Raw genomic sequence first — 98,380 nt, 5'->3', positions numbered from 1 at the left:
CACCCCCCAGGTCATCCGTTCGACAGGGGGCAACAGTCATGCCGGGCCCGGAGGCCAGCGGCCCTCTTGCAGGACCGCGAAGAAGATAACGGGGGTGGGGTGAGCGGAGGAAACGGGGGAGGGGCGGCGCACCGGAGAGGGACTCCGGTGCGCCGCCCCTCGGGCGTCGCAGTGTCCTCGGTGCTACAGCGTCTTCGGCGGGATCGGCGACGCGGCCATCGACTGCGGCGAGTTGCTGCTGGCGAAGGCGGAGGGCGCGGCCATCCCCGCGGTCGGATCGGCGGGGGCGGGCTCGACGGTGGCCTGCTCCGGCACGCCGATCATCCGGATCCCGGCCGCGTCCAGCGCCCGCTTCATCCGCCAGCGCAGCTCCCGCTCCACGCTCAGGGCCTTGCCCGGCATGGTCTTCGCGGTGACCCGGACCACCATGGAGTCCAGCAGCACGTCCTCCAGGCCCAGGACCTCGACCGGGCCCCAGAGGATCTCGTTCCAGGGCTCCTCCTTGGAGATCCGCTCCGCGACCTCCTCCAGCACCGACCGGACCTTGTCCAGGTCCTCCTCGGACCGCACGGTCACGTTCACCCCGGCGGTGGCCCAGCCCTGGGAGGCGTTGCCGATCCGCTTGATCTCGCCGTTGCGGACGTACCAGATCTCGCCGTTCTCGCCCCGCAGCTTGGTGACCCGCAGGCCCACCTCGATGACCTCACCGGTGGCCACGCCCGCGTCGATGGTGTCGCCGACGCCGTACTGGTCCTCGAGGATCATGAAGACGCCGGAGAGGAAGTCGGTGACCAGGTTCCGCGCGCCGAAGCCGATCGCCACACCGGCCACACCGGCCGAGGCGAGCAGCGGCGCCAGGTTGATCTGGAACGCGCCGAGCACCATCAGGAAGGCGGTGCCGAGGATGACGAAGGACGCGACCGAGCGCAGCACCGAGCCGATCGCCTGCGAGCGCTGACGCCGCCGCTCGGCGTTGACCAGCAGGCCGCCCAGCGAGCTGCCCTCGCTCGCGGAGGTGTTGCGGTTCATCCGGTCGATCAGCCGGGTGATCGCCCGGCGGACCAGCACCCGCAGCACCAGCGCGATCACGACGATCATGACGATCCGCAGGCCGACGGCGAGCCAGGAGGCCCAGTTCTCCTGGAACCAGCCGGCCGCCTCGGTCGCCCGCTGCTGGGCCTCCTCCAGGGACGGGACGGTCGGCCTCGCATCCGGCGAGCCGCCGGTGGAGGGCGCCGAGGTGGCGGGCGAGGGCGAGGGCGACGAGGACGGGTCCGGGCCGGCGGCCGGGAGGGCGACGGACAGGGACACGGGGGATACCTCCAGGTGCGTGGCTGCCCCGGCGGGACGGGCACGGCGACGAAGCGGGAGCGGAGGAGCAGCTTCACCACACTAACGGGGCAAACCGGGTGGCTTCGCGGCTTCCGGGGGAAGAGAGACGGGCCTCACGAGAGGATGAGGAAGGGATAAGCGGTGACCTCGCGCGGGGTGACGCGGCGGATGCCGACGGGTGCCGGCGGGGCGGGCGGGGCGATGCTGTGGCCAACACCACGGGCCCTCGGCACCACCCCGTTGTTCCCACGTGGTGGCGCCGCGACCAGGGCAGAGGGGAAACTGACTCCAGATCGTCCCGGCGCGAGCCACGCGCCGCCGGCGTACAAGGAGGCACCGTGCCGCATGTCCTGGTCCTCAACGCGTCGTACGAGCCGCTCGGCGTCGTACCGCTCCGCCGCGCGCTCGTCCTCGTCCTCGAGAACAAGGCCGTCTGCCTCGAGGAGTCCGGCGCCCACCTGCACAGCGCGACCCTCTCCCTGCCCGCACCCAGCGTGGTACGGCTCAAGCGCTTCGTCCGGGTGCCCTACCGGGGACCCGTGCCGCTGACCCGCCGGGCCCTGTTCGCCCGCGACGGCGGCCGCTGCATGTACTGCGGGGGCGTCGCCACCAGCGTCGACCACGTCATCCCCCGCAGCCGCGGCGGGCAGCACGTCTGGGACAACGTGGTGGCCTCCTGCCGTCGCTGCAACCACACCAAGGCCGACCGGCACCTCGGCGAGCTGGGCTGGAGGCTGCGGCACAAACCGGCCCCGCCCACCGGTCTGGCCTGGCGCATCATCGGCACCGGCCACCGGGACCCGCGCTGGCTGCCGTACCTGCGGCCGTACGGCGCGGACGAGGCCCTGGCCCGGATCGACGGCGTCTCCGCCTGACTCGGTCCGGGCCTTCGTCGTCGCCGGGCGCCTCCACCGGGGCCGAGCCCGGTCCCGCGGCGCGCGGCCGGCACCCGTTCGGCGGATTGCGATGTCTGGTGCGGGCCTCGTTGGGTAGCCACTGTCAGGGCGTGCTCGACCTCATCGAGGAGGAACCGTGGCCGGACCGGTACCGGGGGAGCCGCTGGCGCGGCTGGCGGAGCTGTACGGGGTGGCCACCGAGTACCGGCCCGCGCCGGACCGCGTGGTCACCGTGCCGGCGGAGGCGGTGACCGCCGCGCTCGCCGCGCTGGGCGTGGACACGGCCGACCCGGCCGCCGCCCTGGCGGCGCGGGAGGCGGAGACGGCACGGCGCCTGCTGCCCCCCACCGTGGTGCTCACGCCGCGCGGGCTGCCCGCCCTGCCCGAGGGGACCGTGCTCCGCGTGGTCACGGAGGAGGGGGAGGCCCGCGGTTCGCTGGACGGCCTCCCGTACGGCGTCCACCGGCTCACCGTCACGGCACCCGACGGCCGCACCGGCGAGTCCCACCTGATCGTCGCCCCCGACCGCGCGCCCGGCGTGGAGGGCCGGCACCGCGGACTGCTGGTCCAGCTCTACTCGCTGCTCTCCCACCGCTCCTGGGGCATGGGCGACCTCGGCGACCTGGCCGACCTGGCCGGCTGGGCGGGCCGCGCCCTGGGCGTCGGCTTCGTCCAGCTCAACCCGCTGCACGCGAGCGTGCCCGGGCCGCCGGTGGACCCCTCGCCCTACCGGCCGTCCTCCCGCCGCTTCCCGGACCCCGTGTACCTGCGCGTCGAGGAGATCCCCGAGTACGCCCACGTCACCGAGGAGGACCGCACCCGCCTGCGGGCCCTGGCCGAGCAGGCCGCCCGGCTGCGCGAGGGGGTGCTGGCCAAGGAGGCGCTGATCGACCGCGACGCCGTCTGGGACCTCAAGCGCCGCGCCCTGGAACTGCTGCGCGCGGTGCCCCTCGCGCCCGGCCGACGCGCCGCCTACTCCGGCTTCCTGGCCCGCGAGGGCCGCGCCCTGGACGACCACGCCACCTGGAACGCCCTCGCCGAGGTGCACGGCCCCGACTGGCACCGCTGGCCCGAGCGGCTGCGCGACCCCCGGTCGCCGGAGACGGCCAGGGCCCGGCGCGAACTCGCCGACCGCGTCGACCTCCACCGGTGGCTGACCTGGCTCGCCGACGACCAGCTCGCCGCCGCCCAGCGCGCCGCGCGGGAGGCGGGGATGGGCGTGGGCCTGATCCACGACCTCGCCGTCGGCGTCCACCCCGGCGGCGCCGACACCTGGGCGCTGCGCGACTGCTTCGCCGCCGGCATGTCGGTGGGCGCCCCGCCCGACGCGTTCAACGCCCGCGGCCAGGACTGGGGCCTGCCCCCGTGGCGGCCCGACCGGCTCGCCGAGACCGGGTACGCCCCGCTGCGCGACCTGCTGCGCGCCCGCCTCCGCCACGCCGGGGCGCTGCGCGTCGACCACGTGATGGGCCTGTTCCGCCTCTGGTGGGTCCCCCAGGGCCGTCCGCCCACGGAGGGCACCTACGTCCACTACGACGCCGAGGCCATGCTGGCGGTGCTCGCCCTGGAGGCGCACCGGGCCGGCGCCGCGGTCATCGGCGAGGACCTCGGCACGGTGGAGCCGGGCGTGCGCGAGGCGCTGCGGGAGCGGGGCGTCCTGGGCACCTCGGTGCTCTGGTTCGAGCGCGGCTGGGAGAGCGACGGCCGCCCGCTCGCCCCCGAGAGCTGGCGTTCGGACTGCCTGGCCACCGTCACCACCCACGACCTGCCGCCCACCGCCTCCCGGATCGCCCACGACCACGTCGACCTGCGGGAGCGGCTGGGCCTGCTCACCCGCCCGGTGGAACGCGAGCGGGAGGAGGCGGCGGCCGAACTCGGCGAGTGGCTGGCCGAACTCGACCGGCGCGGACTGCTGGACGGCACCCGCGAGGAGGACGTGATCCTGGCCCTGCACCGCTTCCTGTGGCGGACCCCGGCCCGCCTGGTCGGCGTCTGGCTCCCCGACGGGGTGGGCGACCGGCGTCCCCAGAACGTGCCCGGTACCTGGGACGAGTACCCCAACTGGCGGCTGCCGGTGGCCGACGGCGAGGGCCGCCCCGTCACCCTGGAGGAGCTCTCCTCGTCCCCCCGGCTGCACGCGCTGCTGGCGGGTCTCACCGAGCCGCCCCGCCAGGACCCGCCCGGCTGACACGCGCGGTCGTTGGGCACCCCGGCCGCGCGGGCTCCCGCCGGGGCGGGTACCTTGGGCGCCGTGGACAAGAAGAACGCCCTGCGCACCGGCGCCCTGGCCGCCGGCACGACGCTGATGATGCTGCTCATGTCGTCCCCCGCGTTCGCGCTGGTGCGCGACGACGGCGACGACCCCGGCACCGGCCTGAGCGTCGTCGAGACGTTGGGCCTTTACGTGGTCGCCCCGCTCGTGCTGTTCGCGGCGATCGCCGGTGCGGTGATGGTCCTGGACAAGTCCAAGGAAGAGCACCGGGTGACGTCGACCAACATCCGGACCAAGAACTCCTGACCCGGACGGCCGCCGGATCCCCGGCCGGCCGCACCGGCGGAACGACGAGGGTGCCGCCCTCGCGCCACGGCAGAAGCCCTGGCGCGCGGACGGCACCCTCGTCGTGCGTTCACCCCTGCGGGTGGTTCTCCGGCCGTTCCCGCGCGGAGACGTCCCGTGGCGGCCGGGAGCCCGGGGAGCGGGAGCCCGGTGGCCGGGAGCCAGGTGGCCGGGACTCCTCGGTGAGGTAGCGCTGGACCGTCGGCGCGAGCCAGGCCACGAGCTCGTCGCGGCTCATCGCCGTGACCGCCGGGACCTCGACCAGGTACCGCAGCACCGCCATGCCGAGGACCTGCGACGCCACCAGGGCCGTGCGGCGCGGCACCTCGGCCGGGTCGTTGCAGAACCGGGCCACCGCCGGGCCGAGCTGCCCCGCCAGCAGGGCCTGCTGCCGCCCCCCGTCCAGGCCCGAGGCCAGCCCCACGCGGATCATCGCGGCCAGGGTGTCGTCCTCCTCCCAGCGGTGCAGGAAGTGCCGCACCAGCGCCTCCCCGGCGCCTTCCAGGGGCACCCCGGCGAAGTCCGGCATCCGCAGATCGATCTCCGACGCGGCCCGGTACAGCCCCTCCTTGTTGCCGTAGTAGCGCATCACCATGGCCGGGTCGATGCCCGCGTCCCGGGCGATGGCGCGGATGGTGGCCCGCTCGTAGCCGTCCGCCGCGAACCGGGCGATCGCCGCCTCGAGGATCGCCGCGCGGGTCGCGTCCGAGCGGCGCGGGGGCGGTGGGGCGGAGGCCGCCGACGGGCCCGGGGGACTCGGGGCACTCGGCGGCCTGTTCTCGGTCATGTCAACAAACGTAGGCCAACGGGTGTTGACCGTCCAGCCCCGTGCCTCTAGCGTTGTCAACAAGCGTTGGCCAACAGGTGTTGACCCACCCGGTCGCCCCTGCGCCACCGATTCGGGAGGCCACCATGACCGTCATGCACGGCACCACCGAACACGACCAGCACGACACGGCCCGCTCCGTGGTCGTCGTCGGCGCCGGCCCCACCGGGCTGCTGCTGGCCGGGGACCTGGCCGAGGCGGGCGTCCCCGTCACGCTCGTCGAGAAGCGGCCGCACGGGATCAGCAACCTCTCCCGCGCCCTGGTGGTGCACGCCCGCACCATGGAGCAGCTCGACGCGCGGGGACTCGCCGACGAACTCGCCGCGATCGGCCGGCCCCTCCGCGACCTGCGCCTCTTCGGCGGCCTCACCCTGGGGCTCGACTCGCTGCCCACCCGGTTCCCGTACGCGCTGGTCGTCCCGCAGTACGAGGTGGAGCGCCTGCTGGAGCGGCGCGCCGTCGAAGCGGGGGTGCGCTTCGCCCACGAGACCGAGGTGACCGGCCTGCGCCAGGACGACCACGGGGTGACGCTCGAGGTCGCCACGGACCGGGGCGCCGAGGAGCTGCGCGCCGCCTACGCGGTCGGGACCGACGGCGCGCACAGCGCCGTCCGCCGCCTGGTGGGACTGCCGTTCCCGGGCCGTTCGGTGATCCGCTCGCTGGTCCTCGCCGACGTCAAGCTCACCGAGGACCTCGGCTCGGCGCTCACCGCCGACGCCGGCCCCGACGGCTTCGCGCTGCTCGCGCCGTTCGGCGACGGCTACCACCGGATGACCGGCTGGCGGCGGGGGAACGACCGCCCGGACAGCGACCCGGTCGGCCTGGAGGAGGTCCGGGAGATCGTCCGCGGCGCGCTCGGCAGCGACTTCGGCATGCACGACCCGCGCTGGATGTCCCGCTTCCACAGCGACGAGCGGCAGGTGCCCGCCTACCGGGTCGGCCGGGTCCTCCTGGCGGGCGACGCCGCGCACGTGCACTCCCCGGCGGGCGGGCAGGGCATGAACACCGGCCTGCAGGACGCCGCCAACCTCGGCTGGAAGCTGGCCGCCGTGCTCGGCGGGCACGCGGACGGGTCACTGCTCGACACGTACCACGCGGAGCGGCACCCGGTGGGGCGTATGGTCCTGCTCGCCAGCGGCGCCCTGATCCGCGGGGCGCTGGCGCACGGCCCCGCGAGCCGCGCCCTGCGGGCCGCGACGCTGGCCACGGCCGACCGGGTGGCGCCGCTCCGGCGGCGGGGCACCGCCATGGTCAGCGGCATCGGCATCCGCTACCGCCGGCCGCGCGGCGCCCACCGCTCGGTCGGCGCCCGGGTGCCGGACGTGCCGCTGGCGGGCGGGCGCCGCCTCTACGAGGCCCTGCGCGGCGGCCGGTTCGTGCTGCTGGCGCCGACCGGCCTCGAGGTGGCGCCGCGCGGCGCGCGCCTGGCGGTCGAGCGGTGGGCGGGCCCGCGCGGCACGGCGGTCCTGGTGCGCCCCGACGGTCACGTCGCCTGGGCCGCGGAGGCGGCCACCGCCGAGCGGGTGCGGGAGGCGCTCGACACCCACCTGGGGTGACGTGGCGTGGGTCCGGGCCCGCCACCGCCGGGACGCTGGCGGGTGCGGGCCCTTCGCGCGTGCGGCGGGAGGGGGCGGGGCGGGGTGCGTCAGTGCTCCGTGGCGGCCAGCAACCGCCGCAGCAGGTCGGCGAGTTCGGCCGCCCCGTCCTCGTCCAGCGCCGCCCTCACCGCCTCGTTCTGGACGGCCAGACCGGCCGTCACCGCCTCGTTCACCAGGGCCAGTCCCCGCGCGGTGAGCGAGACCCGCAGCGCCCGCCGGTCCTCGGGGTCGGGCGAGCGGCTGAGCAGCCCCGCCTTCTCCAGCTTGTCCAGCCGGCCCGTCATGCCGCCGGTGGTGAGCATCAGCGTGCCCGAGAGCTCCCGCGGCGCCAGCGTGTACGGCTCGCCGGCCCGCCGGAGCGTGGCCAGCACGTCGAACTCCCCGCGGGAGATGCCGAACGCCGCGTACGCCTTCTCCGTCCGGTCGCCCATCGCACGGGACAGCTGGTAGATCCGCCCGAAGATCTCCATCCCCGGAGTCAGGAGATCGGGCCGCTCCCGGTTCCACTGCTCGATGATGGCGTCGACGGCATCCCCGCGCCCGGGCTCACGAGTACTCATGCGCCGAGTATCGGCGCCGTACCGGTCCCTGGCCAAAAAGCAGCTTGCGAGTAAGTAGCTTACGGCTAAGCTACTTCCCGGCAAGGGTTCTTTCTGGCGAGCGGGTATCGGGCGGGGGCGGCGCGACATGGGCGGCGACGGCACGGGGGAGCACGGCGCGGCGGGCCGTGGAGTGACGAGGAAGCGGTGGCCGGCGGGGGAGCGGCCGGTCTCGGGGAAGCGGCCGGTGAGGGGGGAACGGCCCGTCAGGGGGGAGCGGCGGCTGACCGGCTCCGCGGTGGTGAACGGCGTCGGCTCCGGGATGTACATCCCGTTCAGCCTGGTGTTCTTCCACCACGTCACCGGGCTCTCCTACGCGGTGGTGGGGATCGTGCTGACCGTGGCGGGCCTCGGCGGAATGGGACTGCTGCCGTTCATCGGCACGGCGGTGGACCGGTACGGGGCGCGGCGGATGCTGATGGTCTTCCACGCCGTCCGGTGCACCGGCTTCCTGGCCTACCCGCTGGTCGACTCGCTCGGCGCATTCGCAGGCGTCGCGCTGCTGACGGTGACCGCCGACCGCGCCTACGTCGGCGTCCAGGCGGTGCTGGTGGGCGAGGTGGCGCGGGGCGCGGACCGGGACCGGCTGCAGGCCACGCTGCGGGCCGTGGGCAACGCCGGGCTCGGCGCGGGGACGCTGATCGCCTCCCTGGTCGTCGGCCTCGCGGGCCCCGGCGGGTACACCGGCACGGCGCTGGCCAACGCGGCGTCCTACGCGGTCGCTGCGTACCTGCTGAGCGGGGTGCGCCCGGTGCGGGCGCAGCACCCCGGCGCGGAGGCGGAGGGGGGTGCGCCGGCGGGCTACCGGCGGGTCCTGCGGGACCGCCCGTTCCTGGTGCTCACCGGCGCCAATTTCTTCAACGCCCTGAGCTACGCGGCGCTGTCGGTGCTGTTCCCGCTCTTCGTGGTCTCGCTGGGCGGCCCCGACGGGCTCACCGGCGTCTCCTTCGCCGTCAACACGGTGCTCTGCGCGGCGGCCGGGACGTACGTGGGGCACCTGGTGCGGCGCAGCGGGGCGCGGCGGACCCGGGCGGCGGCGCTGGGCTCGCTGCTGTTCGCGGCGGGGTTCCTGGCCCAGTTCGCGCTGGCGGTGGCCCGGCCGGACTCGGTGGCGGTGCTGGCGACGGCGCTGGTCGCGGGGGTGGTGGTCTACACGACGGGCGAGCTGGTGCACAGCCCCGCCGCGGACATGCTCGCGGTCTCCGCCGCGCCGCCCGCGGTGCGGGGGCGGTACATGGCGGTGTACCAGCTCTCCTGGTCGCTGGCCAAGGCGCTGGCCCCCGCCCTGTTCACCGCGCTGCTGGCGGTGGACGGGCGGGTGCCGTGGATCTTCCTGATCGGGACCTCGCTGGTGGCGGCGGGGCTGCTGGTGGCGGTGGAGCGGCGGCTGCCGGAGGGGGCGGTGCGGGTGGACGCGGTCGGCCGGGTCGGGCCTGATGCGCCGGTGCCGCCGGTCGCAGCGGTGCCGCCGGTCACGCCGGTGCCACCGGTCGCGCCGGTCGTGCCGGTTGCGCCGGTCGCACCGGTCGTGCCGGTCGCGCCGGTGGGGGAACGGGCGGAGGTGCAGGCGTGAGTGGGGCGGCGGGCACGGTCGTGGTCACCGGGCTGGCCCAGGTGCTCTGGGGCAGCACCTACCTGGTGACCACGGAGTTCCTTCCGCCGGACCGCCCCCTGTTCACGGCGCTGGTGCGGGCGCTCCCCGCCGGGCTCCTGCTGCTGGCGGTCACCCGGGTGCTGCCGCGGGGCGACTGGTGGTGGCGGGCGGCGGTGCTGGGGGCGCTGAACATCGGCGCGTTCTTCCCGCTGCTGTTCCTCGCCGCCTACCGGATGCCGGGCGGGATGGCCGCGGTGGCCGGTTCCGTGGGCCCGTTGCTGGTGGCCGGCCTGGGAGCGGTGCTGCTGTCCGAGCGGGTACGGGCCCGGACGGTGGTGACGGGGCTCGTGGCGGTGGCCGGGGTGACGCTGGTGATGGTCCCGGGGCTCGGCTCGGTGGACGCGGTGGGCGTCGCCGCGGCGTTCGGGTCCGCGGGGGCGATGTCACTGGGCACGGTGCTGGGCAAGCGGTGGGGGAGACCGGCGGGGGTCGGGCCGCTGGCCCTGACGGGGTGGCAGCTGACGGCGGGCGGGCTGGTGATCGCGCCCCTCGCGGTGGCCGTCGAGGGCGCGCCGCCGGCGATCGACGCGGCGGGGGTCGCGGGGTACGGGTACCTGGCACTCGTCAACACGGCGCTGGCGTACTGGCTGTGGTTCCGGGGGACGGGCCGGATGACCGCGACCGGCGTCACGTTCCTCGTGCCGCTGTCGCCACTGACGGCCACGGTGCTGGGGTGGGGGTTCCTCGGCGAATCCCTCACGGCGGTCCAGGTCGCGGGCATGGCGGTGGCCCTCACGGCCACGGTGGCGGGACAGCGGTCTCCCCGCGCTGCCGCGGGGGCCCGCCTCGTCACCGTGGCCCCGGCGAGGTCCCGCCCCCGCCCGGCCCGCCGCGGCGTCCGGATGTGAGGGCCCGCGCCGGCGTACGCCGTCCGACGACACGGTGTCGGCGGGGCACCCCTCCGCGGGTGACCGGGCCCGGCAGCGGCGCCGCACGCACGCGTCTCCCCGCGGGCCCGCCCGCGCCGACGCCCGCCCTGTGACACCCGCACCCAACGACGCCCCCGCACGGCGACCTCGCGCCCAGCGATGCCCGCCGGACGACGCCCGCCCAGCGACGCCCTCCCGGCGCGCCGGCACGGTGATGCCCGCGCGGCGCGTCAGTGCCCTCCCGGCGATGCCCGCACGGCCGTGCCCCACGGGGGAACAACCGCTAGCCGTTCGCGGGGCGATGCCTGCCCAGCGACCCCCGTCCCACGAATGCCCGCGCCCCGCGACGCCCGCGCCACGCGCCCGCCCCGCGCCCCGTGCGGCCGCGCCCCGTGCCGTCGCGACGCCCGCGCCACGCGCCCGCCCCGCGACGCCCGCGCCCCGGACGCGCCCCGCGACGCCTACGCCCCGGTCGCGCCCCGTGCCGCCGCGCCCCGTGCCGCCGGGCCCGGTGCCGTCGGCCCCCGGGCGGCCGGGCCCCGGGGGAACCGCTAGCCGTCCGCCGGGCGTTCGGTGCGGTCGAGGTGGCCGGTGCGGGGGCGTTCGCGCCACAGCCGCAGGCCCACGTCGACCAGTTCCACCCGCTCCAGTTCCTCCACCGCGTCCAGCGGATGCCACGCCGCCATGTCCGTGGAGCCGCCGACCTCGTTCCGCAGCGCGCCCCCGGTGATCCGCGCCTCGTACACCACCCGCAGCCCGTGGAAGTCGGCCCGCGCGCCCAGCCGCCGGGGGTAGGACCGGCGGACCGAGTCGACGCCGAGGAGCGTCACCGGCTCGACCGTGTGGCCGGTCTCCTCCTCCACCTCCCGCACCACCGTGTCGTACGGGTCCTCACCGTGGTCCATGCCGCCGCCCGGCAGCGTCCACCGCCTCGTCCCGTCCCCCGCGACCCACCGCGCCAGCAGCACCTGGTCGTCCCGCACGCAGACGGCGTAGGCCGCCACCCTCAACTCCTCATGCATACCCAGACGTTACGGCAGGCCACCGGCCGCGGCAGGGCGAACGGGGCCGACGCCGCGCCGGGACGCGCGGGCCGGAACCGCAGTCACACCCGACACGCCAGTCACACGTCGTGGCGGGATTACGCCATGGCAGCAATACGCCTCGGGCAACTCTCCCCAAACTCCGGACTCATAGGCAAAGCTGAGCGGTCATCCGGACCATTTTTCCGGACGTCGGCGATCCCGGGCGTTTCCGCCCGCGTGATACGCCCTCCTCACTTTCCTTCACTCGCAAGGGAAATCGATGACCTCTCATCCCGAGCGCACCCAGATATCGGGCGCGAGACGTGCGGCACGGATCGCCGTCGCCGCGGGTCTGGTGGCGGCGCTCTCCGCGGCCGGGCCGATACCCCTGGCCTTCGCCGCCGAGTCCGCTCCGGCGGCCGACCAGCCCGCGGCGGGCAAGTCCGCCCACGGCAAGCTGGGTTCGGAAGACGCCGAACTCCTCGCCCAGGCCCAGGCCGACGGCGAGAAGAACGTCACCATGATGGTGATCACCGAGCCCGGGCAGACCGAGAAGGTCGCCGAGCAGCTCGACGCGGTCAAGGGCGCGTCCGTGGGCAAGTCCTACGACAAGCTCGGCTACGTCCGGGCCACGCTCCCCACCGGCAAGGCGGAGGCGGCCATCGCGGCCGCGGCCAAGCTCTCCTCCGTCCAGGGCATCGACCTGGACAAGGAGATCAAGCTGGACGACCCGCGCCCCGACGCCGGCAGGAAGACCTCCGGCGCCGACGCGACGGGCAGCTACCCCGCCCCGGGCGCGGACACCCCGGCGAAGAACCCGTACAACCCGTCCCACGAGACGGGCGCCGTCGACTTCGTGAAGAAGAACCCGAAGGCGGACGGCCGCGGCGTCACCATCGGCATCCTGGACTCCGGCGTGGACCTCGGCCACCCGGCGCTCCAGAAGACCACCACCGGCGAGCGCAAGATCGTCGACTGGGTGACCGCCACCGACCCGATCGTGGACAGCGACGCCACCTGGCGTGCGATGGTCAACCCGGTCTCGGGCCCGTCCTTCACCTACGGCGGCCGCACCTGGACCGCGCCCTCGGGCGACTACAGCGTCCAGATGTTCAGCGAGTCCTCCACCGCCGGCGGCGACGCCGCGGGCGACGCCAACCGTGACGGCGACACCACCGACCGGTGGGGCCTGCTCTACGACGCGGCCGCCGGCACCGTCACCGTCGACCTGAACAACAACGGCGACTTCACGGACGACACCGTGATGAAGCCGTACAAGGAGGACCACCAGGTCGGCTGGTTCGGCACCGACAACCCGGACACGGCCGTCGCCGAGCGCCAGCCGTTCGTGGTGGAGATCCGCAAGGACGTGCCCATGGACCCCTACGGGGGCACCTGGGTCGGCCAGAAGCGGGACTTCGTCAACATCGGTGTCATCGAGTCCACCCACGGGACGCACGTCGCCGGCATCACCGCCGCCAACGGCCTGTTCGGCGGCAAGATGAACGGCGCCGCCCCCGGCGCCAAGCTGGTCTCCTCCCGCGCCTGCACCTGGACCGGCGGCTGCACCGCCGTCGCCCTCACCGAGGGCATGATGGACCTGGTCGTCAACCGCGGCGTCGACATCGTCAACATGTCGATCGGCGGCCTCCCGGCGCTGAACAACGGCGACAACGACCGCTCGCGCCTCTACACCCGCCTCATCGACGAGTACGGCGTCCAGCTGGTGATCTCCGCGGGCAACTCCGGCCCCGGCGTCAACACCATCGGCGACCCCGCCCTCTCCGACAAGGTCATCTCGGTCGGCGCGACCATCTCCAAGGAGACCTGGGCCGCCAACTACGGCTCGGCCGTGGAGAAGTCCTACGCGATGATGCCGTTCTCCTCGCGCGGTCCGCGTGAGGACGGCGGCTTCACGCCGACCATCTCCGCCCCGGGCGCGGCGATCAACACCAGCCAGACCTGGACCGCCGGCGGCCCGGTCGCCGAGGCGGGCTACGCGCTGCCGCCCGGCTACTCCATGCTGCAGGGCACCTCGATGGCCTCCCCGCAGGCCGCGGGCGCGTCCGCGCTGCTGATCAGCGCCGCGAAGCAGAAGAAGATCGACCTCACCCCGGCGAAGCTGCGCACCGCGCTGACCTCGACGGCGAACCAGATCCCCGGCGTCCAGGCCTACGAGCAGGGCTCCGGCCTGATCGACGTCGTCGACGCCTGGGAGTCCATCAAGGACAACGCCAAGGCCCACGCCTACACGGTCAAGGCCCCGGTCGACACCAACATCGACTGGGCGCTGGCCGAGCCGGGCTTCGGCACCGGCCTGTACGACCGTGAGGGCGGCGTCAAGGTCGGCGAGCGCAAGGTGTACGACGTCGTCGTCACCCGCACCTCCGGCTCCAAGGCGAGCGTGCTGCACAAGCTGTCGCTGAAGAACAACCACGGCCGCACCTTCGACATCGTGGGCAGCGAACTGGTCGTCCTTCCGCTGAACAAGCCGGTCACCGTCAAGGTCGCCGCGAAGCCCGGCTCGCTGGGCATGCACAGCGCGATCCTCGAGGTGAACGACCCGTTCACCGAGGGCGTCGACAAGCAGATCATGACCTCCGTGATCGCCGCCTCCGAGCTGAAGCACTCCTTCTCGGCCGAGGGCTCCGTCCAGCGGAACAGCCACAAGTCCTACTTCGTGACCGTTCCCGAGGGCGCCACCTCGCTCGAGGTCGCGCTCGGCGGTCTCGCCGAGGGCAGCCAGACCCGCTTCATCTCGATCCACCCGTACGGCGTCCCGTCCGACCCGACGTCGACCGTCAACTGCTACCCGAACTACGCGGGCGGCGACGGCGGCTGCAAGCCGGGGGCCCGCTTCTACGCGCCCACCCCGGGCGTCTGGGAGATCGAGGTCGAGTCGCGGCGCACCTCGCCGCTGCTGAACAACCCGTACGAGCTGGACGTCACCATGCTCGGCGCCACGTTCGAGCCGGAGACCCTGGAGATCCCCGAGGCCAAGGTCGGCGAGCCCGCCGCGGCCGAGTGGACGGTGGAGAACAAGTTCGCCGCCTTCGAGGGCAAGCTGGTCGGCGGGTCGCTCGGTTCCTCCAAGGCGGACCGCCCGACCATCGCCAACCACGAGGTGCAGACCTTCACCGTCGAGGTGCCCGCGGGCGCCGAGGCGCTGAACGTCGCCATCGGCAACGTCTCGGACACCGCGGCGGACCTCGACCTGGTGGTCAAGAACGCGGCCGGCACCCAGGTCGGCTCCTCGGCGGACGGTGACTCCGAGGAGTCCGTGTCCGTCAAGAACCCGGCGGCCGGCACCTACACCGTCGAGGTCGACGGCTACTCGGTCCCGAGCGGGTCGACCGCCTACGACTACCTCGACGTGTTCTTCTCCGAGGCGCTCGGCACCGTCGCGGTGGACGACACCGCGGTCAAGCTCGCCGAGGGCGGCACGGCGTCCTTCTCGGGCACCGTCACCGTCGGCGCGCCGGCCCCCGAGGGACGCGAGTTCTTCGGTGAGGTCCAGCTCGTCAACGCCAACGGCACCCCCGCGGGCGTCGGCAGCGTGAAGATCGGCACGGTCGTCGAGTAGTCCTCGACCCGGTGACCAGGGGCGGGCGTCCGGCAACGGGCGCCCGCCCTGCTTTTTTCCCTCTTCCTCCGGCCCGGCCCCGGCCCCCGCCCCGGGTTCACTGGTCCACGGTCAGCGCCCATCGGACGCCTGAGGGCGCCTCCACCCGCACCGTGCCCTCGGCGGGCATGCTCAGGTCGAACCGGTGGAGGGTCGCGGTGACCTCGTGGCCGACGCACCGCTGGGGAAGGGCGAGACCGACGGGCTCGATCCGCACGGTGAGCGTCCCCTCGCCCAGGCAGTCGATCTGGAGGTTCACGGGCTCCGGGCGGACGCCTTCGAGGGGGAGGAGCGCGTCGCCGTGCCGTGGCGCCGCCTCGAGGACCACCCGGCCCTCGGCCCGCGGCGCCCGGTCCAGCGGGCCGGTGTCCACGTGCCGCGGTTCCGGGCCCGCCACGCCGTCGGCGCGGGCTTCCGCCGCGGGCGCCGGGGGCGCGGGAGGCGGTGGAGCCGCCCCGCAGCCGCCGACGCACAGGACCGCGGCCGCTGCCGCCATCAACGCCCCGGCATCGACCTGACGCACCGTCATGACGCCCCGCCTCTCCCCGCCGCACCCGCCCCGTCGGGGCGAACCTGTCACGTGCCGCCGGGCCCGGCAATCGACCGGCCCCGTTCCTGAGCAGGAATTGAGGTGGCCCGCCGGGCGCCCGGCATCAGCGGCAGGGGCGGGGGCTCGGGTCGGGGGCAGGGGAGTTCAGTGCGTCGAGTTCGGTGGTGAGGCGGTCGCCGGTGGCCCACCAGGCGGCGTCGGGGGTGAGGGCGACCAGGGCGCGGGTGCCGGGGCGGAGGTCCGCGCGGGCGGACTCCGGGAGCACGGCCACGGCGGTGGGGGCGTCGGCGGCGTCCTGCTCGGGCGCCCAGTACCGTTCGGCCTCCAGCACCACCCGCACCGAGCCCTCGGTCAGCGGCCGCACGCTCACCACCTTCCCCTGGACGGCCAGGCTCGCGCAGGCGATGCGGGGCCGGTCGGCGGTGGCCTCCGGCACGGCGGCCTTCTCGTCGCTCTGCCCGTGCGCGCCCTCCGGCGCGGCCTTGGCCCCGTCCATCGAGAAGCTCGCGTCGGCTCCGGCCCCGCCCAGCGCGCCGACGTACATCACGCCGGTGAACACCGCCGCCGCCGCGGTGAGCCCCGCGGCCCACAGCACGGCCGCGCGGCGCCTCGCCCGGCGGCGCACCGGGGCCACGGCGACCGGCCGGGGCTCCGGCGCCGGGACCGGCGCGGGCTCCGCGGCCAGCGTGTCGCCGATCTCCCGCAGCGCGCCCCGCAGGAGCCGCACGTCCTCCAGCGCCGCCTCGTGGGCGGCCCGCGCCGCGGGATCCGCGTCCGGCGGCTGGGGCTCCCCGTTCAGCACCGCCAGCAGCGGGTCGTCCTCGTATCCGGCGGGCATCCTCACACCACCTCGTCGTCGTGCAGACGGGCACGCAGAGCGCGCACCGCACTGTGCAGCCGGCTCTTCACCGTGCCCTCCGGCACCCCCAGCTCCGCCGCGATCTCCCGGACCGCCAGGTCCGCGTAGAACCGCAGGGTCAGCACCTGCCGCTGGGTGTCGGACAGCTCGTCCAGACCGTGCGCCACGGCGAGCGCCAGCACACTGGACTCCTCCCCGGACGGCTGCTCCGCGGGCCGCAGGGACGCCAGCCGCTCCCCGACCCGCTCCTGGCGGCGCCGCGCCCGGTGCCAGTCCATCGCCCAGTTGGACGCCACCACCGCGGCCCACGCGGACACGTCCCGCGGCGCCTCCTTGCCGGCCGCGGCCCGCTCCAGCAGCCGCAGCCGCACGTGCTGCACCCCGTCCGCCAGGTCCGCCTGCGGCACCCCGCCGAGCGCCAGCACCGCACGCACCCGCCGCTCCTGCTCAGGCTCGAGCGGGTCGGCGGGGTCCGCCGCCCCCGCCCTGCCCGAGAACCGCACCCGTCCGCGCAGCACGCCGCCCCTCCCGTCACACCCCGTCCCCCCTACGACGCCGGACGGCGGGGAAACGTTCGCCGCGGCCGGGAAATGGCGTTCGTCACATCGCCGCCCGTCCTCCGCAGGGCTTCCGTCCCCGGGCCCCGATCGCAGGATTCGCGTCCGGGGCGGCGGGTAGGCACCGCAGGATCGCCGCCGGTCACGCCCCGCGTCCGTGTCCGACCCGCGAGAGGGCGGGCAAAGGATTGGACAGGTCACCCGGTGGCCGCCGCATGATGGAAACCGGACATCGCGCACCACACCACGCGCGGTCCGCCCACAGACACGTAAGGGAGTCGCACCGTGAGGGTCGGAATCGTCGGAGCCACCGGACAGGTCGGCACGGTCATGCGCAGGATCCTCGAGGAGCGGAACTTCCCCGTCACCGAGCTGCGCCTGTTCGCCTCCGCCCGTTCCGCGGGCCGTGACCTGGACGGCGTCACGGTCGAGGACGCCGCCACCGCCGACTACTCCGGCCTGGACATCGTCCTGTTCTCCGCGGGCGGCGCCACCTCCCGGGCGCTGGCCGCGAAGGTCGCCTCCCAGGGCGCCGTGGTGATCGACAACTCCTCCGCCTGGCGCATGGACCCCGAGGTCCCGCTGGTCGTCTCCGAGGTCAATCCGCACGCGGTCGCGAACCGCCCCAAGGGCATCATCGCCAACCCGAACTGCACCACCATGGCCGCCATGCCCGTGCTGAAGGTGCTGCACGCCGAGGCCGGCCTGGAGGCCATGGTCGCCACCACCTACCAGGCCGTCTCCGGCTCCGGCGTGGCCGGCGTCGCCGAGCTCCACGGCCAGGTCCGCAAGGTCGTCGACGAGGCCGACAAGCTCGCCCACGACGGTTCCGCGGTGGAGTTCCCCGCCCCGGACGTCTACAAGCGGCCCATCGCCTTCAACGTGCTGCCCTTCGCCGGCAACCTCGTCGAGGACGGCCTGAACGAGACCGACGAGGAGCAAAAGCTCCGCAACGAGTCCCGCAAGATCCTCGAGATCCCCGGGCTGAAGGTCTCCGGCACCTGCGTGCGCGTCCCGGTCTTCACCGGCCACTCCCTCCAGGTGAACGCCCGCTTCGCCCGCCCGCTCAGCCCCGAGCGCGCCGTCGAGCTGCTGGAGAACGCCCCCGGCGTGGTCGTCACCGACATCCCCACCCCGCTCCAGGCGGCCGGACAGGACCCGTCGTACGTGGGCCGCGTCCGCCGCGACGAGACGGTGGAGAACGGCCTCGCGCTCTTCGTCTCCAACGACAACCTCCGCAAGGGCGCCGCGCTCAACGCCGTCCAGATCGCCGAGCTGGTCGCCGCGGAGCTCTCCGCGAAGTAGCCGGCAGCCTTCCCGCCCCGCGAGGCGGTCACCCGCACGGGTGACCGCCTCGCGGCGTTCCGCCGGGCCCGTCCACAGGGATTCCGTCCGTTTCCGGGTGTTTCCGCGGGGTTCTCCACAGGCGGAACTACCTGATCGCGCGGGACCGGGACCCCGTGGAAGGATGGCGCAACCTACGCATAACGAGGAGATGACCGCGTGCCTGGCACCAATCTGACCCGCGAAGAGGCACAGCAGCGGGCCGAGCTGCTCACCGTTGACTCGTACGAGATCGAACTCGACATCTCCGGCGCTCCGGAGGGGGAGACGACCTACCGGTCCGTCACCACGGTGCGCTTCCGGTCCGCGCGTGACGCGGACTCCTTCATCGACCTGGTCGCGCCCACCGTGCGGGAGGTCACCCTCAACGGCGACGCGCTGGACCCGGCCGAGGTGTTCGAGGACTCGCGGATCGCGCTGCCCGGCCTGCTGGAGGGCCCGAACGTGCTGCGCGTGGTCGCGGACTGCGCCTACACCAACACCGGTGAGGGCCTGCACCGGTTCGTGGACCCGGTCGACGAGCAGACCTACCTCTACACGCAGTTCGAGGTGCCGGACGCCCGCCGCGTCTTCGCCTCCTTCGAGCAGCCCGACCTGAAGGCGACCTTCCAGTTCACCGTGAAGGCCCCCGCCGGGTGGAGCGTGATCTCCAACTCGCCCACCCCGGAGCCCAAGGACGGCGTCTGGGCCTTCGAGCCGACCCCGCGCGTCTCGTCCTACATCACGGCGCTGATCGCCGGCCCGTACCACTCGGTGCACAGCACCTACGAGAAGGACGGCCGGACGGTCCCGCTCGGCATCTACTGCCGCCCGTCGCTCGCCGAGCACCTCGACGCCGACCACATCTTCGAGGTCACCCGCCTCGGCTTCGCGTGGTTCGAGGAGAAGTTCGACCACCCGTACCCGTTCGCCAAGTACGACCAGCTCTTCGTGCCCGAGTTCAACGCCGGCGCCATGGAGAACGCGGGCGCGGTCACCATCCGCGACCAGTACGTCTTCCGCTCCAAGGTCACCGACGCCGCGTACGAGCGCCGCGCCGAGACCATCCTCCACGAGCTGGCCCACATGTGGTTCGGCGACCTGGTCACCATGGAGTGGTGGAACGACCTCTGGCTGAACGAGTCGTTCGCGACGTACACCTCGGTCGCCTGCCAGGCCGCGGCCCCCGGCTCCCGCTGGCCGCACGCCTGGACGACGTTCGCCAACTCGGAGAAGACCTGGGCGTACCGGCAGGACCAGCTGCCGTCCACCCACCCGATCATGGCGGACATCCGCGACCTCGAAGACGTCATGGTCAACTTCGACGGCATCACCTACGCCAAGGGCGCCAGCGTCCTGAAGCAGCTGGTGGCGTACGTCGGCGAGGACGAGTTCTTCCGCGGCGTGCAGGCCTACTTCAAGCGCCACGCCTTCGGCAACACGCGGCTGGCCGACCTGCTGGGCGCGCTGGAGGAGACCTCCGGCCGGGACCTGAGGAACTGGTCGCAGAAGTGGCTGGAGACGGCCGGCATCAACATCCTCCGCCCGGAGGTCGAGACCGACGAGGCCGGCGTCGTCACCTCCTTCGCGGTCCGCCAGGAGGCCCCCGCGCTGCCCGCGGGCGCCAAGGGCGAGGCGCTGCTGCGCCCGCACCGCATCGCGATCGGCTTCTACTCCCTCGACGCGGCGAGCGGCAAGCTGGTGCGCACCGAGCGCCTGGAGCTGGACGTCGACGGCGAGCTCACCGCCGTCCCGCAGCTGGCCGGCAAGGCCCGGCCGGACGTGGTCCTGCTCAACGACGACGACCTGTCGTACGCCAAGGTCCGCCTGGACGAGCGGTCGCTGGCCTTCGTCACCGAGCACCTCGGCGACTTCGAGTCCTCCCTGCCGCGCGCCCTGTGCTGGGCCTCCGCCTGGGACATGACCCGCGACGGCGAACTCGCCACCCGCGACTACCTGGAGCTGGTGCTCTCCGGCATCGGCAAGGAGACCGACATCGGCGTGGTGCAGTCGCTGCACCGGCAGGTCAAGCTGGCGCTGGAGACGTACGCGGCCCCGGCCGACCGGGACGCGCTGCTGGCCCGCTGGACGGACGCCACGCTGGCGCACCTGCGGTCCGCCGAGGCGGGCAGCGACCACCAGCTCGCCTGGGCCCGCGCCTTCGCCGACGCCGCCCGCACCCCGGAGCAGCTCGACCTGCTCGAGGCGCTGCTCGCCGGCTCGCAGAGCGTCGACGGCCTCGCGGTCGACGCGGAGCTGCGGTGGGCGCTGGTCCAGCGGCTGGCGGCCACCGGCCGGTTCGACGAGGCGGAGATCGCCGCCGAGTACGAGCGCGACCGCACGGCCGCCGGTGAGCGGCACGCGGCCACGGCCCGTGCGGCGCGGCCGACGGAGGAGGCCAAGGCCGAGGCGTGGGCGGCCGTCGTGGAGTCCGACAAGCTGCCGAACGCGGTCCAGGAGGCCGTGATCATGGGCTTCGTCCAGAGCGAGCAGCGGGAGCTGCTGGCGCCGTACACGGCGAAGTACTTCGAGGCGCTGAAGGGTGTCTGGGAGTCCCGCTCCTTCGAGCTCGCCTCGCAGATCGCGGTGGGCCTCTACCCGGGCATCCAGGTCTCCGAGGACACCCTGGCCCGCACGGACGAGTGGCTGGGCTCCGCCGAGCCCAACGCGGCCCTGCGCCGCATGGTCACCGAGTCCCGCGCGGGCGTCGAGCGCGCCCTGCGCGCCCAGGCCGCCGACGAGGCCGCCGCGACCCGGTGAACCCCCGGGGGCGCCCCTGCCCGGGGCGCCCCCGGTCCGGCTCCGGCTCCGGGGCCGCCCGGGCGGTTCCCATGGGAGCGCGCGGCGCCGGCGGCGGCACGGGGCCCGGCGGCTCCGGCGCCGCCCGGTGCCGGGCGGTGACAGCGGTGCGGCCCGCGCGGCGGGGATGCCGCGCGGGCCGCGTGGCCGGGGTCAGGCCGTCGCGTCGCACTCCTGCGCCCGGAGCGCACGCGCCAGGTCGTCCCGCGCCTCGAGCACCAGGCGCCGCAGCGCCGGGGCGGCGTCCTCGTGCGCCGACAGCCACGCGTCGGTCGCTTCCAGCGTCGCCGGCGAGTCCTGGAGCCACGGGTACAGGCCCGACACCAGGTGCTGCCCGATCTGGATGGACCGCTCGGCCCACACCCGCTCGATCATCGCGAAGTACTTCTCCGCGTACGGCGCGAGCAGCCCCCGCTGCGAAGGCTGCGCGAACCCGCCGATCGTGGCCTCCACCAGCGCGTTGGACAGCGCGTCGGACTCCACGACCGCCGCCCACGCCTGCGCCTTGACCGCCTCCGACGGCCGCGCCGCCAGGCACAGCGTCTGCCGCCGCTCGCCGGACGCCGTGTTGTCCCGGGCCCGCTCCGCCGCCAGCACCGTCTCGTCGGCGAGCCCGTGCGCGGCCAGCGGCTCCAGGAAGTCCCAGCGCAGCTCCTGGTCGATCTCCAGGCCGTCGATCTTCTCGGTGCCGTCCAGCAGCCCCCGCAGCAGCGCGAACTCGCCCTCGCCGGAGGCGACGGACGCGAGGAACCGGGCCCAGGCGAGCTGGTGCTCGCTGCCCGCCTCCGCCGCCCGCAGCTCCCGCAGCGCGCACCCGGCCAGCAGCCGCTCGCCCTCCGGCCGCCGGACCGGCGCCGCGTACCGCACCAGCGCGGTCCGCGCCCAGACGTGCAGCATCTGCAGGACGCCGATCTCCGTCTCTACGCCGCCGAACCGGTCCACCAGCGCCGTGAACTCCCGGGCCGGCAGCAGGCCGTCCCGCGTCATGTTCCACAGCGCCGACCAGCACAGCGCCCGCGCCAGCTGGTCCGTGAGCGAGCCCAGGTGCTCGCGCAGGGTGGCCAGCGAGGTCTCGTCGAAGCGGGCCTTGCAGTAGGTGAGGTCGTCGTCGTTGACCAGCACCAGGTCCGGGGCGTCGGCGCCGGCCAGCTCGCCGATCACCGTCCGCGGCCCGGCCACGTCGGCCTCCGCCCGCGCGTAGCGGACCAGTTCGCCGCCGTCGACGCGGTAGAGGCCGATCGCGACCCGGTGCGGCCGCAGCGTCGGGTGCGACTCGGCGGCCTCCTGGACCACCGCCAGCTCCTCGACCGTGCCGTCGGGGCGCAGCAGCACCTGCGGGGTGAGCGCGTTCACGCCCGCGGTCTGCAGCCAGGCCGCCGCCCAGGAGGTCATGTCCCGGCCGCTGGTCTCACCGAGCACCGCGAGGAGGTCGCCCAGCCGGGTGTTGCCGTAGGCGTGGCGCTTGAAGTAGCGGCGGGCGCCCTCGAGGAAGGCGTCCCGGCCCGCGTACGCCACCAGCTGCTTGAGCACGCTGGCGCCCTTGGCGTAGGTGATGCCGTCGAAGTTGAGCTTGGCGTCCTCCAGGTCCCGGATGTCCGCGGTGATCGGATGGGTGGAGGGCAGCTGGTCGGCGCGGTAGGCCCACGCCTTGCGCATGTTGGCGAAGCTGATCCAGCCGTCGGTGAAGCGGGTGGCCTCGACCAGCGAGAAGGTGCCCATGAAGTCCGCGAAGGACTCCTTGAGCCACAGGTCGTCCCACCACTCCATGGTCACCAGGTCGCCGAACCACATGTGGGCCATCTCGTGGAGGATGGTGGTGGCCCGCCGCTCGTAGGAGGTCCGGGTGACCTTGCCGCGGTAGATGTACTCCTCGCGGAACGTCACCATGCCCGGGTTCTCCATGGCGCCGAGGTTGTACTCGGGCACGAAGGCCTGGTCGTACTTCCCGAACGGGTACGGGTAGTCGAAGTGCTCGTGGAAGAAGTCCAGGCCCTGCTTGGTGATCAGGAAGATGTCGTCGGCGTCGAAGTACGGGGCCAGGCCCTTGCGGCACATCGCGCCCAGCGGGATCTCCAGCCGCGTGCCGTCGGGCAGTTCACGGCTGTAGCTGTCGGTGACGTAGTGGTAGGGGCCGGCCACGACCGCCGTGATGTACGTGGAGATCGGCTTGGTCTCCGCGAACCGCCAGACGCCGTCGGTGAGTTCGCCCGCGCCGTTGCTCCACACCGTCCAGCCCTCGGGGGCGCGCACCTCGAAGCGGAACGGCGCCTTCAGGTCGGGCTGCTCGAAGTTGGCGAAGACGCGCCGCGCGTCGGCGGGCTCGTACTGGGTGTAGAGGTAGACCTCGCCGTCCTCCGGGTCGACGAAGCGGTGCATGCCCTCGCCGGTGCGCGAGTAGGCGCACCGCGCGTCCACGATCAGCTCGTTCTCGGCGGCCAGGTCCTCGAGCCGGACGCGTGAACCGTCGAAGACGGCGCCCGGGTCCAGGTCGCGCCCGTTCAGGGAGACCGCGGTGACGCTCGGCGCGATCAGGTCCGCGAAGCTGCTCGCGCCGGGTTCGGCGCAGCGGAAGCGGATGGTGGTGACGGAGCGGAACGTCCGCGGGCCGTCGCCCTCGGCCTCGCCGAGGGCCGAGCGCAGGTCCAGCGACACCTCGTAGGCGTCGACGGACAGCAACGCGGCCCGCTCGCGGGCCTCCTCGCGGGACAGGTTCTCACCGGGCAAGGGTCGTCTCCTCCGGGTCTGGCCATGGTGGTGATCAGGGGGTGTCCTGACCGGTGACGATCCTCGCACGGGGCACTCGGGAGGGTCATGCGGGAATCCGGGGGTGCGGCGGCGTGTTGGCGCCTGCGGGGAAGCCCGCACGCAAGAGACGAAACCGTCACCCGCACATGAGGAGCGCCATGTCCGAGACCACCGCCAAGACCCCGGTGGACTTCTGGTTCGACCCGCTGTGCCCATGGGCCTGGATGACCTCCCGCTGGATGCTGGAGGTCGAGAAGGTCCGGGACGTCGAGGTGCGCTGGCACGTGATGAGCCTGGCCGTGCTCAACGAGGACAAGCTGGACGAGCTCCCGGAGGAGTACCGGGAGCTGCTCGCCGAGAAGGCGTGGGGCCCGGTCCGCGTCGTGACGGCGGCCTGGCAGAAGCACGGCCAGGACGTGCTCGGCCCGCTGTACACCGCGCTCGGCACCCGCTTCCACAACCGGGACGAGGGCGTGACCCGCGAGACCGTGGCGGCCGCGCTGGCCGACGCGGGCCTGCCGGCCGAGCTGATCGAGTACCACGACCAGGAGGACTTCGCCTTCGACGCCGAGCTGCGCGCCTCGCACAACGAGGGCATCGAGAAGGTCGGCCAGGAGGTCGGCACCCCGGTGATCGCGGTGCCCGGCGCGGACGGCGAGCAGATCGCCTTCTTCGGCCCGGTCGTCACCCCCGCCCCGCAGGGCGAGGAGGCGGCCCGGCTGTGGGACGGCACCCTGGCGGTGGCCTCGGTGCCGGGCTTCTACGAGATCAAGCGCACCCGCACCAAGGGCCCGGACTTCTCCAACCTGGTCTGACCGGCCCGGTCCGCACCGGCCCGGTCCGCTCCGGCCTGGTCCGACCGCCGCACGGGCGGAGGACCGGCCGTCCTGCCGTACGTGTGAGAAGACGACCGCGGCAGGACGGCCCGCCGTTTCCTGCGCCCCACCTTATTGCACATCGTTCGCAGAATGCGGGCGCGCGCAGCGGAAGGCCCCGGCTCCTCGGAGCCGGGCCTTCCGCCTGGGTCGGTGGTCCCGTCAGCGGCGCTCGAGCAGCTTCCAGGCGGTGGGCAGCACGCCCATGGCCAGCGCCGCCTTCAGCACGTCGCCCAGCAGGAACGGGGTGAGTCCGGCGGCCACGGTGGCGCTCGCCGAGAGGTCCAGCGCGAAGGACAGGTACGGCAGGCCCAGCGCGTAGATCACCGCGGAGCCCAGCAGCATGGTCCCCGCCATCCGCAGCGGGGTGCGGTCGGCGCCGCGGCGGGCCAGCGCGCCCACCATCGCCGAGGCCACGACCATGCCGAAGACGTAGCCGAGGGACGGCGCGGCGACGCCGGAGACGCCCTCGGCGAACCACGGCACGCCCGCCATGCCGGCCAGCAGGTACAGCACCATCGAGAGCAGACCGCGCCCGGCGCCGAGCGCGCTGCCGACGAGGAGCACGGCGAAGGTCTGGCCGGTCACCGGGACGGGGGAGCCCGGGATCGGCACGGCGATCTGGGCGGCCACGCCGGTCAGCACGGCGCCGCCGAGGACCAGGGCGGCGTCCCGGACGCGGGAGGCGGGCAGCAGATCGGCGAGGACCCGCCCGGAGCGGGCGGGGGCGGCGACGGTGCTCATAGGTCTCTCCGCGAGGTGGTGGGTCGGGCTCGGGCCGGTTCTCGGACAGGCACCGGCGGCGACGCCGGACTTGTTCGAACACGACGACGCTATCCCAGAGCGTTCGACGGCATCACCGTCCGTGCTCGACAAAGGCCGGAACGACGTCGTCGTCGGCATCGCACAAATTACCCGTCCCCGAGCAGGACGAAGAGTGATGCTGCTCACCTCGGGGGCTTGTGGGAACCCGCCAAACGACCCCGGACGGTAAGCGGAGTCTCACCCTCCGAATTGTGGTCGTTCGCATCCCGGTCCGATGCCCGGCCCCCGGCCGGCATCGGCCAGACTCGCTGCATGTCACGCACCACCCCCGAGCCCTCGGCGGCCCCGGACGGCACCCCGTCCGCCGCGCCGTCGGCGGTCGCCCCGCCCGATCCGTCCGCGCCCGCACCCGCGTCCGCGCCCGAGTCCGGCTCCCTGGGCCACGGGCTCAAGCAGCGCCACCTGTCGATGATCGCCCTCGGCGGCGTCATCGGCGCCGGCCTGTTCGTCGGTTCCGGTGCCGGCATCGCCGCCGCCGGACCGTCGATCGTGATCGCCTACGCGATCTCCGGCCTGCTGGTCATGCTGGTCATGCGGATGCTGGGCGAGCTCTCCGCCGCCTACCCCTCCTCCGGCTCCTTCTCCTCGCACGCGGAGCGGGCGATAGGCCCCTGGGCGGGCTTCACCTCCGGCTGGGCGTTCTGGGTCATGCTCACCACCGCCGTCGGCCTGGAGGGCATCGGAGCGGCGAAGATCGTGACCGGCTGGCTGCCGGGCACCCCCGAGTGGCTGTGGGTCGCCCTCTTCATGGTGATCTTCACCGGCACCAACCTGGCCGCCGTGAAGAACTTCGGCGAGTTCGAGTTCTGGTTCGCCGCGCTCAAGGTGGTCGCCATCGTCGCCTTCCTGGCGCTGGGCGTGCTGGCCGTCGCCGGGCTGCTGCCGGGCAGCGACGGCGCGAACACCGCGGCCCTGTCCGAGATCATGCCGGGCGGGGTGCACGGCCTGATCATCGGCCTGCTGGCCTCCGTCTTCGCCTACGGCGGCATCGAGTCCGTGACCGTCGCCGCCGCCGAGTCCGAGGACCCGGTGCGCGGCGTCGCGAGCGCCGTGCGCACGGCGATGTGGCGGATCGGCCTGTTCTACATCGGCTCCATGGCCGTGATCGTGCTCCTGGTGCCGTGGAACTCGCCCGACCTGGTGGAGAAGGGCCCCTACGTGGCCACCCTGGACACCCTCGGCATCCCCGGCGCCGGCCAGATCATGAACGTGGTCATCCTGGTCGCGCTGCTGTCCGCCATGAACGCCAACGTCTACACCGCCTCCCGCCTGGTCTACTCCCTGGTCAGCCGCGGCCAGGGCCCCAAGGCGCTCGGACGGGTCCGCCGCGGGGTGCCGCGCCCGGCGGTGCTGGCCTCCTCCGGGTTCGGCTTCCTCTGCGTGCTGCTCAGCTACTGGCGGCCGGACGACGTGTTCCCCTGGCTGCTCAACATGATCGGCGCGGTCATCCTGGTGGTCTGGCTGTTCGTGGCCGCCTCGCAGCTGGTGCTGCGCCGCCGGCTCGAGCGCGAGGAGCCCGGCCGGCTCACCGTCCGCATGTGGGCCTTCCCGTGGCTCACCTGGGTCGCGGTGGCGGGCATCGTCACGATCTTCGTGCTGATGCTGCTGGAGCCCGGCACCCGCGTCCAGGTCCTCTCCACCGGCGCGCTGACGCTGATCCTGGCCGCCGCGGGGTATGGGTGGCAGCGACGGAACCGGCGCACCGCGCCCTGACCGACCCGCTTGTCGCGCACCTGTTCGCCAGAACATGGTGGAACGGTCAGCATTCCTCGACGGCCCTGTAACAGGGGTCGGCTGCTGCTCCGTAGGGGGAAGCAAGGGGGCATGACGCACGACTCCCCCGAGAACCCCTCGCTCTCCTCCCTCCCCCAGGCGCTCGGCTCCGTCCGGGCAGGGGGGACCCCCGTCGCCGCCTCGTCCGGGGCGCGCCTGCTCGTCACGGTGGCGGAGCTGCGCGCCCACGGCGTGACGCCCGGCCAGGCCGCGGAGCGGTCCCGGCCGGGCGGGCCCTGGCAGCGGCTGCTGCCCGGCGTCTACCTGCTCCGCCAGGGGGCGCCCACCGGGGAGGAGCGCCTGCACGGCGCGCTGCTCTACGCCTCCCGCCGCGAACCGGCCGCCGGCCCGGCGGACGCGCCGCGGGAGGCCACCCAGGTCCCCGCCCAGCCGCGGCGCGACGACCCGCTCCACGCCGACACCGTGGTCACCGGTGCGGCCGCGCTCGCCCTGCGCGACTTCGCCTCCGTACCCGCGCTCGCCCTGCTCGACGCCGTCGACGTGCTGGTCCCGCGCAACCGCCGGGTCCGCTCCGCCGGGTACGCGCGGGTGCTGCGCACCGCCCGGATGCCGGTGCCGGACCTGGCCGCCGGGGTGCCCGTCGCCCCCGTCGAGCGGGCGGTCGCCGACGCGGTGGCGCACCTGCCGGAGGAGTCCGACCCGCTCGTCGTCCGGCGCCTGTTCACCGAGGCGGTCCAGGACGGCCACTGCGAGCCGTCCGCGCTCCTGCGGGAGCTGCGCCGGGTGCGGGTCACGGGGCGGCCCCGGGTGGCCGAGGCGATGGAGGTCCTGGTGGCCGAGGGGCGCGCGGCGGCGGAGGAGCGGCTGTACCGGATGGCCTGGGAGCACGGGCTGCCGGACCCGGTGTGGAACGTCGAGCTCCGGCTGCCGGAGGGGCCGTCGCTGGGCGCGGTGGACGCGTACTGGCCCGAGCGGGGGGTGGCGGTGGAACTGGACGCGCCGGGGGACGCGGGCAAGCGGGACCGCCTCGAACGGCTCGGGATCACCGTGATCCGCGTGCCCCGCGTCCGCCTCACCACCCCGCAGGGCCTGGAACACCAGGCCACCGTCATCCGCACCGCCCTGACAGCGGCCCCCCGGACCACCCCACCCCCCTTGCTGGCCCTCCCCCGCTGACCCCCCGCTGACCCCCGCACCGGCCCCGAGCCCTCACCCCCGCCCGCGCTCGACCCGGCGCCGAACCGCCGTGTTCCACCCCGGCGCCCCATCCCCGTACGGAGCCCGGCCTCGCCCATCCCGCGCTCAGCCCCGCGCCGAGCCCGCGCTCGACCCCCGCCGCCATCGAGCCCAACCCCGCCCCCCGCCCCCCACCGGGCAGCAACGGCAGCAACGGGAAGACCCCCCGCCGCCCGGTGGGCGACGAGGGGTCCCGTGGAGAAGCGGCGGCGGGGGTTACGCCTTGGTGAGGTCCGTGGTGGGGGAGTCCCCGGCCGGGGTGTCCGGCGCCGGGGGCTTCCGGCGGCCGCGGATCAGCGCGATGCCGACCACGATCGCCGCCACCAGCAGCGTCAGCAGCATGATCTCCTGGTTGCCGTACTCCGTGTCGAAGAGCATGTAGCCGATCACGAAGACGATGAACGCGATGCACGCCCAGGTCAGGTACGGGAACAGCCACATCTTCACGACCAGCTTCTCCGGCGCCTCGCGCATGATGATCCGGCGCATCCGCAGCTGCGACGCGCAGATCACCAGCCACACGAACAGCGCCACGGCGCCCGAGGAACTCAGCAGGAAGTGGAAGACCTTGTCCGGGGAGACGTAGTTGAAGAAGACCGCGACGAAGCCGAAGGCCACCGAGGCGAGGATCGCGACCCGCGGCACACCGCTGCGGGTGGTGGTGGCGAAGGACTTCGGCGCGTCGCCCCGCAGGCCCAGCGAGAAGGCCATCCGGGAGGCCGTGTACAGGCCGGAGTTAAGGCAGGACAGGACCGACGTCAGGATGATGAAGTTCATGATCTGGCCGGCGCCGGGGATGCCGAGCGACTCCAGCGCGGCCACGTACGAGCCGTCCTCGGCGATCTTCTCGGAGTCCCACGGCAGCAGCGTGACGACCACCAGGATCGAGCCCAGGTAGAAGACGCCGATGCGCCAGATGATGCTGTTGGTGGCCTGGGTGACCGCCTTCTGCGGGTCCTCGGCCTCACCGGCGGCCAGGGTCGGGATCTCGGAGCCCATGAACGAGAAGACGACCATCAGGACGCCGATCATGATGGCCCCGGCGCCGTTCGGCAGGAACCCGCCGTGCTCGGTCAGGTTGGACCAGGACGCCTGCTCGGCGTCGACCCCCGGCAGCACGCCGAAGACCGCCAGCAGGCCGATCGCGATGAACGCGCCGATCGCGACGACCTTGATGCCGGCGAACCAGAACTCGAACTCGCCGTAGTTGCCGACCGAGGCCAGGTTGGTGGCGGTGAGCACGACCATCACGATCAGCGCCCAGGCCCACTGCGGCACGGCCGGGATCCAGCCCTCCAGGATCACCGCGCCCGCGGTCGCCTCGACCGCGAGCACGACGACCCAGAAGAACCAGTACAGCCAGCCGATGGAGAACCCGGCCCAGCGGCCCAGCGCCCGGTCCGCGTGCGCCGAGAAGGAGCCCGAGGTGGGGTTGGCGACCGACATCTCGCCGAGCATCCGCATCACGAAGACGACGAGCGCGCCCACCAGGGCGTAGGACAGCAGGATGCCGGGGCCGGCGGCCGCGATGCCGCTGCTGGAACCCACGAAGAGCCCGGCGCCGATGACACCGCCGATGGCGATCATCGTCAGATGCCGGTTCTTGAGGCCTGCCTGAAGGCCGGAGCCCTCATGTCCTCCAGAAGTCATGAAGCCGTTCCTTTGCGCGGGTGTGCGTGGGGGTCCCCGTCCGCCCCTGGTGAGGGACCGGGGGAGTCGCCGGAGCGACAGTTCAGTGAATCGGAGGAGAAGCCTCCGTGGAACCTTGGGTTCCGGATTGTTATCGCGCTTTTGCCTCCACACCTATGGCAGACGTCACAGTTTGCGTGAAAAGCAGGTTCTCCCCGGCCGGTGCCCCCCGTGCGTGTCCGGCACACGCGCTCGTGTCACACTCGGACCATGCGCGTCTACCTCGGCTCCGACCACGCCGGTTACGAACTGAAGAACCACCTCGTCGAGTGGCTCAAGGCCGCCGGCCACGAGCCGGTGGACTGCGGCCCGCACATCTACGACGCCCAGGACGACTACCCGCCGTTCTGCCTGCGCGCCGCGGAGCGCGCCGCGGCGGACGAGGGCTCCCTCGGCGTGGTGATCGGCGGCTCGGGCAACGGCGAGCAGATCGCCGCCAACAAGGTCGCGGGCGTGCGCGCCGCGCTGGCCTGGAGCGAGCAGACCGCCGCCCTCGGCCGCGAGCACAACAACGCGAACGTGGTGGCCGTCGGCGCCCGCATGCACACGCGGGAGGAGGCGACCAAGTTCGTCGAGATCTTCCTGAACACGCCCTTCTCCGGCGACGAGCGCCACATCCGCCGCATCGAGATGCTGGCCGACTACGAGAAGACCGGCGACCTCCCGCCGATCCCGGCGCACCACCCGCAGCAGTAGGACCGGCCGCGGGCGACCGCGGCCGCACCACGCCCCAGGACCCCGCCGGCCCCCGTACGACCCGTACGGGGGCCGCGCCGTGGAGCGGGGCAGAACGGAGAACGACCCGTGCCGGAAGGGCACACCATCCACCGGCTCGCCCAGGACTGCGCCGAGCGCTTCCTGCACGCCCCGGTGCGCGTCAGCAGCCCGCAGGGCAAGTTCGCCGACGGCGCCGCCCTGCTCGACGGCGCCCGGATGACCGCCGCCGAGGCGCACGGCAAGCACCTGTTCCTCCGCTTCCGGGACGCCGACTGGGTCCACATCCACCTCGGCCTGTTCGGCAAGGTCGCCTTCGGCGCCGCCCCGCCGCCCCCGCCCACCGACACCGTCCGCCTGCGCCTGCTGGGGCCCTCGGCCGTCATGGACCTGCGCGGCCCCACCGCCTGCGCGCTGATCACCCCCGGTGAGAAGCGGGCGGTGCACGACCGCCTCGGCCCCGACCCGCTCCGCCGGGACGCCGACCCGGACGCCGCCTGGCGCCGGATCTCCCGCAGCCGCACCACCGTCGCCGCCCTGCTGATGGACCAGAAGGTCGTCGCCGGCGTGGGCAACGTCTACCGCGCCGAGGTCCTCTTCCGGCACGGCGTCGACCCCTACCTGCCCGGCCGGGAGCTCACCCGCGACCGGTGGGACGCGATCTGGGCCGACCTGGTGGAGCTGATGCGCGAGGGCGTCCGGAACAACCGGATCGACACCGTGCGCCCCGAGCACACCCCCGACGCCATGGGACGCGCGCCCCGCGTCGACGACCACGGCGGCGAGGTCTACGTCTACCGCCGCACCGGCCAGGCCTGCCACGTCTGCGGCGAGGCCGTGCGCACCGCCGAACTGGCCGCCCGCAACCTGTTCTGGTGCCCCGGCTGCCAGCCCGCGAACGCGCCCGGCGCGTGAGCGGCCGCGGCACCCGGGACCTTGGGCCCGAATCGGGCCCCGGACGGGGGACAAGTGGGACCTCCCGTGCCAGGGACGGGGTCCGCTGGATAGGGTCCCAAGCGATGGCAGCAGGACGAGAGGGGCGGTCGGCCGCCGACACGTTCACGGCCCGGATGAAGAAGCAGGTCCACCGGGCCCGCATCGGCCTGCGCAAGGCCGCCGTCGACTACTTCCGCGGCGACGGTTCCGACTGGATCGCCTTCGCCGCCCTGCTGCTCACCATTCCCCTGATCGCGAGCCTGACCCTCGCCAACGCCGTCTGGTTCACCCCGGCGGCGCTGGTGCTGCCCATCGTGGTGGGCGGGCTGCTGCTGCGGCCCGCCAGCCTGCTCGCCCTCTACGCGGCCGCGGCCACCGCGCTGATCGTGGAGGCGCTGGCCCTGCGGCCCTACCCGGACGGGTTCGCCCGGGTCACACCGGGCGTCGTGCTGGTGGTGGCCGCGTGCGGCTTCGTCGGCCTGATGGTGGCCCAGTTCCGCAGCCGGGTGGGCGTGCCCTGGCGGCGCGGCGGCACCATGCTCTTCGACCTGCGCGAGCGGATCCGGGCGCAGAGCGCGCTGCCGGACCTGCCGGAGGGCTGGCACCGCGAGATGGCGCTGCGGCCGGCCGGCGGCCAGTCGTTCTCCGGGGACTTCGTGGTCGCGGCCCGCACCAACGAGGGGCGCACCCTCGAAGTGGTCCTCACCGACGTCTCCGGCAAGGGCATGGACGCCGGGTCCCGGGCGCTGCTGCTCTCCGGCGCGTTCGGCGGCCTGCTGGGCTCCCTGCCGCCGCACGACTTCCTCCCGGCGGCCAACGGCTACCTGCTCCGGCAGGACTGGGAGGAGGGCTTCGCCACCTCCATCCACCTGGTCCTCGACCTGGAGACCGGTGACTACGAGCTCTACTCGGCGGGCCACCCGCCGGGCCTCCAGCTGTCCGCCGGCACCGGCCGGTGGGAGGAGAAGACGGCCGAGGGCCCGCTGCTCGGGGTCTACGACGGCGCGTCCTTCGACCCGTGCAAGGGCTCGCTGCGCCCCGGCGACGTGCTGATGCTCTTCACCGACGGACTGGTCGAGACGGCCGAACGGGACCTGGTGGAAGGCATCGACCGCCTCACCGGCGAGGCCGACCGCTACGTGGTCGGCGGCTTCCACGGCGCCGCCTGGCACCTCATCGAGGCGGTCGCCAAGGACGTCAACGACGACCGGGCGCTGCTGCTCATCTCCCGCAGCGGCTGACCCCGCCGGGCGCCGCGCACCGGCTGACCCCGCCGGGCGCCGGGGTGCTCGGCGTTCGCCCACGACACGACCGGGGCCCCGCCGCGCGTCTCCTGCGCGGCGGGGCCCCGGTCGCGGTGCCTTCGTCGGGGTGGTGTCTCAGACGCCGGCCGGGACCTTCCCGCGGCTCTCCGCGCCCTCGGCGGGCGCGCCGGTCTTCGCGGCCCTCGCCGCGTTCTCGTCCGGGCGGAAGAAGCGGTCCAGGTCCGGTTCCAGCACGGCCTTCAGCGCCTTGCGCACCGGAGGCGTGCACAGCAGGGTCACCACGGCTCCCGCCACCACCGTGCACAGCAGGGCGCCCAGCGGCCCCTCGGCCCAGCCCTGGTCGAACCAGCCGAGCCAGATGCCGCCCTTCACCAGGAAGCCGTGCAGCAGGTAGCCGGAGATGGTGCCCGCGCCGAGCGCGGTGAACCACAGCCGCCGTCCGGGCACCCAGGCGAAGAAGCACGCCGTGAGCAGCACGGAACAGCCGAACATGCCGAGGGTCATCAGCGGGCCGATCCACCAGGCGCCGCCCAGCTCCTGGGCCGCGTCGCGGTGGTAGAACCACGCGGTCGTCATGTTGCCCTTGGCCCACCAGCCGACCACCAGCGCCGCGGCGAAGACCGGGACGGCCAGGATGCGCATCCGACGGGTGCGCACCAGCTTGAAGTGCTCCGGCTTCAGGCACAGGCCCAGCACGAAGTAGGGCAGGAACTGCAGGGCGCGCTGCATGTCGAGGTCGTTGCCGATCTTCGGCGAGACGGTCGCCAGCATCGCGATCGCCAGGGCGATCGCCAGCGGGTACCGCAGCGAGCGCCAGATCGGGGTGGTCAGCCGCCAGACGAAGAGGGCCGCGAGGAACCAGGTGAGGTACCACGGATCCAGCAGGCTGATGGGGGCGTCCGGGTCGTGGAGCCACCGCCGGAAGAAGGAGTAGGCCGTCTCGAAGACGATGTACGGGACCACCACACCGCTGATCAGGCGCTTGATCTGGTGGGGCTTGAACGCGAACGAGCGCGAGAAGTAGCCCGAGATCACGATGAACGCCGGCATGTGGAAGGCGTACACCACCATGTAGAGCACGCCCATGGTGCGGCTGCCGTCACGCAGCGGTTCCCAGACGTGTCCCAGGGCCACGAGGACGATGGCCAGGTACTTGGCGTTGTCGAAGAACGAGTCGCGCTGTCCGACCGCGGGGAGCGGTCTGCGCGGGGTTCGCTGACTGATGTGCGGCTGCGGCGCGTTCACCGGTGACCACCCCGCGGGCAGGGGCGGAAGGTCCGGATGTTCGTCGTCGCACGTGAGGGGGACGAGGCAACGTGAAACATCTGAGGCACCCTAGCGTCGGTTGTGCGAATCCGTAAAAACGCAGGGTCGGCGCAATACCGCCTCGCGACCGGATACCCCCTTATCCACCTGCGATGTCATCGACTTTTGTGACGATCGGCACAGGGGGTGGAAACGCGTCCGGCGGGAGGGGACGTCCCTTTTAGGTATCCCTATTTCCTGTCAAATGTTGACAGATCGGGCATGGTGCCCCTGGCCGTAGGGGCGTGCTGCGGGGAATCTGTGGATACGCGGAAACGAATGTGCGGGAAATATCGGCACGGCTTGTCGGGGGAATTGCCGACGTGTTCCGTCGATACCATCGGACTTTTCCCGCGAGCTTCGAACATGCACCCGGAGGGTGCCGCCGCGACCTCACCCGCCGTACGGCCGGGGAGAGTTGGGTGCGACGATGGGTTGGCCGGGGGTGGGCCGGGTACATCCCATGGCGGCAAGCGGGACCGACCGAGGGTGTGATCAGTCGTGGCCATTTCGTTGTCCGTGGTGCTTCTGCTGGGGATCGTCCTCGTCGTCCTGATCCGGGGTGGGTCCCTCAAGGCGGGGCCGGCGATCGTCGCCATGCTCTTCGGCTTCTTCCTCGCCTCGACGGGGATGGCCGACGACATCCAGAGATTCCTCGACTCCGTGGCGTCGATGATCAATTCGATAAACTTCTGAACCGCCGCCGGGCGAGGCCCGGGAAAACGCGCCGGGGCCGGTCCGGAGGGTGAACCTCCGGACCGGCCCCGGGCCGTTGGAGCGGGCGACGGGAATCGAACCCGCGTAGCTAGTTTGGAAGACTAGGGCTCTACCATTGAGCTACGCCCGCGAGGGTGCGCCGGTGGCAGGGCCACGGCGACAGAAGGCATGTTAGCGGGTCGTCGCACCCGACTGCACCTCCCTTCCGCCCGACACCCCTCTCCGCCACTCCCTCCGCCTCTTCCCGCGAGACCGCCCGGCCGGTCCCCGACTCCCGCGCGCGGGAGTGCGGCGGCCCGCGAGCGGCGGTGCGGCGGCGCGCGAACCGGCGGTGCGGCGGCGCGCGAACCGGCGGCCCCGGGGGCCTGCCGCGTGTACCCTACGGATCGCACCAGACGGGGTGTGGCGCAGCTTGGCAGCGCGTCCGCTTTGGGAGCGGAAGGCCGTGGGTTCAAATCCCGCCACCCCGACACCGACGATCACCGGGCGCCCGCTGGGGTCCGGTGATCGCCTTTTGGGTGGTGTGGCGGCTGCGGTTACTATGCAAGCGCGCCCGTGTGCAGTCAGCCGTGAAGCCTTCAGAGCCTGACGCCGAAGCCGCCCCGGTGCGCGAGTCGCCGGACCGTTCTGGTCCCGGCCAACCCAAGCAGTCAGCCACAAGGAGACCGAACCGTGAAGAGCGCCGTGGAGACCCTGAACCCGACTCGGGTTCGGCTCACTGTCGAGGTGCCCTTCGAGGAGCTCAAGGACAGCCTCGACGCGGCGTACAAGAAGATCAACCAGCAGGTCACGGTGAAGGGCTTCCGCAAGGGCAAGATCCCGGCCCGCGTCATCGACCAGCGGTTCGGCCGCGGTGCGGTTCTCGAGGAGGCGATCAACGACGCCCTCCCGAAGTTCTACACGCAGGCGGTCGACGAGGCCGAGATCGACGTCCTGGGCCAGCCCGAGGTCGACATCAAGGACCTCAAGGACGGTGAGCTGCTCAGCTTCACCGCCGAGGTGGACATCCGCCCCGAGGTCGAGCTCCCCGAGGACTTCTCGAACATCGAGGTCGAGGTCGACGCCGTCGAGGTGACGGACGAGGACCTCGACAAGTCGGTCGAGCAGCTGCGTGAGCGCTTCGCCACCACCTCCCCGGTGGAGCGCGCCGCCGAGGACGGCGACGTCGTGACCCTGGACCTCGAGGCCAAGGTCGACGGAGAGGTCCTCGAGGACGGCATCGCCAAGGACGTCAGCTACACCATCGGTTCCGGCGAGCTGCTCGACGGCATCGACGAGGCCGTCAAGGGCGTCGAGGCCGGTGGCGAGGTCACCTTCACCTCCGAGCTCAAGGGCGGCTCCGCCGCCGGCAAGCAGGCCGAGATCACCGTCAAGGTCGGCCAGGTCGCCAAGCGCGAGCTGCCCGAGCTGGACGACGAGTTCGCCCAGCTCGCCTCCGAGTTCGACACCCTCGAGGAGCTCAAGGCGGACAGCCGCAAGCGCCTCGAGAACATGAAGCAGTACGACCAGGCCACGCAGGCCCAGGAGCGCGTGCTGGACAAGCTCCTCGAGCTGATCGAGGTCCCGATCCCCGAGAAGCTGCTCGAGGACGAGATCCAGACCCGCAAGCACAACCTGGAGCACCACCAGCTCGGCCAGATGGGCCTCGACCTCGAGAAGTACCTCGAGATCCAGGGCAAGACCGCCGAGGAGTTCGACACCGAGACCCGCGAGGCCGCGGTCAAGGGCATCAAGACCCAGTTCGTCCTCGACGCCCTGGTCAACCGCGAGAAGCTGAACGTCAACCAGGAGGAGCTCACCGAGCACCTCATGCGGCGCGCGGCGTCCTCCGGCATGTCCCCCGACCAGTTCGCCCAGGCGGTCGTCCAGGGCAACCAGGTCCCGATGCTGGTCGGCGAGGTCGCCCGCGGCAAGGCGCTGGCCCTGGTCGTCGAGTCCGCCACGGTCAAGGACACCAACGGCGAGGTCGTCGACCTGAGCGACGACGAGGAGGAGGAGACCACGGAGGCCGGCGAGACCGCCGAGACCACCGAGGCCGCCGCCGAGGAGTCCAAGGAGGGCTGACCCTCCCGCTCCCCGAGCTCTCCCCGGGCCCCGGTTCCGCGCCGCCCAGCACGGAACCGGGGCCCGGCCCGTTTCCCCCGACGGCGGCACGACCGCGGCACGACGGCGGCACGACCGCGGCCCGACGGGGGAGAGGACCGTCGTCCCGGTCCCATGCGCTCACAGCGAACACCCCAGGAACCGGGATGGCACGTGACTGCCTGCGCGTTAGGGTCCATGAATACGAGGGCAGGGGAGTCCCCGTCGCCGCCGATCATCGCGGCGCGCTGCAGGGGCAAAGAGCACCACCCCCGCCCCGGCAGAACACGTGAGACGGCCCGGCGCCGTCGTAAGACGAGCAGGTGGATACGTGACGAATCTGATGCCCTCCGCCGCCGGCGAGCCTTCCATCGGTGGTGGCCTCGGCGACCAGGTCTACAACCGGCTGCTCAACGAGCGGATCATCTTCCTCGGCCAGCCGGTCGACGACGACATCGCCAACAAGATCACCGCACAGCTGCTGCTCCTTGCCGCCGACCCGGACAAGGACATCTACCTCTACATCAACAGCCCCGGCGGCTCGATCACGGCCGGCATGGCGATCTACGACACCATGCAGTACATCAAGAACGACGTGGTGACGATCGCGATGGGCCTCGCCGCCTCGATGGGCCAGTTCCTGCTGAGCGCCGGCACGCCCGGCAAGCGCTTCGCGCTGCCGAACGCCGAGATCCTGATCCACCAGCCGTCGGCCGGCCTGGCCGGTTCCGCGTCGGACATCAAGATCCACGCGGAGCGCCTGCTGCACACCAAGAAGAAGATGGCGGAGCTGACCGCCTTCCACACCGGTCAGTCGGTCGAGCAGATCACCCGCGACTCCGACCGGGACCGCTGGTTCGACGCCCAGGAGGCCAAGGACTACGGCCTCATCGACGAGGTCATCACCACGGCCGCCAACATGCCGGGCGGCGGCGGCACCGGGGCCTGATTCCCGCACCCGCACACCGGCCCTCCCCCGCCCCGCCTTCCAGGAGACAGAGAATGAACGACTTCCCCGGCAGCGGCCTGTACGACCGCACGCGCGCCGAGCTGACCGCTCCGGTCGCCGAGTCCCGTTACGTGATCCCGCGCTTCGTCGAGCGCACCTCGCAGGGCGTGCGCGAGTACGACCCGTACGCGAAGCTCTTCGAGGAGCGCGTGATCTTCCTGGGCGTCCAGATCGACGACGCCTCCGCCAACGACGTCATGGCGCAGCTGCTGTGCCTGGAGTCGATGGACCCGGACCGCGACATCTCGATCTACATCAACAGCCCCGGCGGCTCCTTCACGGCGCTCACCGCGATCTACGACACGATGCAGTTCGTGAAGCCGGACGTCCAGACCGTGTGCATGGGCCAGGCCGCCTCCGCGGCCGCCGTCCTGCTCGCGGCCGGCACGCCCGGCAAGCGCATGGCGCTCCCGAACGCCCGCGTGCTGATCCACCAGCCCTACAGCGAGACCGGGCGCGGTCAGGTCTCCGACCTGGAGATCGCCGCCAACGAGATCCTGCGGATGCGTTCGCAGCTCGAGGAGATGCTGGCCAAGCACTCCACCACCGCGATCGAGAAGATCCGTGAGGACATCGAGCGCGACAAGATCCTCACCGCCGAGGACGCGCTCCAGTACGGGCTGATCGACCAGATCATCTCGACCCGCAAGATGAACAACGCCAGCGTCCGCTGACGCCGCGATTTTCACGCCGGCGGCATGACGTCTGCCGCCCCTTGGCGGGGTTCGCCCGGATGCGTTCCGGAGCGGACCCTGCCAAGGGGGGCCCGAACGGGGGGCCAGGCAAGGTACCGTCGACATAAGGCAGCACCGTGGAGACCGGGGACGCACAGGCGTCCGTGGGCTCCCAGGCGAAGGGGAAGCACACCGTGGCACGCATCGGTGACGGCGGCGATCTGCTCAAGTGCTCGTTCTGCGGCAAGAGCCAGAAGCAGGTCAAGAAGCTCATCGCAGGCCCCGGTGTGTACATCTGCGACGAGTGCATCGATCTCTGCAACGAGATCATCGAGGAGGAGCTCGCCGAGTCGAGCGAGACCCGCTGGGAGGAGCTCCCGAAGCCGCGGGAGATCTACCAGTTCCTGGAGAGCTACGTGGTGGGCCAGGAGCCCGCCAAGAAGGCGCTCTCGGTGGCGGTGTACAACCACTACAAGCGGGTCCAGGCCGGTGAGAACGGCGGCGGCCAGGGCCGCGAGGACTCCATCGAGCTGGCCAAGTCCAACATCCTCCTGCTGGGCCCCACGGGCTCCGGCAAGACGCTCCTCGCCCAGACGCTCGCGCGGATGCTGAACGTACCGTTCGCCATCGCCGACGCGACCGCGCTGACCGAGGCCGGCTACGTCGGCGAGGACGTCGAGAACATCCTGCTGAAGCTGATCCAGGCGGCCGACTACGACGTCAAGAAGGCCGAGACGGGGATCATCTACATCGACGAGATCGACAAGGTCGCCCGCAAGAGCGAGAACCCGTCGATCACCCGCGACGTCAGCGGCGAGGGCGTCCAGCAGGCCCTGCTGAAGATCCTCGAGGGCACCACCGCCTCGGTGCCGCCGCAGGGCGGGCGCAAGCACCCGCACCAGGAGTTCATCCAGATCGACACGACGAACGTCCTGTTCATCGTGGGCGGCGCCTTCGCCGGGCTGGAGAAGATCATCGAGTCCCGGGCCGGCGCCAAGGGCATCGGCTTCGGCGCGACCATCCACTCCAAGCGGGAGCTGTCCGCCAAGGACCAGTTCGAGGACGTCATGCCCGAGGACCTGGTCAAGTTCGGGATGATCCCCGAGTTCATCGGCCGCCTGCCGGTGATCACCTCGGTGCACAACCTGGACCGCGAGGCGCTGCTGCAGATCCTGGTCGAGCCGAAGAACGCGCTGGTGAAGCAGTACCAGCGGCTGTTCGAACTCGACGGCGTCGAGCTGGACTTCGAGCGCGAGGCGCTGGAGGCCATCGCCGACCAGGCCATCCTCCGCCAGACCGGCGCGCGCGGACTGCGCGCCATCATGGAGGAGGTCCTGATGTCGGTGATGTACGAGGTGCCGTCCCGCACGGACGTCGGCCGCGTCGTCATCACCGCAGACGTGGTCCACTCCAACGTCAACCCCACCCTGATCCCGCGCGACGCGCGCGGCGGCCGGGGCGGCGGCGAGCAGAAGTCGGCCTAGCCGCAGTACCGTTCACGCGCAGGGGCCCCGGTCACGTCGACCGGGGCCCCTGCGCGTGCGTGGCGGCCGTCAGGCCTTGACGCGCACCTCGGCGCGGAGCTTGCTCGTCAGGTCGGACGCGGACTTCAGGTCGACGCCCTTGCCGCTCATCATGTCGGACAGGTTGATCGGGATGACCACGCCCAGGGTGGAGCGGTCGGCCCAGATGCAGGTCGCCATGTGGACCTCGGCGGGCTGTCCGGCGGTGGTGTCGTCGGGCTTCGCCACGATCTCCTGGCACTTCAGCACCACCTTGTCGGTGGTGAAGTCCTGCGGGGAGCCGACGGTCTCGCCGTCCTCCTTGGAGGCGTTCTTCTTCATCTCGTCGAACATGCCGTCGACGACGCTCTCCGGGTCCTCGATCTCGCCGTAGACACCCATGAACTGGAGCATCTTGAGGGCCATCGGGTCGCTCTGGTCACCGGCCTGGTACATGGCCTGGACGTCCTTGGCGTTGTTGACGCCGTGCTTCTCGGCGTCCTTCAGGTCCTCCTCGGTGAAGCCGCCGCTGTTGCCGGCCGCGCCGGTCTCCGCCTTCTTGTAGTCGCCGAGGACCGTCGCGGGCGTGGTCAGCTTGTGCGGGCCGTCGTCGGCGACCGAGGCGCCGCCGCCACCGCCGATGAGGAAGTAGGCGCCCACCGCGATCGCGACCACCACGGCCGCGCCGCCGATGATCAGGCCCGTCTTCCTGCCGCCGCCACCGCCGCCGGGCGCGCCCTGCGGGGGCATGCCGTACGGCGGCTGGCCGGGCTGGCCCGGCTGCTGGCCGTACGGGCCCGCCTGCGGCGGGACGCCGGGCTGCTGCGGGTATCCGTAACCGGGCTGCGGCTGGCCCTGGGTCTGCTGCGGGTAGCCGTATCCGGGCTGCGGCTGCTGCGGGGCGCCGTACGGGCCGGGCTGCTGGCCGCCGGGCTGGCCGTAGGGGCCAGGCTGCTGAGCCCCCGGCTGTCCGTAGGGCCCGGGCTGCTGGGGCTGCTGGCCGTACGGGCCCGGCTGGTTGTAACTCATGGCTGGTTTCCCTCCCTGATGCTGTCCCGCGCCATCCTTCCCTACGGCGGCCCCGGCGTGCGCCCCCGGGCGCAGACCGTTACCTAGTAATCGCGTTTCGGAACAGGATGGCGACACCCCTAAAATGACCGGCGTGACCGAGAACTCTCAGCAGCCCACAGCGCCCGAAACCGAACTGCCGACCCAGTACACGCCGGCCGACGTGGAGGGACCGCTGTACGAGCGCTGGGTAGAACGCGGTTACTTCGAGGCGGACGCGGAGAGCGACAAGGAACCCTTCACCGTCGTCATCCCCCCGCCGAACGTCACCGGCTCGCTCCACCTGGGGCACGCCTTCGAGCACACGCTGATCGACTCCCTGACCCGCCGCAAGCGGATGCAGGGCTACGAGACGCTGTGGCAGCCGGGCATGGACCACGCCGGCATCGCGACCCAGAACGTCGTCGAGCGCGAGCTCGGCAAGGAGGGCAAGTCCCGCCACGACCTGGGCCGCGAGGCGTTCGTCGAGCGCGTCTGGCAGTGGAAGGCCGAGTCCGGCGGCCAGATCTCCGGCCAGATGCGCCGCCTCGGCGACGGCGTCGCCTGGTCGCGCGAGCGCTTCACGATGGACGAGGGCCTGTCCCAGGCCGTCCAGACCATCTTCAAGAAGCTCTTCGACGACGAGCTGATCTACCGCGCCGAGCGCATCATCAACTGGTGCCCGCGCTGCCTGACCGCGATCTCCGACATCGAGGTCGAGTACCAGGACGACGACGGCGAGCTCGTCTCCATGAAGTACGGCGAGGGCGAGGACACCATCGTCGTCGCCACCACCCGCGCCGAGACGATGCTGGGCGACACCGCGGTCGCCGTCCACCCGGACGACGAGCGGTACCGGCACCTGGTCGGCAAGCAGATCAAGCTGCCGCTGACCGACCGCACCATCCCCGTCGTCGCCGACGCGCACGTCGACCCGGAGTTCGGCACCGGCGCGGTCAAGGTCACCCCGGCCCACGACCCGAACGACTTCGAGATCGGCCAGCGGCACGACCTGCCGTCCATCGCCGTGATGGACGAGCACGCCGTCATCACCGTCCACGGTCCCTTCCAGGGCCTGGACCGCCTCGAGGCCCGCTCCGCCATCGTCGCCGCGCTGCGCGCCGAGGGCCGGATCGTCGCCGAGAAGCGCCCCTACACCCACTCCGTCGGCCACTGCTCCCGGTGCAAGACCACCATCGAGCCCCGGCTGTCCATGCAGTGGTGGGTCAAGGTCGGCCCGCTCGCCCAGGCCGCCGGCGACGCGGTCCGCGACGGCAAGGTCAAGATCCACCCGCAGGAGATGGAGAAGCGGTACTTCGACTGGGTCGACAACCTCCACGACTGGTGCATCTCGCGCCAGCTCTGGTGGGGTCACCGCATCCCGGTCTGGTACGGCCCGAACGGCGAGACGGTCTGCGTCGGCCCCGACGAGCAGCCGCCGGGCACCGAGGCGGAGGGCTGGCGCCAGGACAGCGACGTCCTCGACACCTGGTTCTCCTCCGGCCTGTGGCCGTTCTCCACGCTGGGCTGGCCCGGGGAGACCGAGAGCCTCGCGAAGTTCTACCCGAACTCCGTGCTGGTCACCGGCTACGACATCCTCTTCTTCTGGGTCGCCCGGATGATGATGTTCGGCCTCTACGCGATGGACGGCACCCCGCCGTTCCACACCATCGTGCTGCACGGCATGGTCCGTGACCAGAACGGCAAGAAGATGTCGAAGTCCTTCGGGAACGTCGTCAACCCGCTGGACTGGATGGACAAGTACGGCTCCGACGCGCTGCGCTTCACCCTGGCGCGCGGCGCCAACCCCGGCGTCGACGTGCCCATCGGCGAGGACTGGGTCCAGGCGGCCCGCAACTTCGCCAACAAGATCTGGAACGCCACCCGGTTCGCCCTGATGAACGGCGCGACCGTCGAGGGCCCGCTGCCGGACGCCGCCGAACTGTCGGCGACCGACCGCTGGATCCTCTCCCGGCTCAACTCGGTGGTCGCCGAGGTCGACGCCTTCTACGAGGACTACCAGTTCTCCAAGCTGTCCGAGACGCTCTACCACTTCGCGTGGGACGAGGTCTTCGACTGGTACGTCGAGCTGTCGAAGACGACGTTCATGGCGGGCGGCCCGGCCGCCGAGGCGAGCAAGCGCGTCCTCGGCGAGGTCCTGGACGTCACGCTGCGGCTGCTGCACCCGATCATGCCGTTCGTCACCGAGACGCTGTGGACCACGCTGACCGGCGGCGAGTCCGTCGTCGTCGCCGACTGGCCCTCGGACAGCGGCTTCCGCGACGCCGGCGCCGAGCGGGAGATCGCCACCCTCCAGTCGGTGATCACCGAGGTCCGCCGCTTCCGCAGCGACCAGGGCCTGCAGCCTGGCCAGCGCGTCCCGGCCCGCCTCACCCTGGGCGGCACGGCGCTCGCCCCGCACGAGCCGGCCATCCGCCAGCTGCTGCGCCTCCAGCCGGAGGGCGAGGGCTTCTCCGCCACCGCCAGCCTGCCGGTGGCCGGGGCGACGGTCGAGCTGGACCTGTCCGGCGCCATCGACTTCGAGGCCGAGCGCAAGCGGCTCTCCAAGGACCTCGCCGCCGCCGAGAAGGAGAAGGCGCAGGCCAACGGCAAGCTGGGCAACGAGGCCTTCCTCGGCAAGGCCCCGGAGCCGGTCGTGGAGAAGATCCGCGCCCGCCTCGCCAAGGCCGAGGAGGACATCGCGCGGATCACCGAGCAGCTCCAGAAGCTGCCCTCCGCGTAATCGTCCGGTCGTTCGACGCCTCACACCGCGAGCCGCTCCTCCCCAGGGGCGGCTCGCGGCGTTCACGTCGTCGTGGGGTGCGCGTCATCCGCGGGTTGTTGGGTGCGGGCATGACCGTGAGCACCCCCCTGCCCTGCGCCGCCGCACCGGTCCGCGAGCGGCGGCACGACGTCGACCTGCTCCGGGTGGTGTGCACGGCGGCCGTGGTGCTGTGCCACACCGCCGCCGTCTTCGTCGACGCCGGCCACCGCACGACGGGCCACGCCGCCGACGCCCTCACCCGTTTCGCGGTGCCCGCCTTCTTCGCCATGGCCGGCTGGGCGGCGCTGGCGGCCTCCCCGGTGCGCGGCGAGGGACAGCTGCTGCGGCGGGCCGACCGGATCGTGCGGCCGATGGCCCTGTGGACCCTGTTCTACGTTGCCTGGCGGGGGACGCCCGAGGACGCCGCCGCGGCGCTGTTCGGCTCGGTCGAGGCGGCGTTCCACCTCTGGTACCTGTACGTCTACGTGCCGCTGCTGCTGGCGCTGGGCGCCGTGGTGCTGCTGGTGCGGGACCGGGGCCGCACGGTGCCCTGGTGGACGCTGGGCCTGCTCGCGGTGTGCGCCTTCGGCGGGGCCGCCCGCGCCGACCTGGGGGCGCCGACCGGGCTGGACCTGCCGAGCTGGGAGTGGGGGCTGTCGCTCTACCCGCTCGGGTACGCGCTGCTGGGCGCCGGACTCCTGGGCGCCGCCCGCGGCCTCGGCCCGCGTTGGCCCTGGGCGGTCGCCACCGCGGGCTGCCTGGCCGCGCTCACCGGGTACCAGCTCGGCTTCCGGTTCCCCGCCGCGTACGCCTCGCTCCCCGTGGCGGCGCTCACCTTCGCGGTCCTCGGCGCCTTCCGGGGCGTGCGGGTGCCCCGCCGGTGGCGGGGGCCCGTGGAACGGCTCTCCGATGCCTCCTTCGGTGCCTACCTGGTCCACCTGGCCCCGGTGACGGCGCTGTCCGCCCTGCTCGCCGACCGGGTCCCGCACGGCGGCCCGGCGCTCCTCGCCATGGCCGCGGTCGCGGTCGTGTCCACGGCGGTCTCCTTCGCCCTGGCGCACCTGTGGGGCCGGCTGCGGCTGCGTGCCTGGCTGGGCTGAACCGCGCCCGGCCCGGGACGAACCGTGCCGTACCAGGAACGTAGACTGGGCGCGTGAGTGAGCTCCCCCCGGACGACAGCAGCGAGGGTCCCGACCCGCTGGACGCCTTCGAAGAGATCATCGCGGAGGAGACGGACCGCGATCCCGATCTCGCCGTGATCGAGGCCGGCAGCCGCACCCTGCGCACCCAGGGCGGCCCGCCCGGCGCGGACGTGCCGTCCCGTCCCGAGGACCCGGAGGTCGACAGGGCGCTCCGCGAGGTGGAGGCGGAACTCGCCTCCCGCTGGGGCGAGACCAAGCTGGAGCCCTCCGTCAGCCGCATCGCCGCGCTGATGGACGTCCTCGGCGACCCGCAGCGCTCCTACCCGTCGATCCACATCACGGGCACCAACGGCAAGACCTCCACCGCCCGCATGATCGAGGCGCTGCTCGGCGCCTTCGACCTGCGCACCGGCCGCTACACCAGCCCGCACGTGCAGTCCGTCACCGAGCGGATCAGCCTGGACGGGCATCCGATCGACGCCGAGCGGTTCGTCGAGACCTACCGGGACATCAAGCCGTACGTCGACATGGTCGACACCGCGCAGGAGTACCGGCTCTCCTTCTTCGAGGTCCTCACCGGCATGGCCTACGCGGCCTTCGCCGACGCGCCCGTGGACGTGGCCGTCGTCGAGGTCGGCATGGGCGGCACCTGGGACGCCACCAACGTCATCGACGCCGACGTCGCCGTGATCACCCCCATCGACCTGGACCACACCGACCGCCTCGGCTCCACCACGGGCGAGATCGCCACCGAGAAGTCCGGGATCATCAAGGACGACGCCACGGTCGTGCTCGCCCAGCAGCCGGTGGACGCCGCGCAGGTCGTGCTGAAGACCTCCGTGCGGAAGAACGCCACGGTGGCCCGCGAGGGCCTGGAGTTCGGCGTGCTGTCGCGGCAGGTCGCGGTCGGCGGCCAGATGATGACGCTGCGCGGCCTGGGCGGCGAGTACGAGGAGGTCTACCTCCCGCTGCACGGCGCCCACCAGGCGCACAACGCGGCGGTCGCGCTGGCGGCGGTCGAGGCGTTCTTCGGCGTCGGCGGGGCGCGCTCCGGCCCGCTCGACATCGAGACGGTGCGGCGGGCGTTCGCCTCGGTGTCCTCGCCGGGGCGGATGGAGGTCGTGCGGCGCTCGCCCACGGTCGTCCTGGACGCCGCGCACAACCCGGCCGGCGCGCGGGTCACCGCCGAGGCGGTCGGCGAGGCCTTCGACTTCAGCCGCCTGATCGGCGTGGTCGGCGCGAGCGGCGACAAGAACGTGCGAGGGCTGCTGGAGGCGTTCGAGCCGATCTTCGCGGAGGTCGTCGTCACGCAGAACTCCAGCCACCGGGCGATGGACGCGGACGAGCTGGCCGCGATCGCCGTGGAGGTGTTCGGGGACGAGCGGGTCCAGGTCGAGCCGCGGCTCCCGGACGCGCTGGAGGCCGCGATCACGCTGGCCGAGGAGGAGGGCGAGTTCGCCGGCGGCGGCGTGCTGGTCACCGGTTCTGTCATCACGGTCGGCGAGGCCCGGCTGCTTCTCAGGAAGGGCTGAGGATTTTCCGTGCGTACGCTCTGCGCTTCGACGCTCATCGGCGAGTTCTTCGTCATCGCCTTCGCCGGGCTGGTCGCCATGAAGGACCCGGACCTGTCCATGACGACGGTGTGGACGGTGTGCGGGATCGGCATGCTGCTGTCCGTGCTGCTGTGCGGGGTCATCACCCGGCCGGGCGGGGTGGTGCTGGGCTGGATCCTCCAGGCCGCGCTGATCGCCTCGGGCTTCGTGGTGCCGATGATGTTCGGACTCGGGGTCGCCTTCGCGGCGCTGTGGTGGGCCTCCGTCCACTACGGCCGCAAGATCGACGCCGCCAAGGCGTCCCGGGCGGCGGCCACCACCACCGCCTGACCGATCTGACCGACCTGACCGCGTGACGCCGCCCCTCGGTTCCCCGAGGGGCGGCGTCGGTGCGGCGGCGGGCCGGCCCCACCGCGGAGGCTTGGCCGTGCCTCGGGTGCTGGGCCACCGGCCGGGGAGGATAGGCTCGGACCGATCTTCACCAGCCCGTACAGCCACTCCGGGAGCCCGCATGCAGCGCACCCTTGTCCTCCTCAAGCCCGACGCCGTCCGTCGCGGCCTGACCGGCGAGATCATCAGCCGTATCGAGCGCAAGGCGGGCTGGAGCATCACCGCCCTCGAGCTCCGCACCCTCGACCAGGAGACCCTCGAGCAGCACTACGGCGAGCACAAGGGCAAGCCGTTCTACGAGCCGCTGCTCGGCTTCATGTCGTCCGGCCCGGTCGTGTCGCTGATCGTCGAGGGCGAGCGCGTGATCGAGGGCGTGCGCCGTCTCGCCGGTCCCACCGACCCGATCGAGGCGCAGCCCGGTTCCATCCGCGGCGACTTCGGCGTCATCACGCGGGAGAACCTCATCCACGCCTCGGACTCCGAGGAGTCCGCCGAGCGCGAGATCAAGATCTTCTTCCCCGGCCGCGTCTGACCCGTCGGGCGGCGCCGACCGTTGTGGCCGGGCCCTCTTTGGGGGAACCTTTCCCTCCGACGGCACGTCACCGGAGGCGTACAGCTCCGTCTTCTGCTGAGAATGGCGGAGACCCTCGCGCAGTGTCAGGGGGCGGGCGAGACTACGATGGTTAGCCTTGCAAGCCTTCACGTCACAGCACCCACCCTTGCCGTCCCCACCGCAAGCGGATTCACGCTCAACGTGGGACGGCCAGACGAATTCTGATGGGGAACTCAATGTCGTTCATCGGCCGTGACATGGCTGTCGACCTCGGGACCGCCAACACGCTGGTGTACGTGAGGGGTCGCGGGATCGTACTCAACGAGCCGTCGGTCGTCGCGATCAACACCAACACCGGCGGCATCCTGGCGGTGGGGGCCGAGGCCAAGAAGATGATCGGCCGCACCCCCGGCAACATCGTGGCGGTGCGCCCGCTGAAGGACGGCGTGATCGCCGACTTCGAGATCACCGAGCGGATGCTGCGGTACTTCATCCTGAAGATCCACAAGCGCCGCTACCTGGCCCGCCCGCGGGTCGTGGTGTGCGTGCCGTCCGGCATCACCGGGGTGGAGCGCCGCGCCGTCATCGAGGCGTCGACCCAGGCCGGCGCCCGCCAGGTGCACATCATCGAGGAGCCCATGGCCGCCGCCATCGGCTCCGGCCTGCCGGTCCACGAGGCCACGGGCAACATGGTGGTGGACATCGGCGGCGGCACCACGGAGGTCGCGGTGATCTCCCTCGGCGGCATCGTGACCGCCCAGTCGATCCGGGTCGCCGGCGACGAGCTGGACAACGCGATCATCCAGCACGTCAAGAAGGAGTACTCGCTGCTCCTCGGCGAGCGGACGGCCGAGCAGATCAAGATCTCGATCGGCTCCGCGTACGACCTGGACAAGGACGAGCACACCGAGATCCGCGGCCGCGACCTGGTCTCCGGCCTGCCGAAGACCGTGGTCATCTCCGCCGCGGAGGTCCGCAAGGCGATCGAGGAACCGGTCAACGCGATCGTCGACGCCGTCAAGACCACGCTGGACAAGTGCCCGCCCGAGCTGTCGGGCGACGTGATGGACCGTGGGATCGTGCTCACCGGCGGCGGCGCCCTGCTCCGCGGCCTGGATGAGCGGCTGCGCCGGGAGACCGGCATGCCGATCCACATCGCCGAGGACCCGCTGGACAGCGTGGCGCTCGGCTCCGGCAAGTGCGTCGAGGAGTTCGAGGCGCTCCAGCAGGTCCTGGACGCCCAGCCCCGCCGCTGAGCCACCCGATTGACGGAACGTCACCTGTCCGCCGTACGGGGCGCACCCGTACGGCGGACCTCCGGCCGGACCCGGAACTCCGGCGTCCGGCCCAGGCGTTTCTCCCGTGGATTCGCCCGTACCGGGACATAGTCGTCGGTGGACGCAGTCGCTCGCCGGCGCAGCCGCCCGCAGACACAGCAAGTCCGCAGACACAGCAAGTCCGCAGACACAGCAAGTCCGTACGACCATTCCGACAAGGAAGGCACGGCCGCCGCACGTGAGGGACACACGAGAGAGCCGGCTGCTCCTGGTGCTGCTGGTCGCGATCGCGTTCGCGCTGATCACGGTGGACATCAGGGGTGGGAAGGACTCACCCGTCGACGGCGCCCGGCATGCCGCGGCCGCCGTCTTCGGCCCGATCGAGAACGGCGTCGCCTCCGCGGTCGATCCGATCGGCAACGCCGTCGCGGCCGTCCGCGACTCGGGGGAGCGCCACGACCGGCTCACCGAACTCGAGCAGGAGAACGCCGCCCTGAAGGCGGAACTCGGCAGCGACGCGCGCGACCGCAGCAGGCTCCGCCAGTTCGAGAAGATGCTGGCCACCGCGGGCGCCGGGCAGTACAAGATCAAGGGCGCCCAGGTGGTCGGCATCGGCGCCGCCCAGGGCTTCTCCTGGACGGTCACCCTGGACGTCGGCGCCAACGACGGCATCCAGCGGGACATGACGGTGCTCAACGGCGACGGCCTGGTCGGCCGCGTCACCACCGTCGGCCCCGAGACGGCCACGGTCCTGCTGGCCAGCGACCCCGACTTCACCGTCGGCACCCGCATGGAGGGCAACGACGAACTCGGCTTCGCCTCCGGCCAGGGCGACCGGCCGCTGCGCGTCCAGCTGCTCAACGGCAAGGCGAAGGTGGAGAAGGGCCAGCGCCTGGTCACCTTCGGCTCCGAGGGCAACAAGCCGTTCGTACCCGGCGTCCCGGTCGGCGTCGTCTCGCGGGTCGACCCGGCCGGCGGCGACCTGACGCGTACGGTCTACGTCACGCCGTTCGTCAGCTTCACCCAGCTCGACATCGTCGGCATCGTCGTCCAGGGGCCCGCCAAGGACCCGCGGGACAGCGTGCTGCCGCCGAAGCCCAAGCCGACGCCCGTCCCGACCGTGACGGTGACCGTCACACCCGGCGCCCCCGATCCCGAGGGCGAGGCCGGCCGGGCCGGTCAGGAGGGCCAGGCGGGCCAGGACGGCCAGGCCGGCCAGGACGGCGCCGCAGGACAGGGCGGGCAGCAGCCGCAGCAAGACCAGGACGAGCAGTAGGAACTGGGGGGATTTACCCATGAAACTGAACCGGATCCTGCTCTCCGGCACGCTGGTGGTGGTCGCCCTGGTGATCCAGGTGAGCATCCTCGCCAGACTCCAGCTGCCCGGAGCCGTACCCGACCTGCTGCTGCTCACCGTCCTCGGCCTGGCCCTGGTCTACGGGCACACCGGGGGCGCGCTGGTCGGCTTCGCGGCCGGCCTCCTCGCCGACCTGGCGCCGCCCGCCGACCACGCGGCAGGCCGGTACGCGCTGGTGCTCTGCGTCGTCGGCTACCTCGTCGGGCTCGCCAAGCCGGAGCACGGACGGCTGCGGACCGCGATCGGCCCGATGGCCGTCGTGGTCGCCGCCGCCGTCGGCTCCACGCTGCTCTACGCCGGAGTGGGCGCGCTGGTCGGCGACACCGCCGCCCGGGACGTCGGCCTCGGCTCCCTGCTGTTCACCGCCGCGCTCTACGACCTGCTGCTCACCCCGTTCGTGGTGCCGGGCGTGATGGCCCTGGCCCGCCGCGCGGAGAACGACCCGCTCGCCGACTCCTCCTCCGCCGGGGGCGGCGCCTCCGTCACCTCCAACTGGCTGGTCTCCGGCACGCCCGGACTCAGCCGCACCCGCGCCGGCCGCTTCCGCGTCGGCAACCGCCTGAAGGGGGTGAAGCGGCTGTGAGCAACATTCCCGAGACGGGCCGCAGCCCTCGCGTCCAGATCCGTCTGGTGGTCCTCCAGGTGCTGGTCCTCTCGCTGCTCGCCACCCTCGGCGGCCGCCTCTGGTACCTCCAGGTGCGCAACGGCGCCGAGTACGCGGCCGAGGCCAGCGGCAACCACGTCCAGCAGGTCGTCCAGCCCGCCACCCGCGGCGAGATCCTCGACGCCCGCGGCGTGCCGATCGCGGACAACGAGAACCGGCTGGTCGTCTCCGCCTCCCGGACCGAGCTGATGAAGATGGACGACGACGGCAAGGGCGTCCTCACCAAGCTCGCCGAGGTCCTCGGCATGAAGCCGAAGGAGGTGATGGAGAAGGTCCGGCTCTGCGACTCCGAGACCCCGCAGCCCTGCTGGAACGGTTCGCCCTACCAGCCGATCCCCATCACCGACGAGGCGACGGCCCGTCAGGCCCTGCAGATCCGCGAGCGCTCCGAGGACTTCCCCGGCATCACGGCCGAGCCCGCCTCGGTCCGCCGCTACCCGAGCCCCGGCGGCGCCAACACCGCCCAGGTCCTCGGCTACCTGTCGCCCGTCACCGACGAGGAGATCCAGAAGGCCCAGGACACCGACTCGCCCTTCCTGCGCTCCGACCAGGTGGGCCGTTCCGGCCTGGAGCGCCAGTACGACCAGGCGCTGCGCGGCAAGGCCGGCGTCACCCGGTACGAGGTCGACAAGCTGGGCCGGGTCCTCGGCGAGGCCGAGGCCGACCCCGGCGTGCCCGGCTCGCACCTGGTCACCAGCATCGACGCCCGCGTGCAGCGGGTCGCCGAGTACGAGCTGGAGCAGGCGATGAAGGCGGCCCGCCAGGAGTGGGACCGCAACACCAACGAGACGTACAAGGCCGACGCGGGCGCCGTCGTGGTGCTGGAGGCCAGGACCGGCCGGGTGGTCGCCATGGCGTCCAACCCGTCCTACGACCCCAACGCCTGGGTCGGCGGCATCTCCGCCAAGGACTACGCCAAGATGACCGGCAAGAAGGGCAACTACCCGCTGCTCAACCGCGCCATCCAGGGGCAGGCGGCGCCCGGCTCCATCTTCAAGGTGGTCACCACCGCGGGCGCGGTCGACGCCGGCTACGCCTTCGACGGCAGTTACCAGTGCTCCAGCGACTACTCCATCGGCAGCCAGGTCTTCAAGAACTTCGAGTCCGCCAACTACGGCATGATCGACCTGGGCCGCGCCCTGGAGGTCTCCTGCGACACCGTCTACTACCGGCTCGCGCACGAGCAGTGGAAGAAGGACGGCGGCGGCAAGGGCAAGAACGCCAAGGACCACTTCTACAAGGCGGCCCACGAATTCGGCCTCGGCAAGGAGACCGGCATCGACCTGCCCAACGAGGTCCCGGGCCGCATCCCGGACCGGGAGTGGAAGCAGGAGTACTGGGAGGCCAACAAGGACTACTGGTGCAAGAACGGCAAGAAGGACGGCGACTACGTCGAACGCATCGAGTGGGAGAACTGCCACGGCGGCAACGAACTGCGCGCCGGTGACTCGGTGAACTACTCGATCGGCCAGGGCGACACCCTGGTGACGCCCATCCAGATGGCCGCCATCTACGGCGCCATCTCCAACGGCGGCACGATGTACGCGCCCTCCGTCGGCAAGGCCGTGATCAGCCCGGACGGCCAGAAGATCGAGGAGATCGAGCCGAGGAACAACGGCAAGCTCCCGGTCAGCGGGAAGACGCTCAAGGAGATGGACGCGGCGCTCGAGGGCGTCGCCACGCGCGGCACCGCGGCCTGGCGGTTCGGCGGCTGGCCGCAGGACAAGATCCCCATGCACGCCAAGACCGGTACCGCCGAGGTCTACGGCAAGCAGACCACCTCCTGGTTCGCCACCTACACCGACGACTACGCGATCGTCATGACGATCTCCCAGGGTGGTACCGGCTCCGGCGCCTCGGGCCCGGCCGTGCGCAAGATCTACGACGCGATGTACGGCGTCCAGCCGGACGGCTCGATCGACCGGAAGAAGGCGCTGCTCCCCGAGCCGCAGAAAAAGCTGCCCAAGGTGCGCCCCGACGGCACCGTGGACAGCCCGAAGATCGAGGACGACCCGGTGAAGGCCCTCCAGAAGGCCGCCGACGCCGCCGCCGAGGGCGGGGGCGAGGCCGGGGGCGCGACCCCGCCCGGCGCCGACCCGGGCCAGGCACCGCCGGACGAGGCCGCCGGGGGAGCGGACGACGGGGCGCCGCCCGCGCAGCAGCCCGTCGGCACCGTCGAGCGGCCCGCCGCCGGCAACCGGGCCACCCGCCGCGCCTCGCGGCGCCGGGGCGGCCCGCCACCCGGACCGGGTCCGCAGGGGCGCGGCGGCAGGCGCGCACGGGCCGGGAATGCACGAGCCGGGAACGCACGAGCCGGGAACGCACGGGCCGGGAACGCGGGCACCGGGAACGCAGGCGCCGGGAACGCGGGCGCCGGGGACGTGGGCGCCGGGAACCAGGGCGTCGGCCGCCGCTCCGGCCGGCCGGGAAGCAGGTGCTCATGAGCGTGGGAGTGAACAGCTTCTCCGTCTCCGGGTACGGACCCGAGCGGTCCGCCTGGGCCCGCCTGGTCGCGCGCGACTCGGCGGCCCGGCGGCTGGACTGGCCGATACTGCTGTCCGCCCTGGCCCTCTCGCTGATCGGCACGGTGCTGGTCTACTCGGCCACCCGCAACCGCACCGAGCTCAACCACGACGACCCGTACTACTTCCTGGTCCGCCACCTGCTGAACACCGGCATCGGCATCGCCCTGATGATCGGCACGATCTGGCTGGGCCACCGCACCCTGCGCGGCGCGGTGCCGATCCTGTACGGCGTCTCGGTGCTGCTGATCGTGCTGGTGCTCACCCCGCTGGGCGCCACCATCAACGGCGCCCACGCCTGGATCCAGATCGGCGGCGGCTTCTCGCTCCAGCCGTCCGAGTTCGTCAAGATCACCATCATCCTCGGCATGGCGATGCTGCTGGCCGCCCGCGTCGACGCGGGCGACCGCGAGCACCCGGACCACCGCACGGTGCTCCTGGCGCTCGGACTGGCCGCGCTGCCCATGCTGATCGTGATGCTGATGCCCGACCTCGGGTCGGTCATGGTCATGGTGGTGATCGTGCTGGGCGTACTGCTGGCCTCCGGCGCGTCCAACCGGTGGGTGCTCGGGCTGATCGGCGCCGGGGCCGTCGGGGCGATCGCCGTCTGGCAGCTCGGCGTGCTGGACGAGTACCAGATCAACCGCTTCGCGGCCTTCGCCAACCCCGAGCTCGACCCGGCCGGCGTCGGCTACAACACCAACCAGGCCCGTATCGCCATCGGCTCCGGCGGCCTGACCGGCTCGGGCCTCTTCCAGGGCTCCCAGACCACCGGCCAGTTCGTCCCCGAGCAGCAGACGGACTTCATCTTCACGGTGGCGGGCGAGGAACTCGGCTTCGTGGGCGGCGCGCTGATACTGCTCCTGATCGGCGTGGTGCTGTGGCGGGCCTGCCGCATCGCGCGCGAGACCACCGAGCTCTACGGCACGATCGTCGCCGCGGGGATCATCGCCTGGTTCGCCTTCCAGTCGTTCGAGAACGTCGGGATGACGCTCGGGATCATGCCGGTGGCGGGTCTGCCGCTGCCGTTCGTGTCCTACGGCGGCTCGTCCATGTTCGCCGTCTGGATCGCGGTCGGCCTGCTCCAGTCCATCCGCCTCCAACGGCCGGTCTCCGCCTGAGCGGGTCCGGCCCGCGCGCACGGAACGGGGCGGCTCCCCACCCGCACGCGGGCGGGGAGCCGCCCCGTTCTCCGTGACTTCCCGGTGGTGACTCCGCACTGGGAACCCAGCCGTGCCGGTGGGCCGCGCCTGCGCCGTGCCTCCGTTCGGGGACCCGCGCGGTTAGCCTCAGGTGTATGGCGGACACCACACGTGAGATCGAGCGGAAATTCGAGTCGCGGGACAGCGGGCTCCCCGACCTGACCAACGTGGGCGGCATCGCCGCCGTCGTGGACCAGGGGGTGACGGAACTCGACGCCGTCTACTACGACACCCCCGACCTCCGCCTGGCCGCCTCCTCGGTGACGCTGCGCCGCCGCACCGGCGGCTCCACCCCCGGCTGGCACCTCAAGCTCCCCGTCGGACCGGACACCCGGGACGAGATCGGAGCCCCGCTCACCGGTGAACCGCCCGCCGAGCTGCTGCGGCTGGTCCGCTCCCGCACCCTCGGCGCCGAGGTCGTCCCCGTGGTCCGCCTCCGCTCCGTCCGGGACGTGCGCGAGCTGCGCGACGCGGAGGGCCGGCTGCTCGCCGAGGCGAGTGCCGACGCCGTGCACGCCGAGCGGCTGGTGGGCGGGCACGGCGAGGCCCAGTGGACCGAGATCGAGGTCGAACTCGCCGAGGGCGTCGCCCCGGAGCTGCTCGACCTGGTGGAGAAGCGGTTCCGCCGGGCCGGCGTCCGCCCCTCCGACTCACCGTCCAAGCTGGCCCGCGCCCTGACCGAGACCGACCCCGACGGCGACGGGCCGGCACCCCGCCGCGGGAAGCCGGTCACGGCGGGGGACCACGTCCTCGCCTACCTCCGCGCCCAGCGCGACCGCCTCGTCGCCCTGGACCCCGCCGTCCGGCGGGACCTCCCCGAGTCCGTCCACGACCTGCGCGTGTCCACCCGCCGCCTGCGCTCCGCCCTGCGCGCCTACCGCGCGCTGCTCGACCGCGAGGCCGTCGCCCCGCTCGCCGCCGAACTGCAGTGGCTCACCCGCGAACTCGGCGTCGACCGCGACCAGGAGGTCCTCGACGCACGCCTCGCCGCCGCCCTGGACGCCCTTCCCGGCCACCTGCGGACCGGCCCCGTCCGCGAGCGGCTGACCCTCTGGTCCGGCACCCGCCGCGGCGCCAGCCGCCCCCGGGTCGCCGCCGCCCTCGACAGCCGCCGCTACCTGGAGCTGCTCACCGCCCTCGACGCCTTCCTCGCCGACCCGCCGCTGCGCAAGGCCGCCGCCCGGAAACCGGGCAGGCCGCTGGCCAAGGCCCTGGACAAGGAGTTCCGGCGGCTCTCCCGCAGGATCGAGCGGGCGCTGGCGCTGGAGCCCGGCCCCGAACGCGACACCGCCCTCCACGAGGCCCGCAAGAAGGCCAAGCGCACCCGCTACGCCGCCGAGGCCGCGGCCCCCGCCCTCGGCAAGGCGGCCCGGCGGCTCTCCCGCGACGCCAAGTCCCTCCAGCGTCCGCTCGGCGAACACCAGGACAGCGTGATGTCCCGCCAGGCCCTGCGCACCCTCGCCGAGGACGCCACCGGGGCCGGCGAGCCCGCCTTCTCCTGGGGCGTCCTCTACGGGCGCGAGGAGAGGACGGCCGCCCTGACCGAGGCGGAGCTGCCCGCGCGCTGGGCGGAGGTCGCCCGCCGGGCTCGTCCGAAGGGGTGACCGGAAGGGCGGCGCACTGCGGGTACGCTTGAGAGTCATCCTCCCCCGGCCACAACCCGGCCGGACCCCGGCCGGAGACCCGGCAGGGCCTGGCCGGAAGACCGGTGGGGCCCGGCGGGGAGGAGCACCCCCGTCCGCTCATGAAGGTTCAAGGATGTCCGAATCGGTCTTCCCGCAGCTCGAAGCTCTGCTCCCGCATGTGCAGAAGCCGATCCAGTACGTGGGCGGCGAGCTCAACTCCACCGTCAAGCCCTGGGACTCGTGCGACGTCCGGTGGGCGCTCATGTACCCGGACGCGTACGAGGTCGGCCTGCCCAACCAGGGCGTCCAGATCCTCTACGAGGTCCTGAACGAGCGTGACGGCGTCCTCGCCGAGCGCACCTACAGCGTCTGGCCGGACATGGAGGCGCTGATGCGGGAGCACGGCGTCCCGCAGTTCACCGTGGACAGCCACCGCCCCGTCGGCGCGTTCGACGTCCTCGGGCTCTCCTTCTCGACCGAGCTCGGCTACACCAACATGCTGACCGCCCTCGACCTGGCGGGCGTCCCGCTGGAGTCGAAGGACCGCGGCCTCGACGACCCGATCGTCCTGGCCGGCGGACACGCCGCGTTCAACCCCGAGCCGATCGCCGACTTCATCGACGCCGCGATCATCGGCGACGGCGAGCAGGCCGTGCTCGACATGACGGAGATCATCCGCGGCTGGAAGGCCGAGGGCCGCCCCGGTGGGCGCGACGAGGTGCTGCTGCGCCTGGCGAAGACCGGCGCCGTCTACATCCCGCGCTTCTACGACGTCGAGTACCTGGCCGACGGCCGCATCGCCCGAGTCGTCCCCAACCGCTCCGGCGTGCCGTGGCGGGTGTCCAAGCACACCGTGATGGACCTCGACGAGTGGCCCTACCCCAAGCAGCCGCTGGTCCCGCTCGCCGAGACGGTGCACGAGCGGATGTCCGTGGAGATCTTCCGCGGCTGCACCCGCGGCTGCCGCTTCTGCCAGGCCGGCATGATCACCCGCCCGGTGCGCGAGCGGTCCATCACCGGCATCGGCGAGATGGTCGAGAAGGGCCTCAAGGCCACCGGCTTCGAGGAGGTCGGCCTGCTGTCGCTGTCCTCCGCCGACCACTCCGAGATCGGCGACATCGCCAAGGGCCTCGCGGACCGCTACACCGAGGACAAGATCGGCCTCTCGCTGCCCTCGACCCGCGTCGACGCCTTCAACATCGACCTGGCCAACGAGCTGACCCGCAACGGACGCCGCTCCGGCCTGACCTTCGCCCCCGAGGGCGGCAGCGAGCGCATCCGCAAGGTCATCAACAAGATGGTCTCCGAGGACGACCTGATCCGCACCGTCGCCACCGCCTACGGCAACGGCTGGCGCCAGGTGAAGCTGTACTTCATGTGCGGCCTGCCCACCGAGACCGACGACGACGTGCTGCAGATCGCCGACATGGCGACCCGGGTGATCGCCAAGGGCCGCGAGGTCTCCGGCTCCAACGACATCCGCTGCACGGTCTCCATCGGCGGCTTCGTGCCCAAGCCGCACACCCCCTTCCAGTGGGCCCCGCAGCTCTCCGCCGAGGAGACCGACGCCCGCCTGGAGAAGCTCCGCGACAAGATCCGCGGCGACAAGAAGTACGGCCGCTCCATCGGCTTCCGCTACCACGACGGCAAGCCCGGCATCGTCGAGGGACTGCTCTCGCGCGGCGACCGCCGCATCGGCGACGTCATCCGCGCCGTCTACGAGGACGGCGGCCGCTTCGACGGCTGGCGCGAGCACTTCTCCTACGACCGCTGGATGGCCTGCGCCGACAAGGCCCTCGCCCCGCACGGCGTGGACGTCGACTGGTACACCACCCGCGAGCGCTCCTACGAGGAGGTCCTGCCTTGGGACCACCTGGACTCCGGTCTCGACAAGGACTGGCTCTGGGAGGACTGGCAGGACGCCCTCGACGAGACCGAGGTCGAGGACTGCCGCTGGACGCCCTGCTTCGACTGCGGCGTCTGCCCGGCCATGGACACGTCCATCCAGATCGGCCCCACCGGCAAGAAGCTGCTGCCGCTGAGCGTCAAGCAGCCCGCCGGGGCCACCGGAGGCCACAACCACAGCCACTGACCCGGCCCGCCCCACCCGCACGCCGCACGACGCCGCCGCATCCCGCACGGGAGCGGCAGCGTCGTCGTGCGTACCGGTTCGGTGACAGAGGCATCGTCCGGGCCTCTTCCGCGCGTCCTACCGGACGTGGAGAAGACGACGGAACGGCTCCCGGAGCGCCGGGACGAGGGATGCCTGGTCGCGGCGGTGCGGCTGCCGGTGCGGATCGTCGCGCTGGTGGTGGTGCTGCCGCTGCGGATGCTGTGGGACCTGGTCGTTGCCACCGGACGGCTCCTGTGGACCGCCGTCCTGGGCCCCGCCTGGCGCGGCCTCGACCGCACCGCGCGGTGGCTGGGCCGGGTGCTGGTCCTGACACCGGCCCGGTGGGTGTACCGGTGGCTGCTGGCGCCCGCCGGCCGGGCCGCGGCCTTCGTCGTGCGCGGCCTCGGGTGGCTGTCGTGGCAGACCGGGCGGGGGATCGCCTTCACGGGGGTGTGGCTCGCGCGGTGGCTGGTGGCGGCACCGGCGGAGGCGCTGTACCGGTGGGTGCTGGCACCCCTGGGCCACGCGGCGGCGTCCGCCGGGCGGTGGCTGTGGCGGTTGCTGCGACAGGGCGGGCGGGGTGCCGCCGCCGCGGTGGCGTGGCTGGTCCGCGTGCTGGTGATGGTTCCGGCGGTGTGCCTGTACCGGTGGGTGCTGACGCCGCTCGGACACGGTCTGACCTGGCTGGTGCGGTGGCTGGTGGTCGCTCCCGCCGTGGCGCTGTACCGCTGGGTGCTCACCCCGCTGGGCCACGGCGCCGCCTGGTGCGCCCGTGGTGTCGCCGCCGTGACGCTGTGGCTGGCCCGGTGGCTGGTGATCGCGCCGCTGCGTGCCGTCGGACGGGTGCTCGCCGTGGTCCTGCGCGAGGTGGGGGAGGCGCTCGGACACGCCTGGCGGATCACCGGACGGATCTCCCTGGCCGCCGGCCGCCTCCTGCTCCGCCTGCTGCGGTGGATCCTCGTCGACCCGGTCCGGTGGGTCTTCCGGGCGGTGCTGGCCCCGGCCGGACGGCTCGTCCGCGACACCGTGCTGCGCCCCCTCGGCCGGACCGTCCGGGCCGCGGGCCGCGGAGTGCGGAACGCGGTGGCCGCCGCCCGGGTGACGGTCCGTGAGCTGCGCCGGGAGGTGCGGACCGCCCTCTTCGGCAGCCCCCGCAAGGCCCCCGCGGCACCACTTCCCCGGGACCGGCGGGAACCCGCGGGCCCGGGAGCGCGTACTCTTGGTAGCAGTACGACCGCACTCACGAAGGATTAGAGCACTGGGCAAGCGACAGCCCGAAGGCCCGCCGCCGGCACCCGCCGTGCAGCGCATCCGACTGCGTTACACCAAGCGCGGCCGCCTCCGGTTCACCAGCCATCGCGACTTCCAGCGCGCCTTCGAGCGCGCGCTGCGCCGCGCCGACGTACCCATGGCGTACTCGGCGGGGTTCACGCCGCATCCGAAGGTGTCGTACGCCAATGCCGCACCCACCGGCACGGGCAGTGAGGCGGAGTACCTGGAGATCGCGCTCACCGAGTCGCGTGACCCGCTGAAGCTGCGTGAGCTGCTCGACGAGTCGCTGCCCGACGGGCTCGACGTGATCGACGCGGTGGAGGCCCGCACCTCCGGCCTCGCCGACCGGCTCACGGCGTCCACGTGGGAGCTCCGCCTGGACGGCGTGGCCCCCGAGGACGCGGCCCGCGCGGTCGAGGCCTTCACACAGGCCGAGACCGTCGAAGTGCAGCGCATGACGAAGAACGGTGTCCGCACCTTCGACGCCCGCAACGCCGTCGTCAGCCTGGAAGCCCGGGCGGCCGGTGGCGACGATGGGCCCGGCGACCACCCCTGTGCGATACTGCGCCTGGTTGTTCGGCACGTGACGCCTGCCGTGCGACCCGACGACGTCCTGTCCGGCCTCCGTGTGGTGGCTGACCTGGCGCCGCCGGTCCCCGCAGCGGTGACCAGGCTGGCGCAGGGGCTCTTCGACGAAGAGACCGGCACGGTGACCGACCCGCTCGCGCCCGACCGCGAGGCAGATTCCTCTGCCGCCGCGCAGGCGCCGGCGCCGGAAGGTCCCGCGTAGGGACGAACGCCGTAGCGCCGCCCTGAAACTCGGGAGCCACCTGGGTCGGGCAGCGCGCACGACCACAAGACTTTCGCCAGGCCGTCCGTAAATCGGCGGACGGAACCGGCGAGACAGGACTAGTAGTGCTCCCGTGCGGCGCCCGCGCCCCGGACGGCGGCGACGCGCACCGCGCGAGCCGCGGACGTCACCGGTGCCCACCGGACCAGGCGCGACGCCCGGGAGCCTGACGGGAGAAACGCCCGCATGCTCGGACCGACCGAACCCACCAACGAGGGTTCCGACCACAACACCCCCAGCGACAGCCTGCCGCCGCGCCGCCGGCGCAGGGCCGCGTCCCGCCCGGCGGGTCCGCCGGCCGGGACCACGGAGGCCGCCGAGGCCGCCACCGCGTCGGAGCAGACCGCCCCGACCCCGACCGAGACCCCCGCCGCGGAGACGCCCGCCGCCGAGGACGCCGCACCGGCTCCCCGCCGCCGCCGGGCCGTACGCCGCGCCTCCGCGCCGGCCGGCACGCCCGACTCCCCGGCCGCCGAGCAGCCCGCCGCACCGGTGGAGCCCGCCGTCGAGGCAGCCGCCCCGGCCGCCGAGGCAGCCGCCCCGGGCGAGGCCGCCGCCGAGGAGGCGCCCGCCGCGCCGCGCCGTTCCCGCCGCCGCGCCGTGCGCCCGGCCGCCGCCCCCACCGCCGCCGAGCAGACCGCGGCCGTGGCGAAGGACGAGGACGCCGCCGTCGAGGAGGCGCCCGCCGAGGCCGAGGCCGCCGCCGTGACGCCCGCCGTGGAGGAGGCCGCTCCGGCCCCGCGCCGCCGCCGTGCCGTCCGCCGCGCCACCTCGCCCGCCGGCGCCCCCGAGGCCGCCGAGGTTGTGGCCGTCCCCGAGACGCCCGCCGCCGGGGAGGAGGCCGAGGAGGCCGCCGAGCCCGAGGCAGCCGCAGAGACTGCCCCCGAGACCCCCGTCGAGGCGCCTGCCGCCGAGGCCCCCGCCGCGGAGGAGAGCTCCGCCGCGCCGCGCCGCACCCGCCGCCGTGCCACCCGCCCGGCCGCCGCCCCGTCCGCGGAGGACCTGGCCCGCGCCGAGGCGCAGCGTGCCGAGGAGGCCGCCGCAGAGGCCAAGGCCGAGGAGTCGCGGGCCGCCGCCGAGCCGGTCGCCGAGAACGAGCCGGAGGGCCGCCGCCCGCGCCGCCGCGCCGTGCGCCGCCCCGCCACCGGCTTCAGCGCGCCGCGCGCCTTTGAGGGCGACTCCCCGCGCCGTCCGGGCCGTCCCGCGTCTCCGGTGTTCCAGGCCCCGGTCTTCACCGAGCCGATGTTCCAGACGCCCGAGCGCGCCGCCTACGAGGCCGCGCAGGAGGCCGCCCGCGCCACGGAGCCGGCCGAGGCCGCCGCCGTGGAGGAGCCCGCCGAGGCGACCGAGCAGGCCGGCGCCCGCCGTCGCGGCCGTCGCCGCCGGGGTGGCGAGGAGAGCGCTCCCGCCGTCGAGCAGGCGCCCGCCGAGGAGTCCGTGGAGCCCGCCGACGAGGCGGAGCAGGACGCCGAGCAGGCGGACCGCGACGACCGCGACGACCAGGGCGACTACGAGGAGACCGGTGGCCGCCGTCGCCGCCGCAGGGGCGGCCGCCGCCGTCGTCGCGGCGAGGCCGGCGACGCCGAGCGCGACACCGACGGCGACACCGAGTCCGAGCAGGACGAGGAGACCGAGGCCGCCGCGGACCAGGCCGAGCAGGACGCGGAGTCCGCCTCGGACAGGGACGGCGCCGAGCAGCTCGCCGAGGACGCCGAGGACGACGAGCACGAGGCCGACGAGCACGAGGCCGAGTCCGGCCGCGAGACGGGCGGCGGCTCCAGCAGCTCCCGCCGTCGCCGCCGTCGCCGTCGCCGCGCCGGTGACACGGCCGTCGAGGCCGAGCCGTCGCAGGACGACCCGGAGCGCACGGTCGTCAAGGTGCGCGAGCCCCGCAGGAAGGACGAGCGCTCCGGCCCCGGTGACACGGCCGCCGACGAGGTGCAGTCCATCAAGGGCTCGACCCGCCTGGAGGCGAAGAAGCAGCGCCGCCGCGAGGGCCGCGAGCAGGGCCGCCGCCGCGTGCCGATCATCACCGAGGCCGAGTTCCTGGCCCGCCGGGAGGCCGTCGAGCGCGTGATGGTGGTCCGCCAGCACGGCGACCGCACCCAGATCGGTGTGCTCGAGGACAACATCCTCGTCGAGCACTACGTGAACAAGGAGCAGTCGACCTCCTACGTCGGCAACGTCTACCTCGGCAAGGTGCAGAACGTCCTGCCGTCGATGGAGGCCGCCTTCATCGACATCGGCAAGGGCCGCAACGCGGTGCTCTACGCCGGTGAGGTCAACTTCGAGGCGCTCGGCATGGCCCACGGGCCGCGCCGCATCGAGACCGCGCTGAAGTCCGGCCAGTCCGTGCTGGTCCAGGTCACCAAGGACCCGATCGGCCACAAGGGCGCCCGCCTGACCAGCCAGGTCTCGCTGCCCGGCCGCTACCTGGTCTACGTCCCCGAGGGGTCGATGACCGGCATCAGCCGCAAGCTGCCCGACACCGAGCGCGCCCGGCTGAAGACCATCCTCAAGAAGATCGTCCCCGAGGACGCGGGCGTCATCGTGCGCACCGCCGCCGAGGGCGCCAGCGAGGACGAGCTGCGCCGCGACGTCGAGCGTCTGCAGGCGCAGTGGGAGGAGATCCAGCAGAAGGCGAAGAAGGGCAACGCGCCGACGCTGCTCTACGGCGAGCCGGACATGACCGTCCGGGTCGTCCGCGACATCTTCAACGAGGACTTCTCCAAGGTCGTCGTCAGCGGCGACGAGGCGTGGAAGACCATCCACGGCTACGTGGCCGGCGTGGCGCCGGACCTGGCGGAACGCCTGCAGCGGTGGACCTCCGAGGTCGACGTGTTCGCCACGTACCGGATCGACGAGCAGCTCGCCAAGGCGCTGGACCGCAAGGTCTGGCTGCCGAGCGGCGGCTCGCTGGTGATCGACCGGACCGAGGCGATGATCGTCGTCGACGTCAACACCGGCAAGTTCACCGGTCAGGGCGGCAACCTCGAGGAGACCGTCACCAGGAACAACCTGGAGGCGGCCGAGGAGATCGTCCGCCAGCTGCGGCTGCGCGACCTCGGCGGCATCATCGTCATCGACTTCATCGACATGGTGCTGGAGTCCAACCGGGACCTGGTGCTGCGGCGCCTGCTGGAGTGCCTGGGCCGCGACCGCACCAAGCACCAGGTCGCCGAGGTCACCTCGCTGGGCCTGGTGCAGATGACCCGCAAGCGGGTCGGCCAGGGCCTGCTGGAGTCCTTCTCCGAGACCTGCGTCCACTGCAACGGCCGCGGTGTGATCGTCCACCTCGACGTGCCGTCCGCCGCGGGCGGCGGCGGCAAGAAGAAGAAGCGCGGCGGCGCGCGGGACGGGCAGCAGGAGCAGCCGCACGAGCACGAGCCGTCGGCGCTGGTCGCCGAGGCCCCCTCCGCCGAGGAGGAGGCCGAGCTCGAGCGCGAGGCGTCCACCGTCACGGAGTCCACGGAGGAGCCGATCGCGCTGCCCTCGCCGGACTTCGCGGCCGACGAGGAGCTCTACAGCAGCGTCGCCGAGGCGGAGGCCGCGGCCGGCCGCCGTGGACGCCGCCGCACCAGCCGCCGGGCGACCTCTCCCGCCGGTGCGCCGGAGGCGTCGGAGACCCGTGAGCCGCGCGAGACCAAGGCGCAGGCGCGCAGCCGCCGCCGGGCCGAGCAGGCCGCGGAGGAGGCCCGTGCGCAGGCCGCCGAGCAGGCCGCCGAGCAGGGCGCGCCGACCGCGCAGGACGTGACGGCCGCCGAGGAGGCCGCGCGTCCGGTGGTCGCCGAGTCCGCCGCCGAGGCGCAGGCCGAGCCGGTCGCCGTCGAGGACCCGGTGGTCCCCGCCGAGACCGTGGAGGCCGCGGAGGCCGCGGAGGCCGAGGAGGCGCCCCGGCGTGGTCGCCGCCGGGCCACCCGGCGGGTGTCCGCGCCCGCCGGTGCTCCCGCCGCCGAGGAGGCCGCGGTGACGGTCGTCGAGCCGGCGCCCGCCGAGCCCGCGCCCGCCGAGGCGCAGGCGGAGCCGGTCGCCGAGCCCGTCGTGGAGCCGGTCGCCGAGGCCACGCCGCCGGCGCGTCCGCGGCGGCGCGCGGTCCGCAAGGCGACGGCGCCCACGGCTCCGGTGGAGGATGCCGTGGTGGTCCTGCCGGCCGCCGGGGACACCACCGCCGAGGCCGTGGAGCCCGCCGCCGATGCCGCGCAGGCCACCGCCGTCGCGGAGCCCGCGGAGGCCGGTGCCGAGGAGGCCAAGCCCGCGCGGAAGACCGCCGCGAAGAAGGCCACCGCCAAGAAGACGGCCGCGAAGAAGGCGCCGGCCAAGAAGGCCGCCGCCAAGAAGACGGCCACCACGAAGACGACGGCTGCGAAGTCGACGGCCAAGAAGGCCACGACCAAGAAGACCGCCGCGAAGAAGACGGCGAAGACCGCTGCCGCCGAGCAGCAGTCGCCGTCCTCGGTCTCCGCCACCACGGAGGACTGACCGGGGGCCGCCGCACGGCCCTCACCGAAGCCCGCCGGGCCCGGTCCCCTCCTCGGGGGACCGGGCCCGGCGGGCTTCCCGCCGTTCCGCGCCGGACGCGCCCCGGGGCCGGCGGGCCGGCGGGTCAGCGGGTCAGGAGGGTGAAGAGGTACTCCCAGCGGTCGGTGATCGCGGACGGCGAGAAGCGCCGGACGTTCACCGCCGCCCTGTCACCCATCCGGTTGCGCAGCCCGTCGTCCTCCAGGAGCCGCCCCAGGTGCCGGGCGAGCTCCGCCGTGTTGCCGGGGCGGGCCAGCAGCCCGTCCTCCTCGTGCCGGACGATCTCCCGGACACCGGGGGCGCAGTCGAACGCCACGCAGGGGACGGCGCAGGACATCGCCTCCAGCAGCGCCAGCGGAAAGCCCTCGCCCCGGGAGGAGAGCACGAACACCGACGACCGGGCCAGCGCGCCCGCCACGTCCTCGGTGCGCCCCGCCCACTCCACCGATCCGTCCAGTCCCAGGCGGGTGCACTGCTCCCTCAGCGTCTCCTCGTCCGGTCCGGAGCCGTGGATCCGCAGGCGCCAGCCCGGATGCCGGGGCGCCACCTCCGCCCAGGTGTCGAGCAGCAGGTCCACGCCCTTCTCGTAGCCGAGCCGGCCGATCGAGACCACGACCTTGTCGGTGCGGGGAGAGGGGGAGGGGTCCCGCAGGGGCACCGGGTTGGGGACGAAGCCCACGTGGTCGAACCCCTGCCCGATCCACAGGTCGGCGTCCTCGCGGGTGAGGACCAGCAGACGGTCGACGTCCCGGTAGTACCGCTTGACGCGCTCGAACCGCGAGGAGCCGCGCGAGGTCGCGAACGACTCGTGGCTCATGCCGATCACCAGGTGCCCCGCGGTGTCGGCCAGGGCGACCCACTCCATGGCCCACACCTGGGTCACGACGATCACCGCCCCGGGCCGCGCGGCGCGGAACACGGCCGTGAGCCGCTCGGCGGCCTCCCGCCGCTCCCGCTCCCGTGCCGCCGCGCGGCGCCGGGCCGCCAGGTCCAGCCGGCCTGCCAGGCCCCGCGGCCGGTACCGCCCGGGCGGGCGGGTGGCGTGGAGGGTGAGGGTGGCGAAGGGCGGGTCCTCGCCGAGGTCGAACGGGGCGTGCGCGGGCGCGACGCCGACCACCGTCACCCGGTGGCCGCGCTCGGCGAACAGCCGGGCCATGGAGATCTGCCAACGGCCCACGCCGCCCAGCTCGTCGACCTCGTTGCCGACGAGGAAGACGTCGCGCGCGGCGCCGCCCGAGGTGCCTGGGCCGCCTGCGGTGCCTGGGCCGCCTGCGGTGCCTGCGGTGCCTGCGGTGCCTGCGGTCCCGGTCATCCGGCCTCCCCCTCCGTGCCGAAGAAGCGGTCGACGACGCGGGCCGCGGCGTCGCCCCGGTCGTACTCGCCGTACCGGGTCATGAACCGCTCGACGCGCGGCCGGTACCCGTCCAGCCGGTCCAGGTCGGAGAGCACCTCGAAGAGGGCCTCGGAGGTGTGCACCACCGGGCCGGGGGCCTCCTTCGACAGGTCGAAGTACGTGCCGCGGCCCTTGTGGACGTAGTCGTCCCAGTCGTAGGTGAAGAACACCATCGGCCGCCCCAGGAGTGCGTAGTCGAACATCACCGACGAGTAGTCCGTCACCAGCACGTCCGAGAGCAGCAGCACCGGGGTGATGTCGTCCTCCCCGCCGGCGTCGATCACCTGACCGGCCACCGAGGGCGGCAGGGTGACGCCGTTGAGGTAGTGGGTGCGCACCAGCAGGGTCAGCCGGTCGCCGAACCGCTTGGCGAACTCCTCGACGTCGAAGGGGAACGCGAACGGCTTCACCCCGCCGCCGTCCACCGCCCGGAAGGTGGGCGCGTACAGCACCACCGGGAGGTCCCGGCGGACACCGAGCCGCTCAGCGAGCTCCCGCGCCGCCGGACCGGCCGTGCCCCGCTCACGGGCTCGCACCAGGGCGTCGTTGCGCGGGTAGCCGGTGCGCAGCAGCTTCTCCTCGGGGATGCGGAACGCCCGCGCGAGGGTGAGCTCGTCGTGCCGGCCGCGCACCACGAAGTGGTCGAACCGGTCCACGGCCCGCTCGTGGAGCCGCCGCTCCGGCTCCGTCACCACCCGCAGGTCGGGGGCGTCGAACCCCATCCGCTTGAGCGCGGAGCCGTGCCAGGTCTGGATGTAGGTGGTCTCCGGGCGCTTCGCCAGCTTCAGCGGGAAGCCCTGGTTGTCGATCCAGAACTCGGCCTGCGCCAGTTCCCTCAGGTACCGCCAGGACCAGCGGCGCACCAGCTCGGCGTCCCGCGGGAAGCCCTTCGGCGAGCCCTGGTACGCCCAGACGGCGCGCACCGGGACGTTCCTGCGGCGCAGCTCCTCGTAGAGGGCGCGCGGGCTGTCGCTGTACTGCTTGCCGAGGTGGCTCTCGAAGACGACGGTGCCCTTGCGGACCGGCAGCAGGCGGATCATGCGGTGGTAGGCGTCGATCTTGCGGCGGCCGGAGCCGAGCTCGGCGCGCAGGGCGAGCGCCCCGCGCAGCGCCCGCTTGGTGATCCGGGCGGGTGGGCTCTGCATGTGGTGCCGCAGCAGCGCGGACGTCCGCCGGGGGAGCGGGCCGTGCTGGACCAGGTGGAACGCCAGGTGCCCGTGGGCGGAGACGCGCGGCCGGAGGCGGTCGGCGGCCAGCCGGCTCAGCAGCGGGCGGACCCGCACCACGCCGCTGCTCGCGAGGTCCGTCCGCCCGGCGGTGAGCCGGCTGACGGTGCGCTCGCCGTCCACGTCGAGGTGCAGCCGCACGTCCCACACGTCGTCCAGGACGCCCACCGGCCGCAGCTTCCGGGCCAGCGGCGCCTCGGCCTCCCAGGCGATGGAGGTGCCCCGGTGGCGCACCGTGCGCACCGGGAAGCGGAAGGAGCGCAGGCTCCGGCGCCGGGCGCGGAACTCGAGCTCCGCGGTGAGCCGCGCGTCAGGCGGCACGGCCCCCAGCGGGTTGACGATCTCCCCGGCGAGGCGGACGCCCTCCGGGGACTCGGAGTAGGCGGTGAGCGCGTTGCGCAGGTGGAGCCGGGAGACCGGCCGGTGGTGCAGGCCCAGGTCGGTGACGTCGAGGACGGCGCGGCCCAGCGGGTCGTCGAGGTGCTCCGCGCACCAGTAGACGTGGCCGTCGCGCTCGACCAGGGGGCTGGAGACCTTGTTCTTGTTGATCAGGGTGTCGACGGCCGGCATCAGGTGGTCCCAGTCCTCCCGCAGCAGGAGGTAGGCGCAGAGCCGGTGGACGGGCGACAGGCCCTCGTACGCCTCCTCCGGGAAGCCGCGGATGTAGCCGTCGGCCGTCTCGGCGAAGCGGCGGCGGTAGTCGTCGTCCAGGAAGGGCAGTTCCCGCAGGTAGAGCACCAGGTCGTGCTTGAGGAACTTGCGGTCCTTGTGCAGCCGCAGCTCGTCCAGGCCCTCGGCGGCGAGGATCCGGTCGATCCGGCGGTGGATCTCCACCCGGTCGGCGAAGTTGTTGATCTCGTGCCGCCGGTTGCTGATCGACCTGGCCTCCGTCTTCCGCACCACGTTCCAGTGGTAGACGGTGTTGGGGATCAGCGTGATGCGGGAGGCCGCCAGGTAGGCGCGGGCCGAGAAGAGCAGGTCCTCGTAGTGGATGCCGCGGGGGAAGGTCAGGCCGCTCTCCAGCAGCCACGCGCGGCGGTAGCACTTGTTGGTCGACAGGGTGTCGAATACCAGCAGGTCCGGGAGCTCGGCGATCGACTCCAGGGTGCGGGTGCGCCGGTAGAGCCACGGGTACCAGGGCGAGGTGGTGCCCCAGCGGCTGTCCACGTGGACCCGCAGGCACAGCCCGGAGACCAGGTCGGCGCCGGTGGTCTCGGCGGCCTCCAGCATGTTGCGGCAGGCGTTGCGCTCCAGCGTGTCGTCGCTGTCCAGGAACATCACGTACCGGCCGCGGGCGACGGCCACGCCCTGGTTGCGGGGCTCGCCGCAGCCGCCGCTGTTCTCCGGCAGCCGGACGGCCCGCACCCGGTCGGACCCGGCCGCCAGGCGCCGGGCCACCTCGAAGGAGCCGTCGGTCGAGTGGTCGTCGGCGATGACCACCTCGACGTTGCGCAGCGTCTGGCCGAGGACCGACCGCACGGCGTCCGGCAGGCGGTGCTCGTCGTTGTAGACGATGACGACGACGCTGATGTCGGGCGTGCCGTCGGGCGTGCCGCCCGGTATGCCGTCGGGCGCGGTGCCGTCCCCCGGCCTCGCGTACCGGGGATCCTCGTGCTCGTGCTCGTGCTCGTGCTCGTGCTCGTGCTCGTGCTCGTGGTCCTGGGTCTCGGGCTGCGCTTCCTCGTGCGGGGCGGACACCGGCAGGCACCTCCGTCGGGGTGGGACCGCGCCCCGCCGCCCGGAGGGCCCGTGGAGGACAACCCGGGAGGATCGGGGCGTCCTCCCATTGAACCCGCGCGGTGGTCCCGCCGCGAGTCCGCGGTGCGGACGAAGCGCGGGCGGGCGCGGAGGGGCGCCGCCGGGCCGGACTCGCTTCCGCCCGGCCGATGGGGGAGTCTGGACGCCGGCAGACGATCCGGGAGGTATCGAGATGAGCTGGCTGGTCACGGGCGGCGCGGGGTACATCGGCGCGCATGTGGTGCGGGTGATGGCCGAGGGCGGGGAGCGGGTCGTCGTGCTCGACGACCTGTCGACCGGCAGCGCGGACCGGGTCCCCGCGGGCGTGCCGCTGGTGACCGGCAGCGTCCTGGACGGCCCGCTGCTGGAGCGCACGATGCGCGAGCACGAGGTCACCGGCGTGGTGCACATCGCGGCCAAGAAGCAGGTCGCGGAGTCCGTCGAGCGGCCCCTTTACTACTACCGGGAGAACGTCACCGGGCTGCAGACGCTGCTGGAGGCGATGACGGCCACCGGCGTCGGCAGCATCGTCTTCTCCTCCTCGGCCGCCGTCTACGGCATGCCCGACGTCGACCTGGTCACCGAGGACACCCCCTGCGCCCCCATCAACCCGTACGGCGCGACCAAGCTGACCGGCGAGTGGCTGATCGCCGCCGCCTCCCGGGCCCACGGCATCCGGTCGGCCGCCCTGCGCTACTTCAACGTGGCGGGCGCCGCGGCCCCGGAACTGGCCGACACCGGGACGAGCAACATCGTGCCGATGGTCTTCGCGCGCCTCGACGCCGGTGAGGCGCCGGTCGTCTTCGGCGACGACTACCCGACCCCGGACGGCACCTGCGTCCGGGACTACATCCACGTCATGGACATCGCCTCCGCGCACCTGGCCGCCGCGAGACGCCTGGCCGGGGCCGAGGAGGGCACCGCGCTGGTCCTCAACATCGGGCGCGGCGAGGGCAGCTCGGTCCGCGAGATGATCGACCACATCCTGAAGGTCACCGGCCACGAGGACCTGGCGCCGGAGACCGGCCCGCGCCGCCCGGGCGACCCGGCGAGCGTGGTGGCCTCGTCCGAGCGGATCGCGGCCGAGCTGGGCTGGTCCGCGCGCCACGACCTGGACGACATGATCCGCTCCGCCTGGGACGGATGGCGCCGCCGGCACCCCTGACGGCGGCCGGTCGGGACGGGTCGGGGCGGGTCGGGGCCGGTTTGACCCTCCAGCCCCGGTCACCGTAACCTTGACCCTCGGCGTGTCCACTGGCACGCCACATCCCCGTAAACCTCATTCCTCCCGGCGGGCCGCAGGCTTCGTGCCGCGCCCCGGGAGAGGCCGGTCCCTTGTCACAGGGAGGCTGGACTGCGGGGGTGCCGTTTCCGAGCGAGAGAGTGAGATCCGCGTGTACGCCATCGTGCGCAGCGGTGGTCGCCAGCACAAGGTTGCTGTCGGCGACATCGTTGAGGTTGACAAGATTTCCACCGCCAAGGTTGGCGACACGGTCGAGCTCTCGACCCTGCTCGTTGTCGACGGCGACTCCGTGACCAGCGACCCGTGGGTCCTGGACGGGATCAAGGTCCAGGCCGAGGTCGTGGACCACCACAAGGGCCAGAAGATCGACATTCTGCGCTACAAGAACAAGACCGGTTACCGCCGTCGGCAGGGCCACCGCCAGCAGTACACGGCGATCAAGGTCACGTCGATCCCCGCGGCTGCGAAGTAAGGGACTGAGGAGACATGGCACACAAGAAGGGCGCATCGTCCACCCGGAACGGTCGCGACTCCAACGCTCAGCGGCTCGGTGTGAAGCGCTTCGGCGGTCAGACCGTCAACGCCGGTGAGATCCTGGTCCGCCAGCGCGGCACCCACTTCCACCCGGGTGCGGGCGTCGGCCGCGGCGGCGACGACACGCTGTTCGCCCTGCAGGCCGGTGCGGTGCAGTTCGGCACCCACCGTGGCCGCAAGGTCGTGAACATCGTTCCGGTCGCCTGAGCAGGCTGACCGAACGCATTCGCGAGGCGGACCTCACTTCCCCGTCGGGGAAGTGGGTCCGCCTTTCGCGTGTTACCCAACACGCGAGCACCACTGCTCGACCCGAGACTTACGCGTTAACTGGAGGCACCTGACCATGACCACCTTCGTGGACCGCGTCGAACTGCACGTCGCCGCGGGTAACGGGGGCCACGGCTGTGCCTCCGTGCACCGGGAGAAGTTCAAGCCCCTGGGCGGCCCGGACGGCGGCAACGGCGGCCGTGGCGGCGATGTGATCCTCACCGTCGACCAGTCGGTGACCACGCTGCTCGACTACCACCACTCCCCGCACCGCAAGGCCACCAACGGCAAGCCCGGCGAGGGCGGCAACCGCTCCGGCAAGGAGGGCGAGGACCTGGTCCTGGTCGTCCCGGACGGCACCGTCGTCCTCGACAAGCAGGGCAACGTGCTGGCCGACCTGGTCGGCCAGGGCACCTCCTTCGTCGCCGCCCAGGGCGGCCGCGGCGGCCTCGGCAACGCGGCGCTGGCCTCGTCCCGCCGCAAGGCCCCCGGCTTCGCGCTGCTCGGCGAGCCGGGCGACATGCGCGACGTCGTCCTGGAGCTCAAGACCGTCGCCGACGTGGCGCTGGTCGGCTACCCGAGCGCCGGCAAGTCCTCGCTGATCTCGGTGATGTCCGCCGCCAAGCCGAAGATCGCCGACTACCCCTTCACCACCCTGGTCCCCAACCTGGGCGTGGTCACGGCCGGATCCACCGTCTACACCGTCGCCGACGTCCCGGGTCTGATCCCCGGCGCCAGCCAGGGCAAGGGCCTCGGCCTGGAGTTCCTGCGCCACGTCGAGCGCTGCAGCGTGCTGGTGCACGTCCTGGACACCGCCACCCTGGAGTCCGACCGCGATCCGGTCTCCGACCTCGACGTCATCGAGGAGGAGCTCAAGATCTACGGCGGTGGCCTCGACAAGCGGCCCCGCCTGGTCGTCCTCAACAAGATCGACGTGCCGGACGGGCGCGACCTCGCCGAGATGGTCCGCCCCGACCTGGAGGCGCGCGGCTACCGCGTCTTCGAGGTCTCCGCGGTGGCCCGCACCGGCCTCAGGGAGCTCTCCTTCGCCCTGGCCGAGCTGGTCGCCAAGCACCGCGCCCGCAAGCCGAAGGACGAGGCCACCCGCATCGTCATCCGGCCCAAGGCCGTGGACGACGCCGGGTTCACCGTCACGCGCGAGGAGGACGGCCTCTTCCGGGTGCGCGGCGAGAAGCCGGAGCGCTGGGTGCGGCAGACCGACTTCAACAACGACGAGGCCGTGGGCTTCCTCGCCGACCGCCTCAACCGCCTCGGCGTCGAGACCGAGCTGATGAAGGCCGGCGCCCGCTCGGGCGACGGCGTGGCGATCGGCCCCGAGGAGAACGCGGTCGTCTTCGACTGGGAGCCGTCGGTCACCGCCGGAGCCGAGATGCTCGGCCGCCGTGGCGAGGACCACCGCTTCGAGGCGCCCCGTCCCGCCGCCCAGCGTCGCCGCGACCGTCAGGCCGAGCGCGACGAGGCCGCCGCGGAGTTCGAGGACTTCGAACCTTTCTAGACAGCGATCCGCCGAAATCCGGCCGGATTCCCCCTGTACCGGGGGGATCCGGCCGGTCGCGTTTCCGCGGTGCCGTTCGGCTTTTCCCCCGCACGGTCGAAAATCGAAAGAATGCATTCCGCTTGTGCGTCCTGACGCGCAGGTGGAATGGGCGTGAACCGGCCGTTTGCGGGAAGCGAAACCTGGCTTGCAGTGTGGTACCAAGTGGTGGGGGTTCACCTGATCTCCCGAGACCGGTCCGCTGATGCCAAGGATGGAATCGCCCGTGCCGCAGCGCATAACCGTTCCCCGTACGACCGCAGTGATCCTCGCCGGAGGGACCGGGCAGCGGGTCGGGCTGCAGATTCCCAAGCAGCTCATCAAGATCGCCGGAAAGTCGGTCATCGAGCACACCCTGTGCACGTTCGAGGAGGCCGACTCCATCGACGACGTGGTGGTGCTGATGGCGCCCGGCCACGTGCCGGAGGTCCAGCGGATCGTCGACCGGGCGGGCCTCACCAAGGTGAAACGGATCGTCGAGGGCGGCGCCTCCCGCAACGAGACCACCCGCCGCGCCATCGAGGTGCTCGGCGAGGGCCTCGCCGAGGGGGAGGACCTCAACGTCCTCTTCCACGACGCGGTGCGGCCGCTGCTCAGCCGCCGGGTCATCGACGACTGCGTCCGCGCCCTCGAGCGCTACCAGGCGGTCGACGTGGCCATCCCCTCCGCCGACACCATCATCGTCACCCGCACCCACGGCGAGGACGGCGAGTTCATCACCGAGATCCCCGACCGCTCCCGGCTCCGCCGCGGCCAGACGCCCCAGGCGTTCAAGCTGTCGACGATCCGGCACGCCTACGAGATCGCGGCCGAGGACCCCCACTTCCAGGCCACCGACGACTGCTCGGTGGTCCTCAAGTACCTGCCGGACGTGCCCATCCACGTGGTCGCGGGCGACGAGTACAACATGAAGGTCACCCAGCCGGTGGACGTCTTCATCGCCGACAAGCTCTTCCAGCTGGCCTCCACGGCCGCCCCGGAGCCCCGCGGCGAGGAGAGCTACCGGGAACTGCTGACCGGCAGGACGGTGGTGGTCTTCGGCGGCTCCTACGGCATCGGCAAGGACGTCGCCGAACTCGCCGCGGGCTACGGAGCCTCCGTGTACGCGCTCAGCCGCTCCACCACGGGCACCCACGTGGAGAACGCCGAGGATGTCGAGAAGGCGCTGAGCAAGGCGTACGCGGAGAGCGGCCGGATCGACTACGTCATCAACACGGCCGGCGTGCTGCGGATCGGCAGGCTCGACGAGACGGACGACGACACCCTCCTGGAGGCCCTGCGGGTCAACTACCTGGCGCCCGTCCAGATCGCCCGCTCGGCCTACAAGTACCTCGCGGCGACCAAGGGCCAGCTGCTGCTCTACACCTCCAGCAGCTACACCCGGGGCCGGGCCGAGTACAGCCTCTACTCCTCCACCAAGGCCGCCGTCGTCAACCTGACCCAGGCGCTGGCCGACGAGTGGGCCGCCGACGGGGTGCGGGTCAACTGCGTCAACCCCGAGCGCACGGCGACGCCCATGCGGACGAGGGCCTTCGGCCAGGAGCCCGCGGAGTCCCTGCTGTCCTCCCAGGCGGTCGCCCGGACCTCGCTGGACGTGCTGCTCTCCGACCTCACCGGGCACGTCATCGACGTGCGGCAGCAGGATCCGACCGCCGTCGCGGGCCAGGCGTCCGGCTTCGAGCAGGCCCTCGCGACCGTGCTCGACCGCCACGACGGCGTGGCATAATCGGCCGCAATTGCCAGAAATAGTTCAGGCCTCTGCGGCTGCATCGAGAGGTGCGATCGCGGGGGCCTGATCGCCTGAACAGCCGAACAACAGCACGCACCAGCCTTACCAGCCATACCTGTAGCACCAAGACGCACCAGCCACACCAGTCGTACCGATCGGGAAATACGCACGGTCTTTTCCGGAACTGTCGGAGTTATGCGCCCAAGGCCGTTCACGCACCATGCCGGCACCTCTCCTGGAGCAGGTTCACACGTGATATCCACAGTCGTACGCGCCGCCCGGGTGGGCAGCGTCGGGGAACTGGTCGCCGCGGCCGCCCTCATCGTGGTGGGCTTCCCCACCCTGATGATCGCCGCGCTGCTGCCGAACATTCCCCTGTTCTCCGTCGCCGCGGTCATGACCTACGCAGCCGACCACTACCTGCACCGCCGGAACAGTTACCTGGTCAACCGGCTGAGCGTGGTCCGGGCCGGCCTGGCCATCCGCTTCCTGGTCCGCCAGCTCATCCTGGTGCTGCTGCTGGCCCGGCTGGGGCTCGCCTACGGCGTGTTCTTCTACGCGCTGGTCGGCTGCTTCATCAGCTTCTACGGGCTCCAGGCGGTCCACGGCGCCCTGGTGACGCTGATCAGGATCCGGCGCACGCTGCCGGTGGCCACCCGCAACATCGCCCTGTCGACGGCCGTGCGGATACCGGACGCCCCCTCGCGCAAGCTGCTCAACCGCCCCGGCGAGAAGATGCTCCACCTCGACCTGCCGGTCTTCGTCGGCGGCCTGGTCTCGGCCTACCTCGGCGACGGCCTGTGGGGAGGCCTCGGCATCATCGCCACCCTCGGCCTCGGCGGGCTCTACACCGTGGTGCTGCTGCCCTACCTGCTCGGTCCGCGCCGCGCGCCGTCCCCCGAGACGGTGCTCGCCGCGATCGACGCCTGGCTGCGCTCGTACCGCCCGGAAACGGTTCTGTACTTCTCCGGCGCCAAGGAGTCGGCGTACCAGGTCAACATGTGGCTGGAGACCATGGAGCGGCTGGACACCCGGCCGCTGATCATCCTCCGGGAACGGGCCGTGCTGGAACGGCTGGCGCCGACCACCGTGCCGGTGATCTGCGTGCCCGGCGGCGTCCACCTGATGAACCTGGACCTGTCCACCGTCCGGGTGGCGCTCTACGCCGCCAACGTCGGCAAGAACATCCACCTGCTGCGCGTGCCGACCATGAAGCACGTCTTCATCGGTCACGGCGACAGCGACAAGATCGCCAGCGTCAACCCGTACAGCAAGGTCTACGACGAGGTCTGGACGGCGGGGAAGGCCGGCCGCGACCGGTACGCCATGGCGGACGTCGGGGTGCGCGACGAGGACATCGTGGAGGTCGGCCGCCCGCAGCTCGCGCCGATCCGGACCGGCCGCCGCGAGGGCGTCGCCATCCCCACCGTGCTCTACGCGCCGACCTGGGAGGGCTGGGACGACAACCCCGGGAACACCTCGCTGATGGCGGCGGGGGAGAACATCGTCCGCCGGCTGCTGGCCGCGGACCGGCCGGTGCGGGTCCTCTACAAGCCGCACCCCTTCACCGGCACCCGCAGCCCGCGCGCCCGGGACGCCCACGAGCGGATCACCGCCTTGGTCGAGCAGGCAGCCGCCGCGCGGGCGCTGGACCCCGGGTTCTCCGCCGACGAGGCGGCACTGGAGGAGGCCCGGGCGGAACTGGCCCGGATCGAGGCCCGGCTCGCCGAACTCACCGGGGAGACGGACGACGGCGACGAGGCGATGGCGACGCGCGACGGGGTCGCCGACCTCACCGTCTACGACGAGATCGCCCGCCTGCGCGAGCGGTGGAACGCCGCGTACTGGCGGTCCTTCCCGGAGTGGGAGCACCGGGTGATCACCGGGGCCGAGCCGCTGCTGTACGACTGCTTCAACGTCTCCGACGGCATGGTCTCCGACATCTCCAGCGTGGTCTCCGACTTCATCGCCAGCGGCAAGCCGTACGCGGTGACGGACTCCGCCGGGCTGGGCGCGGAGGAGTTCGTGCGGCAGAACACGGCGGTGCGGGCGGCGGTGATCCTCTCCAACGAGGCGACGGAGCTGGACGCGTTGCTGGCGGCGGTGCGGGACGCGGAGGCGGACGTCCTCGCGCCGGCGCGGGTGGAGCTCAAGGAGTACCTGCTGGGCGCGGACGAGCCGCCGTCGCTGGAGCGGTTCAACGGGGCGGTGGCGGGGCTCGCGCTGAAGGCCGAGGCCCGCAACCTCGGCCAGACCCGCTCCACCACCCCCGCCGAGGTCCCCACCCACTGACCCCCACGGGGCCACCACGCCTCCCCCCGGGGGGGTGGGGAAACAGGGAGGGCCCCCGTCGAGTGACGGGGGCCCAGGGGAAGAGGGGGAAGGGTCAGGCGCCGGTGGTGAGTTCGGGGTCGCCGGTGGGGGCGGCAGCCCGCTGCCCCGGAATCCGGGCCTCCCGCTCCGTCATCCGCCGCCGATGCCGCAACGCCTCCTCGCACAACGCCCGCATCGCCTCGTTGAACCGCACCTGCGACGACGGCTCCGACGGCCCCAGCAGCCGCAGCTTCAGCTCCGCCCGCGCGTCCCGCAGATCGTCCAGCTCCGGCTCCCGCACCCGCCGCAGCAGCTCCGGCACCCCCGCCGCGTCCGGCGTGAGGACCGTCGCCGCCCGCACCGTCGGGAACGCCTCGCGGAACGCGGTCTCGCTCAGCCCCGAGGTGTTGGCCACCGCGTACGGCTTGCCGCTGGCCATGTAGTCCGAGATCACGCTGGACACGTCGCTGATCAGCAGGTCGGCACGGTTGAAGCAGGCCTGGATGTCGGGCCGCGCGTCCGTGACGATCTGGTGCTCCCACTTCGGCAGCGCCGCCCAGTACGCCTCGACCCACGCGGCCGTGGCCGCGGTGACCGCGTCCGCGCGCCCCGCCTCGGGGGCGCCCTGCAGCATCATCCGCTCCAGGTTGTCGGCGGACTCCCGGAAGGAGGAGGTGGTCAGCCGGTCCAGCTCCGCGGTCCGGCGGTCCAGCTCGGCCTGCGCCTCCGGGCCCGGACGGGCACCGCCGCGCTCCCGGTTGGCGGCCGTGATCAGCTCACGGATGCGCAGGTCGGCGGCGCCGGCCCGCGGGTCGACCGAGCCGGTCAACGGGTGCGGCTTGTAGACCAGGCGGACCTTCGGGTCGGCGAGCAGCGCCCGGACCAGGTTCTCGCCCGCGGCGACCACCGAGGTGTTGCCCGGGTTGCCGTCCCAGCCCTCCCAGGTGGGGGCGTAGAGCACGTTGGTGAACTCGCCCTCGGGCGCGCCCTGGTACGTGACGATGCCGTCCAGCTGCGGACGGCCGATCTCCACGACGTCCTTGTCCTCGACGCCGATGTCCGCCAGCTCGTACCGCTCGCGGGCCTCCGGGCCGGCCACCCACACCTCGTCGTACGCCTTGGCGTACGGGTTGCAGGAGGACAGCTTGTCGCTCTCGCCGTGGTTGACGAAGGCGTGCTTGATGGTGGGGATCCGCAGGACCTGCGAGGTCTTGCCCGAGTTGGACGGGTGGATCAGCGCCTGCAGGGTGGAGTGCTCCAGCCGCATCAGGTGGTGGACCTGCGGCAGGCAGACGATCGGCACGTCGGTCGCGGTGATCTTCTGCATCATGAACCGCTCACGCAGCACGATCAGCGGACGCCCGTCCAGCTTGGCCAGCGGGTCCAGCCACATGTTGGCCTGGTAGGCGGAGGCGGCGCCGCCGGAGAAGTACATCCCGATGGTCGGCTTGTACGAGGCCAGCCACGCGTCGAACCACTTCAGCACCGCCTTCTCGGACGGCGGGCGGCGGCCCGGCAGCAGGTGGCTGCCCAGCACGATCAGACCCGCCAGGGCCATGACGACCGAGAGGCCCGCGCCCGCGACGCCCCACAGCGCCTCCCCGGTCGCCCCGGCGGCCAGCAGACCCGCGGTGGCCGGCAGGCCGAAGATCAGCAGCCGGTGCCCGGCGCGGCGCAGCAGCAGCGCGGGGGGCGCGGCCGTCAGGCGCAGGCCGGAGGTGTCGATGTTCCGGGTGAGCACCGGAGTGGTGCGGGTGCGGCGGACGACCACCGAGACGGCCTGGATCGAGAAGTGCAGTGCGTAGAACCCGAGCAGCACCAGCAGCGGCGTGGCCAGGTCCGTCTCCTCGCCCTGGCCCTGCAGCCGGACCAGGGCGACGACGATCAGCATGTCCCGCAGCAGGTGGCGAACCGTGACGTCGACGTGCATCTTCGCGAACATGGCGACCATGCCGCGCTGCCAGCGGTACAGGAAGCCCTCGACCGCGAGGGAGACGGCCGCTGCCGCGATCATGGCGGGCACGTTCGGGACGACGGCCGTGACGGCGAGTGTGAGGAACGACACCGCCAGAAGGGCGGTGACCATGCCTCTTACGGCGGTCTGCCGACGGGGGACGGGTGTGGGCACTGCGTCACTCCAATGGGCTGCGCGGACGTGTTGCGTCAGGGACTCAGTTTCAACGCGCGTGAACGCTCCGACGACACGCCTCGGATGCCCGCGCGCGGTACGCGCCATGCGGGTCCCGGGACGCGCGTCCGTGGGGTGGAACGCACGCGCGCCGCTCCGTCGCGTTCGCGTAGATTGCCGGACGGGCAGCTGAGAACCAGGTGAGGGGACAACGGCAAGGTGACAGAGGCAAGGCAGGCCGTGACCGGTGCTCGCAGGATCGTCGTCAAGGTGGGGTCCTCGTCGTTGACCACGGCGGAGGGCGGTCTGGACGCCGACAGGGTCGACGCACTGGTCGACGTCCTGGCGGCGGGCAGGGACGGCGGCGAGAGGGATATCGTCCTGGTGTCCTCCGGTGCCATCGCTGCGGGCCTCGCCCCACTGGGTCTGCGACGCCGGCCTCGCGACCTGGCCCGCCAGCAGGCGGCCGCCAGCGTAGGACAAGGCCTGCTGGTCGCTCGCTACACCGCCTCCTTCGCGCGCTACGGCGTGCGGGTGGGTCAGGTGCTGCTGACGGCCGATGATACGAGTCGGCGTGCCCACCACCGTAACGCAGCCCGAACGCTCGACAAATTGCTCGCGATGGGCGCTGTTCCGGTTGTCAACGAGAACGACACGGTAGCTACCGACGAGATCCGTTTCGGCGACAACGACCGATTGGCCGCGCTTGTGGCGCACCTGGTCCACGCCGATCTGCTGGTGCTCCTCTCCGACGTGGACGGCCTCTACGACGGCGACCCGTCGCGCCCGGGGACGTCCCGGCTGAGCCAGGTCCGCGGCCCCGAGGACCTCGCGGGCGTGGAGATCGGCAGCGCCGGCAAGGCCGGCGTGGGCACCGGCGGGATGGTCACCAAGGTGGAGGCCGCCAGGATCGCCGCCGAGGCGGGCATCCCGGTGGTGCTCACCAGCGCCAGCAGGGCCGCCGACGCGCTCAAGGGCCGGGACACCGGCACCTTCTTCCACGCCACCGGCAGCCGCTCCGCCGACCGCCTGCTCTGGCTCGAGCACGCCTCCGCACCGCAGGGCGCGCTGACCCTGGACGACGGCGCCGTCCGGGCCGTGGTGGAGCGACGCACGTCACTGCTCCCGGCCGGCATCGCCGGCGTCGAGGGCGAGTTCCAGGCCGGCGACCCGGTGGAGCTCCGGGACGTCCGCGGGCGGGCCGTGGCGCGCGGCCTGGTGAACTTCGACGCACGTGAGATTCCCCGCCTGATCGGCCGCTCGACCAGGGAACTGGCACGCGAGCTCGGTCCCGCCTACGAACGAGAGGTCGTACACAGGGACGACCTGGTGCTGCTGCGGCACTGACACCTCCGTCGGGTTCCGGTCGATGTGGCCGGAATCCGGTGGGCGACGTTCCGATAAAACGGCCCCACGGAGCCCCCGCGCCTGCTGCACTGGTGGGGGCAGACGCCCTGGCGGGTAGCCGGGCGACCACCGTGAGCACCGCGCGAAGGAGGCCGTTGTGAGACGAGTGCGCCCGGGAGCGGCGGCGCCCCGCCCGACCGGCGGGGGAGCGGCGGCGCGGCGCGGCCTCACGAGCGTGTCCCCGGACGACCGGTACCAGGGCGATCCGCCGGACCCGGAGGAACTCCCACGGCTGTGGCACGTCACCCTCAGCGTGTCCGGCGCGGAGGTCCCGCTGCCGGAGGTCCGGCGCGCCCTCGAGCAGCTCGCGCACGACCACCCCTTCCTGCTCACCAGCCGGTACGCCGCGGACCACGCGGAGATCCGCTACTGGGAGGAGGCCCGCGACCTGCACGACGCGGCCGCGGTCGCGCTGCGGCTGTGGGGCGAGCACCGGCGGACGGCGAAGCTGCCGAGCTGGGAGATCGTCGGCCTGGAGGTCGTCGACCGGGAGACCTACCACCACCGCCTCGCCGCCGGCCAGGGCCCGCCCCCGGCCACCCGCATGGGCGTCCACCCCTTCTGACCGCTCCCCTTCCGCCCGCGCCCGGCCACCGGGGCCACTGTGCCGCCGGGGCCGCCCGGGCGGGGCCGGCCACCGGGCCGACGGGCTGACGGCGGGGCCGGCCGTCCGGGTCGCCGGGCCGGGGCTGGCGGGGTGGCGGGGTGGAACCGACGGGGCAGGAGGGCCGCCAGGCCGACCGGGCGGGGCTAACGGGGTGGGTCCGGCCACCGGGCCGACGGGGCGGGGCTGACGGGGTGGGACCGGCCACCGGGTGACGGCTCGGGGCTGACGGGGGCGGGGCCGGCCACCGGGCCGACGGGCTGACGGCGGGACCGGCCGTCCGGGTCGCCGGGCCGGGGCTGGCGGGGTGGCGGGGTGGAACCGACGGGGCAGGAGGGCCGCCAGGCCGACCGGGCGGGGCCGACGGGGCAGGGTGGGCCGTCGGGACGACCGGCCGGAGTCGAGGGGCGGGGGCGGCATACCGGCACGTGGAACGCTCGTCGTCGCCCGGGCCCGCGGCGCTACCCTGCGCAGTATGACCACGCTCACGACGCCCGCAGCCACCACGGAGCCGGCGGAGCCCTCGGTGACCGCCGTGGCCCGCCGCGCCCGCACCGCCGCCGCCGACCTCGCCCCGCTCCCGCGGTCCCGCAAGGACGCCGCCCTCCTCGCGGTGGCGGACGCCCTCGACGCCCGGGTCGCGGAGATCGTCGAGGCCAACGCCGCGGACGTGACGCGCGCCCGCGAGGCCGGCACCGCCGAGTCCGTGATCGACCGGCTGACCCTCACGCCGGAGCGGATCCGCGCCATCGCCTCCGACGTGCGTGACATCGCCGCGCTGCCCGACCCGGTCGGCGAGGTCGTCCGCGGCTCCGTGCTGCCCAACGGCATCGACCTGCGCCAGGTCCGGGTCCCGCTCGGCGTCGTCGGCATCATCTACGAGGCCCGCCCCAACGTGACCGTGGACGCCGCCGCGCTCTGCCTCAAGTCCGGCAACGCGGTGCTGCTGCGCGGCTCCTCCTCCGCCTACGCCTCGAACGCGGCCCTGGTCGGCGTCCTGAGGGACGCGGTGGCGGCCGCCGGCCTGCCGGCCGACGCCGTGCAGCTGGTGCCCGGCGAGAGCCGCGACTCGGTGCACGAGCTGATGCGCGCCCGGGGCCTGGTCGACGTCCTCATCCCGCGCGGCGGCGCCTCGCTGATCCGCACGGTGGTCGAGCAGTCCACCGTCCCGGTGATCGAGACCGGCACCGGCAACTGCCACGTCTACGTCGACGCCGCCGCCGACCTCGACATGGCCGTGGAGGTCCTGCTCAACTCCAAGGCCCACCGGGTCAGCACCTGCAACGCCGCCGAGACCGTCCTGGTCCACCGCGACATCGCCGAGGCGTTCCTCCCGCGCGCCCTCGAGGCCCTCGCCGGTGCCGGGGTCACCGTGCACGGCGACGAGCGGGTGCTGGCGCTGGCCGGCGACACCAAGGCGACCGTGGTGGCCGCCACGGAGGAGGACTGGGAGACCGAGTACCTCTCCTACGACATCGCCGCGGCCGTGGTCGACTCGCTGGACGCGGCCGTCGCGCACATCCGCCGCTGGAGCTCCGGCCACACCGAGGCGATCGTCACCGCCTCCCAGCCGGCCGCCCGGCGCTTCACCCAGCTGGTCGACTCCACCACGGTGGCGGTCAACGCCTCCACCCGCTTCACCGACGGCGGCCAGTTCGGCTTCGGCGCCGAGATCGGCATCTCCACCCAGAAGCTGCACGCCCGCGGCCCGATGGGGCTCCCGGAGCTGACCAGCACCAAGTACATCGTGACGGGCGACGGGCACGTCCGCCCCTGACCCCCCTCGCGGGGCCCCCGCTCCGGCGGGGGCCCCGCGCCCCGAATTTCCGTACCGTCTGCCCAAATTGACCCGGCGCGTCTACTCTGGTGCCGTGGCGGAGGACGTGGGGGGCACGCCGTTCACTGACGGCGGAGGGCCTGACGACGACCAGAACCGCGGGGCGCAGGACGACGAGTTCGCCCCCGTGGTCTTCGACGAGGAGTTCGTGCGCGCGGCCCCGGTCCACGAGCCGACCGCCGTCGAACGCCTGGTGGCGGCCGCGCAGGCCCGCGCCGAGGCCTCCGAGGCGGACGCCGCGCGCCGCGCCCGGGCCGGCGGCCCCCGGCCCGACGACGACCGGCACGACGAGGCGCCCGGACCCGACGACCTCGGCCTCGCCCACGACCCGCTCCGCCTCGGCGCACCCGACGCCGGCACCGCCTTCGTCGCCCGCACCGGGCAGGACCCCGGCGGCCCGGGCCTGCCCGGGGGCGAGGCGGCGGCCGACTTCGCACCGGGCCTGTTCGGCCGTCCGGGCGGTTCCGTGCGGCCCGGCCGGTGGCACCGGCCGGTGGCCTGGGTGCTCGCCCTGGTGATGGGGATGGGCATGGTCGCGCTGGCCTTCACCGCCGTCCAGCGCGGCGCCGCCGGGGAGACCGGCCAGGTCCCGCCGCCCGTCTCCACGCGCCCCACACCGGCGCCCGCCCCCGACACCGAGGTGGGCCCGTCGGCCTCCGCCGAGTACTCCCGGCCGCCCGCGGCGGCCGTCCCCCGCGCCTCGGCCTCCACGCCCTGACGGCCCGCCCGCCCGCCGCCGCACGGCGCCGGATGGCTCGGACGGCCGCGTTTACCGGACGGCGGCAGAACCCACTCTGAAAGTATGGGCGGGCCCGGAGAGCCACCCGACGGCACGCCCGACGGCGCCGCGGGAGGCAACGAGGAGGAGTACCGATCCGTCGTCTTCGACGAATCGTTCGTCAAGGCTGCCCGCCTGCAGGAGTACAGCGCGCAGGAACGTCTCGCCGACCACGCGCCGCCGGTGCGGCCCCGGCCGAGCGGGATCCGCCGGCTGTCGCGGCAGGCGCTGGTCCTGGCCCTGCTGGTCATGATCGCCTTCGTCACCGCCGTCTACCTCGGCGTGCGCAACCCCGACCTGCCGTCCGTCGGTGAGCGGCACGTCGACCCGGTGCGGGTCAGCGTGGTCCCGCTGGCGCCCCAGCAGGCGGTGCCGGGGGCGGCGGACCCGGACCGGCTCTACGCGGCCAGCCCCGCCCGCGGCTTCGAGAGCGGCGAGAAGGGCGTCACCATGCCCCCCGCCCGGCGCACCGAGCACTTCACCGACGGCCAGGTCATCGCCGCGCTGGCCGCCGCCCGCGACTACGTGATCGGCTCCTCGCTCGACCCGAAGGTCCTGATGGGCGACGCCACCCGCTCGGTGCGCGTGCTGCTCGACCCCGACCAGTTCGACCAGTTCGACCGCAGCCTGGGCGAGACCACCGGGGGCGCCGCCGCCGACGGCGACCGCGCGACCGCGGACGAGGCCACCGCTCCGCTCGGCTGGATGGTCCGCTTCGACCCCACCCGGGTCCGGCTCGCCGATCCCGACGTCCGGGTGCGCGGCACGTTCCATGTCGCCGAGCGCAACGCCGCCACCCTCGAGGTGGTCGCCGACCACGTCTTCGTCTACGCCCTCACCGGGGCGGGCGAGGGGAAGCCGGAGCAGGCGGGGGAGGGAGACAAGGACAAGGACCGCGTCTCGCTGTTCACCGTGCGGCGCGAGGTGCGGATGCGGTTCGACCAGGACAACCTGCGGCTGCGGCAGGTGCGGGTGGTGTCCGCCTCGGTGCAGGCCGGACCGCTGTCCTGCACCGGCGACCCCGACCAGGTGCTGCGGCCGCTGCTGGCCGGCCAGCGCGCGGGCGACGCGGTGCCGCCCGGCACCGACCCCTACCGCGCGGCCAGCCCGACCGGCCTGTGCGGCACCCTCTCCCCGGCGGCGATGCCCCGGCTGTGACGCCCGGGCCGTGACGCCCGGGCTGTGACGCCCGGGCTGTGACGCCCGGGCTGTGACGCCCGGGCCGTGACGCCCGGGCCGTGACGCCCGGGCCCGACACCCGGGCCGTGACGCCCGAGCCGCGATGCCGAGCCCCGGGCCCCGGGCCCCGGACCGCGACGCCCGGACCGCCGAGCCCGCCGCGAACCCCGGGCCGGCCTCGGCCGCGGCCCCCGGCTCAGGACCCGCCGAAGCCCCGGCGTATCCGGTCGGTGGCCCCGCCGACCATCTTCAGCAGCGGGTCGGTGGAGGTCCGGACCGTCTCCGCGTAGCTGGCCGCGGACTCGCGGAAGGCGTCCGTGACCGAGGCGTCCTTGTCGTCCTCCCGCTTCGGGTAGTGGCCGTCCATCAGCCGCTGGAAGTCCCGCGAGGACGACCACCGCTTGAGCTCGGCCGCCCGGACCGTGGTGAACGGGTGCGAGCGCGGCAGCACGTTCAGGATCTTCAGCACCGAGTCCCGCAGGTCGCCGCCGGCCTCGTACTCCTCGGCCTGGCGCAGGAAGGCGTCCACGTTCATCTCGTGCAGGTGGTTGCCGCCCGCCAGCTTCATCAGGCCCCGCATCGAGGCGTGCACGTCCTGGCCGACCAGCAGGCCGGCCCGGTCCGCGGAGAGCTCCGACTTGCGGAACCACTCCCGCAGCGCCGTCACGATCGCCATGATCGCGACATTGCCGAGGGGGATCCACGAGACGCGGACCGCCAGCGTGGTCAGGAACAGCAGCACCGTCCGGTAGACGGCGTGGCCGGAGAGGGCGTGCCCGACCTCGTGGCCGACGACGGCCCGCATCTCCTCCTCGTCGAGGAGCTCGACCAGGCCGGTGGTCACCACGATCACCGGCTCGTCCAGCCCCACGCACATCGCGCCCGGCTTCGGGTCCTGCGAGACGTACATCGCCGGAACCTTCTGCAGGTCGAGGATGTAGCAGGCGTCCCGGAGCATGTCGTGCAGGTGGGGGAACTGCTCGTCGCCCACCCGGACGGAGTCCGACAGGAAGAGCAGCCGCAGGCTGCGCTCGGGGATCAGGCCGCTGAGGGCCTTGAAGACCGTGTCGAAGCCGCTGAGCTTGCGCAGGGCCACCAGGGCGGAGCGGTCCGCCGGGTGCTCGTAGGCGCGGGACGACAGCCCCGGGAACCGCCGCCGGCTGCGCGCCGCGGCTCTGTCGTCGCGCTCGGTGTTCTCTCCGCCCGGCATCAGGTCCCCCGCCCGTGTCGTCACGTTCGCCCCCCGGCCGACCGGCCGGTGTCGCAGTGCGTAGGACGAGCGGGCGGGCCCGATGGTTCCCGCTGGGCGGCGGCGCATACGATGAGCCGACGTCCTTATCCAGCCCATACGGATTGGTCCAGCCGAAGATGAGCTTTGAGCAGAGCGCCACGCAGTTGGTCACCCTCGCCGCCGGGGGCGGCGAGACCGGCCACCACATGAACCTCAACCCCTTGATCCCGGGCATCGGCGCCTTCGTGATCCTCATGCTGCTGCTGTTCATCACCATGGGCTTCAACCGCGACCGGTGAACCGGAACGGGTGATCCCGCCGCACAACCCCAGGTGGGAGAGGTCGCGGTCAAGGACGGGCGACCGGGCCGGTAGGGTCTGCACGCATGGGAGAGCAGGACATGCCTGCCGGTCCGGGCGGCGTCCCGGCCGCCGGCCCGGCCGACAGGAGCAGACGCCGCCGCCTCGGCGTGATGGGCGGGACGTTCGACCCGATCCACCACGGGCACCTGGTGGCGGCCAGTGAGGTCGCCGCCGCCTTCGGCCTGGACGAGGTCGTCTTCGTGCCCACCGGCCGCCCCTGGCAGAAGAGCCACCGGGAGGTCACCCCGGCGGAGGACCGCTACCTGATGACGGTCATCGCCACCGCCGAGAACCCGCAGTTCTCGGTGAGCCGCATCGACATCGACCGCGGCGGTCCGACCTACACCACGGACACGCTGCGCGACCTGCGCGCGCTCAACCCGGACACGGACCTCTTCTTCATCACGGGCGCGGACGCGCTCGCCCAGATCCTCACCTGGCGGGACGCGGACGAGCTGTTCTCCCTCGCGCACTTCATCGGCGTGACACGGCCGGGACACACACTGCACGACCCAGGGCTCCCCGAGGGCGGTGTCTCGCTGGTCGAGGTGCCGGCCCTCGCCATCTCGTCCACGGACTGCCGTGCGCGAGTCGCCAAGGGCGCCCCCGTCTGGTATCTGGTGCCGGACGGAGTCGTGCGCTACATCGACAAGCGCCAGCTGTACCGCGGCGAGTGAGCCGAGAGGGGCACCGGTGAACGACCGATACGACGCGGGACACGCGGGGAACGCGGACGGCCAGTACGAACTGGTCGGCTACGACGAGTACGGACAGCCCGTGTACCGGCCGGCGCCGCGCCAGGCCGGCCCGCAGGGCTACCCCGCGCAGCCCCAGGCCGGCCCGCCGCAGGGGTACGGATACGACCCCTACGCGACCGGGTCCGGACAGCACGGGCAGCAGCCGCCGCCGCCCCGGACCGGGCACGACCCCTACGGCTCCGGCGGCCCTGGCGCCGGGCAGCAGCGCGGGCCCGGCACCGGGCAGCAGCCTCCCGCGCCCCCGGCCGGTCAGCCCTACGGCGGCCCGCCGCCCCACCCCCAGCAGCCGCTCCGGCAGCCCCCGCAACCGCCGCGGCGTCCCGGCCCGCCGCACCAGGGCCCCGGCGCCCAGCCGTACGGCGGCCCCGGCGCGCCCATGGGCCGCCCCGGCGTGGCCGAGCAGACCGCGCGCATCCCGCAGCAGCACGGCGGCCCCGGCCCGGCCCCGCGCCGCGACGCGGGCCCGGGGTACGACACCGAGCAGTTCGCCTTCGTCGAGGAGGCCGAGGCCGAGGCCGAGGACGTCATCGACTGGCTCCAGTTCACCGAGAACCGCACCGAGCGCCGCGAGGAGGCCAAGCGCCGTGCCCGCGCCCGGACGACGGCCGTGCTGGTGGTGCTCGCCCTGGTGCTCGTCAGCGGCGGCGGCTACCTCTGGTACGCGGGCAAGCTGCCCTTCCTGTCCTCCTCGGACACCGCGCAGGCCTCCGACGCCTCGCTCGGCGCGCAGAAGCGCGACGTGATCGTCGTCCACCTGCACAACACCAAGGGCAAGGACACCTCCACCCTCCTGCTGGTGGACAACGCCACCACCCAGCAGGGCAGCGCGGTGCTGCTGCCCAACTCGCTCGCCCTGAGCGACCAGGACGGCAACGCCACCACCCTCGGCCAGTCCGTCGGCGACGACGGCTCCTCCGGCACCCGGGAGTCCCTGGACACCGTCCTCGGCACCCGGATCGAGGGCACCTGGCGGCTGGACACCCCGTTCCTGCAGAACCTGGTCGACCTCGTCGGCCACATCGAGGTCGACACCGACACCGACGTGCCCGACCCGAAGGCGGAGGGCGAGGACACCGGCCCGCTGGTCCACCAGGGCGAGCGGCAGACCCTCAGCGGGAAGATGGCCGCCGCCTACGCCACCTACCGCGGCGAGGGCGAGCCGCAGAGCGCGCAGCTGCAGCGGTTCGGCCAGGTCGTGCAGGGCGTCCTGCGCAAGTTCTCCTCCGACCGGGAGGGCGCGACCAGGACCGTGCAGACGCTCGGCCAGATCATCGAGCCGCCGCTCACCGACAAGGACCTCGGCCGCTTCCTGGCCGGCCTCGCCGACCACGCCAAGGGCGGCGACTACCGCACCACGGTGCTCCAGGTGGAGACCGACGGCACGCTCGGCGAGAAGGCCGGCCGGGAGGTCGTCGAGAACGTCCTCGGCGGCCAGGCCAAGAGCCCCGGCCAGGACGGCGAGGGCATCCGCGTCAGCCTCCGCAACGCCACCGGGGGCAAGACCAACGACAAGGAGCAGCCGCTCGCCGACCTGGCCCGCGTCGCCCTGGTCAACGGCGGCTACACCTACGTCGCCGCCGGCAGCGCCGACGCGGCGGCCGCCTCCGAGGTGCGGTACGCCGACGCCGGGGCCAAGGACGAGGCGATCGAGGTGGCCCGCACCCTGGGCCTGCCCGAGTCCGCGGTCGCCAAGGGCGCCACGGCCTCCAACGCCGACGTCACGGTGGTGCTCGGTCAGGACTACCGGCCGGCCTCCTGACCCGCCGCCCTCCCGGAGCCGGTCCCGCCGCCGCGGGGCCGGCTCCGGCCGTTCGCGGGGGAGGGGAGGAGGGCCGGTGTGGCCATGGCCTCGCGGTAATCCGTGAGGAGGCCCGGGCGGTCCGTGAGACCCTGGACGGGTAGAAGTCCGACGACGGAAAGCCAGGCAGTGACCGCCACCGACCGATCCCTCGAGCTCATCACCACCGCCGCGCAGGCCGCGGCAGACAAGCTCGCGCACGACATCATCGCCTACGACGTCAGCGACGTGCTGTCGATCACGGATGCCTTCCTGCTCGCCTCCGCGCCCAACGACCGCCAGGTCAAGTCGATCGTCGACGAGATCGAGGAGCGGCTGAACAAGGAGCTCGGCGCCAAGCCGGTGCGCCGCGAGGGCGACCGCGACGCCCGCTGGATCCTGCTCGACTACGTCGACATCGTCGTCCACGTCCAGCACAGCGAGGAGCGCGTCTTCTACGCCCTGGAGCGGCTGTGGAAGGACTGCCCCGAGCTGGACCTCCCGGAGGACGCCAAGGCGACCCGCGGCAAGGGCGAGGAGCACGCCAAGGAGCGTGCGGCCCAGGAGGAGGCCGGACTCGCGGACGGTGAGGACTGGTGACGGCTGCCGGGGGAGCCGCCGCGTCGCGGAACGCCGGCCGCGGCCGGCGCATCATCCTGTGGCGGCACGGCCAGACCTCGTGGAACCTCGAGCGCCGCTTCCAGGGCACCACGGACGTCGACCTCACCGACACCGGCCGCGCCCAGGCCAGGCGTGCCGCCAAGCTGCTGGCGCGGCTGGCGCCCGACGCGATCGTCGCCTCCGACCTGCGGCGCGCGGTGGACACCGCCTCCGAGCTGACCGCGCTCACCGGCCTGCAGCTCGTCCAGGAGGAGGGCCTGCGGGAGACCTTCGCCGGTGTCTGGCAGGGCCTGACCCACGACGAGATCCTCGCCCGCCACGGTGAGGAGTACCAGGCGTGGAAGCGGGGCGAGCCGGTCCGCCGCGGCGGAGGCGAGCTCGAGACCGAGGTCGCCGACCGGGCGGCCCCGGTCGTCCTGCGGCACGCCGACAAGCTGCCCGTCGACGGCACGCTGGTCGTGGTCAGCCACGGCGGCACGATCCGCACCACCATCGGCCGGCTGCTGGGCCTCGACGCGCACCTGTGGGAAGGGCTCGGTGGCCTCTCCAACTGCTGCTGGTCCGTCCTCGGCGAGGGCGCCCGCGGCTGGCGCCTGCTGGAGCACAACGCGGGCTCCCTGCCCGAGCCGGTGCTCGGCGACGACACCTGACGGCCTCCCCGGGCCCTCACCGGGGCCCGGGACCGCCGATTTCACTTTCCGGCTGGTCACAGGCTAGAGTTCTACTCGTTCGCCCCGCAGAGCGGGTGAGAACGGCAAGGGGCTATAGCTCAGTTGGTAGAGCGCCTGCATGGCATGCAGGAGGTCAGGAGTTCAATTCTCCTTAGCTCCACACTCGGACGATCCCGTCCGGTCACCGCGACCGGGCGGGATCGTCGTTTTTCCTGATGGTCTCCTTTCCCGATGATCTAAAGTTCCAGCCGCCGGCCGACACCCGACCGGCTTGTCTCACGGAACCAGGGGCGGGATGAACGGAACCAGGGGCGGGACGAACGGAATCAGGGGCGGGACGAGAAGAACCGCGCAGCTCAGCCGTGTCGTCCTGGCGGGCACGACGGCGCTCGCCGCCGTACTGCTGGGCGCGCCGAACGCGCAGGCGGCCGAGGGCGACATCTCCTTCTCGAACATCGTCTTCAACGAGGGCGAGCCGATCGTGGTGGGCACCACCCACCCGGTCGAGGTGTCGCTCACCTACACCGTGCGGAGCACGGTGAAGCTGGACTTCTGGGACATCAACGCCTACCGGGGGACCCTCGGTACGGACAGCGAGCGCGGGCTCGTGAACTCCTGGATCCGGTGGGGCTGCTCGACCACCGTCAGCTCCGGCTACACGTACAACCGGTGCGAGGAGACGGTGAGCGTCGATCCGCGGTGGATCTCCACCCAGACCGCGAACGACGACCTCGTGAACGGCGACGCGACGGTGTGGAAGACCTTCGGCGTGACCGGACGGTACGGGAAGTCGTACGACCGGGACACCACGTCCGCCACCGTCGCCCTGCAGCGGAACTCCCGCATCCAGAGCCACAACGCGTCGCCGGAGCCGGTGGCCAAGGGCGGGACGATCACCGTCAAGGGCACCGTCCAGCGGGCCAACTGGACCGAGCACCGGTACGACGGCTACGGCGGGCGGCTGGTCAGCCTGCAGTTCAAGCCGGCCGGTTCCTCGGCGTACACCACGGTGAAGAAGGTCACCGCCGACAGCGGCGGCGTCCTGAGGACCACGGTGAAGGCGGCCGAGGACGGCACCTGGCGCTGGAAGTACTACGGCAACACCACCACCGGCGCCAGCACCTCGAGCGGCGACTACGTGGACGTGCAGTAGGGAAGGGATCCCGTCCGGAAGGACGGGATCTTTTCGTATCAGCCTGGTATCGGCTCGGCGGCCACGGCGTCGTCCCGGTCGCGGCGCCGGGCCCCATGGCAGAATCGGACGGCCGGAAGGGGACCGCGGCCCGACGGGAGGGAGTGGCGCGTGGGGGCACACCGCCGAAAGTGCGACTGGTGCGGCAGCGGCACACCGATCGTGCGGGACATGGAGCCGGTCAACGACGAGTACCAGTACTGGTGCGAGGAGTGCGCCAGGGCGCTGATCATAAAAGGCGACCCCATCGAGACCTACCGTGAGCTCGAGGGAGAACCGATCTACGGCCGGCTGCTCGACGAGCTCTGCACGCTGAAGCGCTTCTACTCGTTCGAAACCGCCTGAGCTATGTGATTTTCCGGGCATAAGCGGACAGGGTGGAAACGATTTGGTGTCCGGCCCCCACGGTCATGTAATGTTCTCTGTGTCGCCGGGGGGACCGCGAGGGAAGCCCGGACGACACACCGCACGGGGCTATAGCTCAGTTGGTAGAGCGCCTGCATGGCATGCAGGAGGTCAGGAGTTCAATTCTCCTTAGCTCCACAGTGAGAAGGCGGGTCATCCGATCAGGATGGCCCGCCTTCGCGTTTCCGCGGTTCGAACTCCGTCGCAGCGCTCCCGAGGGCTGCGGTACCCTGACGCCATGCGTGCCGTACGCCTTCTGCTTAGCTAGCCGCGCTGATCAGTCCCGGCCACCACGAGAACCGTGGCCGGCATCGGCGCGGCGCCCCCTCCTGTGCGAGGGGCTTTTTCATTTCCGCACCGCCAGGCACCGCTGAGCAGAGACGACGTCGATCAGGAGCTTTGAGATCATGAGCGAGACGAACCCCGCTTCCGCCGCCGAACCCGCGGAGGTCGCGCCGCACCGCTACACGGCCGCGCTGGCGGCCGAGATCGAGGCACGCTGGCAGGACTTCTGGGACGAGGACGGGACCTACGAGGCCCCGAACCCGTCGGGCGACCTGGCGGGCGACCCGGAGCTGGCCGCACGCCCCAAGAAGTTCATCATGGACATGTTCCCGTACCCGTCGGGTGCGGGCCTGCACGTCGGCCACCCGCTGGGCTACATCGCCACCGACGTCTACGCCCGCCACCAGCGGATGACCGGGCACAACGTCCTGCACACCCTGGGCTTCGACGCCTTCGGCCTGCCCGCCGAGCAGTTCGCGGTGCAGACCGGCACCCACCCGCGGGTCTCCACCGAGGCCAACATGGCCAACATGAAGGCGCAGCTGCGCCGCCTGGGCCTGGGCCACGACAAGCGCCGGTCGTTCGCCACGATCGACCCCGAGTACTACAAGTGGACCCAGTGGATCTTCCTGCAGATCTTCAACTCCTGGTACGACCCCGAGGCGCAGAAGGCCCGCCCGATCGCCGAACTGGTCGCCCGGTTCGAGAAGGGTGACCAGGAGGTTCCCGGCGGCCGGGCCTGGAGCGACCTGTCGGCCGTGGAGCGCGCCGACCTGCTGAGCGAGTACCGCCTGGCCTACGCCTCGGACGCGCCGGTCAACTGGTGCCCCGGCCTGGGCACCGTGCTGGCCAACGAGGAGGTCACCGCCGACGGCCGTTCCGAGCGCGGCAACTTCCCGGTCTTCAAGGCCAAGCTGCGCCAGTGGAACATGCGCATCACCGCCTACGCGGACCGCCTGCTGGACGACCTGGACGGGCTGGACTGGCCCGAGGCGATCAAGCTGCAGCAGCGCAACTGGATCGGCCGCTCCGAGGGCGCCCGCGTCGACTTCCCCGTCGACGGCGAGGCCATCACCGTCTTCACCACCCGCCAGGACACCCTGTTCGGCGCCACCTACATGGTGCTGGCGCCGGAGCACCCGCTGGTGGAGAAGTTCACCCCCGCGGCCTGGCCGGAGGGCACCCGCGAGGCCTGGACCGGCGGTCACGCCACCCCGGCCGAGGCGGTCGCCGCCTACCGCGCGCAGGCGGCCTCCAAGTCCGACGTCGAGCGGCAGGCCGAGGCCAAGGACAAGACCGGCGTCTTCACCGGCGTCTTCGCCACCAACCCGGTCAACGGCGAGCAGATCCCGGTCTTCATCGCCGACTACGTGCTGATGGGTTACGGCACCGGCGCGATCATGGCCGTCCCGGCCCACGACAGCCGTGACTTCGCCTTCGCCCGCGCCTTCGACCTGCCCATGCGCTGCGTGGTCGAGCCCACCGACGGCCGCTCCACCGACCCGGCCGACTGGGACGACGCCTTCGCCTCCTACGACGCCAGGCTGATCAACTCCTCCGGCGACGACGTCTCCCTGGACGGCCTGGGCGTCGTCGAGGCCAAGGCCCGCATCACCGCCTGGCTGGCCGAGAACGGCATCGGCGAGGGCACCGTCAACTACCGGCTGCGCGACTGGCTGTTCAGCCGCCAGCGGTACTGGGGCGAGCCCTTCCCGATCGTCTACGACGAGGACGGCGTGGCGCACGCGCTGCCCGAGTCGATGCTGCCGCTGGAGCTGCCGGAGGTCGAGGACTACTCGCCGCGCACCTTCGACCCGGACGACGCCGACACCCAGCCGGAGACCCCGCTGTCCCGCAACGAGGACTGGGTCAACGTCACGCTGGACCTTGGCGACGGGCCGAAGAAGTACCGCCGCGAGACCAACACCATGCCCAACTGGGCCGGCTCCTGCTGGTACGAACTGCGCTACCTGGACCCGCACAACGACGAGAAGCTGGTCGACCCCGCGATCGAGCAGTACTGGATGGGTCCGCGCGAGGGCATGCCGCACGGCGGCGTCGACCTGTACGTGGGCGGCTCCGAGCACGCCGTGCTGCACCTGCTGTACGCCCGGTTCTGGTCGAAGATCCTGTTCGACCTGGGGTACGTCTCCTCGGCCGAGCCGTTCCACAAGCTGTTCAACCAGGGCATGATCCAGGCCTTCGTCTACCGCGACAGCCGAGGCATCGCCGTGCCGGCCGCCGAGGTGGAGGAGCGCGACGGCGCCTACTGGTACCAGGGCGAGAAGGTCTCCCGGGTGCTGGGCAAGATGGGCAAGTCCCTGAAGAACGCCGTCACCCCGGACGAGATCTGCGCCGAGTACGGCGCCGACACCCTGCGCCTGTACGAGATGGCGATGGGCCCGCTGGACGTCTCCCGCCCCTGGGACACCCGCGCGGTGGTCGGCCAGTACCGCCTGCTGCAGCGGCTGTGGCGCAACATCGTCGACGAGGCGACCGGCGAGGTCACCGTGGTCGACGAGCAGGCCGACGACGACACCCTGCGCGCGCTGCACAAGGCCATCGACGGCGTCCGCCAGGACCTGGAGGGCATGCGGTTCAACACGGCGATCGCGAAGATCACCGAGCTGAACAACCACCTGACCAAGACCGGCGGCCCGGTGGCGCGCTCGGTCGCCGAGCCGCTGGTCCTGATGGTCGCCCCGCTGGCGCCGCACATCGCGGAGGAGCTGTGGCGGCGGCTGGGCCACACCGGTTCGGTCGTCCACCAGGACTTCCCGGTCGCCGACCCGGCGTACGTGGTCGACGAGACGGTGACCTGCGTCGTCCAGATCAAGGGCAAGGTCAAGGCGCGCCTGGAGGTGCCGCCGTCCGTCTCCGAGGAGGAGCTGGAGAAGATCGCGCTGGCCGACGAGCGGGTCGTCGCGGCACTGGGCGGCGCCGGCGTCCGCAAGGTGATCGTCCGCGCGCCGAAGCTGGTCAACATCGTCCCGGCGTGACGCACGAGCCGTGACGGGCGGGTGACGAGTCAGGAGTAGGCCCGGCTTCGGCGGGCACGCGGCCCCTAGGGGACGCAGGGCCTGCGGATCCGGGGAATGATCAGGGGCAGGTTCGGGGTTCCGTGGAACTCCGGGCCTGCCTCTGGCGTTTACCGTGGGAGAGTGGTGTGGGGACCGGTCCCGCACCGGCCGGCCGCGCGCGAAGGAGGAACTGCGGTGGATGTGATCCTTGCCGTGATCGCGGTGATCTTCTTGGTGCTGGTCTCGCTGGCCGCCTGGGGCACGGTGAAGGCCGTCGGCGCCGCCCGGCGCGGCGTGGACCGCACCATCACCCAGGCCCGCCGCACGGTCGAGGACACCACGCTGCGCGCCCGCTCGCTGGCCCAGCCCGGACCCGTGGGCGAGCTCGCCGACCTGCGCCTCAAGCTGCGCACGTCGATGCGGGCCACCCAGGAGGCGCTGGAGGCCGGGTCCCCGGAGGACGCCTCGCTGCAGGAGACCCGGGCGCTGTTCGAGCGGCTCGGCGTGCACGGCCGTGAGCTCGACGCCGACCTCAAGCGCCTCCAGTCGGAGCCCGACCGCGCCACCCTCGCCGAGCGGCTGCCGTCCCTGCGGGAGCGCACCGAGCAGATCGTCGGCTCGGCCGACTCGCTGCGCTGGGCCGCCCGGGACCGGGCGCGGCGCTTCGCCGACGACGACCTGGAGTCGCTGAGCGCCCAGATCGACGTCGAGGCGGGCGCGCTGCGGCACTGGGACCGGACCGAGGAGGACCGGCCGTCCGCCGCGCGGACGGAGCAGCCCGACCCGGCGCCCCGTCCGGAGCCCCAGGTGAAGCCGGACCCGTCCCGGCAGGACCCCCGCGTGGACCGCGCGGCACTCGACCCGTCGCGGCCGCGGAACCCGTACTCGTGGGAGAAGCAGACCCAGGCCCGCCCGGAGGGCACGACCTGATACCTGGCGGTGTCCGGTCGGCCGCCGGCGCCGGCGCCGCCCCTCCGGCCCCGTAACGCCCGCGTCACCGGGGTGGTATGCCGGGCGGGGACTACGGCAGGTAACCTCCCATCCATGTCCCGCCATGTCGCGATCGTCACCGATTCCACGGCCTACCTGCCACCCCGGACGACGGCACGGCACCAGATCACCTCCGTCCCGCTGACCGTCGTCCTCGGCGACCGGGCGCTGGAGGAGGGCACCGAGATCTCCGCCCGCTCCCTCGCGGAGTCGCTGCGCAGGAAACTGCCCGTCACCACCTCACGGCCCAGCCCCGAGGTGTTCTCGGAAACCTATCGGCGGATCGCGGAGACCGGGGCCTCGGCGATCGTCTCCCTCCACCTGTCCGCCGAGTTCTCCGGCACCTACGACGCCGCCGTGCTGGCCGCGCGGGAGGCGCCGGTGCCGGTCCGGGTCGTGGACACCGGCATGGTGGCGATGGCGCTGGGGTTCTGCGCGCTGACCGCCGCCGAGACCGCCGAGGCGGGCGGCAGCGTGGACGAGGTGGCCGCGGCCGCGGAGAAGCGGGCCGCCGGGACCTCGGCGTTCCTCTACGTCGACACCCTGGAGTACCTGCGGCGCGGTGGCCGGATCGGCGCGGCGCAGGCGTTCTTCGGGTCGGCCCTGGCCGTCAAGCCGCTGCTGCAGTTGCGGAACGGGCGGATCGAGCCGCTGGAGAAGGTACGTACGGCCTCCCGGGCCATCGGGCGGCTCGAGGAGATCGCCGCCGAGCGGGCGGGCGCGGCCGAGGTCGACATGGCGGTCCATCACCTGGCCGCGCCCGAGCGCGCCCTGGCCCTCGCGGACCGGCTCCGCGCCCGGGTACCGGGCCTCGCCGACCTGCACGTCAGCGAGGTCGGGGCGGTGATCGGCGCGCACACCGGGCCGGGGCTGCTGGCCGTGGTGATCTCCCCACGGTGACCTCTTTCCACCGTGATCTCTCCTCACGGTGACCTCTCCCCACGGTGACGCGGTTTTCCACAACGGGCGCGGTTGTCCACAGGTTTCGACCTTGATCATCGCGGGGTGGGGTAAAGGCGGATCCTGGGCCCATGACCTCAGGAACCACCGTTCACACGGCACCTCGTCAGGCAGGGCGTCCGGCACCTCGTGAGGCACCTCGCGAGGCGTCCCGTCAGGCATCTCGTGAGGCGTTTCGTCCGGCGCCTCCTCATGCGCCGCGTGCGCCGCGTGCGCCGCTTCGTGCCGGGCCCGGGCCTGTGCTCGGGGGCGGCGCGGCGGGGCCACCGCCGGCCGCGGGCGTGACGCCCTCCTGGGCGCGCCGCACCGGACCTCCGCGGGCGCCGGGAGCCGTGCCGGGAGCCGTGCCTTCCCCGGTGGCGTGTCCGGCCGACTCGGGGGCGGCTTCGCCGGGTGCCGCGTACGGCTCGGCCCCGCCGGGGGCGCCTCGCGCCGCCACCCGTCCCGGGGCCACCCCTGCCGGGGCGCGGGCTACGGTCAGCGTCGGCGGGTCGGCCGGGCCTGTGGCCGCGTTGCGAGCTCAGTCGCGCGGCGGGACCGGGCCCGCACCCGGACGGCGTTCCGCGGTGTCCGGCGCCTCCGGCGGTCCGGGCCGGGGGCGTCACCGGCGGGTCCCGGTGGCCGCCGACGCCACCCGGAACCGGGCGGCGGCGCTGTTCGCGGCGCCGCCGGGAGGGGCGGTGTCCCCGCCGGCGCCCGCGGAACACGGGCGCGCCGGGTACCGGTCCTCGCCGCAGGGCGGGCTCCCGCCCGGCGTGCCGCCGGGGGAGCGACGGTCCGCGCAGCCGCCGTCCGCCCAGGTGCCGTCCGCGCATCCGCCGCGGGGCGAGGAGTACGGCGGCGAGGGGCGGCGGGTGGGGAGCGGTTGGGCGGACGGTCTGCGGGACCGGCTGCCGCCGTGGTTGCGGGCGACCTGCGCGCTCCAACGGCGGGCTGTCGTCGCCCTCGCGGCGCT

General features: G+C 73.0%; 73 protein-coding genes and 4 tRNA genes (1 of these 77 running past the window's edge). 60 read left to right on the top strand and 17 right to left on the bottom strand.

Annotation, left to right across the window (positions count from 1 at the left end; all coding sequences use genetic code 11):
• Positions 1-183: 183 nt before the first annotated feature.
• Positions 184-1,311, bottom strand: coding sequence for a mechanosensitive ion channel family protein (locus ACWD3O_RS20935; RefSeq protein ID WP_451416896.1), 1,128 nt, complete (start codon positions 1,309-1,311; stop codon positions 184-186).
• A gap of 359 nt (positions 1,312-1,670) precedes the next feature.
• On the opposite strand from ACWD3O_RS20935, the gene ACWD3O_RS20930 reads away from it, so the two are divergent.
• The 3 genes from ACWD3O_RS20930 (at position 1,671) to ACWD3O_RS20920 (ending at position 4,746) form a co-directional block, all read left to right on the top strand.
• Entirely contained in the window at positions 1,671-2,207 is a 537-nt protein-coding gene (locus ACWD3O_RS20930; RefSeq protein ID WP_108955294.1) for an HNH endonuclease, read from the top strand.
• Positions 2,208-2,364: 157 nt separating this feature from the next.
• Positions 2,365-4,416, top strand: coding sequence for a 4-alpha-glucanotransferase (malQ, locus tag ACWD3O_RS20925; RefSeq protein ID WP_451416895.1), 2,052 nt, complete (start codon positions 2,365-2,367; stop codon positions 4,414-4,416).
• A 63-nt stretch (positions 4,417-4,479) separates the two neighbouring features.
• Positions 4,480-4,746, top strand: coding sequence for a hypothetical protein (locus ACWD3O_RS20920; protein WP_451411942.1), 267 nt, complete (start codon positions 4,480-4,482; stop codon positions 4,744-4,746).
• Positions 4,747-4,855: 109 nt separating this feature from the next.
• Here the strand turns inward: ACWD3O_RS20920 and ACWD3O_RS20915 are convergent, their stop codons facing one another.
• Positions 4,856-5,572 (bottom strand): TetR/AcrR family transcriptional regulator, encoded by a 717-nt coding sequence (locus ACWD3O_RS20915; RefSeq protein ID WP_451416894.1) that lies wholly within the window; start codon positions 5,570-5,572, stop codon positions 4,856-4,858.
• Between the two features lie 134 nt (positions 5,573-5,706).
• On the opposite strand from ACWD3O_RS20915, the gene ACWD3O_RS20910 reads away from it, so the two are divergent.
• Entirely contained in the window at positions 5,707-7,167 is a 1,461-nt protein-coding gene (locus tag ACWD3O_RS20910) for an FAD-dependent monooxygenase (protein ID WP_451416904.1), read from the top strand.
• A gap of 89 nt (positions 7,168-7,256) precedes the next feature.
• Here ACWD3O_RS20910 and ACWD3O_RS20905 read toward each other — a convergent pair whose 3' ends face one another.
• Positions 7,257-7,769 carry a MarR family winged helix-turn-helix transcriptional regulator gene (locus ACWD3O_RS20905; protein ID WP_451411940.1) on the bottom strand — a complete coding sequence of 171 codons (513 nt, stop codon included), beginning with the start codon at positions 7,767-7,769 and terminating at the stop codon, positions 7,257-7,259.
• A gap of 226 nt (positions 7,770-7,995) precedes the next feature.
• Here ACWD3O_RS20905 and ACWD3O_RS20900 point away from each other — a divergent pair, with 226 nt between their 5' ends.
• Both ACWD3O_RS20900 and ACWD3O_RS20895 read left to right on the top strand, forming a co-directional pair.
• Positions 7,996-9,381 (top strand): MFS transporter, encoded by a 1,386-nt coding sequence (locus ACWD3O_RS20900; RefSeq protein WP_451416893.1) that lies wholly within the window; start codon positions 7,996-7,998, stop codon positions 9,379-9,381.
• The gene (locus ACWD3O_RS20895) at positions 9,378-10,310 is read left to right on the top strand and encodes an EamA family transporter (protein ID WP_451416892.1); all 933 of its coding nucleotides are present in this window, start codon (positions 9,378-9,380) and stop codon (positions 10,308-10,310) included. Before ACWD3O_RS20900 ends, ACWD3O_RS20895 begins: the two co-directional genes overlap by 4 nt.
• Before the next feature lie 572 nt (positions 10,311-10,882).
• Here the strand turns inward: ACWD3O_RS20895 and ACWD3O_RS20890 are convergent.
• Positions 10,883-11,353, bottom strand: coding sequence for an NUDIX hydrolase (locus ACWD3O_RS20890; protein WP_451411937.1), 471 nt, complete (start codon positions 11,351-11,353; stop codon positions 10,883-10,885).
• Between the two features lie 283 nt (positions 11,354-11,636).
• Between ACWD3O_RS20890 and ACWD3O_RS20885 the strand changes: the two genes are divergently transcribed.
• Positions 11,637-14,939, top strand: coding sequence for a S8 family serine peptidase (locus ACWD3O_RS20885; RefSeq protein ID WP_451416891.1), 3,303 nt, complete (start codon positions 11,637-11,639; stop codon positions 14,937-14,939).
• Positions 14,940-15,036: 97 nt separating this feature from the next.
• Here the strand turns inward: ACWD3O_RS20885 and ACWD3O_RS20880 are convergent, their stop codons facing one another.
• The 3 genes from ACWD3O_RS20880 to ACWD3O_RS20870 form a co-directional block, all read right to left on the bottom strand.
• The gene (locus ACWD3O_RS20880) at positions 15,037-15,507 is read right to left on the bottom strand and encodes a hypothetical protein (RefSeq protein ID WP_451416890.1); all 471 of its coding nucleotides are present in this window, start codon (positions 15,505-15,507) and stop codon (positions 15,037-15,039) included.
• Between the two features lie 124 nt (positions 15,508-15,631).
• Complete coding sequence (locus ACWD3O_RS20875) at positions 15,632-16,366, bottom strand: hypothetical protein (RefSeq protein WP_451416889.1); 735 nt, start codon at positions 16,364-16,366, stop codon at positions 15,632-15,634.
• Between the two features lie 2 nt (positions 16,367-16,368).
• On the bottom strand, positions 16,369-16,905 hold the full coding sequence (locus tag ACWD3O_RS20870) for an RNA polymerase sigma factor (RefSeq protein ID WP_451416888.1): 537 nt from the start codon (positions 16,903-16,905) through the stop codon (positions 16,369-16,371).
• Between the two features lie 324 nt (positions 16,906-17,229).
• Between ACWD3O_RS20870 and ACWD3O_RS20865 the strand changes: the two genes are divergently transcribed.
• Together ACWD3O_RS20865 and pepN (ACWD3O_RS20860) are read left to right on the top strand one after the other, a co-directional pair.
• Positions 17,230-18,249, top strand: coding sequence for an aspartate-semialdehyde dehydrogenase (locus ACWD3O_RS20865; RefSeq protein ID WP_451416887.1), 1,020 nt, complete (start codon positions 17,230-17,232; stop codon positions 18,247-18,249).
• 198 nt (positions 18,250-18,447) lie between these two features.
• Entirely contained in the window at positions 18,448-21,027 is a 2,580-nt protein-coding gene (gene pepN, locus ACWD3O_RS20860; protein ID WP_451416886.1) for an aminopeptidase N, read from the top strand.
• Positions 21,028-21,219: 192 nt separating this feature from the next.
• On the opposite strand, the gene pepN (ACWD3O_RS20855) is transcribed toward pepN (ACWD3O_RS20860), so the two are convergent.
• Positions 21,220-23,790 carry an aminopeptidase N gene (gene pepN, locus ACWD3O_RS20855; RefSeq protein WP_451416885.1) on the bottom strand — a complete coding sequence of 857 codons (2,571 nt, stop codon included), beginning with the start codon at positions 23,788-23,790 and terminating at the stop codon, positions 21,220-21,222.
• Between the two features lie 179 nt (positions 23,791-23,969).
• On the opposite strand from pepN (ACWD3O_RS20855), the gene ACWD3O_RS20850 reads away from it, so the two are divergent.
• Positions 23,970-24,626: a mycothiol-dependent nitroreductase Rv2466c family protein gene (locus ACWD3O_RS20850; RefSeq protein ID WP_451416884.1), complete on the top strand. Its 657-nt coding sequence runs from the start codon at positions 23,970-23,972 to the stop codon at positions 24,624-24,626.
• A 222-nt stretch (positions 24,627-24,848) separates the two neighbouring features.
• On the opposite strand, the gene ACWD3O_RS20845 is transcribed toward ACWD3O_RS20850, so the two are convergent.
• A complete protein-coding gene (locus tag ACWD3O_RS20845; RefSeq protein ID WP_451416883.1) occupies positions 24,849-25,430 on the bottom strand; it encodes a biotin transporter BioY in 582 nt (193 codons plus the stop codon).
• 333 nt (positions 25,431-25,763) lie between these two features.
• On the opposite strand from ACWD3O_RS20845, the gene ACWD3O_RS20840 reads away from it, so the two are divergent.
• Together ACWD3O_RS20840 and ACWD3O_RS20835 are read left to right on the top strand one after the other, a co-directional pair.
• Positions 25,764-27,224, top strand: coding sequence for an amino acid permease (locus ACWD3O_RS20840; protein ID WP_451411927.1), 1,461 nt, complete (start codon positions 25,764-25,766; stop codon positions 27,222-27,224).
• A gap of 111 nt (positions 27,225-27,335) precedes the next feature.
• Positions 27,336-28,421, top strand: a complete 1,086-nt coding sequence (locus tag ACWD3O_RS20835; RefSeq protein ID WP_451411926.1) for a hypothetical protein — start codon at positions 27,336-27,338, stop codon at positions 28,419-28,421.
• Positions 28,422-28,697: 276 nt separating this feature from the next.
• On the opposite strand, the gene ACWD3O_RS20830 is transcribed toward ACWD3O_RS20835, so the two are convergent.
• Positions 28,698-30,131, bottom strand: coding sequence for an amino acid permease (locus ACWD3O_RS20830; RefSeq protein WP_451411925.1), 1,434 nt, complete (start codon positions 30,129-30,131; stop codon positions 28,698-28,700).
• 249 nt (positions 30,132-30,380) lie between these two features.
• Here ACWD3O_RS20830 and ACWD3O_RS20825 point away from each other — a divergent pair, with 249 nt between their 5' ends.
• The 3 genes from ACWD3O_RS20825 to ACWD3O_RS20815 all read left to right on the top strand — a co-directional run bounded on the left by ACWD3O_RS20825 (position 30,381) and on the right by ACWD3O_RS20815 (position 33,061).
• Positions 30,381-30,866 (top strand): ribose-5-phosphate isomerase, encoded by a 486-nt coding sequence (locus ACWD3O_RS20825; protein ID WP_451411924.1) that lies wholly within the window; start codon positions 30,381-30,383, stop codon positions 30,864-30,866.
• Positions 30,867-30,974: 108 nt separating this feature from the next.
• On the top strand, positions 30,975-31,799 hold the full coding sequence (locus ACWD3O_RS20820) for an Fpg/Nei family DNA glycosylase (protein ID WP_451416882.1): 825 nt from the start codon (positions 30,975-30,977) through the stop codon (positions 31,797-31,799).
• 104 nt (positions 31,800-31,903) lie between these two features.
• The gene (locus ACWD3O_RS20815; protein ID WP_451411922.1) at positions 31,904-33,061 is read left to right on the top strand and encodes a PP2C family protein-serine/threonine phosphatase; all 1,158 of its coding nucleotides are present in this window, start codon (positions 31,904-31,906) and stop codon (positions 33,059-33,061) included.
• 138 nt (positions 33,062-33,199) lie between these two features.
• Here ACWD3O_RS20815 and ACWD3O_RS20810 read toward each other — a convergent pair whose 3' ends face one another.
• Entirely contained in the window at positions 33,200-34,330 is a 1,131-nt protein-coding gene (locus ACWD3O_RS20810) for an acyltransferase family protein (protein ID WP_451416881.1), read from the bottom strand.
• Between the two features lie 561 nt (positions 34,331-34,891).
• Between ACWD3O_RS20810 and ACWD3O_RS20805 the strand changes: the two genes are divergently transcribed.
• A complete protein-coding gene (locus ACWD3O_RS20805; RefSeq protein ID WP_356136418.1) occupies positions 34,892-35,086 on the top strand; it encodes a hypothetical protein in 195 nt (64 codons plus the stop codon).
• Positions 35,087-35,163: 77 nt separating this feature from the next.
• Here ACWD3O_RS20805 and ACWD3O_RS20800 read toward each other — a convergent pair.
• A tRNA-Gly gene (locus ACWD3O_RS20800) sits at positions 35,164-35,237 on the bottom strand.
• A gap of 266 nt (positions 35,238-35,503) precedes the next feature.
• On the opposite strand from ACWD3O_RS20800, the gene ACWD3O_RS20795 reads away from it, so the two are divergent.
• The 5 genes from ACWD3O_RS20795 to clpX all read left to right on the top strand — a co-directional run bounded on the left by ACWD3O_RS20795 (position 35,504) and on the right by clpX (position 40,356).
• Positions 35,504-35,577: transfer RNA gene (locus ACWD3O_RS20795), tRNA-Pro, on the top strand.
• A gap of 202 nt (positions 35,578-35,779) precedes the next feature.
• On the top strand, positions 35,780-37,171 hold the full coding sequence (tig, locus tag ACWD3O_RS20790; RefSeq protein WP_451411920.1) for a trigger factor: 1,392 nt from the start codon (positions 35,780-35,782) through the stop codon (positions 37,169-37,171).
• A gap of 361 nt (positions 37,172-37,532) precedes the next feature.
• Complete coding sequence (locus ACWD3O_RS20785; RefSeq protein WP_356136489.1) at positions 37,533-38,138, top strand: ATP-dependent Clp protease proteolytic subunit; 606 nt, start codon at positions 37,533-37,535, stop codon at positions 38,136-38,138.
• Between the two features lie 53 nt (positions 38,139-38,191).
• The gene (locus ACWD3O_RS20780) at positions 38,192-38,872 is read left to right on the top strand and encodes an ATP-dependent Clp protease proteolytic subunit (protein WP_451411919.1); all 681 of its coding nucleotides are present in this window, start codon (positions 38,192-38,194) and stop codon (positions 38,870-38,872) included.
• 194 nt (positions 38,873-39,066) lie between these two features.
• Positions 39,067-40,356 (top strand): ATP-dependent Clp protease ATP-binding subunit ClpX, encoded by a 1,290-nt coding sequence (gene clpX / locus ACWD3O_RS20775; protein WP_451411918.1) that lies wholly within the window; start codon positions 39,067-39,069, stop codon positions 40,354-40,356.
• Between the two features lie 69 nt (positions 40,357-40,425).
• On the opposite strand, the gene ACWD3O_RS20770 is transcribed toward clpX, so the two are convergent.
• The gene (locus ACWD3O_RS20770; RefSeq protein ID WP_451416880.1) at positions 40,426-41,403 is read right to left on the bottom strand and encodes a hypothetical protein; all 978 of its coding nucleotides are present in this window, start codon (positions 41,401-41,403) and stop codon (positions 40,426-40,428) included.
• A 133-nt stretch (positions 41,404-41,536) separates the two neighbouring features.
• Here ACWD3O_RS20770 and ACWD3O_RS20765 point away from each other — a divergent pair, with 133 nt between their 5' ends.
• The 15 genes from ACWD3O_RS20765 (at position 41,537) to ACWD3O_RS20695 (ending at position 65,184) form a co-directional block, all read left to right on the top strand.
• Positions 41,537-44,164, top strand: a complete 2,628-nt coding sequence (locus ACWD3O_RS20765) for a valine--tRNA ligase (protein WP_451416879.1) — start codon at positions 41,537-41,539, stop codon at positions 44,162-44,164.
• 110 nt (positions 44,165-44,274) lie between these two features.
• Complete coding sequence (locus ACWD3O_RS20760; RefSeq protein ID WP_451416878.1) at positions 44,275-45,285, top strand: acyltransferase family protein; 1,011 nt, start codon at positions 44,275-44,277, stop codon at positions 45,283-45,285.
• Between the two features lie 53 nt (positions 45,286-45,338).
• Positions 45,339-46,859 carry a bifunctional tetrahydrofolate synthase/dihydrofolate synthase gene (gene folC / locus ACWD3O_RS20755; RefSeq protein WP_451411914.1) on the top strand — a complete coding sequence of 507 codons (1,521 nt, stop codon included), beginning with the start codon at positions 45,339-45,341 and terminating at the stop codon, positions 46,857-46,859.
• A gap of 9 nt (positions 46,860-46,868) precedes the next feature.
• Positions 46,869-47,210, top strand: a complete 342-nt coding sequence (locus ACWD3O_RS20750) for a DUF4233 domain-containing protein (protein WP_451411913.1) — start codon at positions 46,869-46,871, stop codon at positions 47,208-47,210.
• 181 nt (positions 47,211-47,391) lie between these two features.
• The gene (gene ndk / locus ACWD3O_RS20745; RefSeq protein ID WP_451411912.1) at positions 47,392-47,802 is read left to right on the top strand and encodes a nucleoside-diphosphate kinase; all 411 of its coding nucleotides are present in this window, start codon (positions 47,392-47,394) and stop codon (positions 47,800-47,802) included.
• Positions 47,803-48,059: 257 nt separating this feature from the next.
• Positions 48,060-49,079, top strand: a complete 1,020-nt coding sequence (locus ACWD3O_RS20740) for a rod shape-determining protein (RefSeq protein WP_108955326.1) — start codon at positions 48,060-48,062, stop codon at positions 49,077-49,079.
• Positions 49,080-49,338: 259 nt separating this feature from the next.
• Positions 49,339-50,376: a rod shape-determining protein MreC gene (gene mreC / locus ACWD3O_RS20735; protein ID WP_451416877.1), complete on the top strand. Its 1,038-nt coding sequence runs from the start codon at positions 49,339-49,341 to the stop codon at positions 50,374-50,376.
• 19 nt (positions 50,377-50,395) lie between these two features.
• Entirely contained in the window at positions 50,396-51,040 is a 645-nt protein-coding gene (gene mreD, locus ACWD3O_RS20730; protein WP_451411910.1) for a rod shape-determining protein MreD, read from the top strand.
• A complete protein-coding gene (mrdA, locus tag ACWD3O_RS20725) occupies positions 51,037-53,565 on the top strand; it encodes a penicillin-binding protein 2 (protein ID WP_451416876.1) in 2,529 nt (842 codons plus the stop codon). The genes mreD and mrdA overlap by 4 nt, the downstream gene beginning before the upstream one ends.
• Positions 53,562-54,764: a rod shape-determining protein RodA gene (gene rodA / locus ACWD3O_RS20720; protein ID WP_451416875.1), complete on the top strand. Its 1,203-nt coding sequence runs from the start codon at positions 53,562-53,564 to the stop codon at positions 54,762-54,764. Before mrdA ends, rodA begins: the two co-directional genes overlap by 4 nt.
• A gap of 176 nt (positions 54,765-54,940) precedes the next feature.
• Complete coding sequence (locus ACWD3O_RS20715; RefSeq protein ID WP_451416874.1) at positions 54,941-56,449, top strand: CYTH and CHAD domain-containing protein; 1,509 nt, start codon at positions 54,941-54,943, stop codon at positions 56,447-56,449.
• A 154-nt stretch (positions 56,450-56,603) separates the two neighbouring features.
• Positions 56,604-58,562: a TIGR03960 family B12-binding radical SAM protein gene (locus tag ACWD3O_RS20710; protein WP_451411906.1), complete on the top strand. Its 1,959-nt coding sequence runs from the start codon at positions 56,604-56,606 to the stop codon at positions 58,560-58,562.
• Between the two features lie 126 nt (positions 58,563-58,688).
• On the top strand, positions 58,689-59,837 hold the full coding sequence (locus ACWD3O_RS20705) for a hypothetical protein (protein ID WP_451416873.1): 1,149 nt from the start codon (positions 58,689-58,691) through the stop codon (positions 59,835-59,837).
• Between the two features lie 46 nt (positions 59,838-59,883).
• On the top strand, positions 59,884-60,645 hold the full coding sequence (locus ACWD3O_RS20700; RefSeq protein WP_451416872.1) for a TIGR03936 family radical SAM-associated protein: 762 nt from the start codon (positions 59,884-59,886) through the stop codon (positions 60,643-60,645).
• Positions 60,646-60,891: 246 nt separating this feature from the next.
• Positions 60,892-65,184, top strand: a complete 4,293-nt coding sequence (locus tag ACWD3O_RS20695) for an Rne/Rng family ribonuclease (RefSeq protein ID WP_451416871.1) — start codon at positions 60,892-60,894, stop codon at positions 65,182-65,184.
• A gap of 124 nt (positions 65,185-65,308) precedes the next feature.
• Here the strand turns inward: ACWD3O_RS20695 and ACWD3O_RS20690 are convergent, their stop codons facing one another.
• Positions 65,309-66,535, bottom strand: coding sequence for a glycosyltransferase family 4 protein (locus ACWD3O_RS20690; protein ID WP_451416870.1), 1,227 nt, complete (start codon positions 66,533-66,535; stop codon positions 65,309-65,311).
• Positions 66,532-69,405 (bottom strand): CDP-glycerol glycerophosphotransferase family protein, encoded by a 2,874-nt coding sequence (locus ACWD3O_RS20685; protein ID WP_451416903.1) that lies wholly within the window; start codon positions 69,403-69,405, stop codon positions 66,532-66,534. The genes ACWD3O_RS20690 and ACWD3O_RS20685 overlap by 4 nt, the downstream gene beginning before the upstream one ends.
• A gap of 367 nt (positions 69,406-69,772) precedes the next feature.
• On the opposite strand from ACWD3O_RS20685, the gene galE reads away from it, so the two are divergent.
• The 6 genes from galE (at position 69,773) to ACWD3O_RS20655 (ending at position 77,199) form a co-directional block, all read left to right on the top strand.
• Entirely contained in the window at positions 69,773-70,744 is a 972-nt protein-coding gene (gene galE / locus ACWD3O_RS20680; protein ID WP_451411901.1) for a UDP-glucose 4-epimerase GalE, read from the top strand.
• 229 nt (positions 70,745-70,973) lie between these two features.
• Positions 70,974-71,294, top strand: coding sequence for a 50S ribosomal protein L21 (gene rplU / locus ACWD3O_RS20675; protein ID WP_151773201.1), 321 nt, complete (start codon positions 70,974-70,976; stop codon positions 71,292-71,294).
• 14 nt (positions 71,295-71,308) lie between these two features.
• On the top strand, positions 71,309-71,563 hold the full coding sequence (gene rpmA / locus ACWD3O_RS20670) for a 50S ribosomal protein L27 (protein ID WP_049715810.1): 255 nt from the start codon (positions 71,309-71,311) through the stop codon (positions 71,561-71,563).
• 136 nt (positions 71,564-71,699) lie between these two features.
• A complete protein-coding gene (gene obgE, locus ACWD3O_RS20665) occupies positions 71,700-73,139 on the top strand; it encodes a GTPase ObgE (protein WP_451416869.1) in 1,440 nt (479 codons plus the stop codon).
• 265 nt (positions 73,140-73,404) lie between these two features.
• Positions 73,405-74,904 carry an SDR family NAD(P)-dependent oxidoreductase gene (locus tag ACWD3O_RS20660; protein WP_451416868.1) on the top strand — a complete coding sequence of 500 codons (1,500 nt, stop codon included), beginning with the start codon at positions 73,405-73,407 and terminating at the stop codon, positions 74,902-74,904.
• Positions 74,905-75,159: 255 nt separating this feature from the next.
• Positions 75,160-77,199 carry a hypothetical protein gene (locus tag ACWD3O_RS20655; RefSeq protein ID WP_451411898.1) on the top strand — a complete coding sequence of 680 codons (2,040 nt, stop codon included), beginning with the start codon at positions 75,160-75,162 and terminating at the stop codon, positions 77,197-77,199.
• Between the two features lie 94 nt (positions 77,200-77,293).
• Here ACWD3O_RS20655 and ACWD3O_RS20650 read toward each other — a convergent pair whose 3' ends face one another.
• A complete protein-coding gene (locus tag ACWD3O_RS20650) occupies positions 77,294-79,306 on the bottom strand; it encodes a hypothetical protein (protein ID WP_451416867.1) in 2,013 nt (670 codons plus the stop codon).
• Positions 79,307-79,567: 261 nt separating this feature from the next.
• Here ACWD3O_RS20650 and proB point away from each other — a divergent pair, with 261 nt between their 5' ends.
• The 5 genes from proB (at position 79,568) to ACWD3O_RS20625 (ending at position 85,132) form a co-directional block, all read left to right on the top strand.
• Positions 79,568-80,695 carry a glutamate 5-kinase gene (proB, locus tag ACWD3O_RS20645; protein WP_451411896.1) on the top strand — a complete coding sequence of 376 codons (1,128 nt, stop codon included), beginning with the start codon at positions 79,568-79,570 and terminating at the stop codon, positions 80,693-80,695.
• A gap of 166 nt (positions 80,696-80,861) precedes the next feature.
• The gene (locus ACWD3O_RS20640; protein ID WP_451416902.1) at positions 80,862-81,320 is read left to right on the top strand and encodes a hypothetical protein; all 459 of its coding nucleotides are present in this window, start codon (positions 80,862-80,864) and stop codon (positions 81,318-81,320) included.
• 514 nt (positions 81,321-81,834) lie between these two features.
• Positions 81,835-83,136 (top strand): glutamate-5-semialdehyde dehydrogenase, encoded by a 1,302-nt coding sequence (locus tag ACWD3O_RS20635; protein ID WP_451411894.1) that lies wholly within the window; start codon positions 81,835-81,837, stop codon positions 83,134-83,136.
• 94 nt (positions 83,137-83,230) lie between these two features.
• The gene (locus ACWD3O_RS20630; RefSeq protein WP_451416866.1) at positions 83,231-83,914 is read left to right on the top strand and encodes an SCO2584 family spore wall biosynthesis protein; all 684 of its coding nucleotides are present in this window, start codon (positions 83,231-83,233) and stop codon (positions 83,912-83,914) included.
• Between the two features lie 84 nt (positions 83,915-83,998).
• Positions 83,999-85,132, top strand: a complete 1,134-nt coding sequence (locus ACWD3O_RS20625; protein WP_451416865.1) for an SCO2583 family membrane protein — start codon at positions 83,999-84,001, stop codon at positions 85,130-85,132.
• A gap of 217 nt (positions 85,133-85,349) precedes the next feature.
• On the opposite strand, the gene ACWD3O_RS20620 is transcribed toward ACWD3O_RS20625, so the two are convergent.
• Entirely contained in the window at positions 85,350-86,363 is a 1,014-nt protein-coding gene (locus tag ACWD3O_RS20620) for a M48 family metallopeptidase (protein ID WP_451411988.1), read from the bottom strand.
• A 158-nt stretch (positions 86,364-86,521) separates the two neighbouring features.
• Between ACWD3O_RS20620 and ACWD3O_RS20615 the strand changes: the two genes are divergently transcribed.
• The 13 genes from ACWD3O_RS20615 to ACWD3O_RS20555 all read left to right on the top strand — a co-directional run.
• A complete protein-coding gene (locus ACWD3O_RS20615) occupies positions 86,522-86,683 on the top strand; it encodes a hypothetical protein (RefSeq protein WP_451411891.1) in 162 nt (53 codons plus the stop codon).
• Between the two features lie 86 nt (positions 86,684-86,769).
• Complete coding sequence (nadD, locus tag ACWD3O_RS20610; RefSeq protein ID WP_451411890.1) at positions 86,770-87,423, top strand: nicotinate-nucleotide adenylyltransferase; 654 nt, start codon at positions 86,770-86,772, stop codon at positions 87,421-87,423.
• A 16-nt stretch (positions 87,424-87,439) separates the two neighbouring features.
• Positions 87,440-89,263, top strand: coding sequence for a LytR C-terminal domain-containing protein (locus tag ACWD3O_RS20605; protein ID WP_451416864.1), 1,824 nt, complete (start codon positions 87,440-87,442; stop codon positions 89,261-89,263).
• A 168-nt stretch (positions 89,264-89,431) separates the two neighbouring features.
• Positions 89,432-89,881: a ribosome silencing factor gene (gene rsfS, locus ACWD3O_RS20600; RefSeq protein WP_451411888.1), complete on the top strand. Its 450-nt coding sequence runs from the start codon at positions 89,432-89,434 to the stop codon at positions 89,879-89,881.
• Positions 89,875-90,552 (top strand): histidine phosphatase family protein, encoded by a 678-nt coding sequence (locus ACWD3O_RS20595; RefSeq protein WP_451416901.1) that lies wholly within the window; start codon positions 89,875-89,877, stop codon positions 90,550-90,552. The genes rsfS and ACWD3O_RS20595 overlap by 7 nt, the downstream gene beginning before the upstream one ends.
• A gap of 108 nt (positions 90,553-90,660) precedes the next feature.
• Positions 90,661-90,733, top strand: a tRNA-Ala gene (locus tag ACWD3O_RS20590).
• Between the two features lie 135 nt (positions 90,734-90,868).
• Positions 90,869-91,726: a hypothetical protein gene (locus ACWD3O_RS20585; RefSeq protein WP_451416863.1), complete on the top strand. Its 858-nt coding sequence runs from the start codon at positions 90,869-90,871 to the stop codon at positions 91,724-91,726.
• 150 nt (positions 91,727-91,876) lie between these two features.
• On the top strand, positions 91,877-92,110 hold the full coding sequence (locus tag ACWD3O_RS20580) for a hypothetical protein (protein ID WP_451411886.1): 234 nt from the start codon (positions 91,877-91,879) through the stop codon (positions 92,108-92,110).
• 125 nt (positions 92,111-92,235) lie between these two features.
• Positions 92,236-92,308 (top strand) — tRNA-Ala (locus ACWD3O_RS20575).
• Between the two features lie 269 nt (positions 92,309-92,577).
• The gene (leuS, locus tag ACWD3O_RS20570; RefSeq protein ID WP_451416862.1) at positions 92,578-95,454 is read left to right on the top strand and encodes a leucine--tRNA ligase; all 2,877 of its coding nucleotides are present in this window, start codon (positions 92,578-92,580) and stop codon (positions 95,452-95,454) included.
• Positions 95,455-95,670: 216 nt separating this feature from the next.
• The gene (locus tag ACWD3O_RS20565; protein ID WP_451416861.1) at positions 95,671-96,405 is read left to right on the top strand and encodes a hypothetical protein; all 735 of its coding nucleotides are present in this window, start codon (positions 95,671-95,673) and stop codon (positions 96,403-96,405) included.
• Positions 96,406-96,519: 114 nt separating this feature from the next.
• Positions 96,520-97,365, top strand: coding sequence for a DegV family protein (locus ACWD3O_RS20560; protein ID WP_451416860.1), 846 nt, complete (start codon positions 96,520-96,522; stop codon positions 97,363-97,365).
• A gap of 626 nt (positions 97,366-97,991) precedes the next feature.
• Positions 97,992-98,380 carry the 5' portion of a helix-hairpin-helix domain-containing protein gene (locus ACWD3O_RS20555; protein WP_451416859.1) on the top strand. The gene runs 595 nt beyond the window's last position, so 389 of the gene's 984 nt are visible here — the first part of the coding sequence; its start codon is at positions 97,992-97,994; its stop codon lies off the right edge, out of view.

Source organism: Streptomyces sp. NPDC002640 (genome assembly GCF_053592575.1).
This window is presented reverse-complemented; position numbering and strand designations above follow the sequence as displayed.

Excerpts from the sequence above, each read along its gene's own strand:
- ACWD3O_RS20915 (WP_451416894.1), bottom strand. The coding sequence starts at position 5,572 with ATGACCGAGAACAGGCCGCCGAGTGCCCCGAGTCCCCCGGGCCCGTCG.
- ACWD3O_RS20910 (WP_451416904.1), top strand. The coding sequence starts at position 5,707 with ATGCACGGCACCACCGAACACGACCAGCACGACACGGCCCGCTCCGTG.
- ACWD3O_RS20905 (WP_451411940.1), bottom strand. The coding sequence starts at position 7,769 with ATGAGTACTCGTGAGCCCGGGCGCGGGGATGCCGTCGACGCCATCATC.
- ACWD3O_RS20890 (WP_451411937.1), bottom strand. The coding sequence starts at position 11,353 with ATGCATGAGGAGTTGAGGGTGGCGGCCTACGCCGTCTGCGTGCGGGAC.
- ACWD3O_RS20885 (WP_451416891.1), top strand. The coding sequence starts at position 11,637 with ATGACCTCTCATCCCGAGCGCACCCAGATATCGGGCGCGAGACGTGCG.
- ACWD3O_RS20880 (WP_451416890.1), bottom strand. The coding sequence starts at position 15,507 with ATGACGGTGCGTCAGGTCGATGCCGGGGCGTTGATGGCGGCAGCGGCC.
- ACWD3O_RS20875 (WP_451416889.1), bottom strand. The coding sequence starts at position 16,366 with ATGCCCGCCGGATACGAGGACGACCCGCTGCTGGCGGTGCTGAACGGG.
- ACWD3O_RS20850 (WP_451416884.1), top strand. The coding sequence starts at position 23,970 with ATGTCCGAGACCACCGCCAAGACCCCGGTGGACTTCTGGTTCGACCCG.
- ACWD3O_RS20845 (WP_451416883.1), bottom strand. The coding sequence starts at position 25,430 with ATGAGCACCGTCGCCGCCCCCGCCCGCTCCGGGCGGGTCCTCGCCGAT.
- ACWD3O_RS20840 (WP_451411927.1), top strand. The coding sequence starts at position 25,764 with ATGTCACGCACCACCCCCGAGCCCTCGGCGGCCCCGGACGGCACCCCG.
- ACWD3O_RS20835 (WP_451411926.1), top strand. The coding sequence starts at position 27,336 with ATGACGCACGACTCCCCCGAGAACCCCTCGCTCTCCTCCCTCCCCCAG.
- ACWD3O_RS20830 (WP_451411925.1), bottom strand. The coding sequence starts at position 30,131 with ATGACTTCTGGAGGACATGAGGGCTCCGGCCTTCAGGCAGGCCTCAAG.
- ACWD3O_RS20825 (WP_451411924.1), top strand. The coding sequence starts at position 30,381 with ATGCGCGTCTACCTCGGCTCCGACCACGCCGGTTACGAACTGAAGAAC.
- ACWD3O_RS20815 (WP_451411922.1), top strand. The coding sequence starts at position 31,904 with ATGGCAGCAGGACGAGAGGGGCGGTCGGCCGCCGACACGTTCACGGCC.
- ACWD3O_RS20785 (WP_356136489.1), top strand. The coding sequence starts at position 37,533 with ATGCCCTCCGCCGCCGGCGAGCCTTCCATCGGTGGTGGCCTCGGCGAC.
- ACWD3O_RS20780 (WP_451411919.1), top strand. The coding sequence starts at position 38,192 with ATGAACGACTTCCCCGGCAGCGGCCTGTACGACCGCACGCGCGCCGAG.
- ACWD3O_RS20770 (WP_451416880.1), bottom strand. The coding sequence starts at position 41,403 with ATGAGTTACAACCAGCCGGGCCCGTACGGCCAGCAGCCCCAGCAGCCC.
- ACWD3O_RS20760 (WP_451416878.1), top strand. The coding sequence starts at position 44,275 with ATGACCGTGAGCACCCCCCTGCCCTGCGCCGCCGCACCGGTCCGCGAG.
- ndk (WP_451411912.1), top strand. The coding sequence starts at position 47,392 with ATGCAGCGCACCCTTGTCCTCCTCAAGCCCGACGCCGTCCGTCGCGGC.
- ACWD3O_RS20740 (WP_108955326.1), top strand. The coding sequence starts at position 48,060 with ATGTCGTTCATCGGCCGTGACATGGCTGTCGACCTCGGGACCGCCAAC.
- mreD (WP_451411910.1), top strand. The coding sequence starts at position 50,396 with ATGAAACTGAACCGGATCCTGCTCTCCGGCACGCTGGTGGTGGTCGCC.
- rodA (WP_451416875.1), top strand. The coding sequence starts at position 53,562 with ATGAGCGTGGGAGTGAACAGCTTCTCCGTCTCCGGGTACGGACCCGAG.
- ACWD3O_RS20715 (WP_451416874.1), top strand. The coding sequence starts at position 54,941 with ATGGCGGACACCACACGTGAGATCGAGCGGAAATTCGAGTCGCGGGAC.
- ACWD3O_RS20710 (WP_451411906.1), top strand. The coding sequence starts at position 56,604 with ATGTCCGAATCGGTCTTCCCGCAGCTCGAAGCTCTGCTCCCGCATGTG.
- ACWD3O_RS20695 (WP_451416871.1), top strand. The coding sequence starts at position 60,892 with ATGCTCGGACCGACCGAACCCACCAACGAGGGTTCCGACCACAACACC.
- ACWD3O_RS20690 (WP_451416870.1), bottom strand. The coding sequence starts at position 66,535 with ATGACCGGGACCGCAGGCACCGCAGGCACCGCAGGCACCGCAGGCGGC.
- galE (WP_451411901.1), top strand. The coding sequence starts at position 69,773 with ATGAGCTGGCTGGTCACGGGCGGCGCGGGGTACATCGGCGCGCATGTG.
- rpmA (WP_049715810.1), top strand. The coding sequence starts at position 71,309 with ATGGCACACAAGAAGGGCGCATCGTCCACCCGGAACGGTCGCGACTCC.
- obgE (WP_451416869.1), top strand. The coding sequence starts at position 71,700 with ATGACCACCTTCGTGGACCGCGTCGAACTGCACGTCGCCGCGGGTAAC.
- ACWD3O_RS20650 (WP_451416867.1), bottom strand. The coding sequence starts at position 79,306 with ATGGTCACCGCCCTTCTGGCGGTGTCGTTCCTCACACTCGCCGTCACG.
- ACWD3O_RS20635 (WP_451411894.1), top strand. The coding sequence starts at position 81,835 with ATGACCACGCTCACGACGCCCGCAGCCACCACGGAGCCGGCGGAGCCC.
- ACWD3O_RS20625 (WP_451416865.1), top strand. The coding sequence starts at position 83,999 with ATGGGCGGGCCCGGAGAGCCACCCGACGGCACGCCCGACGGCGCCGCG.
- ACWD3O_RS20620 (WP_451411988.1), bottom strand. The coding sequence starts at position 86,363 with ATGCCGGGCGGAGAGAACACCGAGCGCGACGACAGAGCCGCGGCGCGC.
- ACWD3O_RS20615 (WP_451411891.1), top strand. The coding sequence starts at position 86,522 with ATGAGCTTTGAGCAGAGCGCCACGCAGTTGGTCACCCTCGCCGCCGGG.
- nadD (WP_451411890.1), top strand. The coding sequence starts at position 86,770 with ATGGGAGAGCAGGACATGCCTGCCGGTCCGGGCGGCGTCCCGGCCGCC.
- ACWD3O_RS20585 (WP_451416863.1), top strand. The coding sequence starts at position 90,869 with ATGAACGGAACCAGGGGCGGGACGAACGGAATCAGGGGCGGGACGAGA.
- leuS (WP_451416862.1), top strand. The coding sequence starts at position 92,578 with ATGAGCGAGACGAACCCCGCTTCCGCCGCCGAACCCGCGGAGGTCGCG.
- ACWD3O_RS20560 (WP_451416860.1), top strand. The coding sequence starts at position 96,520 with ATGTCCCGCCATGTCGCGATCGTCACCGATTCCACGGCCTACCTGCCA.